This window comes from Bacillus sp. UMB0728, assembly GCF_002858875.1.
Classification (GTDB): domain Bacteria; phylum Bacillota; class Bacilli; order Bacillales; family Cytobacillaceae; genus Bacillus_AB; species Bacillus_AB infantis.
Genome location: NZ_PKLA01000003.1, coordinates 111,405 through 220,176, shown reverse-complemented (window position 1 = coordinate 220,176; position 108,772 = coordinate 111,405). Strand labels below are relative to the sequence as shown.

Genomic DNA, 108,772 nt, shown 5'->3' with positions numbered 1-108,772 from the left:
GGGGTAGAGTCATCACAGTCCTATCGGGCTTGCCTTGGTGCAATACACGCCTTAAGCAGATAGATGATTCACTGACTAATACCAGTGCTGTTTTAAGCTCTATAAACGAGCCTGTGGCGTTCAAATCGAATCATTTGACTCATAGTAGCCCAACAATAAACAACACTCAGAGACAAGGTAAGGTGAAGGATATAAGCAGTCTGATTAGTAAATTTAAACGCTAGGTCTATTATTCTAGAATAACTGTTCTTTATTACCCGATCGTTACCCATTACTTGTACTTTACGTTACCCATGATCATTACCGCCCTTCGGTAACTTACCCGATACCCGGTAATCATAATTTAACTCTTTTCACTTTCCGGGTAATCATCTTAGATTTAACTATACTGATAAAAGTGAGTTGGTTAGTGTGTATAAAATAACCTCATCATTTGGTCAACGAGAGACCTTCCGAAATTCAGGTCACAACGGAATAGATTTTGCGATGCCAGAAGGAACACCGTTGAGGTCGATTAGAAACGGGTTTGTAGAGAAAATCATCGACTACGGAAATTCTAATGCAGGAAAATGTGTCAAAGTAAAATGGGAAGATGGCAAGACCGCCATTTACGGACATTTATCAAAGTTCGGTGAATATAAAGAAGGAGATCCCGTTCGCACTGGTGATGTGTTGGGGTTAAGTGGACACAGTGGGTCAGTCTATGGTGCGAACGGAAACCATTTGCATTTTGGATTAAGAGGGGATGATGGTGCTTTCATTAACCCTTCCCCTTATATTCACGATATTCAGAATATGAATAATTCAGCAAACCAACTTGTACAGCAGTCTGTTGAAATTAAACTTAGTTTCTTTGATTACTTTCAGCAACATATGAATTTATTAGGTGGAGCTTTGACAGACCTAAAAGTTAACTTCATTCACTTTATAGCTCTATCTGATTACTCTCCAGTCGTAAAGATTCTGCAGAATATCCTCCAATTTATCTTTTTCAATTCCTAATCGGTCAAAATCAACCTTCGTTAACTTTTCAAATTCAACTTTCCAAGCTAATCGGTCATCAGTGAACCATGTCATATTTATCTCTCCCTGTCGTCATTGTCTCTTGAGCTGTCAATTATTTCATCTATAAGTCGATCTGCATCTTCTCGTTTAGACATATTAGAAGTCCTCCACTAATAACGTTTACTATATCTTGTCCTACAGAAAGGTGTGTTATACATGGAGTACGAAAGGGTTGTTATCCATTTAAGGAAAGACATTGCAGAAGACATCAGGAAGATAGTTGAGTATAAGAACCTGAAGGATTTGTTGTTTGAGGATAAAGACAGTTATGCAAATGTCGAAGAATTTGTTGTTGGCTGTGTCTGCTACTATCTCAGACAAATAAAAGGGACAGTTGATTTATCAGGTATAAGTAAACTCAATTCCAATGAGATGCTTCAGAATAGGCTGCATGAGTTACTTGAACAGAAGCGAATGACACAAGTGCAACTATCTGAGCAAACAGGTATAGCCCCATCTAATATCAATAATTACATTAAGAATAAGAATCAGCCATCATTGGATCACTTTCTAAAACTTTGGATCACATTGGGATGCCCTCCTTTGGATTGGCTGTTGCACCGGATTCCAAAAACGGAATAAAAATTTCATTAATGGAATAGGACAATTTTCTAGGCGAATATCTTTGAATATACTACAGTATCAACAACAAGGAGTGAACAACATGGGAACAACATTGATTGTTATGTCAGTTGTTAAGTTGGCAGGTGCTTGTGGTTTGGGGATTGGAGCAAGTGGATTAATGAAGTATTTTCATGAAGTTGAATTTAAATTCAAGAAGAAAGGTGATAAAAATGACAACTCTAACGGTGAATCTTTGCGTGAAAAAGCCCGAAACTTATCTTAAATATCACCTTTCCACATTCAAGGTTAATCAAGATGTAAATTTTTCACTTCAAATAAACGTAGAGGAGGTGAGGAGTCTCTCCAAAAAGGAGAGGAAGGATTATATCAGAACCGCAAGAATATTCTTAACAACGGCAGCAAGTTTCCTAACATTAACATCAAAATCAATGGCAGCAACATTAAATACACAGACACCACAATTAGCCACAACAGGATTACCTGTAGATTTAGTGGAGCCAATCATGGAATTAATCAATTTAGCAATAAGAGGATCACTCCTGTTATCAGTTCTCCTGTTGATTGCAGCAGGAACAATGAGACAGTTAAGAAAGAAAAAAGAAGCAAGCGAATGGACGACAGACATTATAAAAGGATTTCTTCAAGTGTTAATCTCAACACCTCTAATCTTCTTACTGTATTACGTAGTCACTTTACTTCTGGGAAATTTTCAGATGTTCCTAAAGCCATTCTAGCTTTCTTCAAAGGAATCTCTATACCTGCGACTGCAGTTTCGTCATTATTCTTGTTTTCTGGATTCGCACATGCGGAACCATTTACATCAAGAGGTGATGTAAGAAATGGAATCTTTTCAAGGGAAGCAATTGAGAACAGAGGAGGATCACTTTCTGAAATCAGCCAATTTGTAAAAGACATTAACTCAGCAATAGATTGGGTACGGAATATTAAAGAACATATTTATCAATGGTCACTCGATTTACTGTCATTTACTTACGAAACTTTGGTCAATGTTGTACTGCATACTCCACTTATGATCTTCAATAATCCATACATTAAAAATACCTCCCTAACATTCTCAATGATTTCAGTTAGTATTATTGTCTTACTCACCGTTTACGAAATGATAATGAAAATGCTAAAGAAAAAGCACACAGATTTTCCTACAATCCTAAAAAGAATGCCAATAGCAATAGGAGTTGCTGGATTTGCCCCTTATTTATTCCAGAAAGCCTTTGAGATGATTAATAAGATAACTAAAGGAATCACAAAAGTTGGTGGAGTAGTATTAAACGGGGATACATTTGCGAATATAGTTTCCGTTGGGGAATGGGATGTTCTACTTCTACTACTTTTTGATGTCACCCTACTCGGACTCCTAATTCCTATACTCCTACAGAATGGACGCAGATGGTTCGACCTGTTGTGTCTTGCAGCAGTAACACCCTTAGCTCTAACCGCTTGGATGTTTGATAGGTACAGTCATATGTTTGATCAGTGGTGGAACAGTATTAAACGCAAATCAGTCATCCAGTTAGTCTATGCTACCTTTATTGTACTTATGGGAGTATTTATTTACGGAACACGATTCATCTCGCCTGATTTATTTCTAATCAAACTGCTCATCACCATTGGTTCACTACATGCTCTATACTCCCCACCTCAAATTGTCCGGTCTTATTCAAGAGGGGATGGAGATTTGACTACAATGTACTCAGACTATAAAAATTCGGCAAAGGGAATCTACAACACAATCACATTGAAGAATCTAAAGCCTCTTCAAGTTATAAAGAAGAATAAACAAAATAAGTTAACACAAATTCAGAAGTTAAGGAAGGAAAATGGTCGCAGGTTTGTTGGAGACTTATTGAAATGAGGAGATAAGATGAGTTTAGCTAGGGTTATAAATAAAACGCCAATAGTAAACGAAAGCTCTAATGTATTTGAAGTTGACAATATTGATTCTAAGACGGTTCAAGCGATCATACAGTCGAGATTTATTTCAGAAGGGGTTTATACTATAGAGCAATTTTCTCTTCCAGAATATAGCGAAAGGTATGTCACAACGCCTCCTTTTGATAAACTCTTTGCCACTGTGACGGATAAGTTATGGGATATTAACTACAAGGAGGTGGTCACTTATGAATTAGAATTAACAAAAGCATTCTTTCTCCCACTTGATATTAAGTATTTTTCTGACCTATTTGATTTCATTTCTAAATTAGAAAATGCAACTGTTTTAACTCAGGTTTTGATATGTAAGCGTCAAGATAATTGGAGAGAAGCAGCGATTTCACAATATGAGGATTTCAGGAAAGGGATAGATCATGTGTCTGACATTAAGGTTGTCAGGAATATTCAAATCAAAGCGTTAAATATACTCAACAAAATCAGTAACTTTACTTTCAATAGGGAGCCAATTGAAGAAATAGAGCAAAAAATACTGTCAAATATATTCAGGTTTGAGTGCAGATTTGTATTATTTGAATCAAAATACAGTGATTATTTTGAGAAAAAGGTGAGTAAACAACTAAAAAATGTGAATTTATTTAACGAAATCAAGTTGAAAAAGGCGGATAATCAGAAATCACTTGTTAACTTGATAAAGCAAAGAGAATTTAGAACAGAATTAACTAATCAATTATTATCTCAGCAAGAAATATTTAATTTACTATGTAATGAGAATCCTGTTGTAGCAGAAGAAAGCGTGGAGGTAATGAAGCCAGTCAAGAAGCAAAGTATTATCGCAAGCCTTGAAGAAAGCATGTTCTTACAGGGGGCAGCAAAAATATTACCATTTAAAGATGCTACACCAAAAGAAATTGACACAGATTTACCGAAAAGGATAAACAATGCGTTTAAAAGAGTAGGAATATCCAACAAAAGCTTTAAAATAATAGAAACTCACATGGGATCTACACTGTTAAAAGTACAATTTGAAATACCGTCAGACATCATGTTTACTACAATTCGTAAAAAGTTGGACGACATTCAATCTGCATTAGGAAATAAATCGGTCAATATTGAAATGGGAGAAAGACCTGATTCAATAAATGTCTACATGCCATTGGAGGATAGAGACGTAGTTTATTTCAAGAAGTTGATAGAATCGGATGAGTTTCAAACCTTTGCAAAAAATAATCCACTCCCCTTCATAATTGGAGAAAATGTAAACGGTGGATATATGTTTGGATGCTTAAGTAAATTCAGACATATGCTTATTGCTGGAACGAGTGGAAGTGGCAAGTCAGTGTTTTTAACATTAGTATTACTATGCTTGCTGCTTACTGTCTCACCTGATGAATTGGATATGTATTTAATTGATCCAAAAATGGTCGAGTTAACTCTGTTTGAAGGATTTCCACAAGTAAAACCTATTGTAAAAGAAATGAAGAATGCTTCTACCCTCCTTGAAAAATTGTGTAATGAAATGGATAGGCGTTATGAAATAATGTCATCTGCAGGTGTTAAGGAAATTAGCGTATACAATAAGAAATCAGACATAAAAATGCCATATGTAATCGTTGCAGTCGATGAATTTGCAGATTTAATCATGGTTAATGCAAGTGTAGAAGACTTTATTGTTAGGATTGCACAGAAAGGTAGGGCTGCAGGAGTTCATCTTATATTAGCGACACAAAGACCATCTGTAGACGTAGTGACCGGATTAATTAAGGCGAACATGCCAGTTAGAATTGCATTTAAGACTACCTCCGGGGTAGACAGCAAGACGGTATTAGACACGGTAGGTGCAGAGAAATTATTAGGATTAGGAGATGGATTAGCTAGAATAGAAGGTAATATGAAGGATCTGGAAAGATTCCAGTCACCATTGCTAACATTAGTAAAAGAAGAGGAAGAGGAGATATACGAAAAGTTGAAGAAATTATTCAAAGATACTGAAGTAAGAAATGTCGAGTTACCTGAAACTGAACCGGAAGTCAGTCCAATTGACCAATTAAAGAAGATAATTGCTACTGAAGGGGAAACGAGAATAAGCGAGTTGCAGAAGAGAATGGGGATAAGGATAAATATTGTGTCTGATCTGGTTAAGGAGTTAGTGGATGAAGGCTGGTTGGAGAAACAGGGAAGAGGATTTGTCATTGTAGCAGATGAAGATGAGTTGGTTAAATGGAGAGAGTGACATGTGTAGTTGTCATTCTCTTTCTATTTTTCCTTATTATTGTAAGGGAAACTCAGAAGGAATATATCCGAGAATACCAATAGTGCGGAGAAGGTTGTAAAGTTAGAAAGTATGAATATTATAAGGAGAAATCAGGAAACTATTTTTGTGCAATTATTTTGTTTATCGTTGACTTTTAAAATAAAATAAACTAATATAAAGTTAAGTTAAAAGTTTAACGGAACGGAGGTGAAGAAATGCTCAGTGGACTTGAATTAAAGATTAAAAGAATTACCTTAGGAATCAAAGCAAGTGAATTATCGAAGGTATTGGGATGCAGCAATGCTTTTATTACATACATGGAAAAAGGGGAGAGAAAGATCCCTGAAGACAAATACATACTGTGGACGGATTATTTAGGATTATAAAAAAATGAGGAGTGATGGAATGAATAGTGAAATTATTGAAGTTAAAGCGGTAGTGTCAAAAGAATTATTCTACAGGGATATGTTCGGAGTATATTCATTTACACCGATCCGTTCATCAGAAAAGGTAAATGTAAATGAGGATTATAATACGTTTGTAGTAACCGGAACATGTCCTCAATTGATCAAGGGGAAAACATATGACTTCTCCATTGTACCGAGCAAGCATAAGAAATATGGCGATGGGTATTCATTTGTCGAGATTAAGGCAAGAAAATTAAATACAATTGAGGAACAACAGGAGTATCTTAGACAGGTTGTATCTAATAAGGATGCCAATGCGATTATTGCTGCCTATCCAAATGAGATGATTGTTGATTTCATTAAGGCTGGAAAAGTAGATGTAAACAATGTAAAAGGAGTGAAGGAAAAGAAGCTTAAACAGGTAATCGGTAAATTAACTATGTATGAGAATCTGCAGGTTGCTCTTATTGAATTAAAAGATTTACAGATTAGTATGAACTCCTTAAGGAAGTTGGTGGATCACTTTGGTTCGCAGGATGTCTTGATTGATAAGATTAAGGAGAATATTTATATTCTAACTGAAGTTGATATGTTCTCATTCAAGAGGATTGATGAGTATGCCATGAAGAGGGGAGATGATCCTGAATCAGTCTATAGGATTAAGTCCTGCTTTGAGCATATTGTTAAAGAAAACGCTAATGATGGACATTCTTGGATTAACGTTGAGTCTTTGATTACCAAAGCAGAGAATCTATTAGATATTCCTACTGTAAAAATTATAAACGTAATTAATCAAATAAAAGAAAATCCGAAAAGGTTCTATTTTGATGGTGAGCTATTCTCCTTGAAGAAATTTTATCAATATGAATCAGAAATTAAACGACACCTAGACAGATTGATGAATACATATCAGCAAAAGGGCGGGAAGGGCGTTGAGGAACTAATTGCTGAGATAGAAGAATCTCTTGGAGTCACATTTACAGATGAGCAGAGGGATTCTATCCGTATCTCTAAGCAGAGTGGAGTCTTTGTGCTCAATGGTAAAGCTGGTTCAGGTAAGACATTTACTCTACAGGGGATTATTAAAGCACATCCTAAAGATAATTATATGACATGTGCGTTATCCGGGAAGGCAGCGAAGATTCTCGGTTCAAAAGGTTTGAAGTCCAGTACAATTCACAGAATGTTAGGTGTGGGTGGCAATGGACAGTTTCATTTTAACGAAGAGGATAAGTTGCCGTATGACATTGTAGTGGTGGATGAGTCCTCTATGGCTAATGCTTACTTGTTTTACAGCATTCTTCAAGCAATTCCAGATGGAGGAAAGATTATTATTGTGGGCGATAACGCTCAATTGGCTTCCATAGGAGTCGGAGCAGTATTTGATGATCTACTTTCCACAGGTCATTATCCAAGTAAGGAATTAACAAAGGTGCATAGACAAGCTCAGAAGAGTGGGATTCTTATGGAAGCTAATAAGGTACGAGAAGGTCAGCAAATCAATGACCGTTACGACTTTGATAGTAAGACATATGGAGAATTAAATGACTTTGTTCTGATTCCACGTAAGGACAGGGAAAATATCTTCGGTGACATTATTGAAATATCAAAAGGATTCCTTAATAAATATGGTCAGAGTTGGTTCCATGAGTATCAGATCCTCACAGCATTGAAACAAAGAGGGGAAAACAGTGTTAAGAATCTAAATATTGAGTTGCAAAAAGTGTTCAATGATATTGAGAAGGATTCTATTGAACGTGGAGGATACCATTTTAGGGAAGATGATAAGGTTATCCATAGCGGAAATAACTATTCAGCCATTGTTGTACCGGATATGAAAACTTATGATGATATTGAATGTGATATTAGTGGATTAGATGAAGAGACAATGATTGAAATGGGAATAGCTCAGAAGAGTGTGTTCAATGGGACAATCGGAAGGATTATTCGGATTAACTTTGAGAAAAAAGAAACATTGATTGAATTCGAGGATGTGGAAGGATTTGTAGTGTATGATGTGCCGATGCTTTCAATGATTGAATTAGCATATGCTATCACCATACATCGTTCACAGGGCATGGGTGTGAAGAATATATTGGCTACATTTGATTTTGTAGCTTATAAGATGCTTAGTAAACAATTGGTGTACACTGCTATGACTCGTGCCTCAGAGAAGTTAGTATTGATTTGTGAGAATGCTGCATTACATATGGCAATAGAAACAGATCATGGTAGCACGAGGAATACATTTTTGAAAAAGTTGATTCTAGGAGAGATTAATTAGTGCATGTACAAGTACCGACCCATGTGGTTAGAAATGAGGATATATTTATAGATAATGGTTGCTTCTTACTGTATGCACGATTATGTTTCCAATATTTCAGGAATTATAGGAATGAAGAAATTAAGATGGATCATAAGAAGTTGATGAGGAGTCTGCATATAAGTGATACCAGAACACTGAAGAAGCGATTTGATGGATTATATAAGGCTAACTTGATTCTAAACAAGATTAGTAGTCTGCCGAAGAAAGGAGAAATAATTGTTCTGTTTAATGGGGAAGTATTAAAGGAGAATAAATTCTTCACGATGATGGATGAAAAGGTATTTAACCATTTAAATGAAATCAATGAACATGCGTTTAGGTTATTGTTTTATTATAAGAGCCACATTAACCTTAAAGACAATAAGAAATTGAATTATTGCTTTGTTGGGATTGAGACTTTGAAACTAAAATTGAAAATGGGGAGTGATACAATACATCAAGCAAATGAATCATTAAAGAAAAATAAACTGATACAGATAATCAGACATAAACTTGAAACTACATATGAATATGATGAAAATGATGAGTTGATATTTGACCGATACAACAACCACTACATTGTGAACCAAAACTTATTCTGATTCCGAAAAGTCCAAGGCAACTTGGGCTTTTTAAATACTGTATATTCAACTGTATCTTAAAGTGTATATTAATATTAATTATCTTTATATTGAAACCTTTATATATACATACCTGTTTATGCTGCATGAACTGGAATTGTTTAGTGCATAAACAGGATTTAGATACTGCATAAATAGGATTTGTTTACTGCATAGATAGGATGTGTATACTGCATGATCAGGAGGTTATCCTGCATAAATAGGATGTGGATTAAAATAGGTCGTTTTCAGAGTAGGATAGTCCATATAGGCTGCCTTTTTATATTGGTGTAAATTTATCCCCCCGGTAGGTTAGTTGAGATAGATCAGGATGAAATTAAGTAGAAAAAGTTGTTATCGTACCAGTGGAAATTAGAGTGGATTGGATAGGAAACGAGGATTAAAAGTTGGATAAACGTTGCTGTAGAGGGATTTGTGGGATATTTGGGTGGATTATGAGGTGAATAGGGATAGGTACGATTAAATGTTATCGTGAGAAGGCATAGGAGAGTGATGTAGAGATGAGGAAAACGTAGGAATGGTAAGGGTTTGGAGGGGATTAGAGTGGATGAAATGGAGGGATAGATAGGTTAGATGAGGAGTGGAATCGTTCAAACGTTGATTTAATGGGATTTAGTGAGGGTGAACAGGTGGAAAGGGCTTGATCAGGGGTGAAATTGAGGTGAATAGAGGATCAGGTGAAAATTGAAAATGTAGACGTATCAAGGGATTGAATCGTGTTGGGACGATTGCACAAACGATTCAACTTTTTTTCAATCGTGCCAAATTCCCACTAGCCCCTGTGACCCAATGTGCTGCCCCTGATAACTGAGAATGACTATCAATTAGAAATGTTAATATAGCCCCGGATACTCTAAAAAACGTACGTAGAAGATTCATTCTGCGTACCTTCCTATACAATTCCTGCAAATTAGCAGCATCTCAGCCGATTACATTGATTGTACAAGCTAAAATTTTTTAATTCTCCAGATGATCCAGTTTTTGCAGCTCATATATTATATAATAAAAGGAAATCGCATATAACATTGACGCATTGCTTCATCTCTTATATAAGTATTTGCTTATATGTTTATCAATATCATACTACGTAGTTTTCAATACTACATACGTCTACTCACATTTAATTGCTTAATATTATAATTTCACGTTCATATGACCTCATAATTATCTGCACAAAAAAAGAGACAGTTAACACCATCTCAAATAATATTATATGTAATTAATTTATCTTTAAATCCAGAAAATCCATTTTCTAAGTCTTCTTTATATACTGCCATATACTCATATGTATTATCTAACTCACATAATTCCTTATATAGTTTCTCTTTCTTTTCATACTTATCATTATATCCAAAGTCCACGTTATTCATATCTAGCATTCCGTAATATTCAACCAGTACAATTTTATCACCTTTATATATGTACCAATCAGGCAGCACATTCACTCCGTTTAACTTCATTCTTCCTACATAGTCACCATATTTATAATTAATATCTAACTCCATTAAGTAATGATGTATAGCTCTTTCTGGCTCTGATCTAACTGTTATGTTGTCTAATGTACTATATCCATTCTTATACGGTAAATCTCTCTTATTGAACATATTAGGAAACACTTCATCTACATAGTCATATAAACTATCATAATATCTATCCAGTATGTATTTAAATCTCATTAGATACTTATCATGATGACATAAGTTAAAGTATTCATAACTCAACACTTTGGGTATATCTATTACATCTAACTTTAAATAATCATGCACTAATTCCTTTAAACATCTTGCTCTATTCTCTTTGCTATCATAGAATCCTTCTGGATAGTAACTGTATTGCCATATGTAAAACTTATTAGGATATATCTCTTCAATGGCTTCATGCATTGATTCATAATAGCCAAGTAATTTACTTATTGATTTATCATTGAATGATGTGTAATTAATTACTTTAGGTATATCATCAATACTCTCCAATGTACCATCATCTAATAGTTGATCTATTAACCATCTTATAGCTTCAATTCTATTCTCTCTAACCTTCCAATACTTTCGTCCAACAGTAATGAAATCCCATGCATTAAACTTATTAGGGTAAGCTGCGTCAATAAACTTGAATATACTTCCGTTATATAGTCTTAATAATGAGCTGTATAATCTTCTGTCTTGAAACCATTTTCTATCTATAGTATTCAAGGTATTTGTATCTACATTTTCTTTTTCAATTATGTAATAAAAAATATACATATGATTATCCAGGATAAACGATTGATACGGTAAAGTATTGCTGATTAAAAAGTTTTCATAAGCTTCTTCAACGCTAAATTTGTTTAATTCTATATTAATACTTGTTGATCCTTTTTTAGTTGTTCCATCTAAATATATTCCACCTCTACAAACTTTACACTTATTTTCAAAGCCATCCTTCTGCCTCTTTTCTGGTCTAAAGAAAACATTACTAACTGGTAATACCTTTAAACAAACTTTACACGGCTTCTTAGGTAAATCCTCCAATCCTTTCATCAAATTTAATTCCTGATCTGTGTACTCCATTCAATTCCTCCTTTTGTTTTATACCTAATTATAACATATATTAGTTTAATTTATATTAGAAAGAGAAAAATTTAATGTTAATTTTAATAAAAAACAATCAAATAAAACTATACAAACATTCCCATCCATGCTATAATTACTTATAGGTAAAGGTTACATAAACAAAACAAGTTAAACTAATAAACCAGATCAAAATAAACGGCAATCAGCCAAAAGGAGCCAACTAATGAAAACTCTAACCATCAAGTTTGACGTATACATTGACGATACAATTGAAACTTACATTCCAGAAGGTACAAAGGTAAAAGTATATGAAGGTTATCAGCGTGAAGGTTCAACTAAGATTGTCTACAATGATGAAGTCATCGAGTATATGAATTGCAGCTTTGTTGAATTAAGCTAATGAATACTAATCAATCTAACAATAATAACCCACCTAACAGGAGGAATAATCCCATGACAACTCAAAAAGTATTCAAGCTTTCCAAATGGCTAGACGACACAATCAGTATTAAATCTACAGTTAACCGGAAGTATACTGCTAAGATAACGAAGTAAACTATTTAATCACACATAGAAAGGAGGCACATTCCAATGATTAATCTTACTAAAAGAAATCTCATTGACTTATCTAAGAAACCATTTGTTAATCTCATCAAACGATAACCACCCAAAGGATCAGCCTCTCAGCTGGTCTTTTTCTTTTCACTCACATTTTCATCCTAACTATATTCATTAAAAAATAATTAAAAAACTTCCCGTTTTCGGTTGCCATTTTCAGATAAATAGATATAATAAGATAGTAGAGGGACATTTAAACGGGATAAGTCTGTACTTTTTTCCGGGTCAGAATTCCTCTATAATTAAATAAACTAATGAAAGGAGTTATTTAAATGTCAAAGTATTTCTTCTGTTACTCTAAGCCGTTACATAAGTTTATCCAGAACAGATATAAACTTGATTATGTCACAGCAGCTTTACACGAAACTACACTTAAAAAGTTTTGGCTGTATGAACGTTCTGATCAATTAAGACAAGCTCAAGAAGAATATAAAACGTTATTCAAATCAATAGATTAATAATCTAATTGGTGTTACTTAATCAGTTAATTTATCTTTACAGTTATTTAAGGAGTGGCTATATGACAAATGTTAATAAAAAGGATCTTCTGTTTCAGATGCAGGAGGTTGGGCATAGAATCGGTACAAATGCAGTAATGGACTTTCTGGAATCACATGGATTAGAAATGGATGGTGTCCAACTAGGCTTTTATGTTAAGGATACATCTAAGGTTAAATGGAAAGGTAGCAGTAAGTTTATAAAGCTGTATGAAACGGAGATGGAAAGGCTAATGAATAAAGAAATAATCAACTTTGAAATACTAGGCTTTCTTACATGGCTTTCTAAATATCTCAACTATGAGGATAACTCTTTAATCAATAAAGACGGTACATATTTAACTCAGAAGGATATTATAGAAATTACAGGTTGGCATAAGAATAAAGTATCTAAAACAGTTAAATCACTAATTGAAAATGAAATACTGTACGAAAAGAAGCAGGAAGAGGATAAAAGGAAAAGTAAGTATTTCATGAATCCGAATTTATTCTTTAAAGGTAAGAATATAGACAAGGATATCAAAGAGTTTTACGATAATAAGAAGAAGTCTAAAGATGAAACAATTAAATAAAGGTATAAATATTTGTACCTAAATTGCAAAATACATATTATAATAAGGCTTGCTATTTTTAATAGGTATAAAATATTGTACCTAAATTATAACCTTAATCCCTTGATATATAAGGGTTTTAGCCACTTTTTAGCCTGTTTTCCTATCTAAGTATTCTACCACTATATACATATAATACACAGTGAATAGTTAAATATTATACATATACCGTAAGGTTAATTTTTAAAATATAAAAAGGACATATCTTTCCATTATTAGTTGGAGGATGTGTCCTTTTTTACCTCGACAAATAAATGAATAAACCAAAGTTATAAAGACATGCTGCAAGCGTGTTTTTATAACTTTGACGAAGTTATTTGCTTTTTACTCAACTCCAGAAGGAAACTAAACAAGCTGCATACTCACACTAAGCATATGATCTGTTAAACTGTGTAGCAAATGACGAGCCTTCTTAGGGACGATAAAAAAAATAAATCAAAAAAAAAACGCCAAAAATCCACCAACTTTTACTTGTAATATAAAACAAACTAATGTATAATAATAATTAATAAGAGGTTAACAAATAGCTCCCTGAAAGGGATTAGGAGGATACATATTATGTTAAGTAAAAAAGACGTTCAGAAATTAGCTGAGTTAGAAAACAAAATGTACCATTTGATCATGGATAACGTGTTTGAAAATGGTTTGGAAGTTGCTAAAAAAGAATATGAAAGTTTCTTAGCCTACCTTGAGAATGAGAGTTACTCTAAATGGGTAATTACTCATCTTAAAAAGAAAAATGACTGTGCAATTAAGTTATTAGCCAATTGAACCTTTCCGCTTGGAGAGGTTTTCTTTTACCACACTCACCAGAAAAATCAATTCCCTATAAAAGGGTAGTTTTATAAGATGGGATGGCTTGAAAACAGGAGTATTCGAGAGTAAACGGGAGCATTTGGGAGTTTGAATGTTTAATTAAAAAATAAACTAAAAGGAGTCAATAACCATGAAACTTACCAACGGCACAGCCTATAAATCAATCGCTACAGGCTTAGAAATGATCCTTACAGAGGATAATGGTAAATGGTATTTAAACAGTCACAGAGGGGCAACAAAGAGCGTTTCAGCTGCTTTAATGCTAAGTAACCTTAATAAGTATTGGAAAGCAATCTAAGCCAGCCTAACAAGCTGGTTTTTCTTTTTGCCTAATTCCAATTAAAGAGCGTTTTTATATTATGATCCAGCAGCAGAAAAAAAGTTCAAATATTTCTGGTTAATTTATATGTTTATACTTGTTTATTAGTTTGTTTTGTATTAAAATAAGGGTAACAAGTTAAACAAATACATAAATTAATTGGAGGAATTAATATGAAGAAGAACGTATATGCACAATTAGAATTATCACCTTCAAGCGAATACATTTCAGTTAGAGAAGTAATATCAGAAAATTATATATCTGAAGCATACGAGGATATGAAACAATTTGCATTTAAAATGGATGGAGCAAATAAGAAAGTAGAATGTTTTGAAGGATATAAATTAACTTTTGTTCATTTAGAAGTTACTTTTGACGGTCGAAGAGGGCTCAAGGAAGATGATATTTTGAAGTCATTAGAAAGTAAGGGATTAGCTGAATATAAAGGATCTAATATCTTCGGAAGCCTATATCTACCTAGTGAAAAATTAAAAAATATACTGGATGAACAATTTGCCAAAAGAAAAGAATTAGTCCAGATGGGAGTTTACGAATACACAGCATAATTCCCTATAAATTGTCTCTTTGAAAGGAAACAATCTTACAAAAAGAAGGAGCATCCCACCATGAAACCAACCATTATAGAAGTAAAATCCACCATCAAAGGAATTACATATACAATTGGATACCTAGAGCAATATCCTTCTTTTTATAAGGCTCTGGACAGCGATATGAGGGTTATAGATGATCAGGAGTACAAAGAACCCAACAAAGCAGAAAGCGTTGTAATGGAGGCATTTAGTAAGGAATATGGAGTATAAAAAGCAGCCTAAGCATGGAAAGGTTGCTTTTTCTTTTATAAAAAATAATTGAAAAAAGTTGCTAATTTAGTTAATTTATATTTGATTATTTTGTTTATAGGTGATACAATAAAGGTAGTTAAGAAATACATAAATAAAACTTTCAAGGAGTGTTGGAAATGTCAGTAGCTATGAAGATCAATGAGGAACTAAACGGAATCGAGTTGTATTTTAACACTAAGCCACAACAAAGCGTATTAAGTGAGTTAAAGTCTACAGGGTTTCGCTGGTCTAACTTCAAAAAATGCTGGTATACAAAACAATCCGAGAAAGCTTTCCAAGTTGCTAACGCTTTAACAGGATCTGAAGAAGTTGCAGCACCTGCAGCAGTTAAGGAAAATAAGCAAACAAAATCTAAAAGGGTAACTTTGAGCCTTTGGGAAGCTACACAATGGACAGAAATAAAAGTGGACTCAAAGCAAGATATCAAGGATATTGCAAAAGAGGTTCGTTCACACATTAAGAAACGTTTTCCGCAATGTAAATTCTCTGTACGTGTTCCTTACTATGGGAAATTGAATGCAGACATTAAAGCAGCACCTTATGCAAAGGATAGCGAATATTTAAAAGCAATCCAAGCATACTGCAATAACCTAATCAATGCTTATCAGGTTTGTTATGATGCTGGTGATTCTTATTCTGATATTCCTGCAAGCTACAACTTCTATTTCTTTGGTGTAGATGTTGACTATGATTACACTCAAACAGAAGCAACAGAAGAAATTAAAAAAGAAATGTCTGATTTTGATTCTAAACTAGAAGAATTCCAGCAAGCAGAAGAGGAAAGAAAGCATCAGGAATATCTAGAATGGAAGAAACAAGATGAAATCAAGCAAGCCGAAATTGCTAAACGTGAAGAAGAGGAAAAGAAAGCAGTTGAAAACATCTATAACAGCATTGAAGTTTCTGAACTGGACGAAAACAACCAATACTTTATCACTGGTGCAGAGTTTGCAGACCTTAACAAAAATTGCACACTAGATAAATACAAAGAGGAAGTAATGAAAGGCGATTACTCTCTGGAAGATGTGAGAGTAACAAAAGAAATACATTTCAACAATGCAGAAGCATTAGAAAACTTCTCTAACATGCTAATGAATGACTTTGATTTCTTAACTAACACAGGCGGCAGCTTTACAGAAGATAATAGAATTAATTCAATGACAGACTTCGATAACATGGATGAGTTTGAAAGAAAGACTGTTAAATGGTTCCTAAAAGGAGTGGCAATCTACTTTGAAGGAAAGCTTCAATTTGTTGTAGATGCTCAAGGATATTCATATGCTAGATATGTAGGATTAACAGATAGCGCACAAATTGAAAAGACTGTAACAGTTGATCAAGTTGTATCCGGTGAAGAATTAGAAGCATTAAAATTAGAATCTGAAAAGTTAGCCGATATTTCTACACAGGTAATTGAAGAATTAGACATCATGACAACATGGGAAAAAGAGAGCTGGAACGAATATAAGCAAGGTGTGAAAGATAAATTAATTAGATATGAATTTAAATTAACTAAGTCAGTTATCCAGCAGCTTGATATAGAAGCAATTAAAACGGCAATGTATAAGCTACTAACAGAAGTTGACGGAATTCAGGATCAATTTGAACGGGCAGAGATTAAGCAAGGGGAAAAGGTTACATTGTTCTATATCTCTGATTGGGGTTCCATTGTAACAAATAGAATCACCTTCGACAGTGTGGAAAATGCTAAGTATGCACAATATGACAATGCGGTTAAATTAACCTTTAAACCTGAAAAAAAGAGAAATTTACATTATAAACACTTTTATTCTACAGTGCTGGTATACAGGGGTTGGCATACGCTCCCAACATCAGTTTTGCATGAGCAAGAGGAAGCAAAAGGCTTCCTAGTCACTAGGAGCAAATTCCATTCTTGCGATAACAGGCAGTATGATGAAATATTAAACCACTTTAAGCAGCAAGAAATTTTACCGATTGTAAACACTTATCGCCCGATGTTGTAAAGGTGAAGCAGTTTAAGTGGAATCTGCAATAACAAAAACCCCTGAATATTGCTAGGAGGTTGTAAAAATGTTTAAAGAAAACCCGGATTTCTTTCCCACTCCAACACAACTAATTAACAAAATGACCAGTAAAATAGATTGGAAGACGGTTCAAACGGTTTTAGAACCATCGGCAGGAAAAGGGGATCTTGTTGAGGCTGTACGGAAGCAATTCGACTATACGAAGGCATATAGAAGAAATAACTTCGATGTTGATTTAATCGAATATGACGAGAATTTAAGGCACGTTTTAAAGGGTAAAAATTACAGGGTTGTAGCAGACGACTTTCTTACATATCAAACATATAAACAATATGACCTAATTTTCATGAATCCACCATACAGCCAAGGAGATAAACACTTATTACAAGCTATAACAATGATGGAAGCACAGCAGAAACCGGGGCAGGTTCTGAGCCTTCTAAACGCTGAAACGCTCAAGAATCCATACAGCAATACGAGAAAAGAGCTTATCAGGAAGTTAGAAGAAAATAATGCAGAAGTTGAATTTATACAGAATGCATTTTCAAATGCTGAAAGGAAGACAGATGTAGAAACGGCAATAATTTATATAAAATTTGAGAAAAGTCATAATAACAGCGTGATCCTTGACGAGCTGAAACAAGAAGAAACGTACAAGGCTAAAAATGAGTATAACAGCGACAAATTAATAGAGTCAGATTTTATAAGAGGAATTGTCCAGCAATATAATTATGAAGTTAAAGCAGGATTAAAACTTATTGAGGAATATAATTCATTAGTGCCTTATATGTTAGGGAGCTTTAAGGATAACAGCAGCCCTATTTTAAAGCTAGACCTTTCCTATAGGGATGAAGACGGGAGCAGCCTAGAGAATGCTTATATAAAGCAAATAAGGCTGAAATATTGGAAAGCATTATTTAATAATGATCAGTTTATGGGTTTATTTACAAGTAATCTAAAGGCTAAATATATGCAGCAAGTAGAAGAGCTTAAAGACTATGATTTCTCATTCTATAACATCTATACAATTCGCATAGAGTTAAATAAAGAAATGATACAGGGTGTGGAAGATACTATCTTAAATCTATTTGAGGAATTCAGCCATAAACATCATTACTATGATGAACAGTCTAAGAATATTTTGCACTTTAACGGATGGAAGACTAACAAAGCCTACAAGATCAATAAAAAAGTCATTATCCCTTTAAATGGATTCTATGACATGCAATATTCTTGGGGCAGGTATAACCCGACAAAATGGGAAGTTAAAGACAAGTTAAAGGATATAGAAAAAGTCTTTAATTACCTAGATAACGGCAGATCCGAAGACATTGACCTAGAGCAAGCCTTAAAAATGGCTGAACATTATGGAGAAACAAAAAAGATTGAACTCAAGTATTTCTATGTAACTTTCTATAAGAAAGGGACTACTCACATTGAATTTAGAGACATGGAACTATTGAAGAAATTTAACTTATTCGGCAGCCAGAAAAAAGGCTTCCTTCCTCCTTCATACGGCAAGGCATCATACAACGATATGACAAGGGAAGAAAGGGAAGTAATTGATAACTTTGAGGGCGAGAAATCTTATAACGATGTTATGAGAAACAAAAATTATTATATTGTCCAGACAGAGGAATTCTTGAGGCTGACATCCTAATTAAAAAATAATTACATATAAAAGTATAGGGAGGGTTGAAACTCCTTCCTATACAGCCCATAAAGCTATATAACAGCAAGCCAAAAATATCGCCACGACTTTTCAGGAGGTGAGACAGTGAAAACTTTTGTTAAGAATAACTCATACACTTTAATTTTTTCTGGAGTTGTTGCTTTGAGTTATGCAGTTTTGTTGATGCGTTTTTAAATTTGAAAAAGTTGTATAACAGCCGAGTGTTTGGATCACGGGCTAATTTATAAAAATCGCATATAACAGCACGACCTTTTTATCCCTAGCCTTTATGGGGAATTGAGAATCCGTATAACAGAACCGGGTTTTTATTGCTGGCTTTACAATCCATAGAAAAAAATTATAAATACAAATTGTGAAGGAGGAAAATGTTTACATGAAAGAAAGTAGTAAGTATTTTGTAAGTTGCGGCGAAGTTGGAGAATTTATGGTTATTTATCAAGATTGGTGTGAGCATGGCGGTAATTACTGGGCTACCGAAAAAGATGGGTTTAATAATGAAACAGATGCTCAAGACTACGCAGACAAGTTAAACGCTACAAAAATGTAATTCATCATAGAACATGCATAGAGGGCTATTGCGGTTAACTTATCAAAATAAAAAGAAAAGGAATGATCATTAATGGAAAAAGAACTAAAAGAAGCTCAGGAGTTAATTAAAAAATTGTATAAATACCTTGGATCTAATGCTGACCTTGATTTCAAGCTATGGAAAGAAGCTGAGAAGTATTGCAAGGATAAGAAAATCTTATAGGATGACGACATAAATAGAGTTAAAGATATATCTCAAGAATTATTCTACGCTGGACATACAGATTGGCTTATTGAACAGGCTGAAAAGGTGGAAAAACTAGAACAAGAAATTATTGTGTTAAAAGAAGATAGAGGAATGGTAGAAAGAGAAATATTTGAAAGAGTGACAGAAGATGTAATTGAAAATACTCAAAAGAAATAACTATATTCTAAATTTGAGGAGGCTAAACCATGAATTTCACAGAAGAAGAATTAGACATTCTAAAAAATTGGGGATTTGTCATATCAACGGAAAGACCATTAAGTGAAGAAGAGACTGATCTATACTATAAGATCACCAATGCATAATTGAAAAAAGTCTTATCAAGAAAACGTGAATAAAAAGGAGAGATATTAAATGAGCAAACTGTTCGTATCCAAAATAGACAATAAATCATTTACGAGTGAAGAGGGATTAATTAAACATTTACTAAGCAACTACTCAATGGTTGATACTTCCGAAGGGGAATCAATTGAAATATACAATGAATTAAAAGAGGCTTTCCCTTTTGCTGATATATCCGTTACAGAATCATCATTACCTACATATGGAAATTGGCTTGTAAAAATGGATTGGAAAGAATACAATGCTGACTTTTGTTTTTATATCGGAGAACATGGTGAGTTTGATTATTATTACATGTCATATGTAAATACAAAAGAAGCTATAAATTCCTACATGCAATTCATTGAACATTCAGATGAAATAATTCAAAAATTAAAGAATACACATAGCCCAGAATCTGTAGAAATAACACAAATGTATGAAGGAGATATGAATAGTTCTAGTGGCATCTCTTTTGAAATCCAAGTTAAAGGAGAAAAATACAGTAATCGCTATGAATTTGGGGATATAGATGAGTTTGTAAATTCATTTAAAGGTTACTTCGACACGTTATTCGAGGGTGAACCAGTTACGGCAGGATATGGTTGTGATGGTTACGGAGAAGAAATGACGATTGATGGGATACCTGTAAGAGTTATTTTGGAGAGAGCTAATAAAGTTAGGATTGAAATACTGGAGCTAAAGGATTGACTACTATGAATCTATCTAATGAGTTTATGAATAAATACTACATACTAAAAGAAGTCGCAAAGAAAATGGGATATAAAACAATTATAACTAATCGTGGAGTATCTTTCTGTGGTCATTTGACAAAGGAAATAACAGTCTCTGTCAGGAACAAAGAGGCTAATGGGATATTTGAATTTGCACATGAATTAGGACACTGTAAACAGTTTAGAAAGAGATGGATTAAGTTAGGTGAGGATAAAGAAATAATTAAACAATACTATAGAGAAAGGGATAAATCTAAATTAAGGTTCATGCTTGATGAAGTGGACGCTTGGATCAAGGGATACATACTGTTGAAAAGAAATGGAATTAAAACAAAAGGATACATTACACACGCTGCATATTGTGTGGATTCGCATTTTCAAACTAAGCCTAATACAGTGAAAAATTAAAATAGTTAAGGAGGATTGTATAATGGCTAACCGCAGCAAAAAGTTACGTGGTAAGAAAAGACGAATGAGAAACTTAGAGGCTCATATTCCAAAAGGTATGTACTGTTATGGTTATAGACCAGATGGTAAATGGGTTCATCCGTGTCCATTTTTGAGGTTTGATAAGACTAAACATTATCAAGAAAATGGTATATGTGAGGCGTTTAAGCTTAGGGATGATACATACGGTGGCTTACTTTGGGACATGGTTAAAGAGTGTAATGTAAATGATGAATATGAGGAACCTGAGTATTTAAAACGGTACTTAGAGAGGGTTCAGGAAAATGAGCTTTAAAACTGAAGGAAACTTCCTATTTAAAATGGAAGTTACAGAGACAGTAATGCCAAAGAAGTTAAATTGGCTAGGCGACTATGAAGATTCCTTTGATGAAGAAGATTTTAAATATAACCAGTATGAGTTGTTCTTTCCCAATTTTGAGGAAATGAGCAACAAAATAACCGAGATAACAGAAGGGTATAATCAATATTGGGCTGATGTAATTTTTGATTTTCAAGGAAGCAACGTTGAAAGCTTGGAATATCACAATGGACACGAAGAATGGGATAAGGAGATAAATATATCCACTTCTAGATTTTATCTAACTGATTCGTTTTGGGATGCAATGGATAAGTGGAAGGAGAATCAAAATCTACTATAAATGGACTATAAGCTTCTAAGTACCTTATTTAAATATCAAGTAATATTCATGGTCATATGGGTAATTGGAGACATTATTTTTACTGGAAGATCAACATTGCTAATGCTATTTACACCTTTTGCTATGTCTCCAATCTTATATGTTTTGATTAGGAGGTGTTAACTTGAAATGGTTTCTATATGACACGAGATTTATAACTATAGGTTTGATAGCTGGAGTTATTTTGTACAATTTCAGCAAGCTATTTGATAAGCAAATAAAAAACATTAACAAATAAAGTTATCTGCCGAACAAGGGTTAACAGTAGGCGAGACTACAAACCTCTAACCCTGCTTCATACTTAAGTATGGAAACACCCAGACACGAGCCAAGGCAAGTGTAGTACGGAGTTAGGTAGTCCGTTTTTTTTGAAAAGGAGATGAATTAAATGAAATGGAACGAGTATAAGAAGACACTTAAATTTGCCAGCGAAGATGAGTTAGAAAAGTTTGAAAAAGCAGCAAAAGAAATTGAGAATGACAAGGAATTTAAAGAGTTACTGAATGATCTGGATACTGAATATGGTGAGATGCTTAAGAATTTAGATGATTGATGCAAGTCTATTTGGTATACTTTATATGAAGACTAAAAGATAAGGAAGTGTTCAGTTGAAAAATGCAGCCGATAGTAAGTGTTTATTTTCAACTTGTACTAATATAGTAAGATCAAAGGGACTTTGTACTAAACACTATGCAAATTATATATATTTTAAGAAGAAAGATGAAGTTAATTCTGTGGAAGATTATTTAGAACTTAAAGACAAAAAAGAAATTCCATTAAGAGAGCAATACGAGGCTCTTGAACGTTATGCCGCAGGAATTAACACTGGCACAAACACAGGAAGGCGAGAGAGAGGAAATACTGGTGCATATAAGAAAAGCACTCTCAATCCTGTTACTGTAAAAAAATCATTAAGATCATTAGATAAGGGAAAGGGGAAATAGATATGGGAAAACAAGAGATGCCTAGGTCTCTAAGAATATTTCTCTTTTTAATACTGGGAACTTTGCCAGCAATAATATGTACAGCAATTATAAATAATATTAACTCACCAAAAGTAGATCATTATTATGACTTGTTCATGTTTATTGTCCTTCCAATTATAGTTCTCATCGTCTGGGTTATTGCAACCTTAAAGGAAGGGAAAAAGACACAAAAAGATTCTTAGAGGAGCTTGCAAATGAATAATTTTGACGATGTAAGAAATGACCTAAAAAATGAGAATCCTTCATTATTCTTTACACTTGAAATTGTGGGCGAATTAATGGCAGCTAAGGATAGAAAGGGTATCTCACAAAGGGAACTGTCTAGGCTGTCAGGAGTCGCTCAGAAGACTATTTCAAGGATGGAGAATGGAATAGACGTACCGACACTTGAAACGTTAGGGAAGCTTGCTAATGCGTTAGGAATGAGTATTGTGTTAGTTGATAATCAGGAGGACTAGAGATAGTTCTCTTTTTTATAAGGATACACAGAACCATTGTCACAAAAATGTGCTAATGGTGAGAATAACATTTCTTTTTATCTTAATGATTTGTAAATATAACTAATATGTAATAAAATATCATCAATAAGTTATAAAGGGTTGATATCTGTGAATTGGTTAGAATGGAAAGAAACAAATATGAACGAGTTTGATAGGTATTTCTATAATTTCTATACTAATTGTATCGTGCAAATGAAAATTAAAATGACTGAGAAGAATATTACGCAAAAAGAATTGGCGGATATGAGTGGCATTAAGCAGCCAGCCATTTCCAGAATGATGACGATGGATGCGATACCTAGATTAGATACTTTAATGAAAATATTGTTTGCGTTAGAAATTGAATTGAAGGTTGATAATAAAAGATGATCAGAGAGTCTGAAAATATTCAGGCTCTTTTTTATTCAATTTACAAATTAACAGTTGATTATTAGTTTATTTTGTTTTAAAATAAAGATAAGGAAAAACAAGGAAACAATAAAGGGAGTGAGCCAATGACTTACAAAGAATATGTGCTGGATGTATTCAAGGAACATCATAATTCAGGTGGAATGGATATGGAGGAAATTGAGGATCTAATATCTGAAAGCAGCTTCGATAAAATTGAAAAGTGGCTCAGTAAAATAGGGTATGATTTGAATGAATACTATTTGTAAGGTAGCTGGTATAATTAGTTAAATTGAAATTTAATTCCCTATAAGATTTCCCTTTTAATGGGACTGAGGAGGTATAAAGAAATGGGCTGGAAATATGATTCAAATGTTATTTACGGCAGTGAAAAAGCAAATAAAAATTCGTTCATGTGGGATCAGCATTTATTTTATACAACTAAGACAGGTAAACTTAAGAAAAGGAAGGGTACTGAAAAAGCAATAACTGTTGCAGAAAGTGAATATAATATAGCATGGGAAAAATACGAAGCCATATTTAATTAAAACTTCTCTTTTACCGGGGAAAGGAGGAAGAGATGAAGCTTTTAAAGTTACTACATGCAGAAGCTGAATTAGTTACTCAAAATGTGTTACAAAAACATTTTGACATTAACAAGCCGGAAAAACAGTTCGATGTCCATGATGCTGCCATAATTGGTCTTTTTGAGGATATGATTGGGAAAACAAACTCTCTAATTTTATTGCTAGATAATAAAAGTTTTAATGGGGCTGACTCGTTAACCAGAATGATGATGGAAAATTTTATCTATCTTAAATTCATTTTACAAAAAGATACGATAGGGCGAGGAAAATCTTACTTTTATTCATTAAAACTTAGACAAGTGAAATTCTTCAATCAAATGGTTGAGCAATCTTTAATGGGTGGCGAGTTAAGAAAATATCTTAATTTTACTATCGACATGTTGAATACAAAGTTTCCTAAAATGGCGGATAAAGACTTTACGGATGAACTTAAGCAGAACTATTTAAATAGTTTAAATCATAAGGATCTAAAACAAAAATGGTACAGCATCAGCAAGGAAATTAATAACTTTCGTGCTCTGTGCAAATACTTAAAATACGAGAAAGAGTATATACTCTTGTACCAATCACTCTCTAGCGAAGTTCATGCATTAGAAGCAGCTAACTATTTTAAATTCGATGAAAACTACGTAGAGGTTTATAGGAAAGAAGGAGAAATTGAAACGCATGTTGCAGTTGTTTCTCGTTTCTTAAATGACATCATAAAAGAAGTGTACTCATACTATGGGTTAAAAGAGGATTTAAAGAATTTCAATACTCGCTTAACAATAAACTATAAGTTTATAAGGTAAAACAAGTCTTTCATACGAATAAAAAGGAGGAAACATAATGGAGCAAACTAAAGGAAGAGATTTTAAAAATCTAAATGTTGTTCAGGAAGTACAGTACAATAATATTTTAGATAAAAATAAAGAAAGGGAAATGAGACTTAAACCAATTACTGAGTACCTTAGTAAGCATTATACAGTCGAGGAAATAACAGAGATGAATGATTACCAGATTGCAAAAGTTAAAAGAAAAGACATTGCAGCAGAATGGCTCTATCCAACATTCATTAACTATAAGCCGTTGCATGAAATGGCAATGACATTTGATCAGGCAGTGTTGATATGCCTAAGTTATAAATATGATAATAGAAGAACTGATGCAGTCACTTATATCTCAAGAATATTAAATGTTAACTTTAACCCTGAAGAGATCGAATAAAAGAAGTAATTCATTCTAATGGTATATTACTATAAACTAGAAAATATACTCAGTAAAGATCATTGAAAACTTATGAGAGGTGTAAAAATGAGTGAAATTAACTGCCTAGTCTGTAAGGGGAATCATTTTAAAAAAGGTCAGTATATAGCAGAAGCTAAAATAGAGCTTTACTCTACTCTAGAGGGTGAAGATAAGAATATATATCATGAGTTCATTGATAATAAAGTAGAAATAGAATTTAAAGTAGAAGGCGATAAAAAATACCAGTATAGTTACGAAGATGTATATAAATATGTTTGTGAAGACTGCGGCTACGTAATGAGTTTCATTAAAGAGAAAAATGTATTAAGCAAAGAAAAGGAACGTAAAGAAAAACAAAAAGCAAATGGCTATGACTGGACTAATTTCAATAGCAAATAACAAATTGTGTTTTAATTGCAGGATTATATCCAGTGCATGAAGAATTTTTAGTTAACTATTTCGAGAGGGCTGTGAAAGATGAATTATAAGAAATTTATGAATTCTGCTTGGTTAGTAGCTGCTATACCGATGCTATTTCAAATAGTAATTTTAGCTCCAATCTTTTACCTGATGATGCTTTACGTGAAGGGGATAGCTTTTATTTTTAAGTTTATTACTAAATCACTTTGGAAGTTAATTCTTTGGGAAAGTGAAGTAAATAAACGAAAAGCATTAGAGAAAAAGAATGACCAAATAAATTGACAATTAGAATGTGATTTTAAAAATAATGGAGGTATTAAAATGAAAGAGCAATTACAGATTGATATTGATTTAACAAAAGATAGATTACGTGGTCAAGCTGAATCATTAAAGAGGTCAATGGAACTATTGTTATTAAGATTAGAAAAGAATAATCTGCAGCAAATCAATCGAATGGGAGAAGTTCAGGGATTAGGTTCAGCAGTAGATGTGTCATGTATGGAATTAAAAACACTTCTTTATTTACTGGATATGACAAGTGAATAAAATAACTATTAGATTTGAAAACCAAAGGGGGAATATCCATTGGAATTTGTTGAGGAAGCTTTAAAAGTTGAATATGAAAATGAAGAGGAAAGAAGAGACCATATACTTTCCATGTTCCGTGAGGGCTATGAATTAAGCAAGGAATATCAGGTAATAGACTTTTATGGAAGAACACATTTATTAGCTGAATTTAGTATAAAAAGAAATGGATTAAAAGGTAAGTGAATAATTAAAACAAAACAATCACATAAAGGAGAATAACCATGTTAAAAACATACGCCTTACTTATACGCAAATGGATGGACGATATCAAGTTTCAATGCTGGAACCTTAACTTTACTCATGATCATCTAATTGACGTTATACACGGTCAATATGAGGCTAAGATGCAGCGACTATTCAAACGGTTAGAAAAGCAATATGGATTTGATAAAGCTAAATTTTACGCATTACAGGAACAGGCAATGAGCTTCTAAAACTAAGGAGGTCAATCATGGGATACATAATGTTTATTGGAGTGTTCTTTGGACTAATTGGGGCAGCAGTTACGATAACTAAATACTTTGAGATTGACCTTGTTAGTTGGTTTGTTAAAGATGAAACAAGTTAATTAAACAGTTTAGTGAGTTGTGGTAATAAGGTGAATAGGAAATTGCTTATAACTAAAGCAGCCCAGAGACAGAAACTGACGGATAGTAATGAGTATACGATGAACTTTTTCATGAGGTTAGTTTGTGTAAAATAAAGAGTAAAAATTCGCAAGAGAATAACGAGGAGGAATTAATGTGGAGAGTAAACATGGACTGTCACAATATCGGTTAAACTATGCTAAAAATTATGCACAGGGGTTTGCGGATTCTGTAAGCAAAATTGAGATGATGTATCAGATGTCAGCAGAAGGATTAATTAGTGATGAAGTAGCCGAGAATTATATTTCTAGAAATATCAAGGAAATAGAAAGAAATTGGGAATATTTTAAAAGTTATATAGTTCAAAGAGATGATATGAGATAAGAAATTCGTATCTAATTCTAAATTTATAGGAAAAGGGGAAGATGTTATGAAAATTCAATATGTATTTAAGCACAAAAGAGATGGTGACATCCAAAGAGAGACATTTACTTTGGATGAAATTGAAAAAGGTCAAACACTGGCTTATGTTGAGGGAATGAAACAAGATGGCTACACATTAATTAACCGTGTTTTTGTTGAATACGTCTAATGGTTGGTATGAAATGTTGATTTCAAGGGGAGGAACCATGAAACTATATAAAGTTACACTCGAAGAAAATTTGTATATTACAGAGACTATTGTAATGGCAGCAGATCCAGAAAAGGCTATATACTTAGCAAGGAAACTTATAGGCGATTCTACAGGAAAGACAATACTTTATGACATTCAAACGTATTACGGGGGATTAGTTGTGAGTAGGAATTTAAGATAAAATCTGATTACTTCGGAAAAGGAGATACTGAAATGACAGTTAGAGAATTGATCAATTTATTACTGGACTGTGAAATGGATGCTGAAATAAAAGTTGGTTCTGTAGGAAATTTTGGAGATGAGATTAAGGGAATCAAATGTGACGAATTAGAAAGAGGATATGCCATAGAAATAGATGAGTGATTCACCACGAAATATCCATTTTATATTGAAAGGTGAGGTGAGCAATTTGAATATTTACGACTACTATCTTGAAGAAATAAAAAAGGAATCTTTAATGCTTGCTGAGAAAGTAAGCCAAGGGATATATACAGTGGACGAAAGCCTTGAATTGCTTGATCAGAAACGCAAGAAGCTGGGTGAGGAAATAGAGAATGGTCTTGTGCAAACTAAATAAATGATTGATTTTCTATGAAAAATTTGCCAGTATGAACTTACACTTTAAAAAAGGGGAATGGGAATGTTATATGGCTGATAATCTTTCAGGTATGGATTTGAATGATTTGAAATTTTACAGATCTCAATATGAAGAGTTTATTAATGAGACGGAAAATGAGCTAAGCAGGGAAAGGTCAGAATACTATATCGACAAGCTTAATAGGGAACTAGATGACTTGAAAGAACGTCTAAATGAAATTAATGATTGGATTTCCCACAGGGAGTATGAAGAGGAAAAAGAGCATCTTAAAATTCTAGGATGGGACAATGAATAAGGATATAAGCGAGTTTAATTTTGCCCGACTTTTTAAGGATGCTGAAGAATATACAGAGAAGGGGAAGGGTCAGGAGTTTATCTTTCCCTCAAAGTCACCTTTTCTAATTGAGATGGTTAAGAAGATGTTGCTGAGTAGGAATTAGGGAATAAAAAATATCTTTTAAAGGGAGTTGAAAAGCGTGAGTACAAATTATTACTTTAGAGATAAAGAAGGATACAATAGAATTAACAAGGCTAACAGCCAGATAAAAGAACATGTAAATAAGATATTTTCCATCTTGGAAGAGAATTTTGAAAGAAATTTAGTCTTTAAGAAGATGGATATTGAGAACGCTACTCAAATATCCGATGAAGAATGTCTGATTCATATAGGGCAGTTTGCATATGGGTGGAAAGTTTTACTTAAGACAAACAATGAGCTATACAACACTGTTTCAGAAATGAGATCCTTCTATAATAAAAACAAAGATAAATATGAAGTCGTAGATGAATATGGATATGTGATGACATGGGAAGAATTAGAGAAAGAATTTCTAGGGTTAAATGAAGGTAAATTTAGAGGGGATTTTGAAGATAAGGATGGATATTGTTGGAGTAAATCAGAATTCAGTTAAAAATTATATTTGATTGGGGAGTAGGAAATGAAACTTGTCTGTGATTGTGGTAATGAAATGGAGTTTGTTCCATATGAGGATTCAGAAGATGATGAAAGAGGCTTGCTTGTAAGAAAGGACGTTAAGAAATATGAATTTTGGGCGGAACATGATGAAACAGGAATAACTTGTAACCAGTGTAAAAAGTCTATTTGGTATTTTGCATAAAATGAAAGTTATATCGGAATATTAGACACAAAATTGTAAGGAGGGAATTAGAATGAAACCTTTTATGCCTGAAGAAACAAATGAAGATAGGATTTTTCAATTGGAGTGCCAAGTTACAATGCTTACAGACCTAATAGTACAACTTATTGGAGAATTAAAAGATAAAGGAATTCATGTTTCGGACAAATTAAATAATTAAATATAAGGTGTGATTGTGTGAGTGAAGAACTTAAAGAGCAATCAGAAAAGCTAAACGAACTCAACACCTTGATCAGACAGAAACAAACTGAGTTAACTTTAATGATTGCCCAGAGGAATGACTTAGAAAAGGATATAGAGAAGAAGAAACATTTGAAGAATAGGTTTGGATTAAAATCATTATAAAACCCTGTACAGATACAGGGCTACATATCAGATACTCTTCTTCATACCGCAAACAGTACATTCACGGACGAACATTCTATCTATAATTTGGCTTTTAAATTTAGTGGAATCACAGTTATCACAACGTCCAGATTTAACGTCAGGAACATCCTTGAAGTCATGAATGACTGTTGTATCATATCCTTTGAATTCTTTGTTCATGCAATCACCTACAGTTAGATTTACTTAAATATAATATCAGAAAGCGGAGTGAATAGATATGTTAATAATTAGACTCAGAGAAGAATATAAGGCTTATAAATCAATGTGCAGTGCTATGGGTATTCCGCCAGTTAAGTTTGATGTGTGGGCTAATAAGATGGTTTAGGAGTGGTTAAATGTATGCGTTAATTGTTAAGAAGGAGCCTGAGAGGTATGAGCTGCAGCATAAATTAACTATGGAATCACAGCCTTATCAAGTTGAAGTGGCAGCAGATCCTAACATATTGAAAAGGTCACTGACTGCAGATTGGGAACCGGGAAAAGAAAATGTATTATGGATAGCAAAATTTGGTTGACATTTAATATAAAACAAACTAATATAATAATTAAGAAAGATATTCTTTGCAGTTAGAATATTAATAATTGTTGTAGGATAACTGGAAAGAATAAGGTAAAATTTAAGTAGTTAATTGGAAAGAGGGAGATCAAATGCCACCTTATGAAGGAACTACTTACTTAACTTATCACGGTGATAATAAATGTTGGAAGTGTGACTCACTAGCAACAACAGAAGTCAGAATAGGTGAGCCACCTGCAAGCTGGAATAATGGAGAAAGATATAGCAGCCAGTTTTACTGTAATACTCATTTTGAGGAGTTTAAAGAGAATGAAGACATTGCAAGTAAGAAATCAATTGAGAGGCTTAGACAGCAGATGCTGGAAGCTGGAATGGATGAGAAGCAGGTAAACGAATTGATTACAATGACATTTGGCAAGAAATAATCTATATAGAAAGGATGAAGGTGATAGCATGAAACAACGGATAATGGAATTGGAATCTCAATTAGATCACGAGAGGGCAAAAGTGAAGTTTCAAAATAAGGCTATGGCACTTTTCAATAGTATGAACACAATTCAAACAGATTCACTTCGAGCAATTCTAGAAATTATTAAAGAGAAAACTGAACAGCAATACTCTTTAGCATCAAGAGAACAAAATGTGGAGATATTCGATTTACTATCTAAATTGTACTTATCGTTACCGGATGAGCAAAAATTAAATGAAATTAATGAAGAATTAAGAGAGATGTATTCCTAATGGCATACAATTGTTTGGATAAAAGGAGTTGGGGGGGAGGTGTTGGAGTTTAGAGAATCTTTCGAACTAAAATCAGAGCATTTAAAGCTTCTGCAAAATATGTATGTAGGCTGGAGAGATATTGAAACAGGAGCACCTCGAATTGATCCCAAAAGACCTTATGGGAATAGCGATGTTATACAAGACATCCATTTTATTTTAACTGGGAGTCATTTGGAAGAGCAAAACATTAATAGTCTAGAGGAGCATTATATGACGCTGCATAGAGAAATGGAAACTGTTTTGCAAATTGTTTTACACACTATGTCTTTTGAAACAGGGAAATATTGCAAAGAAGGTTTTGGAAAAGATTGGGTAAAATCCAATTGAAATAATCATTTTAAGGGGAGCGTATGTTTTGAACTCATTGGTACTGGATCTTCAATTAGCTGCGTGGAATAGTAACGAAAAGGTATCCGAGCTTGTAAGAAAGGGTTATATTATAGCTAAAAAACTTGAACTAGAAGAATTCTCAAAGTGGATTGAAGCTGAATTATTTGGATATGAGGAAAATGCAGAGATACCAAAATACAGAGTGATAAGAGGTAATGTTAAAGCTTTTAATCCTTATCATGGATGGAAGATAGTACACTTTCCTAACGATGAAACTGAAGAAGCGTATTCAACTAGGTTGGTTTCACAGTCTATAGCAGAATTGGAAGAATTATACCAAAGTTCTACCGAAGGGTTTCGTATGGAATTTCCAAGCGAAGCATCAACTAACCTATATCAAAGTATAGGGCTAGAAGCCTCACTTCATATACCAAGGAATCAAATATTTAAAATATTGGATTTTGTTAAATCTACAATATTAGATTGGTCTTTAAAATTAGAAAAAGACGGTATATTAGGTGAAGGGATGACTTTTTCAGAAGAAGAAAAAGAAACAGCTTCTGATTCTAAATATGTAACTTATATCCATAATATGTATAATTCGCAACTTCAACAAGGAACAACATCCTCAAAACAAGTTAATAATGATTTAGAACAGTTATCCAAGATTATTGATCAGATAAAGGTTAAGATTGAAAATGTAGATGTAGCAGAGTCTGAACGAGCAAACTTAGAAGCGGAAGTACAGAAAATTAGAGAGCAACTGGAGGGGAACGAACCTAAAGTAGGAGTTATTAAAGGTAGTTTGACCGCAATTGGGCGAATTGTTAGTGGAGCTAGTGAATCAGCTTTAACTGAACAGTTAACAACATTAATTCAACAAGGAATGAATTCTATATAATACTTATTCTACAGGAGGAGCTAAATGAAAGCAGCTCTTGAGAATTTTATTGAAGGTGCAAAAGGAATACTTGGCTACATCTTTACCTTTATCCTATTTATTATTATGATGATGTTATTATACTCACCTGTTATGCTATGGAATCATTTTTTCGGAGATAATGAACCCAGTAAATATGATCCTGCAGATAGCAATAGAGACGGTATTGTAACTGAAGCAGAAGACGAATATTACAGCAAAGATTTATCTGAACTATACAATGGCAAGTAAATACCTGCTCTAAGCTGCAACTTAAAGCAGGTACACAGTCTATTATTCTTCTATTATCTCTTTAAACTGATCTATATAAACATAGACATCAACATTGTTACCATATGCATCAGTAAAGGTCATAGTCGCACCTACTGAATTTTTTAAAAGGTTGTCCAATCCATTTGCAAACATATCAACTGTATAGCCTTTGAATTCATCCATTAATTGCAATCTTCCTTCCGGGTATAATAAAATATAAGTAATCATGTCATTGCGCCTCAATACGTATTGCTTATGTATTATATTACATAGTGTGGATAGAAATGTAAACAATTAATGCTATATTAAATTACACAGCAACACTATGTATGTGGGCGGGGAAGGGAATTTTTATATGGATGTATTGGCTGAAAGGCTAAAATGGCTTAGAGAAACAAAGCGTTTAGGGCAAAAAGAGGTAGCAGCAGACTTGGGAATAACTTTAAGTGGTTTCCAAAAATTGCAATATGGAGAATCTAAACCAAAAATAGAAACATTAGCAAGGATTGCTGTATATTTTAATGAACGTTCTGATTTCTTATTAGGGTTAACAGATCAAACTAAGCAAATGGAAAACATAAAAAACAAAATCGAGTTTACTTTAATGCTTTTAAATGAAGCTAAAATGGATTTTGCAAACAATGCTTTTAATGATAAGACATCTCAGAGTGAAAAGGATAGGCTATTTAGTAAAGTAAATAGATTAATGGATGAAGTACAGAGTCTTTCTGGTGAGTATGTGGATAGATATGTTAGAGTACCAATGACAAATTGGATTATGGACGATATTGTGTCCAATAAAGCTCCTTTTACTTATTATGTACGGGAAAATCCCATCATGCAGAATTGGGAGCTAGTCATTAATGATAGTTCTGATGCAAGGTTATTTGATTACAAATTTAAAACATTGGATGAACTGAATAAATCAGTTGATGAAATTCTTGAAAGCTATTCGACAGTTGGAATTAGACCATTTGAGGAACGTTTAAAATAGTGATTTTATAAGAAATTTATGACTGAAAATGAGGGTAAATGACATCATGAACACCTACTATGTAAAAATTTATAACGGTAATCGCTGCATATACGATGAAGTAATGATGGCTGCCAGTAAGAATGATGTGCTAATTAGCTTACTGGCAGGGCAAGTATTGGATACATATACTAAGATAGTCATAGAAGAATAAATAATCTGGAAAAGTTTTCTTTTCCGGTTGCCAAAACAAAATAAATAGATATAATAAGAAAGGTGAGAAGGAACGATGAAAGAATACATAATTTTTGGGACTATTGAATTTGCAGATCAGTTTGACAAGAGGAAAAAGGTCAATGAGCTAAAGAATGAGTTTGGTCAAAATCTGCGGTATTGGGTAGATAATCAGCTTATTTCTTACGAATCCTTTGTATTTCAGTATTAGGTATTATTCTAGGCATATGAACACTTTAAGAAAAAATAATTTAATAAACATATAGACAAACACCCAGAAAGATGGTAAATTTATATTAACAAGAAATTTACAAATATGTAAAAGGGTGAGGGAAATGGAAGAGCAAAAAGGACTAAGACAAATGTTGATCAATCGTCTGGAATCTGAGAGAGGGCTTGCTACTAAGATGGCTAAGATGACTAGTTTCTCTAGCGGCTCAAGTTTAATGAAAACATTAAGAAAAAATGACGGTGACATTGAACTGTTTGACAGCTTTGTATATATTGTCCATGAACTTTTCCCAGAAGAAAAATTCGATCTAATGTTCGAATTTGCTAAAACTCTAAACCCTAACAGAATGACAGCAAGATTCATGATAGAGTATGCAGCATTGTACGGACTAAGAGAAATGAAAGTTCATATGATTAATAAGCTTCTAAATTCAGATAATGACCATAGTGTTGATTGGGCTTATGTATACAATATTGACCATCTAACAATGGTAAAGGAATTAGGATCTTTTGAGGCAATTAACTTATTATCTCAAAGAAAATATACTAGCCCAGAAATGAAAGTATATTCTAAAATTGTTCTCTATTATATCTTTGAGGACATGAGGAACATTAAAATGATGGAAACTTTGTATAGTGATATTAAGGGAGAAATTGATAATATCGTCAACACCTTTACCAAATCATCATTCCTAGCAAGATTATTTCTTATAGAAGGTGATGTTAACTTGCATAATAAGTTAACTGCTAAAGTAAAAGAAAACATCTTTGCAATTGAAAATGCTTTAGATCCGTTAAAATACTACGCTTTCCTGACTATTGGTAACTCATATATGCTAACAAATTATGAAAAAGCATTAGAATTATATAACAGGTGTTTGGAAAATGTTGATGGGGTTGTAGAGGAGCAAGTAAGAAACAGTAAAAACTTCCTTTCCATCCTTTGGGGTAAATTTGATCAGTACGTGTTTAATGGAGACTTAAGTAATGAACTCTTCTACTATGCTAAAAATGGCGAAATAGAAAAAGGTAAAGCTGTACTAGCTCAAATAGAAGTTGATGAACTTTCAGTTTATCAGAAAGCATTTAACTGTTATTATCAAGCTCTGCTTTTTGATGATGAAAATATGCTTTATAAATCTATAAAGTATTTCAACGAATCAGGAGATAAGTTTTACAAAATGCTCCCGATTAGAGAGTTGCAGGTAAAAGGGATTAATCAGAATATCATTGAAGTATTAAGTGCTTAAAATGTCGAAGCTTGAAAGGAGGTGAAATACATGAAAAAGATCATTATTAAAATCGCTGTTTCAACTATGCTACTTGCTGGTGTAGTAGGCGTTGTAAAAACTACAACCGAAACAACTGAGTCAGCTGCATTAGTTCAGCCGATGCTAGATCCGGGTCAAGGAACTCGTCCTCCGGGGTGAATTAAAACTTAAGCAATAATTAGCAATACATACTATTAAAGGGTGTCCGTGGTAAATTCCACTGGACACCCTTTGTAGTTAAAAAGAAAGAATCCAAATTTAGGATAAGCCAAAATTGGAACTAAAACTAGGGAGGAATATTAAAATGAAAAAATCAAATGAAGTTTACTCACTATCTCGCCTACAATATGCTTACCTGCCAATTACCCTCAAATACGAAGCTAAAGAAGAGCAATGCTGCTTATGCTGGAAGACACTTTGCAAATGTGATCATGACTTAGCTTCAGACTCCTTTATTAACCTCACAGAGCCAGAAACAAACTACACAGAAGATGAGCTACAATATGCGTGAATTATATAGTTATAGGCAGGTAGTATTAGAAAACAATCTAACACCTGCTTATTTAACTATATTTTTTAAAATAAAACAATTAAATACTTTACATTGAGACTAAGTGCTTATATAATAAGAAATATAAGATAACTGTTTTAGTCAAGGAGGCTGTCTCAATGTCAAGTAAACTTGTATCATTAAAATATAAGAAGATGGAAAAACAATATCGTGAGTTCTATTCGAATTATACTTATCATGCTATGTCCCTATCTATGGTTGGCAGCCCACCTAAATCACCTGTGGAAATTAAAAAGCAACTTAAAACAAGTTAATTGAATGTAAGGAGGTGATTTCAAGTGTCTGTGTTTAAAATTGATGGAGAGTTGGATGTTCAATCTGAAATGGATCATCAAGAAGTAATACAGAAATTGTTTAAAATCTTAAAAGAGAACGGGATTCACTTTAAGGGAGAAACAAAGCAGGTAATTGAAGAAGTATTGCAGCCTGTTAATACATAATTAATCAAACTAATTAAACAATGAAATAGGTAGGTGAATAGAATGAATGGGAAAGAGATACTAGATGTTATTTCCGACAATCCGTATACAATGTACGGAGCACTGATGTCATCTATAGCATCTCAAGAAGCTAAATTGACACCGCAGGAAAAGGCTGAACGAAATGAGAGAAGACGAATAAGAGAAGAGCAAAGAGTTAAACGTGCAAAAGTGATAAATGGTATATGCCCAGTTTGTGATGAAGGTAAGTTGATCAGAGGTAAAAAGGAAAAGAAAGCTGGATATAAGCGTTTGTGGACTTGTGGAAGTTGTGAAGTAAGGGTTATGGATGATGGGAATGCGTTTGTAGATTAATATAAAATCATACTTTGAAAGGGAAGGGGAGGAGTTAATTTGAGAAAAAGTTCGTTTAAAGCCTTAGTTGGTTCACATAATTACAACTTAAATACAGTCGATTCAGATAGGGATTACAAGGAGTTTTTCTATCCATCGTTTGAGGATCTCTATTCCGGTGAGAAATACTCCAAGGCTGTTACTGGAGACACTGAGGACATTGAACATCATGACATTCGTAAGTTGCCTGATATGCTATGGAAAAGTAATGTGAATTTTGTAGAGGTATTATTTTCAACTGAAGTACATACGAATGACGGACTATTTAAGGAGCTATCTGAGAAAAGGGAACACATAGCAAGTATGAATTTGCCCTATCTCTATGATGCTTGTATGGGAATGTACCACAAGAAAAAGAAAGATTATGAAAGAGATTTAGCTAGGGGAGAATGGAAGAAAGTATACAAACATGCTGCATCAAAAGTTAGAATAGTTGACTTTTTACAAAGGTATGAAAGCTTAAATTGGAATTTTTCAAAAGCATTTACATATTACAATGAAGAACCCATGAGAAATACACTATTGAAGATTAGGTCTGGGTATTTTGAAACTGAAACAGAATTAAATGTCTTTCTTGAAGGATCTGAGAAGCTTTTAGCAGCAATTAAACCTGCATATAAAGTTAAGAAAGAAGATTTAGCAACTAAAGAATGGCTTTATAACACTGTGAAGCGGAATGTTGAAGATCAAATTTATTTAGAGTTGAAATAATAATTAAATAATATGGAGTTGGAGTTATGATTAGGATTGTTGAAGGTAATATTCTGAATGCCCCTGAAAACATTATTGGTCATCAGGTAAATTGTCAGGGAGTTATGGGAGCAGGTCTTGCTAAACAGATTAGAAATAAATATCCAGAAGTCTATACAAATTATATAGAATTTATTAATGAGTGCGGTAAGAAAGCTTTGTTAGGTCGAATGCAACTTGTCACATGTGGTGAAAATAAGTGGGTAGCCAATTTATTCGGTCAATCTAGCTATGGCAGACAAAAGCTTGTGTACACTCACTATGGAGCTTTGGAGAATGCTTTTAGACATTTAAGAAGCATCGCCAAGGAGCATGATCTATCTGTCGCATTGCCTTTTGGAATTGGTTGTGGGCTGGCTGGTGGAGATTGGGAAGAAGTTTACGCAATTATTGATGAGGTGTTTAACAATTATGAAGTAGTGCTTTATAAGTTCAATTAAAACAGAAATTGTATCTGGAAAGAGGAGAGCTAAGTGTTGGAGAAAGTATATCTTAATAGACATGCAGAAATAGGTGATACTGTTGAAGCCGTATCCAATCCGTTTAATGTTGGGGATCACATTGTTGGCTATGAGTATACAGTAAAAAGATTAGGTCATGGTTATGTAGTTGTCACCAGCAATAGACTACCAAAACACAATAATGAAATAGTGATAAGTGACGATCACTATCAAGTCATTGAGTATAAAGTTGTTCCCGAACCTAAAGAAACTCATATAAAAACGTACAAATTTTTAGGTATACCATTCGGAAAAAGAACTACATATATTTATGATTAATACGATATAGGGAGGTTTTTAGATGGAAGGAGTAAAGCGGTACTTAGAAAAAATGTTTGGAAGAAGTTTAACTGAGAATGAGGCTTACATGATAAATCTAGCTTATAGTATGGGGCAGCAGAATGAGTTTGATAAGTGGGCTAAAAGTTATAATATAATAATAATTAAATAAGGGTGATATCGATGGATAGCAAAATGGAGCAAATGATGGATGAATATCTAGATAAGAAAGAACAGGAAGCTTTACTGGCTTATAGAAAGAGAGTGGGGTTAGATAGAATTAAATTACCAAAGGATATTATAGAAACCGTTGAAGGTGCTTTTCTAATTGGCTATCAAGCAGGCAGTATAGATGGTGCAGAAGAGATGAAGAATCTTTCAAAGGTTGATCCGGTTGGATTTTATAATTGGATTAGATCTGAATAAAAAGTTAGTTTTAAAGGAGTGCGGGAATGAAGAACTGGTATCACAAACAGTTGGCAAAATATTACCTTCGTAAATGGTATCGATATAATGTGAGAACCGAAGAATATAGATTAAAATCCTTAAAGTATTGGGATATGTTGCATTAAAATATAAGGTTGATTTGAAGGGGTGAAAGACATGACAATTAGAGAATTAGAAATACTCAAAGCAGCCCTAGAAGGGGATATTATTAGACAAAAGAAAAGTGAGAAAGCAGACCATCCAGAGTGGAAACAGTGGCTTCAGGACAGTGAGAAGGTGCTTAAGAAAGTGAATATTAAACTGGCAGAGGAAATGACTAAGGAAAGTTACAAGAAGCAAGCCGAACAAAAGAATGATAAAGGATTATTTTTCAAAGGATATAGACCAAATTTCTATTTTAAAACCAAGTAAAACATTTAATTGATCTTAAAAGGAGAGGTGAACATGGACGTATTATTTGATATGAAATTAACCAGTGGTGAAGTAATAACAGGAGTTTATTTTCTTCAATATCAAAGACCCGTCAAATCAGGTAGGGGAAGTATTTTAATATGGGCGAATGACTGTATAAGAGCCTTTGACAGTGCGGATAAGGAAATTAAAGGTCGAGATTTTGAAGAAGCAGAGTTGATTAAAGCTTATGATAAAGACAATGGTACGGATATAACCGACTATTTCAAGCAATTTGCTAAGGATGTTTCTAATTTTCAGGTAAGACCAATGACTGATAGAAATATATTTGCAAGAGAAGTACTAAAGGTAGACTCATAATCTACTATAAAAAATGATCCTTTTATTTGGAGGTGTGAAATGAACTTTAAACAAGAATATATTTCAGAATGGGTTCAAGATGATGCTTATGAAAAAGCTGAATTACTGTGGCTATGGTATGATTACCAAACAGAGATATATGATCGAAGTTTATGGGGTCAGCGTCCTGCTCCAGATGACGAAACAATGGTAATTCTTACAAGTCCTGAAGCAAGAGGATTGTCAAATAAGAATGCACTAAAATACAGGAGACTCTTACTACAAGTAGCGAGCTGTTTTAATATATCTGATGAGATATTACATAATACAAAAAATAACTCTTATCGAAATAAAAGTAGGATGTCTAAAAGAATTGAAGACTACCTGTACTTAGAAAAACTAGGGGAATTTGATTTTATTAAAGAAATAACTAAATAAAAAGTAGATTTTAATTGAGGAGAAATGTGTTTATGAAAATTGATTATGCATCGGATCTTCATTTTAACCATTGGATGATATGGACAGAAAACCAACTTAAATGGGAAAAACGGACTAAGCAATTGACAGAAAGGTTAATCCAAAATGGGAATGGAGAAGCACTCATACTGGCAGGCGATTTCTCAGAATTTAATTGTCAATCCATATGGATTCTTGAAGAGGCTGCCAAGAATTACGAGAGAGTGTATTTTACATTTGGCAATCATGATCTTTACCTAATATCAAAGAGTCAAAAAAAGAAATATGGAGACTCCTTAGGACGCTTAAATGAACTTATAGAAAGGGCTTCAGCAATTAATAATGTTGTTCCACTTATCAAGAATAAAGATGTCTACAGAGGCGTCAAATTTGCTGGTGATGCAATGTGGTATTTACCGGAATCATTAATGGATTGGACATTTTATAGAACAGTATCAAATGATTCCAGATTTATAAAAATCAATAGTCTGACAGCAAATAATGTAGCAAGATACCTTAATGAACTGTCATTGAACTGGTATAAAGACTTGGAGTTAGAAGAGATAGACGTATTTGTTTCTCATGTTCCGCCTATTCATCCACCTATTTCAAAGGAGAAACCTAATGCTTGCTATAGAGTGGATGTGCCATTTATTAATTCTAAGCATTGGATTTGTGGTCATGATCATTCTAAAGGAGACTTCAATAAGGCAGGTGTTCATTTTCACATGAATGCTTTAGGCTACGCAAGTAACTATATCGGATACAGAAGGAATACTGTTCCTGAAGCAACAATTGATTTTGGAGTCAGAACTTTTGAAGTTTGATTTAGAATCAAAGAACGATTTTATAAAGAATATTAGACATAAAACTAATATAAAAGGAGATGAAAAACATGAAAGAATATCAAAAATTAGACACGCCTCAATTAGTTGAACTACAAAATGAACTAGGTTTCATCATTGCAACAGAGATCGACTTGTCACTAGCAAAAAACGGAGTATTGCTTTTAAAGGGTCGTTCTTACGACTTTGAAAGCAGTGAGGTTGTACAAGGTAATTTTAAAGAAGTCCAGTATACACTTAGCGAGGATAGCAATTACGACTTGGACGAAGATGGAAAAGTTATTGATAAATACTGAACTATACGAAAAAAGACTTAATATAATAATGCTTTCACTTGATTAGGGGGAGGAAAGTATGAAGTACGAAGTTACATGGACGGAGATTGATTATGATTGGCATAAAGAAATTCAGGAGCATGTAAACACAACTGAGCAATTTACCGATATCGAATCTGCAGTGACTTTCTACAAAGAAAAAAGTAAGGATAATTTTATTGAGCATATAAAATTAAGTGTAGTTCTAGCTGAACTCTCGAATTCCTAATGACTATGTGTGTTCAATCCTCTATAATTAACCAATAAATATACCGCCAAAAATCCAGGAGGATTGTAATATATACATGGAGAGAGCTAATAGAATAACTGTACATAACGAATATATTTATATGAGAACAAAAGATTACATATTCGAAGGTGAAACTCAAAAACTTTATTTGTATGCCGGATTGGTCATTAAACAATATTCCACAACAGATACTGAAATAAATAAGAAAGTCATTCCAGTGCATAGTGATTTAATCGAGGGTGAAGTATCTGCAATGCCAACTTATGCTGAAGAAATTCCATCAGGCACGTTTAGCTTTGATCTAACTAAAAAACAGTTTCATAAATTACTAACTAAAGCGCATGAAGATCCTGCAACGTTGTTTATATTTAAATTATAAGGGAGGTTATACAGTGAATAAAGTAATCCGTCCATCAAAGATCTGTACAATTTGCTGGGAAAACGGGACTGAAGATAGTAAGTATGGTGATGTCTGCGATAAATGCTTGCCTTTGACTAAAATTTATGAAGGGAGGCAGGTAAGCAAGTGATCGTATATAAAGTCATAAAGACAGACAAAGGAAGAGTAACTGTCCAGAAGAATGAATTTGGAATAATTGAGTTGAAGGTAAGAAGGAATAATCACACAGAGAAATTAACCTTACCATACCAAAAACTTGAGGATGTTGAAAAGATTGTTGAGATGCTGTTGAATTCAAAGCATATTAAAGGGAACAAGGAGGATTGAAAATGAATGACCAGTAACTTTAACAAAGAGATATATGAGTGTCTAGATCTTCTCCATGAGGATTATAAAGGTAAGTGTGACATACATATTTTCTACAGTAAATTCGATTACATAATGTGGACTGCTAAGAATTTATTTTTCGACTTAAGGCAAATTAAAAAGATTTTCAAAGACAAAATATTGGGATGCTACTTTTCCGGCAACAAAATGATCCATATCTATGCATTTAATCATAAGTTTGAAGACAGATACCTAAAGCAATGTGTCTTACATACGTTACTACATGAGCTAAGACACTATTATCAGAATGAAAATAACACTAAGTATTGGAACATGAAACATACATACAAGGTTACAGATGAAGACTATTCCACTGCACCAATAGAAAAGGATGCGAATAAGTTTGCGAATAGAATGATGATTAAGCATAGAGATAAGTTTAGTGACTATCTGAATGTGTACCCAGATTGGGATGTTAAAGGTTAAGCGAAATAATCAAATATAGGAGGTTATAAAGTGAACATTGTAGACAAGAGCTCAATATTACGCCAAATGACAAACAGGATGGATTCACTGCAGCATATGATTGATCGAGATTTTGGCGGTAATACTCACGATATTTTGATTCAATATAGGGAATTGAAGTATTGGAAGGAAGCAATTGAGAGAAATGAATTCAAGATCAGATTGTTAGGTGATGATGAATGAATTTAGAAGAATTCACAAACGCAGAACTAAAGACCTTACTAACTTTAATCGAAGACCAAATGAAGATATCAGAGAAGATGAAAAAGGTTTCTAGTCTTCGTGAGTTTCAAGAATGGGAAAATAAAAAGATTAGGGAGTTACAATTACTGTCTGTAAAAATAAACAATCAATTAGGGGATTACGATTGAATTATGAATGGAGGAATAGGCTTGAATAAGGACGAGTTGGAAGACATTTCACCTGAAGAATTAGAGGTATTACTAAAAAGGATCAATGATGTTGAGATGGGATATAGGATTAGCCAAAAAGACATAAAGGAAGTTATTGAAGGGTTTAGGAAAAAGAATGACTAAAAATATCTGTAAGCATGAAAACATTATTAGAGTAGGTGAAGCAATATATTGTATGGATTGTAAGGAAATTTTACATTTAATAAAAAATAATTAAGCATAAATTCTTTAACTTATCGTAAATTTAGGAGGATAAATATATGGAAATCACATTATTTGCAATTGGTTACATAATTTCAGTCGTAGTAAGCTGGTTTTTGATCAGAGTAGCTATTAATTCTGACGGCAATCCTGAATCTCATCCACAGTTTATGTTAGCGATATTTACGCTAATACCATTAGTAAATGTACTTCTTGGAGTATATGGACTAATTATGTTTGGTGGATTCGACTTTAATAGAATTGACTTTTTCAAAGTTAATAAGAAATAAATTTGCCAGTCAAATTCATGTTTGATTTGGATACTGAAAAACACCACAAAGGAGAAAAATAGTGAGTAAAAAACAAGGCAGAAATGATTTAATAATTGATGAAGACCTACCAGACATTGATTTTGATTTATTAGATGACCTTGATAATTTACCCGTAATTGAAACAGGGAAAGAAAGTAAGGTTATTTATTGTTTATCTGATAAAGAATTAGAAATTGTAAAGGAATGGGCGAGTGTTGCTGATTTGGAAAGACCTATGTTAGAAGATGAAAAGCAACTATACGATAAATTGTTTGGAGAGTAAGAATGTTTCTTTATAAAAGAGGGATTTCAGTCTAAGTAATTCCAAATCTGTACATACTGAAATACATAAAATCTAACAAATTTGAGGTGATAAAGTTGATAACTCCTCAGCCATACATAAACAGATTACAATATTTCATACAAACAAAGTTAGAATGTGAATTACCAAAGGATCTGCTGCATGATATCCAGTGTGCAATGTACGAATATGGGACTAAGTGTAGTGAAATTAGTGAGAAGGAAAAAATATATTGGAGACAATTAGCATTAAAAAATAATCAAACATAAAAAGGAGGTAATACTAATTAAAACAATTGAAGCAAGAAATAAAATTTATTTAGCTGATGGAAATAAAAAGATGCTAAAGGATGTTACAGAAAGCGACAAGATAATGAGTTTTAAGGAGGGAAGTATTTTAAGCTCTATTGTCATAAGCAAAGAAACATACTCTACTAAAGTCGATGAATTATTCCAAGTTGAAGTGTTGAGCGAACTAAATTCTTCTAAACGCAGAATAATATTAACAAGGGATCAATTACTACTTACTCCCGAGGGGTGTAAAAATGTAGATTCTTTAAGGAGTGGTCAAAGTATTTATAATTATGATTACATATTGTCAGATGAACAGATACAAGTTGCTTTAGGCAGTGGCTTAGCAGACTCTAACGTATTAAAAGACAACGAGAATATTCCAACTGTTAGGTATGTATTTTCACGAGTTGCAAAGAACCCACACATAGATTTACATAATAAGATTTTAGAAACTTTTGAAGACATAGTTTCAATAAATAAAGACAGAATATCTGGATATGGGTCAAAAATAAAAGTTGCGAATACACTAAGCATAAGAACTGCACCAGAATTTATGTATGACTTGAAAAATATTCGAAAATCTTCTTACAAACTAAATCAATCTATCTTAAGTAATTTGGATGCGCTAGGTCTTACAATATTTTACTTGGATGATGGAACTAAAAGAATGTGCAGAGACGATGGTGATGATGTGCCAAATATTACACCTAGAGTAAGTTTTTCTGTATACAAGTTTCCCTACGATGAAATATTATTATTTCAGAAGTTTCTATACAGTAAATTTAATATTAAATCAGAAATCAAGAAAGATAAAATACTTAGTAATGGAAAGCAATCTTTTAGAGTGGACATTAATACCGAAGGGACTGTTAGATTCTTTGACTTAATCTCCAAATATGTTCCAATGTCAATGCGCTATAAATTAAGTAAAAAGTGGAGAGATATTCCTGAATATAAGTGGTGGGAACAAAAAGGTAAATATGGAGCTGCGCCCCACTTTATTTCTAAAGTAAATACATATAAACATCCCACAGGACACAATAAAAGAAATTCAATATCGTTAGAAATCCAAAGTAATCAACCTTATATCGTTGAAGGATTTATTATAAAATAATTACATTCGAGCCTTATATAAGGCTCTTTGTTTTGCTTTAGGAATTAATTGATAAATTTATCAACTTTAATGGTTAAATTTGCATAAAAGCACTTGAATTATAATTCATTTTGGATATAATAAGGGTATAGATAAATAGATAAAATAATCTAATGTAATTAAACTGGTTTGTTGGGAGTATAATGAGGTATACACAGAGAGAGAAATTATAAAATATGGGGCTAGTAAAGGAGCGAGGAAACATGTTGGTTGGTTTTTTTGATTATATTAGACGGAATGCGAACAACTGGAAATCATATGAATTAAGGAAAACATTAAAAGAAGTTAATCAAGCAAAGCAATTACTTGAAAGGAAAATCAGAGAGATGGAAGGAGGAGATCAGTATGTTGGCTGAAAATGTTGTTAGATTGAATAATAATCAGTTGTTTGATGATATTGAGGCATTCTTAAATGAGTTGGAAGTCCATAGTAAAGGTACTCGGATTTCTTATGAATCAGACATTAGAAAATTTTTTAGGACTTTGAAGAATAAAGAAATTGAGCATCTAACAATTGATGATCTAACATTCAAGAAAAAAGACATAATAAACTACAGGAAATACTTAATGGATAATAATTTATCTAACAATACAATTAATAATAAAATTACTTCAGTTAAAAGCATGTATGACTTCTTGAGCTCTGAGTATGAAGTTAATGCAAATGTATTTAACATTAAAACACTGAAGGTACAGTCTAATCCATATGGAAGCTTATCACAGACAGAAGCAGAGAGAATGGCAGAGGTTGCTTATGAAACAGAAAGGGAAGATGGTTATCTGAAAAAGATGCTAATATTGTTCGCCATCAGGAGTTCGTTTCGTAAAAATGAGATATTAAATGTTAAATGGAGTGACTTTGAGGAAGAAAAAGGTGTCTATAAGGTTAAAACTGTGGTTGGTAAAGGACAAAAACAGAATACTACAGCTATCTCAGCTAAACTATACAACCAGATATTAGAGCTTAAAGAGATGAATAAGGGTCGTAAGTGGAGTGGCGATCCTGAGATTGTATTTCAGATTTCACCTGCTGCAATTGATAAGTTGATGGCCAGGCTTCGTAATAAGATGGGAATATCAAAAGAAAGAAATGTGGTATTCCATTCGTTCAGAGGAATTGCTATTGATTTCAGTCTAAGCACATCAAACGGGAATATAACGGAAGCTGCAATACATGCTAATCACAGTAGTCCGGCAACTACTTTCAAACACTATGTTAATAAGACTAAGGACTATACTCAGACACCGGGAGTAAGAATGGATCAACAGTTTGATTTATCGTTCTTGGCTGATGTATCAATTGAAGACTTAAAGGATTTTATTAAGCAGAGTAGTTTGAAGGTGCAAATGGATTTGAAGGATTTTCTGGAAAAGAAATAAATTAATAAGAGGGAGGACTATATATATGGCGATATTAGAGAGGGAAGTTATTATTACACTGGGTGGAAAAAATATTAAATACTATGAAAATAAGGGATATACCCTTGAGAGATATATAAATAAATATGGAAAATCAGTGGTGTTAATAGGTAGTGAATTAATAGTTAAAGTCGAAGATCTGCCCAGTGGGAGTGAAGTCAGGCTTACAAAAATTTGTGATATATGTGGGGTGCATTGTCATAATATAACTTATTACCAAATTACAAAATCCAGAATCTCAGGAGACGGTAAGGATAGATGTTTTTCATGCGGCAAAGATAAGGCTAGAGAGAAATTACTAAACAGTATAGATTACGAAAATTCTCTTGAGAAATATGCATTAGATAAAAATAAATTATATCTTTTGAGAGAATACAGTGACAAAAATCCAAAGAGTCCAGATAAAATTTCTTATGCTTCTGGTCAACCATATCTTTGGAACTGTTCTACATGTCAAAGTGAATATAAAGCATATGCTTATAATCGTACAAATCAAGATACAGCTTGCCCTTTTTGCAAAGGTTTTCAAGTTAACCATACAAATTGTTTGTGGACACTAAAGCCGGAAATAGCAAAGTTATTAAAGGATGAAGATTTAGGGTATAAATTAACTATAGGCAGTAATAAAACCGCTATATTTGTTTGTCCCAATTGTAATTTGGAGCAATCAAAAATAATTAATGCAGTTTCTAAATTAGACTACTTTCCTTGTAGCAAGTGCTCTGATGGAATATCATATAGTGAAAAATTTATGGCAGCTTTATTAGATCAGACCTCGCAGATTTTTGAGAGAGAAAAAACTTTCAAATGGTCACAAAATAAAAGGTATGACTTTTACTTACCAAATAAGAATTGCATAATTGAAACTCACGGCATACAACACTATTCTAAAGTTAAGAGGTTTCATTTTCATAAAACCTTTGAAGAGGAAATAAGTAATGATAATTTTAAAATGTATAATGCATTAAATAATGGTATTGACCTTTATATTGTTATTGACTGCTCTTTATCTGATAAGGATTTTTTAAAGAAGTCTATTACCGAAAGCGATATGTTGAAGTTGCTTAATATAGAAAAAGTTGATTGGGATCTTTGTCATGAATTTGCCACAAATACCAACCTTTTGAAAACTATTAGCGATATTTGGACTAATAAAACTAAGAACGTAAATGAGATTGCTAAATTCGTAAAATTAGAAAGAAGCACAGTTGTAAGAAAATTAAAAAAATGCAGTGATTTGGGTCTCTGCACTTATGATCCGAAAGTAGCTCAAAGAGAGTCGGGGTTAAAGAGTGGACATTCAGGTAAAATAGAAGTGGTTCAACTAAGTATGGATGGAAAGCTTATAAAACTCTGGGAGAGTGCTATGGATGCCAGAAGAGAATTGAACATCTATAATATTGCATATGCTTGCAAAGGCAGATATATCTCAGCAGGAGGCTTTAAATGGAAGTATGCTGATGATTATTTTGTTAATGAATACCTCAATGATACCAAGAAAATAGTGGAAGTACCTTAATATGAAATAAACTGTAAAATTGTTTACATCGAATGCTAAATAAAGTATTATTTAATGTGAGACCATTGAGACAGATATTTAACATCCTATTCTAATTAATATAAGTGAGGTGTTCTTTCGATTTGCTGAAGGACAGAAGAGAATTAGAAGATAAGCTAATAAAAACTATTGTTAACTCAAAACTTAAAACTGAAAAAGACAAGGTGGAGGATATTAAACTTCACCTTAGCAAGAATTATCAGATAGGTTCTGGTAAGATTCAGAAGTTCCTAAACAACCCTAAAAAAGAAATAGAGGATCTTGACATTAGAGAGCTATATCTATTTACAGAGCAGGTATTCAGTAAGACAGGGAATATGGAAATTGACCCTGATACCTATTTTACTGACATTGATATTAGAGAATCCAGACAATTTAGTGGTTTAACAGAAGCTAAGAAATCTGAGATTGACTTTCCAATCACTGTTACTAATGCACAGGTGGTTGGTAACAGTGCTTATATGGTGACTTTAGATATTAAAGTTATCGATAAATTGTTGACATCTCAACTTCTTCATTACAACTATGATCTGCAAAGAGAAGCAAAATACACAAGGCGTAAAGATAAAGTCATCATTGAGCCAACTTTAAATATGAAAAATGTAACTGAAATCCAATCTCACTTACTCCAAGGTACATTGGTGCCAACGGTATTAGTATTTAACGCTGCGACACGAAGTGCTGAAAGTGGTACTGAATTAATTTTTGATTCTAAAAAGATGGAGTTAACAATAACTAAGGATACTAAATTGGATGTAGTTGATGGATTTCATAGGTGTCGTGCTTCACAATTAGCGTTACAGCAGAATCCAGAATTAAACTTTAACTTTGCAGTATTAATAACCAATTACTCAACTAAAAAATCTCAACAATATCAGGCACAATTGGCGAAGGCTACTCCTTTATCTAAAACAAGGATTCAAGAGCTTGAAGCAAACAGATTGAGCGATACAGTTGTTCAACAATTAAGAGAAGAATCAGAATTAAGAGGGAAAATTTCTCAAACTAACAGGATTCACTCATTAAATAAAGAATTAGTAACATACAATGTTCTAGCAGACACAATAGATGAAGAATTTAAAATGAATACTCGTGCTGATGCTGCTGATGTAGGAGACTATCTAACGGAGGTGTTCTCATTCTTAATTGGCTCTTATCCAGAAGAGTTCATTAATAACCTTGCGGAAAGTCGTAAAAATACAATCATTAATGATAATAATATGTTCGTTGGGTACCTTGTTCTTGCCAGAAGAATGATGGAAAATGGTTTAAAAGAAAGAGAAATAAGAAATCTTATTAAAAATATTGATTTCTCAAGAGACAACGATTTGTGGAAAGAATTAGGAGTTTTGGACGGTAAAGGTAATATTGCTGATACAGTAAAGGCTCGAAGAGCGATTAAGCAATATTTTGAGAAGTTGGAGATCAAATAATATATAAAAAATTTACTAATAGTAGGGATGAGTTTAGATGGCGATAAAATTATACAATGAAGAAATTAAAGAGAGATTTTTATCTACTTATGAAAATGAAGGTTCGCAGTACACTCTAAGTCATATACTTTCCAAAGCAATTTATGAAGAGTCTAGATTAGAAAAAGATCTGTATGATTTTAATCTATCTGAAATTGGAGAAGTTATTGCAAATGCAAAACCTCATTCTAAAAGTGTGGCAAAATCATACGGAAGGTTCTTAACACAGTATATTTCATGGGCTATCGAAGAAGGACTCAGAAAAAGTAACATTAATCCCTTAAAGGGCATCAACGATTCTTGGTTTGATGATTTAGTGGACAACACGAAAAAGATCCATTACTCAGAAGATGAATTTTATACATTATTAGAGCAGCTACCAAATGCGCAGGATCAAGGATTTTTGTTCTTATTATTTCACGGGATCATGGGAAAATCTTTCAGTCAAATTCAACCTTTAACTTATAACGATGTAGATTGGAATAATAATGAGATATATATTAAGGAACGAGATGAGAAAATCAAAGTAAGTGATCGTGGAATGAGATATATTGAAAATGCTTATAAAGCAGCTTCTTATCTGAATTATGATCCAGAAACAGGTGGATATAAGGAAAGACCACTATTGGAGTCAGACTATATAATTAAACAAGCAAGTAGCCCGAGATCAAAAGAAGGATCACCAGTTACAGTTACTACTTTATACAATAGATTAAATAATATAAGAACAGAGTTCGATTTAGAACATCTAACTCCAATCGCATTACGTCAGTCCGGTATGATAAGTTTGGCAGCCAAAATACTCCAAGAGAAAATAGCCAATGGAGAAGAACCTAAGCTATCCAGAGAAGATATTAAAGTGATTGGTGATAAGTATCAAGCATCCAAGATTGAAGTTGGAGAATATAGCTACTATAATAGGTCATTAATGAAGCCATTTATAAATGCAGAAAAACTCAAAGAATTGTATGACATAGACTTTATAGAATTTGGTTCAGACAACGATTGATTATAAATATTCAAAAAAATATCCCTTGAAAATAAGGGATATTAACCTACATAATATAAAATAAACTATAAAAATAAATCTAACATTTTTGCATAAAAATCAACCTACTTAGAGAAATAATCCAATTTTTTTAGGCGAAATAATTGGAATGTTGTGGGACATGAAATTCAATTTGTCAATAAAAAGATTTCATGTTCGACAAGACTTCTATTGTTTCGACAAAACAAGACAAAGACAAGACGTTAAATATGTTGTAAACTGTAAATAAGTAGTAAGAATGATACAAAAAAGTTCACGAAAACGTGAATCGTGAGGTAGGGCAAATGTTACAGCCCTTTTACCTTCTCCTAAGTTTCCATTCGTATAAGTCATCGATACAACAATCAAGTACATCAGCAATTAACTTGGCGTTATAGATGGTCATTAATCTGGTGTTCGCTATGTATTCGTTAATTTGCTGCTTAGATATACCAGTCTTTTCTGATAGATCAACTTGAGTCATGTATCGTTTGTTTAGTAGATTAAGGAGAAGGCATTTCCCGACAATATCTTTAGACATCGGAAAATCCTCCTATTACTTAAGTCATGAATCTTACTGTATCATACCAATTGCTACCAATTTACACAAGAAAATAATTGTTAAGTATAAAGTTGTAATCGAACGCTGTTCGCATTATAATAGAACTACGAACAAAAATACGAACATACATTCTATTTTAATGAAGTTTTAAAAGGGACGATTGCAACCAAAAACATTATTGCCCAAATACAGGAGGACAAAACATAATGAAGAATATTGCACAAATTGTTGCTCAATTACACATGGTCTTTGAAACATCTTTAAGTGAAGACTCTTTGCTTAATAGCTTTCATCCAGATGTCATTATAGGTGCTAAAGTTGAAATTACTCTCCCAGATGGTAGCGTACATACTACGTCTATTGCTACCATTAATGAGTTATCACATGTAAGTTACGAGAATAATAGTGATGAAGATGAATACAAATAAAAAGCCACTAAGCATGGGGATGCTCAATGGCAGACGGTTATGTACAGTTTAGTTTGGTCGCTTAACTGTTCAAAGCAATTGTAACATATAGTCAATAAGAATACAAAGAGTGAATATGTTTCTAAACAGACACAATGATCACCAATGAATCAGCAGCTAGAGAGAATGATTTATTGGTGATTGTTTTGAATAAAGATAAAATAATTTAAAGTAAAATGGTAATTTTATGTTGACTATTAAGATAAAATAAACTAATATAAAATTAAGTTAATAATATGAAAGGAGAAGATACAGTGCTTGCAGGTGATTACATAAAGAGGATTATGGAAGACAGTAAGAAAGCATATGAGCTTTATCAACAAGGAGTATTAACAGAAGCAGATATGCAGAGGGTATTAGGCTTGATGGATCTGGAGAATGATTTAGAGGCTGCTAAGATATTGCTGAGGGAAGAGTTGAAGGAGATTAGGGAAAAGTAACCAAAACATAAGAAAAGGGGTTAATGTTTAAATATGGATATAAATGAAGCACATGAAGTTGAATCAATTTTAGCAAAGTTAGAATGTCAGGGAATGGACGTAAAAAGGCTGTCGCAAATTTTAACTCCTATGATTGAAAATGAAAAAGCTAAAGAGTTTAAAGAAAAAAGAAAAATAAAATACTCATGGGGTAAGTTTGATCCTGTCAAAACAATTTCAAGAATTTCAGAGATATTTAATGCAGAGACATTGTTTGAAGAAGCTTCTTATGAAGAATCTGTATTGAACAACGAGACTAATGACATTTTGCACGTATTTGAACTACTAGATTTATCAGATGATGAACTACTTGATTATGCCAAAAAGCTAAGAGAAATCAAACAGTACAGACGTAGAGCTAAAGACTTTGTTGAAATAATTAGACCTTTAAGGGATTATGTGAATGAGAACAAACAAGTCTTGAAAAAGTTAGGTAATGTAAGGGCTGAAACGGAACGAATTGTAGCTAGATTAGAGAATAGACAATATAAGCCCAGAGTAGATACTACATTGGAACATGCCTTTAAAAAGGCTTCTGGCAAACGTGATGTAGAATTACATATGGTTCAATAAAAGATGAAATTTACCATAATACAAAGGAGATTAAACAAATGAATATATTAAAAGTACCTGTCAAATTTACTGCTGAAGACACTGTATACACAACTAAGCAAACTAATCTAGAAACTGAGTGTGAAATTTGTGAGGGTAAGGGAACAATTGACTTTAACAATAAGAATATGAGATGTCCAGAATGCCATGGTAAAGGTAAATTCACCTCTAATAAAAAGCATTATACCGTGTGTGAGGAGCCATTTATCATATCAACAACTAAAATTAATATTAGTAGTGATGGTAAAGTGAACGTCAGGTACAAAGGAAGGTGTGGACATAGTAACTATAGTAGAGGAACAGAAAACTTATTTTTCACCAAAGAGGAAGCACAGTTGAAGTGTAATGAATTGAATAAGATTAAGATCCTCACAAACTTAGAAGATATTATTGTCCCAGAGGAGTTTAAAGGAACTACTCCTTCTGTAGATAAGATTCAAGAAAGATTAAGCTACTACAAGGAAAATAATAAGTTTGAAAAGTATATTGTAGTAAATCGTGAAATGGTGCTCCAAGATGGTTATATTACATACTTGCTTTGCAAGCTGCTAAATATTGATTATACGAATGTGATTGTTGAAGATCAAAACTAAATAAAAAGATTGTTTTAAATGAAGGAGGATAATTAATTGAAGTTTAATATATCTGTAGAGTATGATATCCACAATGATTATGAGGAATTGGATGAGGTCATAAAAGAGAAAATTGCTGAACAATTGAGCTATAGGATAATGAGTGAATTGGGAGGTAAATTTAATTCTCAAATTCAGACCATTGCCAGCGATATTAAGAGGAAAATCGTAAATCAAGTTGTAGAAGATCTTAGTTCCATGATTGTAACTGAAGATATTAAGGAGAAAGTGGAAACTAAGGTAAATACAAAGTTAAATAATGATTACATAAAGGGATTGAGTAGTCGATTGATTAAGGATGTGGAACCATTGGTAACTAAGATGGTCAAAAATGAAGCAAATAAAGCTACAGAGAAACTAAGAAAAGATATCAGCAGCGTGTTTAAATTACAGTAAAGCATACATTTTATAAGAAATAATTTAATAAACGGAGGTAAAGATGAATTATCAATTTGAGAAAAATAAACTCTACGCTTATCTAGGTAAGCACTTGGTTGAGCAATTTAAAAAATATGGCGTTATCGTAGCAGGAGGAACAATTACAAGCCTCTTCAGTAATAAGGATATTAATGACATTGATGTGTATTTTAGGAGTGAAAAATCAATTCTTAATTTTGTTACTGACACTTGGGATGATCAGAACTGGGTAGTCTCTCATACAAAGAAAGCGACTCAGTTTGCTTTTCCGATAAAGGATAGGGAAGCTGTTGATGTGCAGCTGATTCATTTTCAATATTTTAATAGTCCAGAAGACATTTTCAATACTTTTGATTATACAGTGTGCATGGGAGCATTTGATTTTCAGACAGAAGAATTTGTACTTCATGAGGATTTTCTCAAACACAATTCTCAACGCTTGCTTAAGTTTAATTCAGAAACTGCATTCCCTATAGTGTCATTATTGCGTGTTCAGAAATATGAAGGCAGGGGATATAGAATCTCTAAGCCAGAATTCATCCGTATTATTCTTACTTGTATGAACCTAGAAATCAATACATATGAAGAGTTGAAAGAACAGATGGGTGGCATGTATGGAATCAATTACGATAAGTTATTTGAGGATGTTGAGGATGAAGAGTTTGATCTTCAGGAAGCCATTGATAAAATTGCTGAATTGGCATTGGATGAAGATTATTTTAAAAAGCCTACACAAGTTAAATTTGATGACCTAGAGGACATCTTAGACACAATTAGCAAAGAACCTAAGCCATATCTGAATATTAACGAAAGGCATTTTGTCATAAGTCATGATGATTTGCTCAGAGAAGTCGATTCTAAGCCTCCATATGCGGCTGAATTAGATCCAGTTAAATTCTTTAATGAAAATAAACTCTATAAATTTGTTAAGAAATTAGGCGAAAGATATTATAGTCACTATGACAATGATTTTGAATACATAATTGGTAAAGAAGTTGCTGCCAACTTTAATAAGAGTCGAAGTAGTTATAACAATGGTCACGCTGGAAAACTGCATCTCAGTGAAAAAAGAGATATCCAAAGGTCATTTGAAAATAAGAGTAACAGTGTATTGATTGAACTTGATGTTAATCCTGAATACTTCATTGGCAAAGATTACGGTCATGTGCTTGCTACAAAGGCGACTATGATTAGAGAAGTGCCTAAGTCTGAATGGGAGAAATGGTAAAATAATTAAATGAAAGGAGTTTCTTATGACCAAAGAAGAAAGTCAAATTGCATGGGGAAAGATTAAAGATGAATATGGAGTATCACGAACTGAAGATTTATTTAGTTTAAATGATCCGGTAGAATACCAATGCTCATTTATTGATGAGGTAGTAAAGAAAGTGAAAAGTATTCAGAGAGATTTGAACTATTACAGACACGATGAATTTGATGACCTTATACATAGAATGGATTCTGTAGCTTATGACGTTAGTAATTTGGATGATGAGATAAATGAAATCAGAACAGCAATTGAAGAAGTAAGGGAATGGGGCAGCCAGTGGAAGGAATTGTGTAAGAAGCTCATTCTGGAACATAAAATTAATATTGATGATATAGGTCTTTAATGAAAAATAATTATAAAAGGAGTAAACGATTATGAATACAGTGACAAAAGAATCCCTGCAATTTGTTGAGGAAGCCAAAAAGGTATTCACAAACAATGATGAACTAACTACATATAGAAATGAAGAAGAGACATTCATTGCACTTAGAGGTGGCTTTAGAGAAGATTGTATGACTGTCTATGAGCTTGGCAATCCAGTTGGGATGTTTACTGAACAACTTCCAAAGCAACATAAGGTATTAGTTGATTATGATTATCTAGAGAAATATAAGAATCTAAAAGATAAGCTTTTACCAGAAGTAGAGAAGGCTGAAGAACTTATACACTTAGGATCAGATGTAGATTTTAACAAAGGAATTGTTTCTACAGTTAAATATGTTATAAATATGATGCGTTAGAATCAAATGCGAATTGTATCCTGTTTGAGAAGAGGTGATTAAATGAAGGTTAGAATTATTAAAAGTACCAATGACACTGAATGGTTGAGCTGGTGGTATAAGAATAGGATTGGTGAAGAATTTAATGTATACCCTGATCCTGATAGAAACGAATATTATTTTACTAAATGTGAATTGTACGGAGATATGCAAGAAGTACATATATTAAAAGATGACTGTGAAGATATAATTTCATAGTAAAGGAGACTATTCATTGAAACTGTTTAAGAACTTAAAAGTTAAGCTGCTCTGCAACAATGAGAAGCACGAATGGCAGTATTATACGTGGGGCAGTGCAGTAGTTGATAACTTAGACGGTACTTGTAGTTTGTGGCAGTTACCAGTGAGGGAATGTCATACCTGTAATAAGCACCAACTCAAGGTAAAGAAGGGTTGGGAAGATTCTAAGAAGAGTTTGACAATTATGGACTTGGAATCAGAGAGTGGAGAGGAGTTGAAATAAGTGGCACTTACAAAAGATCAGATAAGAATGCTGAATTTTTCTTATCATAAGGTAGGAAAAGTAGTTCCAAATTCAGGAGTAAGTCAAGATTATATAAGTGGTTTTCAAGAGGGGATTTTAGATACATTACTGATATTGGGCATTTCCATTCCAGATACATTAGGAGTCGATGACCCAAGGGATTAAAAGCAGACTATAAAATTCCGATTTGATTAGGATTAGGAGGAGGAAAAATGGCTAAGTTTAACGTAGTAGTTGAATACGATTTCTTTGAAGAATACAACCAAGATAGTTTTGAAGAATTGGTTGCTGATAAAATAGCAGATCAAATTACAAAGGATATATCTTTTCAGTCAGCAGGAGCATACAGGACACATATCGAAAAAGTGTCTAAAGAAGCAAAGAATGAAGTTGTTAAACAAGTAGTTGCCTTAATTTCAGAAGAAGTGTTAGCCAAATTCGAGCCAAAATTAGAAGCAAAGTTAAACAGAGATTTACATAAAGACTTTGAAACAAAGATGTACGAACGTATGGCTACTAAAATCAAAAAAGAATTACTTAGTGAGATTAAGGCAGTTGCCAAAAGCGAAGTAAAAAACACCTATAGAAATCTATAATTATGCTTCAAATTTTAACGAAAACAAAGGAGGGGAAATAATGAATATCCAGTTCAAATTAGAAAATCAGCTTCAAGATATTGAGAAAAGAATGAATAATGCAGACGACTTTAAAGAATGGGCAATTCTGCAGAACGCCAAGGCAACTATACTAGCCGCTTTGCAGAAATATGAGGATTAATAAAAGTCAGTTTTCACAGGGAAATGAGGGGATGTTATGCATTATGCAGGAATCGGATCAAGAGAAACGCCTACATACGCTTTAGAATATTTCTCTAAATTAGCTGCGTATCTATCCACAAAAGGGCTAATACTCCGGTCTGGTGGTGCTCAAGGTGCTGATAAAGCATTTGAAATAGGATGCGATAGAGTGAATGGAGAGAAAGAAATTTACTTACCTTGGAAAGGATTTGAGAAATCAAGTTCGAATTTAATTGTTTGGGATACTAAGGCTTTCGAGATAGCACAGAGTTTTCATCCTAATTGGGAGAGATTATCTCAAGGAGCGAGGAAACTACAAGCAAGAAATACTCATCAAGTGTTAGGGAAGGATCTTGAAACACCGTCCAAGTTTGTTATCTGCTGGACTAAGGATGGAAAAGGTAAAGGTGGGACTGGTCAAGCAATAAGATTAGCTAACCATTATAATGTTCCAGTGTTTGATGCAGGTGAGTATGACAGCGTAGACGAGATAAAGGGAAATCTTAAGGAGTTTTTGTTGGAAAATAATATATTTAGCTTAGAGGAAATAAGTAAATAATCATGTAAAAGAGTTATTTTACAGGAAGTGTGGTGATTAATATGGAGAAACTGGTATTACTAGTTGTACTTTCATTTATTTTTATTGCTCTGTCCCTTGTTGCACTAGGCTTTGCGATAGCTAAATTTGGGTTAATAGCAATTGTCTATTTTTTAGCTGTTTTAGGGGCAGTTTTCGTACTAAAAGCAATATTTGGATAAAACAGTTCATTTACCGGGAAAGGAGGGTAATAAAAAATGAAACTTGAAGCAGCAATTGAAATTTTGAAATCAACCTTGAGTCTCCCTTTGTCAGATTCTCAGAAGGTGATACTTGTAAAAGAAGTTGTCAATAATTTGGAGTATAGAATACAAAATAAGTTGGATAACTGAAGGAAGTGATAAATTGACCAAAGAAGTGCAAGAACAGATAATCAAAGAATTGAAAAACAGGCTATCAATGGATATTAGCTTACTCAAATCATTGGGAATGAGAAATGCTAATATTGAGATTGAATTGCTGCATCATATTAAGAAGGAAATTTATTCGGATAGTCATTAATACATATTAGGCATAAACCCATTTTACGCAGCATATAACACCACATACACCACAACCACATACTATGTACTATCAAGAGCGAGAGGGAGATAGTACATGAACAGGTTCGAATCAATAATAAACAATCTAATAAATAATGAGGTTGCCGAACATAAATGTCCATATTGCTGGACTGCAGTAGTTGATAATGAAGGTGAATTGTATTGTGAAAAATGTTATGTAAAGGTGGAGAAATGCTGTGAACTTATCTAAGCAAAAGGTTAAATACATCTGTGAAGTTAATGAGGATCTGGGGATTGAAGAATATTATAAGCAAGTATACCTGACTGATTTAAATATGTGGGGAGTTAAACGAAAGATAACTAAGCAGACTTTCCTAAAGAACGAGAAGGAAGGTTATCCCGTTGCTTACTACAAGGCTACAATTGACTTAAATGAGGTTAAAAGTATGCTTGCTGATATTTACAGTTTAATTGATTTATCTCTGCAGACAGGGGATAAAGAATGGTTTACCAGTTTAATAAGAAGAAAAAACTTAATACAGCATGTTCTTGGAAACTAAACAACCACCACAACATATACTGTATCATTCCCCATTAAGGAGTGATTAGGATGAGTTTTAAGAAGATGTTGTTGGAATGGAAAGCTAACTGTCCAATAAGGAAGTATAGGAAGCAGGAGAGATTAAGTCAGGCTGAGTTTGCAGCTTTGTTAGGGGTAAGTACTTATACTGTCCAGAGATGGGAAGACGGGGCTATAAATCCTTCTGAGGAGAATGTAGTCAAGTTGGAGAAACTGATAATTGAATTTAGTGATCAATGGGAAGAGTGGAAGAGGAATAGTGTTAGTCTGTGAGGGAGTGGGAATGCTTCCTTGCAGACAAAGTGAGGAGATAATTTATGACCATATATAGAAAGAAACCGGTTGAAGTCGAAGCTTTTAAATTTTATGTAGATCCTATGCCAGATTGGTTTATGGAGGAAGTTTCTTGTAATAATATCTGGCTATTTAATTGTGACTATAACCGTTATTCTATTGAAGAAGCTTACTGTGAGATTGAAACATTAGAAGGCATCATGAGATGTAATGGTGGAGATTATGTCATTAAAGGGGTTCAGGGTGAGGTATATTCCTGTAAAAAAGATATATTTAAGCAAACATATGAGTTGGTATCTAAATAAAAACGATATTTTAAAGGAGAGATAATTATACAGGAGAATATAAAATGATGATTAAATTTTTCCTTGAGTGTTTCTTGGCTTTCGGAGGGTTGATCGCACTGTTTGGATTATATCTGATAGCCACAAATGATAAAGACAAATAATTGCTTTGAGAAAGGAGATTGATATATTGATTGAATTAAATAAAATCTATAACGAAGATTGTCTTGAAGGAATGAAAAGAGTTCCTGACAATTCAATTGACATGATACTATGTGACTTGCCTTATGGCACAACTCGTAATAAATGGGATTCAATAATTTCACTAGATAGACTATGGGAACAATACGAGCGAATTATAAAGGATAACGGTGCAATTGTCTTAACTGCTCAGACACCTTTTGACAAAGTTCTAGGTAATAGTAATCTTAAATTACTTAAATACGAATGGATATGGGAAAAAACAAATGCCACTGGTCATCTAAATGCCAAGAAAATGCCGATGAAAGCGCATGAAAATATATTAGTATTTTATAAGAAATTACCAACATACAATCCTCAAAAAACAACAGGGCATGAACGAAAAGTAAGTAAAGTGGAACATAGAAAAAATAGCAAGTTGTCTACAAACTATAATGATTACATACCTAATACATATGATAGTACCGAAAGATACCCAAGAAGTGTTCAAGTGTTTGCGATGGATAAGCAGAAGGAAGCCATTCATCCAACACAGAAGCCTGTAGCTTTATTTGAATATCTCATTAAGACATATACCAATGAAGGCGACATTGTTCTAGATAATTGTATGGGATCTGGAACAACAGCTATTGCAGCAATAAATACAAATAGAAAATACATAGGATTTGAGTTGGATAATACATATTTTAAACAGTCAACAGAAAGAATAAATAAAATAATTTAATGTAAATAAGTTTGTGAAATAACGAAGATTAAAATGCATATATAGCAACATTTAATAAGTGTATTTCACAATCTTTTTCCTATAAAAGCAGTCTTTTGTAGGAAAACTATTCCAATCCCATTACTTTAAGTTATAATTAACCTATTCTATTTAATGAGGTGCAATTATGAAAAGTGGAGATGTCTTTATCTATACAGGATCTGACCTTAAAATACATAAAGTGAAAATTACTCAGGTATTTAATGATGAAATAGATGGGTTAATAACTTATTTGGAGTATGTAAATGGAAGTGTATTCGGTGAACCGAGTCGAATGAAGACTGAAGATTTTCTTCGGGTATATAAAGCAGCTAACAGGAATACACATTGTTTTAGTTGTAGCACTGAATTAGATGATCAGAACGGAGAAATTTGCTGGATTTGTAAGGGAATTATCTGCCCAGAAGATGAAATGTGTCTTTGTCATTACAAAGGGGCTTGATGAAAAATGCTTACCAACTTTTCTTGGCTGACTTTAGGAGGATGTTATGGTAGTAATTGCTTCCCGTTGCACATATTCTTGATTATCGGTGGACTGATCTATTTATTCTTTTACACAGTCAGTCTCTTTGAAGATAAGTTGACTAAATATGTTGGTAGCAAAGTCGCCATTGTTACCGGGATTACTGTCTACATAGTAGCAATGGTTGCGGCAGTAAAAGGAATTTTATTTTTAAATAAGTTATAAATAATACTTGCAATCTAATACAAAACAATCTAATATAATTATATAAACAAATAAAGGTGGTGAGTAAATGAACAAATTGATCATAACATTCCTCATTGGATTTGCAACCATAGCCATTACATACTTCTTCACTCAGATATTTCAATCCATCTCAGACACTTCATCATTCGCAGGTATACTCGGCACAATCGCCTTACTGCTCTTCTACGGTACATTAATGGGTATGGCAGTGGTTACCATAGTTAAGAAAGCTAAATTGTAAGATACATAGTCACATAATAAAAAACAATTATACATAAAGGTGGAAAATAAATGTTCAAGAAGAAAAACTTTAAACGTAACGCAGTAACAGCATCAATAATCGCAGGAGTATTTGTTGCTGGAGGTGCTGTAGGAGCAAATACAGATTGGCAATCTACATTGAAACTTGATGCAACCAAACAGATCGGTGGAGCTGCTGCTAAGAAGAGGGATGAATTGTTATCCGGTACAGATGAGGACATTAATGAAATTATGAAGGATTCGTTGCAGGTTGAGGTAGATGCTCAGAAAGCAGAACTTGAAAGGCTTTTGGAAGAATACTATCAGATGAAACTCAATGGATTGGCTGATTCACCTGAATATAAGGCATTGGAGCAGGAAATCGAAAAAATTAAACAGAGTGTATTGACTCGATATAAGGCAGATATAGACGCAGCTTTTAACGGTAATTGATCCAGTGGAGAGGGTGACTCCTCTCCTGAAGGTTTGACACATGTAGCGTAACAGAGAGGGGATTAAAATGAACAACGAAACAAAGTGTGATTGTTATGAAAGACAGGGTTTCTATTGCTGGAAATGCGGAACGAAGAAGTGAACTATACGAAGATGTAATTCACTCTGAAAGTTGAGTTTGATTGGGAAATAAGGAGGAGAATTGATGAAGGTTTTAGGTAGGAAAACAGTAGTAGAGTATCAATACGAAAGTCAAAAAGAAGCTGAAAGACACGAAAAAGAAATGTTGAGTAAGGGATGGAATAAAGAAGCTACAGGACATATTTTCATTAAACACTTCAGAAGTTACTCACAGAGGCATAGAGAAGGGGCATATCTGTAGGTTATAAATGGTATATTTCATGTGAAATAAGGAGGAGATTTAATGAATGAGGATATTCAGTTTCTAAAAGATTTACAACAAGAGTTACTCACACAGGAAATTGATGGGCAAGCTACACCAAGATTCTGGGCAATAATGGATTATAGGACTGTGCCCGGTAATCCAGACTATGATAATGGTGACACTCAATACTTCTTCAATGATGGAGATCATGTAGAATTTAATACTTTTATAGACTTAAAAGATTTCCTTGAAGAATATTACGAAGAAGATATTGAAAACGATGATGAGTTAAAGAATTTATTGTCAAATGAAAATGGGAATCTTGATGAACTATGGGAGTATGTTGAGGACAATTTAAACGAAGATGGGTACTTCTCCAGTTGCTTTGCAAAAGAAGAAGAGTACGTAAGACAGAATACAATGTTCCTCACTAAAGCAGAAGCTAAGAGACACCTAGAGTTAAATCATTATCACTACTCACCAAAAGCACATACATATGCAATGACAGCATGGAGAGCACCAAAGGTTGAAAGGCTGTTGAAGATACTTGAATCATTTGATTGGAATAAAGTAGCCCATAAAGAGGAAACAAACTAACGAAAAGGAGGATTTATTCTGCACAAAAAATTATCTTTGGAAGAAAAAGAACAGAGAAAGAAGATTAGAAAACAAAAGAAATATAATGAAACCCATAAACTAATTTCAGGCGTTGATCACAAGGTTTGTACTGACTGTGACAAATGGTTTCCATCAAATGAGGAATACTTCTACAACAATAATAAAAATAGTATTGATGGATTAAAGCCTCAATGTAAATCTTGTAGTATTATACGTAGTCGGAATCGACAACTAAGTAATCATGAGGAATATAAAGAGTATCTGAAAGCTTGGGTTAAAGAAAACAAAGAAATTTATGAGCACCATAAGAAAGTGTGGGAGTTAGAGAATCCTGAACATGCTAAAGAATTAAGAAGGAGTTGGCGAAGGAACAATAAAGAGAAAATAAACAACTATAATTTGTATAGAAGAATGCACAAGTCACATGAGATATCTAATGAAGAAAAGAAAAAGTGTAAAGAGTATTTTAATTATTCATGTGCCTATTGTAATTTAACCGAGAAGGAGCACTATCTCATCCACGAGCAACAGTTACACATGGATCATGTTGATCCTAATGGAGCTAATGATCTAAGTAATAATGTTCCTGCATGTAAGACGTGTAATGTGAAGAAAAGGGACAGAGATGTTCACGATTTCTATCAGTTATACGATATAAAACCATCTAATCAAGAGATTGTGTCAAAATGGCTTAGTGGGGATTTTCTGCTTTGTTTGGATTCTAAATAACTAAGGAGATAACGAATGAAATTTACATACCTTAAATTTCTTCTTAAGTCCTTAATAATTGTTCTTACTCTATTCATAGTGCTAAACACAGTAAAAGGCTACACTTCACAATCAGTTCATCCAGTGAAGATTGTGCCTAAAGAAGAATTAAATGAGACTCATTACATAATTACTGAACAGATGATTCTGAGCAAGTTGCAATCGAAGTCAGAAATAGTATCTATGCAGCAGAGTATTGATCAGACTTATACGGATATTGATAAGGCTTTACTTGGTGACAGACATACTGAAATACATATTAAAGGTAAGTATAAAATGGGATTGGATTCAAGTTCAATAAAAATTAATTACATAGATAATGAGACAGGTATTGTATACATGAAGCTTGGTGAACCAAAGTTGATCAGTCTGGAGATTCCATTTGATGACATACAGTTCGATAAATCTAATGGCTTCTTCCGGTTAGCAATGAATGAACAGGAAGAGAAGCAGTTTTACAAGGCTGTAGAGAAGAATGTCAGAGATGAATTGATGAGTAATAAAGAAATATTGAAGCAAGCTGAATTGTTTAATCAGGAGCATGTTGGAGAGCTGTTGAGTATGCTACCAATGATTAAGAGTGTCGTATTTGAGTAGATGGAGGTGAAAGATTGAAAAATTTATTAATCGTCCTTGCTTTAGGAATCGGAGTATTGTTGTTAATATTATTGACTGCCTTTGTAACACTCAATATAACCTCTATTGCTGTCATTTCATTGGTTGTTAACTTTGTACCATTAATATATGTATATATTGCTTATCTACTTTACAGGAAAATAACTAAATAAAATGTAAACTTTATCTGAAAAGGAGGTTAATGAATGAGGGTACTGTATTTCAATATTAACAATGGTGAATGTGTTCCTGCATTTACTGTATTACCAGCATATAAGGCAACTATTACAGGATCTAGAATACATACAATTGAAGCGTGTTTTAGTGTTTCTAACATTGTAAGTAATAACTATGAGTGGTTTCAAAAGCGAGTTGAGAAGGAAAATAAGAGCTGGTCAGAAGAACATCCGCATCTAATGAAAAGCTTAAAGAGGTTAGCTTTAAAGGAGTCACTGAAGCATCCATTCAGGTACTCTAACTTTGAACAAGCAAATCACAGATTCCCCTATGTTCTAGTTTGGAGTAAGGATAAGAGATATACAGCAGCATACTTCAAAGGTAAAGATGAGGTGTGAAATGATCCTAGAAACTCAAAAGCTATGTAACTCTAACTATAAGATGCTTCGTGAATTAGGGAGACTTGTATATCATAGGCTTGACCAGAAGGGAGGATTAAATGAATCTGAACTTAATGAGTTATTACATATTGTATCAGTTGAAGAGGTTGAGAAATTACTTAATAAGGCTTATGAACGTGGTTTTGAAGAAGGCGTGACTGGAGAATAATTAGCTCTTAAATACTCCCGAATGCTCTTGAATGCTAGTGTTTTCAAAGGTAATTATAGAATAAAATGATGAATTTATCCGAAAAAGTAGTAGGAGAGATAGCAAACCAGTAACCCTGCGTCATATTCGTATGGCAACACCCAAGCACGAGCTATTCGGCAAGTGTTGTACGCTGTTTGGCTGTCCAAAAAATAAAGATAAAATAATTTAATAAAAAATAAACTAATACTGTTGACCTTTAATACAAAATAAGTTAATATAAATATATCGGATAACGAAAGGGGTGAGAACAGTGAAGCTTCTCAAGGCAACACAGAAGGCATTACAGCAGTACAAGGAAACAGTTAAGGGAAACAACAAGATCAGCACAGATGAGGCATTGAAGAAATTAACTCGCAATGTGCGGCTGGTGAAGGAAAGTGCACCAGAGAGAATTGCCTTAACGTGGAAAGGACTCAAATACTCATACGGAAACCTTGATATCACAGTCAGGTTCGGTAAGGTGATTGAGGTAGTAAATCATAAGGATTACCGGGAACGTCCTGATGACTGGGATTTTCCTAAGAAGAGATACATAGAGTTGAACAAGGAATTGGGCATTACAGATTGTAAATTTAGCAAGAAAAAGAAGAGTAATAGAGTATCATAAAATAAACTTAAAATAATGGAGGAATTTATAATGACTGAACAAAAGACACTAAGGGAAGCAGCAAATAACGTAGTAATTGAGGGACTGCTTCTGGAAGTACGTCACCAAGAATGGAAGAGTGGAAAGGGACTAAGCATTGAGTTGGATATTGAAGTAGCAGAAAATGAAATCCATACTGTCCACGGTATGTCCCAATACAAGAAGAAAGACGGATCAGACAATGGAATTGCTAAAGGTTACAATACAGTAATTGAGGAATATAAGTCAGTAGCATCACATGGACGAGATGAAGCTGATAAAGTCCGTATCAATCAAGGTAAAATTGGTGTGAATGAATATTATGGTGAAGATGGTATGCTTCGTTCTTTCCCTCAGCTGTCATCTAACTTCTTTAACCGTCTTTCTGCAGGAGATGCGTTTGAACCTAAAGCAGAATTTGAAGTTGAGATTTTTGTTAAATCAGTAGTCCCAGAAATGAAAGATGATGAGGAAACAGGTCGTGCAAAGATCAAAGCGATTATCCCAGTCTTTGGTGGCAGAGTAATTCCATTTGAGTTTGTTGTATCTGAAGAAGGTGCAGAGTACGTTCAAGATAATTACGAAGTGGGTTCTACAACAAAGGTATTTGGTAACATTGTAAACTTCAAAGAGAAAAAAGTAGTTCTAGAGAAAGCGGCATTTGGTAAAGACAAAGAAAAAGTTACATATAATACTGTTCGTGAGTACCTTGTTAACGGTGGAGTTGATCCATACGAAGAGGACGATGCAAAAGCTTACACAGTTGAACAGATTCAAGCAGCAATGGTCGAAAGGGAAACTTATCTTGAAGAAATGAAAAATAAAGAAAAAGAACCTAAGAAAGAAGATAAGAAAACTGGATTCGGATCTAAGGCATCTTCTGAGAAAAAAGATGCTCCTGCTAAGAAGAAGGTAGAGCTTCCTTTCTGATAGTAGACAAAACAATTACACATAATTAAACGTAATCAACTAAATTAGAGAGGGTGTAATAACCCTCTCCATAAATAATAAATTGGAGGAATTACATATATGTCATTTGATATTTTTAATCCGCAAGTATCAGTAGTAGCAAAAGGTCTTGAAGGTAAGGTTATCACTATTTACGGAAGCAACAACTTAGGTAAAACTAAGCAAGCAACTCGCATGAACAAGCCTTTTTATCTCGGGTTTGAAAAGGGGATCCGTGCAATCAGTGGTATCCCTTTCTTACCAATTAATAAGTGGAGCGACTTTAAGAAGATTAATAAACAGCTAACTGATCCTAAAAACCTAGAGAAAGCCAAAGAGCTTTATCAGACTATTATCTTTGATGAAGTTTATACTTCTGCCCTGTATTGCCAAGACTATCTCTGTAAGAAACACGGAGTTGAATCAATCGGTGATGGAAATAATGGATATGGACTTTGGAAGGAGTATGAATCAGAGTATTGGACAGAGCTGGATAAACTACTTGGCGCTGGTTATACGCTAGCATTTATCGCACACGCTGAGGAAACAAAAACAGGGAAAATTGTTCCAAAAGGGGATAAGCGTTCAATCACACCTATAATTGACAACTCTGATGTAGTTGCTTACTTGACTAGTAATGGTGTTAATGAGGAAGGTAAGGTTATTAAGTCGTCTGCGTGGTTTGCTGAAACTGAGGAATTCTTTGCTAGGACAAAATTCGATTACATGGATACACATCTTGAAGAATTTACTGCTGAAGCCTTAGAGAAGATTATTATTGAAGGCATTGAACGCCAAGAAGAAGCTGAAGGTATTACTGCGGTTACATATGATGTTCAAAAAGAATCCTATGAATCCGAGAAATTAGATTTTGATAAACTGGTTGAGGAAATTAACGACTTAGGAACAAAGATTGTTGAAGAAGATGATGAAAAACTGCAAGATGTTGTCGATGTTATTGAGAAACACTTGGGCAAAGGTAAGAAGGTTTCAGATGCTAAGAAAAGTCAAATTGAAGTACTGGCTGTAATTCTTGATGATTTAAAAGACTTAATTTAATAATTAGATAGGGGAGTAGGTTAGCTTACTCCCTTTTCTTTTAAAGAGGTGATAATGTGGCTGCACGACAAGTGAAATGCCCCTATTGCGAAACTAAGCTAAATAAAGACGATTCCTTTGAATTTAAGAAGAGATATTACCATCCGGAATGCTTTGAAACATGGAGAAGAGAAGCAGATCACAGAAATGAATTAATTACTTACATTTGTGAGTTGTATGATATTGACGCTCCCACTGGAATGATGTTTAAGCAAATTAAAGAGTTTCAAGAACAGCAGAACTATAAACTAAAGGGTATGGAATTATCACTCAAATACTTCTATGAAATCCTCGATAATAAGCCCAGAGAAGGTGACGGGATTGGAATAATTCCTTTTGTTTATGAAGAAGCGAAGAATCACTATTTAAAACAGCAACGAATAGCAAACTCAATAGAAAACTTGGAGAGTAAAGAGGTGACTGTTTACATTAATCCAAACACAGAAAGAAGAAAATCAAAGAAAATTGATATTGCTGCTATCTAACAGAGGAGGCAAAGATTGAATGTATCAAGATAAGATGGCAATTATGCAGGTATTGGGGAGTGCAATTAAAAACCCTTTGTTGCTTGCAGATTCCAGTAAGTATGAATTAACAAACGATGACTTCCCTGAGAAATTCCACAAGATCATTTACTCTGCAATTTACAATCTTAGGGAAGATGGAACAGAAGTTATTAATGAAATAACCATTGATGGCTTTCTGAAAGACTATGATATTCAATATGCTATCTTCAACAATAATGATGGAATTGAATACATCACTAGAATACAAGAAATTGCTGAAGAAGGTAACTTTGACTATTACTACAAGCGTCTTAAGAAGTTCAGCCTTATTAGGGAAATGGATGGATTAGGGTTCAATGTTAAGGACTTATACGATGATTCCATTATTGATCCTAAAGAAAAGGAAAAGATGCAGGAAGTATTTGATAAACTAAGCATTGAAGACATTCTGAGGGTTTATGAAACTAAAATTATCGAGGTTAAGGATAAGTTTAAGACTAATGGTGAAAGCCAAGGAATTCAAGCTGGAGAAGGTGTTAGTGACCTTTTAAAGCGTCTAAGGGAATCACCTGACATTGGAGTACCTTTAAACAGTGAGATGCTTACTTCTGTATTTAGAGGATCTAGGAAGAAGAAGTATTACATTAGGAGTAGTATTACTGGTGGCGGTAAAACAAGGCACATGGTAGCTGATGCTTGTCGATTAAGTGCTACACATATCTACGATTTAAAAAAGAAGGAATGGGTTGAAAATGACTTCAACGAAAAGACTACAGTTATTTCTACTGAGATGCTTTTCGAGGAGCTGCAAACCATTGCTATTGCTTACATAAGTGGTGTTAATGAAGAGAAGATTCTATACAATGACTTGACCGAAGAGGAAAGAGTGCTTGTAGAAAAGGCAGCAGAGGTATTAGAAAGCTCACCTATATGGTTTGAACAGTTACCTAACTTTAACATTAAAGATATTGAACAGACCATTGAAAAAAATGTTGTAATTAATGGTGTCGAATATATTTACTTTGATTACATACACAGTTCTGTTAAAGTGTTTGCTGAAATGGCTAAAGATAGTGGAATCAGTCTTAGAGAGGATCAGATACTCCTTTTAATGTCTATCCGGTTAAAAGACATCTGCAATAAGTACTTTGTATACCTGATGAGTGCGACCCAGTTAAACGGTGAGTGGAAAGAAGCTTGGAGTAAGGGAGCTATTATTGATTCTACATACATAAGAGGCGGTAAAAGTATCATTGATAAGGCAGATGGAGCAATGATTATCCTGCCAATAAGTAAAATGGAAAAGAAAGATATTGAGGAAATATTGAAGAATGGATTCCATAAGGAGCCAAACTTTGTAACCCACATTTTTAAAAACCGTGGAAATCGTGTAGACAAAGCTAAAGTGTTTTCACATATTGACATGGGTAACATGCGAGTCACTGACCTATTTGTGACTAATACTGACAATGAAGTTATTAATATCAAAAAACTTATTGTGAAACCAAAAGTTAAACCAGATGCAGCCAAGAAATATGATTTTTAAGGGGTGAAACCCTATTGCAATTTGATAAGGATAGGATTAAAGAAAGCCTTAGCGAAGAAGAAATACATAAGATATTAAAGGATTTAGGCAGTAAAGATCCACTTCAAGGCAATCAGTTCCAAACTGTTTGTCATGGGGGACATAAACATAAGCTCTACTATTATCACGATTCAAAGTCATTTCACTGCTATACTGATTGCTCAACTAATATGGATATATTTGAAGTTGTAATCAGAGCTAAAAAGGAACAAGGTTACACTTTATCATTCCCTCAAGCTGTTCAGTATGTTGCCACTTTAACGGGAAAGACATTTGGTTTCTCAGCAGTAGTAAGCAATTCAAAAAATGACATTGTTGACGATTGGGATATGCTGAACCGTTATAAGAAGAAAGAAAAAGCGATCCCAGAATTGCCAGAGCAGAGTTCAAAAGTAATGGATGTATTTTTACACCTTCCTCATGAAGAATGGTTAAACGAGGGTATATCATACGACACTCATGAAAAGTTTAATATCTCCTATTACATAAGAGAAGAAAGAATTGTGATTCCTCATTATGATTTAAATAATCGCTTAGTTGGAATTAGGGGAAGAGCGATGAGAGAAGAGGATATAGAGGCAGGAAAGAAGTATATGCCACTCACAATACAAAATAAACTATATAACCATCAAACGATGTTCAACCTTTATGGGTTACATAAGACAAAAGAGACTATAAAGAAACTCAAAAAGGTGGTTATATTCGAGGCAGAGAAGTCAGTTTTAAAATGTGAGGACTTTTATGGGGATGATAATTTTTCAGTGGCTACATGCTCTAGTCAAATAACTAACTTTCATCGGGATATATTACTTTCGCTAGGGATAGAAGAGGTGATTATCTGCTTGGATAAGTTTAGGAAACAGAAAGAGAATGAAAGTGATGAGAAATATGAAGCTGCTATAGAAAGTTACCAGACGAACCTTTTGAGGTTTGCTAATAAATTCACACCCTATGTAAGGACATATATAGTTTGGGATGACTTCGATGTTCTTGATTATAAAGACAGTCCTTGTGACAGGGGCAGAGAAGTTCTAGAAGAGTTGATGAAATGTAAGTATGAAATTGGCACAAATGAAGGAGTGGAGATATGAAGTATGAATTGATTGGTAAGAACAACATTTTAGAGCCAATTGAAACAGTATTGAGAAACAGAGGGATTGAAGATATTCAATCCTTTTTCAACATTAGTGAGAAGGATACTATTCATTGGAGCAAGTTGAGGAATATGGATAGAGCAGTCGATTGCTTATTGGGGCATGTTAAGAAGGGGAGCAAAGTATTTGTTCAGACCGATAGTGATCCCGATGGCTATACATCAGCAGCCACTTTGATTGACTACTTAAAAAAAGCTTACCCTACAATAAATTTAGTGTGGAGGCTTCATGAAGGCAAAGAGCACGGAATTATCCTTAAAACTATTCCAGATGATGCTGATTTGGTAATTATACCTGATGCAGGGAGTAATCAATTTAAAGAGCACAAGACACTAAAAGAAAAAGGAATAGATGTTATTGTATTAGATCATCATGACTGCGATAGAGATTCAGAGGATGCTATTGTGGTAAACAGTCAACTATCTCCCGAATATCACAACAAGCAATTCTCAGGCGTTGGCATCACCTATAAATTCTGTAAGGCATTAGATGAAAGACTTAATTTAAAAATGGCTGACAACTATTTAGATTTAGTGGCGATTGGCAATATAGCAGATTCACAAGATATGAGAATACCAGAAACGAGATATTACGTAGATAAAGGGTTAAAGAAAATAAAGAATAAACTTCTCAAAGCCCTATACGACAAACAGACATTCTCAACTAAAGGAATAGTCAATATTAAGTCTACTGAGTTTTACATTAACCCACTAATGAATGCCTGTATACGTGTTGGTACTATGGAAGAAAAGACGCAGATGATGAAAGCACTGTTAGGATCTGATGAAACTATTTATTACAAGAGGAAAGACATATATGAGCCAATTGAAGTAAACACTGCTAGGCTTTTGGGTAACATTAAGAATAGACAAGGAAAGCTAAGGGATAAGGGTGTCGAATTAATTGAAGAAAAAATTGAAGGGAAAAATTTGCTTCAAAACAAACTTCTCATAGTTGATGTTACTAATATACTAGATAAAAACCTTACTGGACTTGTTGCAAATAAACTGAAAGACAAATACAAAAGAGGTACTTTATTAGTCAGGTACAACACTGAGAAGGAAGTTGTGACAGGCTCTATAAGGGGTTATGATAAAGGGGAGCTGAAGGATCTTAAACTCTTTCTACAGAAGTTAAAACTGTTTGACTTTGTTGAAGGTCATGCAAATGCAGCAGGTTTGCAGATTAAACCAGAAAAACTGATTGAAGCAAATGAGAAGATAAATGAATTACTTAAAGATATAGAGACTGATACAAGCCTACATGATGTTGACTTTATCATTTCTTCAAAGCAGCTAAAGAAACAATTTATTAAAGATATACATAAGCATCAAGATTTATGGGGGCATCAATTGGATGAGCCACTATTAGCAATAAAAGATGTTGAAGTGAATCGGGATGAGATTTATTTAAACGGTAAAACAACTAAGACACTTAAATTTGAAAGCAAAGGTATTGAGTATATAAAATTCTTTAGTAGTGAGTCTGAATGGATTGCTTTAAAGGATCATGGAGAAAGACTGGTTCTTGATGTTGTTGGAAAATGCTCTGTGAATGAATGGAATGGGGAAACAAAGTCTCAAATTGTCATAGAGGATTATGCAGTGACCCAAGTAAAAAAGAAACAAATATTGTTTTAAAGTCTTGATTAAGACAAAATAATTTAATATAATTAATTATATAATAAAGAGAGGTGATGTTTACTTTGTGTTTTATTTCTTGTCACAATCATACCGCCAAAGGGAGCAATCTTAGACTTCTTGATTGTACTAACGATGTAAAGGAACTTATCTTAACTGCTTCCCAGAACAACTACAAGGGAATAGCTATTACTGATCATGAATCTGTCTCTAGCCACATTGAAGCAATAAAGAAAACCAGGGAGTTGAAAGAAAAAGGTAAGATTCCTAATGACTTCAAGCTAATACTAGGTAATGAAATTTATCTTGTCGATTCACTTGAAGAAACAAGAGACAATTACAAATCAGGCGTGACTAAGTTTCCACACTTCATCCTAATCAGTAAGTCTAAAAAAGGTCATGAAATGTTACGTTTCCTAAGCAGTAAAGCATGGGAAAATTCCTTTTATACCGGGATAATGGAAAGAACACCAACAGTTAAGTCAGAGTTAGCAAGAATAGCGAAAGAGAATCATAATCAATTGATTGCTACTACAGCTTGTCTTGGCTCAGAAAGTTCCATCCACTTACTTGAAATTAAGAATGCAGAAGAGCGAGGAGATATTGAAGCTGCTAATTTTCACCGACAAAAGCTGAATGAGTTTATTCTATGGTGTATTGATGTTTTCGGCAAGGATAGTTTCTTCATTGAGTTACAGCCAGCACTGTCAGAAGAGCAAGTCTATGTTAACAAAAAGCTCATTCCAATTGCTGATCATTATGGTCTTAAACGAATAATAGCTACAGATACACACTATTTAAGACCTGAAGATAGAGTTGTTCACAAAGCATTTCTTAACTCCAAGGAAGGGGAAAGAGAAGTCGATTCATTTTATGAAGCTTGTTTCCTTCAAACGGAAGATGAAATCTTTGAGCGAATGAATTATATCGACAGAGAAATTGTAAGGGAAGCACTGGAGAACACTTTATTAATTGGTGAAATGATTGAGGATTACACAATTGAACATGATCCAATTATCCCGAAGATTGATTTACCGGACTTTGATTTGAGACATATGTTTAAACCTGCCTATGACAAATACGAATACATAAAGAAAATGGCTTTCTCAGATAATGAGCAGGACAGATATATGATTAAACTTCTGGAAGATGGGTTCGATGAAAATATTCCTTACAATGCATTAACAAAGGAAAAGTTTCATCTCATACTTAATCGAATAAATATGGAGTTAGAAGAACTATGGGAGATTAGCGTTAAACTCAATCAAGCTATGACTTCCTATTACATTACTGTAAGAGAGATTATCAATATCATATGGAATGATGAATGTGGTGGTAATTCTCTAGTTGGTTCTGGAAGAGGTTCTGCAGCAGGATTCTTGATTAATTACCTTCTAGGTATTACTCAGGTTAATCCCTTGGAGTACAATATTGAACTACCTCACTGGCGGCATCTACATCGATCACGTCCAGACATTCCTGATATAGATGTAGATTCAGAGGGAAGTAAAAGACCTCAGATAATTAAAGCCCTTATTGACCACTTTGGAAGCGATAAGGTGCTTCAAGTTTGTACATTTGGTACGGAGAAAAGTAAGTCTGCACTCCAGACAGCTTGTAGGGGATTGGGGATAGATAGTGACATTTCTCTATATCTAAGTGGAATGATTCCTTTTGAACGAGGACAGAACTGGACACTTTCTGACTGCTTCTTTGGAAATGAAGAGGAAGACAGAAAACCTGTTAAGGAATTTATTCGAGAGGTTGAAAAGTATCCACATCTAAAGGAGACAGCATTAAAGATTGAAGGGTTAGTGAATAAGAGGAGTATTCATGCAAGTGGGATTATAATTTTCAATGAAGAATATTATAAATCTAATGCAATGATGAAAGCTCCCAACGGTGATCCAATAACTCAATTTAATCTAGGTGATTGCGAAGCAGTAGGGAACGTCAAATTCGATCTTTTAACGATTGAGGCTCTAGATAAAATTAGAGCAGCATTAGACATGCTAATTGAGCACAAAGAAATAGAGTGGGTTAAGAATCTAAGACAGACATTTAACCATTACTTGCATCCAGACAATATTGAAAAGACTAATAGTGAAATTTACAATATGCTAGGAAGTGGAGAAATTCTTGACTTATTCCAGTTTTCAACAGAGATAGGTATGGAGACAACGAAGAAGGTTAAGCCAAGTAATCTATTGGAAACAGCTGCTGCTAACTCTCTAATGCGATTAATGTCTGATGGTGAGGAACAGCCAATTGACACCTTCATTAAATACAAAAATGATATCTCTCTTTGGTATAAGGAAATGGATAACTATGACCTTAATCCTGCTGAGGTGAAGGTATTAGAGGAACACTTATTGAAATTAAATGGTGTTGCTGATACACAGGAATCAGTCATGTTGCTCTCAATGGATGAGAGAATTGCTGGTTTTGATGTTGAAATAGCAAATAAACTACGAAAGGCTATTGCTAAGAAATCAAAAGATGCTCTTACAGAAGTTGAGAAGAAATTTTTTGAGAACGGAAAGAAACTTGGTAATAGAGAGGAAATCCTGAACTACGTATGGAATGTTCAAATAAAGAGGCAGCTCGGATACAGTTTTAGCGTCCTTCACACTCTTGCATATAGTTTGGTTGCCATACAGGAAATCAATTTGAACTATAAATATAATCCTCTATTTTGGCAGACTGCATGTTTATCAGTGAATGCTGGAAGTACTGAGTTAGAAACCATTGAGGAAGATCATAAGAACAAGTCAACCGACTATGGAAAGATAGCTGCAGCCATTGGTAACATTCGTCAAAGGGGAGTAAAAGTATCTTTACCGGATATAAATAAAGCGAAGTTTGGTTTCATTCCCGATTTAGATAATGACCAGATTATCTTTGGGTTGAAGGGTATGAATGGTATTGGTGATGAAGTTGTACATACAATCATTGAACACCGTCCATATAGCTCCTTTGATGATTTCTTAGTTAGAATGTTTGATACAAAGATAATTAAAAATGGGCAGATGCTACAACTTATTAAAGGTGGATGTTTTGACTCATTTGGTAGCAGAAAAGAAATGATGAAGCATTTTATAAGCCATACTTTTGAACCTAAGAAACAGTTGAATATGCAGAACATGAACATGCTTATCGAGAAGGATCTGATACCAGAAGAATATAGCTTAAATGTTCGCTTCTTTAAGTATAAGAAGTATATATCACAGTATGTTTTTGAAGTCATCAAGAAACCAAAAGACAGACTGTTCATCCTTGATGATATTTCTCAGCAATTCTTTGAGCAGCATTTTACTGAGGATTGTATTGAGAAGATTGAAGATGGTAAACTAATCATCTCTGAGAAAAGATTCATCAAAGAATATGATAAGAAGCTGGAAGATTTTAAACTTTGGCTAAGTAACGAAGATACACTTTCCTATGTAAATAACCAGCTATTTGAGGAAGCATGGAATGAAGTAGGAAATGAGTCGATTAGCAAATGGGAAATGGATTCACTGTCATTCTACTACCATGATCATGAATTGGCTCACACCAATAAAGAAAAGTATGACTTAAGCAACTTCTTTGAGTTACCTGAGAAACCTGTAGTGACTAATGAATATGTGTCAAGGGGTATTCCTCGTCAGGAGTTCCAGTTGAATCGGATTGTAGGGACAGTACTGGATAAGGATAAAAATAAACATCAGGTAACACTGCTAACGACTGATGGAGTAGTCACAGTTAAGTTTTATGCTGGAGCTTTCTCGCATTATAATAAGCAGATTTCCCGACCAATCAGTAAGGAAAAGAAGGAAGTAATTGAGCCTTCATGGTTCACAAGAGGAAATAAGCTGCTTGTAACTGGATTCAGAAGGGGGAATAAATTTGTTCCACGTAAGTACAAGAATTCAATCTATCAGCATACAGTAGCATTAATACAGGAGATTGATCAAGATGGTAATCTTTATCTTCAAACGGAGAGAAAGGAAGCCTAAGAAACGTTGATATATAAGGCTTTCAAGACTCATATTTTCCTATGAAAGTAAACTTTTATTCTAAATTAAATATTTACTGAAAATAGTGGATAAAAGGGTTGTAATTCAATACAAAATAAGTTAATATAAAATAAACTAACAAAGAGAGGTGATGAGCTTATCTTCCCCGATAAGCGTACATTATGAAGAAGCAATATGTATACACAGGAGTCGTCACAGCACTATTGGCTTCTAACTTAGTAACCGGATACCAATTCAAGAAAGAGGTTGATGGATTAGATCAGCAGGTTAACCAGTTAATAAAGGTCAATGTAGCACTGAAAGATGAAGTTTTCGAGAAAAGTAGCTTGATTGAAAAGCAGCAAGGTGAAATTAATACATATGAAGAGCAAGAAGTTAAGTTAAATAATCTAATAAAAGAAAGTGAACAAAAAGTAATTAAGCTTCAAAAAGAATTGGCAGAGGCAAAAAAGAGAAGTAAGGAGAAGCCCTAGAACTCAAATGGTGAGTAGAGGTGAAGAATCCTCTGCTCGTAAGCTATACGTTGAAATGACCAGCTACACTGCTTTTTGTGATACTGGCTGTACTGGAGTCACTGCGTTAGGGGTGAATGTAAAAAACACAATCCATTATCAAGGATACCGTGTAATAGCAGTTGATCCAAAGGTAATTCCCTTGCATTCAATTGTGAGAGTAGAGACTAAGAATGAAGTGTTTTTAGCTTATGCTGCAGACACGGGTGGAGCAATAAAGGGGTCAATTATCGACTTGTTAGTTGAAAATAAAACTGTAGCAAAAAGAAATGGAAGACAATTAGTTACCTTAACAGTGATGAGAGAAGGTAAAGGAGGCAAGTAAAGTGGTCAAGGACTACACGTTTAGTATTGGTCAGGAAGTCGTGCTCGTGAGTGATGCGAAGGATTTAATTAAGGAAAGAGGGGAAAAGGCGACAATCATTCATCTCTTACCTACAGACTATTTGAATGATTACTTGATTAAACTGGAAAACGGAGAAGAAACCAAAGTCAAACAACGAGAGATTCAAGCTATCCCAGAGGAGATGTTAGATATCAGTACCGGAGATAAAGTCATCTATGTACTAGCAAATGAGGAAGTTATAATCAGCAAAACGGATTTCTTTCATGGTCAAGTTGAAATTGAGTTTAATGATGGAAGTCATGTAGTAGTTGGGATTGAAGCTATAAGGAAAATTGATAAAGGGGATGGACAGATGAGTGAAGAGAAAGTAGGCTACTTTGAGAGCAGAGCACATGAGTTAGGAAAGTTAGTGGATACAAAACAAGCAGCTTATGGAGATTCCGTGAGTAAAGCAAGTCAATTAATGAAAGTATTCTTACAAGATTATAAGAATGATAACAATACATATACCATACCGGAAGAGTTACTGGATCACATCTTGCTTCAGGTTAGAATTATCGACAAACAGAACCGCATTTTTAGCAATCCAAAGGCAGATAAAATGAACGAAAGTCCTTATTCGGACATTTCAGGCTATGGCTTACTTGGTGAACGAATGCAAAATAATTAAATGCATTAAAATAAAGTAATTGATTTAACCAAATAGGAAGGTGATACCCATATTTAAATACATAGATTACGTCTTAGACACAGTGAGTTTCAACTACTATTACCAATGGTTTTATGGGTCAGATATCAGCCTGTTTGATAATTGTAGTTGGAGTGCTTATAAGAGGAATACAGGAGGTGATTTCTCATAATCAACTTAATTAATGAACGCTCTCTTGAACAAGGACAGAAAGTTGAAGTATACCGGAATCTAAATAAAGGCAAGTTATTCTCTATTAAAGATAAGAAATCTGGATTAGTTGTCGCACATGGGGATTCATTTAAGGTAACTGATGTTGTCTGCAAAGTTAGTGAAGGTGGTAGGCAACGAGTCATTAAAGATAAGAGGAAAAATGTCCATGCCTTTTTGAGTGCTACATATGCAGGTGAATGTGAAGTGGATAAAGGAGAAATGACTGAGCTTTATTATGATCCGTATACACTGGATTCATTTATTAATAAGGTGACAGGTGAAAAAGTTGCAGAGGCTGATGTGGTTTGGTTTAAGGATGGGAAAGCGTACATAAAATAATCGAATCTAACAACTCTTTCATGCGGAGTTAATTCAAAATACGAATAAAGAAGGAGATGAACTTAATGGTTATAAAAGTAGAGTGTAGAACTTGTAGCGACAAAGTTTCAAAAGAAAAAGCGTGGACTCTATGTGGTAGAAATTATGATAACCCTTCATATTTTTGTACAGATTCTTGCAGGAGGCATTTTCCTTACAAAAAAGAAGACTAAGACACAATTCGAAAGATATATATCGTTTAAAATTTGTCTTTTATAAGAAAAAGGAGGTCGTTATTGTGGGTAAATTCCTAGATATGATTGGAATTACTGATCCTTGGGTTCAAATAGCATTCGTAGGATTAACAAAACAATTGACTATATTCTCATTACCAGCATTAGTGGTTGGATTCATGCTAGGTAGATTTCTATAATTAAAACTAAATAATTACACATAAAAGGGAGATGCGTAATGAAATCAATGCAACGTCAACAGAAGGTTAAGGAACTGATCACTCAGTTCCCCTTCCTTACTGAAAATACCAATCAGCTCGTTACATACTACTGGTCTTATATAGAAGGTGCTGCAGACTTTGTGGATGTATCAAATTGTTCGTCTGCAGAATCAATCACACGAGCATTTAGGCGATTAGTTAAAGCTGGTGAAGTCACTGTATCAGAGGAAACGAAGCAAAAGAGGCAGCAGTATCAGCAGGAGTTTAGGGAAGAATATAAGGCTGTTTAAGGAGGGAATATTTATGATTGACTTCGAGGATGATCAATTTACACAGTTAATTATGGGATACCATGATATCGGACTACAGGTAAATGAGATGAAAAAGACACAGAAAACAGTACCGATTGAATGGTATGAGAACTTACTTGATTCAGTTATTTTCATGGCTAGTGAATGGAGAAATGAGTCAGGTAGGCATGATCAGTATGTTCAGGATATGAAGAAGGCACTGGGAATGTAATTTCAAATCTAACAGGAGATTTATAGGGAAACACAAACGTAGTGGCAAGGAGGATGAAAGATGAAAGAAGATACTGGTGTAAAAGACTTAAACGGAAAACCTGTTTTGGAAGGCGATGTTTTAGCTGACAAAGTACCGTCAAAAGGAATTGTTATTTTCTCAGAAGATCAATTTGTTGTTACTTCTGACTTTGATGGTAGGGATATTAGGCAAGTGTCTCATTCTGATTTATTGAACGAAAACTTGATATTGGATAACAACATGTACGTGATAGGTAACATCCACGACAAACCAGACTTAGTGTAATGTTTTAGTTTATAGATTAAACACTATATAAAGAATATTTTAATTGAAAAGGAGAGGTTAAATGAAGGTATTTGAAACTAGAAAGATTGATAAAGATATTCCAGTCAAAGTGATTTGCAATAAGAGCGGTAGAGAAATTCAATTAGAAAATGATGACGAGTGGGTTGGTCGTAATTTAATACATAGCTTTAGTGTTAATTTTGGATATGGTTCAGATTTTGACATGGACACTTGGGAATTTGATTTATGCGAAGATGAATTATTGAACTTCTTAAGAACATTGAAAGTTAGACCTTCTGGCTTTGCTGCCGATACAAAATATCCTGATCAAGTTTTTGAAGAGTGGAAACTCACAGGAAAATACAATTGGAGAGCAGGATGGACTTATGAAGAAATTAAGGATGATGATATAACAAGAAAGGAATCTGAAAGAAGATTCAAAGAAAAATTGAATCAATTTACAAATTTTAAAAGGAGGAATACATAATGTATAGTTCGATTATTGAAGGTATAGATGAAATAATTAAGTATCATAATGGATTAAACCATAATACTCACAATATGTCTGAGAAAGAGGTACACTACTTTATTCAGGGATTAGAAGTAGCTAAACAGACTATCAGGCAGGTTGAAGAGTTTAATGCTGATGAGTTAGCACATGAGACTTTTGAAGAAGTAGTTATAGCTCTTAAAGAAACTCTGGATGAAGAAGATATGAAAGAAACTATTAACCATGTGTTTGGCAACGAAGAAGAATAAATAAAATCTGGTTTTTATACTAAGGAGGAGTTAAGTTGGAGAAGAATAATTATCATTTGGAAATCTTATATAAAAGTGGAGTAATAGAGACATACGATACAGGAGAGGCTGAAGAGGATGCTCTTAATGGAGTAGCCAATACATTTGACCAAGCATTCTCTGAGGGGCTAAATGCAGTAGTTACTATTCCATCAAGTTCTGGAGCAACCTTTATTAATGTAAGTAGTGTAGCAAGAGTTAGTTTTTTCAAAAATGAAAAAGGCAATACCTAAGTATCACCTTCCTTCTAAGGAGTTAGCCTTTACCAAGAGTAGATCCAGCCTTGCTTTTCTGCTTTGCAGTGGACTTATCTGATGCAAGAACTTTGGCAGCACTAGATAATTGCCTTTTAGTAGGTTTCTTAGCCATATCGATACCTCCTTAATAGAATAGCAGTTCGCATGGATAAGTATACCAACCTACATATTGTATGTCAATTTATTTAAATACTACTACATATTGATTTAAATTAAGATATAACTTCGATTTTATCTGATTAAAACTTTGCAGCAAATGGAGGTTTTAAATGCTACCTTTTTACATAGCTTGGATGTTAACAGGAGTATTTGTTTTCGGATTAGGATACTGGGTTGGAAAAAACTTTTCAGATTAATTACTATAAAAATTAAACCGGAAAGAAGGGAATGAAATGTTATTTGATCTAGGTGACGTTGTAACAATTAAATCATCTGGTAAAACAGGTGAGATTACACAGTATAGACATGAAATTAAAATTGTAAAAGGTGTCCGTACAGAGACTCATCAGTATTACGTTCAAACAGGTACATATATGTCCAATTTATATTCAGAAGACGAATTAAAGCTACCTGATAGCTTTGACAATCGCTTTGAAGAAGGATTAATGACTCTGCTTATTGATGTAAACTTGAAATCTAAGGGGTAAACAACTTTCTTGGGGATAAAACTTACAGTAATTAACAGATTATTAGATTCGTATAACATACAAGTTTATGAATAAATATTAAATAAATAATAATACAAGTTATTGTATAAAAATGAGGTGAAAAATAATTGGCAGGTTTCACGATAAGTTGCAATAATTGCGGAAACGAAATTGTTACTGGTGACGACTATAAAAGAAAAAATGAAAGAATATCACTTTATGCGGAACTTAATAGCTATCGAAATATGAGCGAGTGGATAGAGGTAACTCTATGGTGCGAGAGTTGTGATAACAGTACAGAATTTGAAGACTAAGGAGGTAGTAAGTGAATAATAACAATATTCTTATCCGTATTGACGAAGCTCTCGAACGTATGCGAAATGATGGTGCGGAAGACGATAACTGTCCTTATTACGAACGATTAAAGGCGAAACGTAACGCAATAGCTAACGGAGCTTCATACGCAACATACAGCATTGCTCCCTATTTAATTGCTTATGTTGGATCGCATATACCTGACGTTAATATAGGGATGGACAATAAAGTAATAAAAGGTCGTGGAGATAAAAGGAAGGCAACACTAAAAGCGATTACGGGAGTTGAGTAAATGAACGAAAAGGTGTTTCATCCTAAAAAAGGTTGGTATGCTGAATTTTATAAGTTTCCGAGATTCGGAGGGTGGTCGTTTGTTTTTGGACTAACGAAAGAATTGGTTCAACATTGCATGAATGGTTATGAAAACCCTATTACTCATTCAGGGTATAAGACAGGATTTTTTGCGACTGCATTCGGTTATCAAATAGCAGTTGGGTATAACTCAGTGAAAGAAGTTAAGTAATGGTTGAATCTGATTTTCTATCGTATGCTGTCGGGTTTATACATGGCGTTTTTATATCTTTGTTAGGTTACAAGCTACTCAAAAGGAGATGGCGATAATATGAACTTTGATAACTGGCAAGAAAGAATAGAGGAAATCAAACAATTATGGGAATGCGAATGGTCAACGGTAGGAATGTCCACTCATGTAAGACACGCCGATGTAGGTTGGTTGCTTGAATTTATCGAAGCACAAAGAAAGTTAATCGAGTCATACGGAAGAGTTACAGAAGGTATGACAGAATCCAAAGCATCATCGAAAAATGATTTTTTTAACTGCTTTTGGTGTGGAGATATAGAAAGTCATGATAACGGCTTATGCGTGGATTGTCAAATAAAGCACCCCGAGTTAATTATTGACTAACAAGTTATACCTCTAATAGCCGATAACTATAATACATGGTTATCAATAATTAAGGAGGTACAAATAGATGAACGTACTTGGTTTAGAGGAGTTTGAAGTCTTAGAAGGTTATGATAGCGAGGAGTATTACAAGTTCGTTGTAGAGGCTAAAGAGCCACCAGTATTCTGTACGCTATGTGGAGCATTCATTGAGGAAGGACAGCAATTCAAGGTACACGATAAGCGACCTCGTAGCGTTGCTGATGTAGACCTTAGAGGTAAGAAGGTTGTAATAGACATCATTCAGAAGCGTTACAAGTGTCCTAACTGTGGAGATAACTTCACTGAATACTTTAGGTCTATCGCAAGAAATGACAGAGTTACACAGCGATTATTCAAGCGTATGGGCGAGGATTCAATCAAAGGGAAGAACACCTTTAAGAGTATAGCTGAACAACATGGAGTGACTGATACAACGGTCAAACGAGCCTTTTGGGAACATGTAGACGATCTATATAGAAATCGTATCTTAATAGCTCCAAGAGTCCTTGGAATAGACGAGGTATATCTTCACGAAGAAGGTATTAAACGTAAACAGCCTTTTGCAGTGTTCACAGACTTAGAGAAGAACGAAATCATAGAGTTTGTTCCTGGTATCGAAAAGGAGCTTGTGAAGGATGTAATCAAAAGCATGAAAGGCTATGAGAACATTGAGATAGTCGCTATGGATATGAACGCAGGCTATCGTAATGCGGTATATGAGACTATACCAAATGCTTATTGTGTTGTAGACCACTTCCACGTTATTCAAAAGGCTAACATGAAGCTAAACGACATTAGAGCTAAGGTTCAAAACAAGCTACCAGAAGGCGAAAAGAAGGAACTATTTAAAGTAAGAGCCTTAATCACTTCCAACAGAGAGAATCTTGACGAGGAAGCAATATTTAAACTGGATGCTGAATTAGAGAAGTATCCAAGGCTTAATACGGCTTACTGGATTAAGGAAGGTTTACGGAATGTTTATAAGCAAACTACCAAATATGACGCTAATCAAGAGTATTACAAATGGGAGTCGTCAATCCCTAAAGATGCTAAAGAGATGAAAGTCATACAGAAGATGATTAACCGTCTTAGGAAGGAAGTGTTTGCTTACTTCGATGGAAGAGTCACCAATGCCTATACAGAGTCATTCAACAATGTAATCAAACGAATTGTAAGGCTTGGTGTTGGTTACAGCTTTGATGTATTAAGAGCAAAGGTTCTCTTTGGAACGAAAGCTACAGAGGTTAAGAAGTTAAAGGATATGAATTTCAATCGTATATTCAATGAATTAGCACGTAAGTCAGGTAAGGTTATCTGGACTGATCCTAATAGTGAATATGCAGAAAATTATTCGTATAGGGTGAATATTGATGACTTATTACAAGCAATGGAGGAAGGGGAATTATAGTCCCTTTTCTCTACAATTCCCAACGAAAGTTGAATACCCAATCTAAGAATATGGCAGCAGTAAAAGACCTGTATGATCGGAGAAAGAAATATACAGTTTAGGAGTGATTAATTGAAGCCGACTATTTCAGATGAAAAACGACAACTCCTGTTGGATCTATTGGAGAATATTGAGGAGCAGATTGGCTGTTTATCGTGCAATATAGAAGAGAACCAGAACATTAATGATGCTGAATGGCGTACATATGAAGAGGAAATAAAGAAGCTTAATTTAGTATTAGGTGAGCTAAAGTCAGAAATATACTTTTCTTAAAAATAATTAATTAAATACAGTTGACTTTTAATACGAAACAAACTAATATAATATTATAAACTTGATAGAGTGGCTGAAACAAAACGGTCACTCTTTCTCATAAAAGAGGTGATTGAGATGAGCAAGCTGATCGAACTAAGGCTGAAAAAAGAGGCGCTTAAAAAGAAACTTGAACAAGTTGAAGCAGAATTGGAATTGGTTTATCATTTGATTGATGCTGAGTTGGAAGAGCAACTAGACAACTGATATAATCATCTTGGGTGATGAAAACATGCGAGCAAACTTAAGTGATGAACTAATGGAAGCAATCAATGAGGCAATTTACCTCGACTTAGAATTACATATTATCGAGAAACGTATGATGGAAGCTGAGAAAAAGGGTAACAAAGGATTTGCTGAACACTTGAATGTATTATTCTACAAGGTAAGCAGCAAGAGGAAAGCTAATAAGCAGTACCTGAAGGATAACGGGATAACTGTTTATGATCCAGTTAAGGTTGATGAATTCTTTGTAGAATACCCTTACTCACAGAAAGTCAGTGATGGAGGATACAAGGAAGGAACTAATCGTTACTGGCGGTCTGCTATGACTTTTAATTTGAAGAAAAGAATGGGTGGATATTTTAAGGGAGGTTAATGAGTGTTTCATTTACAAATTGATGAGCATTTTAGGATTCAAAACAGTGATGGTAGAAATTTTGTTTTGGAGAAGCTGGAGAAAGTAAAAGATCGTAAGTCTGGGGAAGAAAAGGAAGAATGGAAATTCAAGGGCTTCCACGGCAATCTGAGATATGCATTAGAAAGGTATACTACAGATGAAAGCGTGCTTGATCGGTTTGACGATAAGGTATCTGAAGTGAAAGAACTAATCCAGCACATGAAGAACATGGAGCAAATCATCAAAGATACACTCAAGAAGGAAAACATAGACCTGAGCTTTGTGAAGAATGGTCGAAACGATGACTGATGAGTTTTGTCATGTATGCCTTGAGCCTAACCCTTCCATAAGACAGACAATTAGATTAAGAGATGACAAGTCTACATATGATATTACTGGTCACATTCACTGTACTGATCCTATTTATGAGTTTACGCAGCAGACAAAAGATAAGATGCCTGTAAAGAAAATGTTGCTACTATTAAAGGAAAATAATCTCATAAATAGTATTGACTAATACAAAATAAACTAATAAAATAAGTTTATCACTTGTTGGAGGTGGGTAAGATGTAGTGCTCATTAGCAACACCTTGGACAAACAAAATAAAAAAGGAGAGTAATAGAATGAGATCAAGCTACAATCAGCAAATGAAACGCACAGTGTTCAATAACATTCATGAAGCAACATTCAGCCCGGAACGAAACTACTATGGCGTTGTGGAAATTGACGGGACAAATTATCTGCTTGAGCACAAGTCAAAGTTCCGTAATGAGGCTGTATCATACTTTGAGGAAGCAGCAAGGCTTGAACGTGGTCGATTGACTACTGTTGCGGCATTTAAATAAATAAGGAGTGAATTCATGGGGGAATTATTTGTACATCCAGCCTTCGTTGGAGCTGTTTCTGTGAGTGAAGGAAAGAGAAGGTTACATTCCTCAAAGAGTGATGACGTATATGCTCAAAAAGGCGACATAGTATTTACATCACTTACTGATGAAGAAGAAGTCATTACACTTACTAAGTACAAAGAGATGATCAGTGTAGAAGAAAAGAAAAAGCCCAAATATGATCTCGATGAGATGGCAGAAGCATATACACAAACTTGGGTGGATAATACAGTTGATGAAAGTTACATAGCTATTCCACAGGAATTCAAGACAAATAAAGCACTTTAATAGAAAATAATTATATATAATTAGAAAGAAGGTCATCGAGTGACAGTTATTACTAAGGACAATGGACGAAGAGAATTACCATTTGACGAACACAGGCTTACTGCATTTATTAAAACAGCAACTAGGGATTACCCTCAACTAGACGTAAATGAGTACACAGAAGCAGTATTAGATGCAATTACATCAAAAGAGAAATACTCTGCAGAACAAATTACAGACCTCCTAATCCTTGAAGCGAAGGCACGTATTGGTTATCGAGATGAAGAAAATGAGGACTCTAATTCACCAGACTGGACTTACGTTGCATCCTACATTTATATGAGATCCCTTTATAAAAAGGCTGCAAGTAACCGTGCTTACGATTCTTCACAAAAATACGGAGACTTCTATGGGCTTCTTAAATACCTCGGACACATTGGAGTTTACTCTTCATTAATCCTAAAGAATTACACTAAAGAAGAAATCAACGAAGTTGCTAAAGTAATTGATCCAGAGAAAGATAAATTACTAACCTATATCAGTGCTTATATGCTTGCTACACGCTATCTTGCAACTGATTATAAGAAGAATGTGTACGAATTACCACAGGAAAGATATATGATAATTGCCCTACATCTTAACGTAAATGAAGACAAGGCTACAAGGCTTGAAAAAGTAAAAGACTCCTATTGGGCATTAAGTAACTTGTACATGACTGCTGCTACACCGACATTAGCACAAGCAGGAAAGAGGGATGCTCAGTTATCAAGCTGCTTCATTGATACAGTGGATGATAGCCTCCAAGGAATCTACGACAGCAACACTGATGTTGCGAATCTGTCAAAGGGAGGCGGAGGAATCGGAGTTTACATCGGTAAAATCCGAAGTAAAGGTAGCACTATCCGAGGATATGAAGGAGCTTCGTCAGGCGTTATTCCTTGGATGAAGCAATTAAATAATACTGCTGTCAGCGTAGACCAATTGGGACAGCGAAAAGGAGCGATAGCAATATACCTAGATGTTTGGCACAAAGACATCTTCCCATTTCTCGATGCCAAGCTTAACAATGGAGATGAAAGATACCGGACACATGATATTTTCACTGGGGTATGTTTACCTGATTTGTTTATGGAGCAAGTTGAAAAACGTGGAGAATGGTATTTGTTTGATCCTAAAGAAGTTAGGGACGTTATGGGATATTCCCTTGAGGATCATTATGACGAAAAAGAGGGTAGTGGATCATTCCGTGACAAATATTATGAGTGTGTAAATTCTAACGAACTAAGTAAGATTAGGGTTGAGGCAATTGATATTATGAAGCGGATCATGGTTTCGCAGCTTGAAACCGGAACGCCATTTATGTTCTATCGTGATGAGGTAAATAGAAAGAATCCAAACAAGCACTTGGGAATCATTTATTGCACAAACCTCTGCACAGAAATCGTCCAGAACCAAAGTCCTACAACTGTGAAAGAGCAGCGAGAAGATAACGGCATGATTATTATCGAAAAAACTCCGGGGGATTTTGTTGTATGTAACCTTTCTTCTATCAGTTTAGCAAGAGCAGTAAGGGACGATGTGTTAGAGAGGTTGCTTCCGATTCAAGTCAGGATGCTTGATAACGTTATTGATCTTAATAACATTCCTGTATTACAGGCTCAAATAAGCAACAGAAAATACAGAGCAATTGGATTAGGTACATTTGGCTGGCATCATCTACTTGCCCTTAGCGGGATGCGTTGGGAAAGTGATACAGCAGTTGATTACGCTGATAAGCTTTATGAGAAAATTGCATATCTAACTATCAAGGCAAGCATGGAACTAGGTCAAGAAAAAGGAGCTTATCCAGCATTTGAAGGTTCAGATTGGCACAATGGAAACTACTTCACTGACAGAGGCTATGGAGTAGAGGGAGATGACACTGATCGATTTGTATCGAACAAACAATGGAGAGAGTTGCAAAAAGATGTATCTGAGAAGGGATTAAGAAATGGTTATTTGATGGCTGTTGCTCCTAATATGTCTACAGCTTTAATTGGAGGTTCAACACCTTCTATTGACCCAATCTTTAAGAAAGCATACTCAGAGGAAAAGAAAGACTACAAAATTCCAGTTACTGTACCCGATTTGAATCAGCGTACCACTTGGTATTATAAATCAGCATACCAAATTGACCAAAACTGGAGTATTAAACAAAATGCGGCACGACAAAGACACTTGGATCAAGGTATTAGTTTTAATATTTATGTTAAAAACGATGTTAAAGCAAAAACTCTACTCGATTATCACATGAATGCATGGAAGCAGAAAATGAAAACAACTTATTATGTGCGTTCAACTTCATCTAGTATTGAAGACTGTGATAGCTGCTCATCTTGATAAAATAATTACATAATAAAGGAGAAAGCATGGAACTTAAAAAAAGAGATATTATGAATAAAAATGCTCCAAATAGAGCAACAGCAATTATTAATGGGGAGTGCTCCAACATTCTTAACTGGGATGATGTCCAATTTAATTGGGCATTTCCCAAATATAAGAGGATGTTAGCAAACTTTTGGACTCCATTTGAAATCAATATGGCTCAGGATATCAAGCAATTCCCTAATCTCAGCGACTATGAAAAAGAAGCATTCCTAAAGATAATCGGACTTCTCGCACTATTGGACAGTATTCAAACTGACTATGCAGGCAAAGTTGCTGATTATCTCACTGATTCAAGTTTATCAGCACTAATGATTATTCTTGCTCAACAAGAAGTAATTCACAATCACTCATACTCATATGTACTGTCGAGCATTGTTGATAAAAAGAAGCAGGATGAAGTATTTGAGTTTTGGAGAAGTGAACCAACTCTAATCAAGAGGAACGAGTTTGTTACAGATGGCTACCGTCACTTTGCCGAAGAACAAACAGTTGAAAACTTCCTAAAATCCATTGTCTATGATGTTATCTTAGAAGGGTTGTTCTTCTACTCAGGATTCGCATTCTTCTATAACCTTGCTCAGAATCAGAAAATGGTTGCTTCTAGTACGATGATTAATTATATCAACCGTGATGAACAAATCCATGTAGACTTATTCGTTAAGATTTTTCATGAAGTATTGGCTCAAAACCCTGAAGAAAATACTGAAGAACTTAAGAAATTTGTTAACGATACTTTCATTAAAGCTGCTGAACTTGAAATTGAGTGGGGCAGATATATCATTGGCAATAACATCGAAGGGATTACAATGAACCAGTTAGAAGCCTACATTAAATTCTATGCTAATGTTCGTGCGAACCAATTAGGATTTGATCGTCCATTTGAAGGCTTCAGAACTAATCCTTTTAAATGGATTAAGGCATATGAGGAAGTTGACTTAGGAAGGTCAGATTTCTTTGAACAGAAGCCACGCCAGTATGTAAAGGTAAACACTCAAGATAACGGTTTTGACGATCTATAAAAATAAAAACAATATTAGGAGAGATAAATATATGAAACTTATTAAATTTGAAAAGACAGATTGCAACCCTTGTGTGATGGTATCTAATTTCCTTGATGATCAAGGAGTGAATTATAAGAGAGTGGATGTAGAAGTAAATCCTGATCTTGCTATTGAGCATATGGTAATGTCTACACCAGTTATCCTATTGGTTGACGATAATGGGCATGTAATCGAGAGAAGTCGAGGTTTTAACCCTGCTGAACTTGAAAATATGATTTCTAGGCTCTAATGTCCGTATATAGTGTACAAAATAACCAAAAATGTACATACGTGGTAGAAAAACGCTAATATTTTCACATAAAATGGGGATTTTAACGAATCCCCTCTTAAACTAAATAATTACATATAAAGGGGTAATTGAATGACAAATAAGATGGATGAAATGATCATTGTAGCACCTAGAAAAGAAGTTTTCGCAAATGAGACATTAACTTTCCAAGGTACAGAAACTGACAAAGCCAAAACTCAGCAAATTGTATCTAATATTGCTCGTACATATTCTGTTATGCGAAGGGGAGATGCTGAAGAGAATCAGGACTTCAAGCAGCCTATTCCTTATGTAGCAATTAAACGAGGAAATGAAGTGTTTACTTATCAACGGCTTCAAGGTGGAGGAGAGAAGCGGCTGCATAATCAAGTGTCTCTTGGAGTAGGAGGTCATCTCAATGATGTTCCAGATACTGACTTCTATGGCGTATTAGAAGACGGTCTGCAGCGTGAATTAGAAGAAGAGTTATTCATCAACAAAGATAACCTGAAGCTTAATACAATTGGACTAATTAATGATGACGAGAATGCAGTAGGTAAAGTACATATTGGAATGTTAGTTATTGGAGAGTTACCGGAAGATGAAGAAGTGTCAGTGAGGGAAACTGATCAATTACTTGGAAAATGGATGACTGTAGAAGATTTAAAGAAACCGGAAGTATACGAATCTCTGGAATCATGGTCTAAGTTTGTTGTCGATATTTTAAATTAATCATAAATACATTAAACTAAGAGGGTGCTAGGAAGGGTTAAATCCTTTCCTAGTTTTATAAAAGGGAGAAGAAAGATGAGTCCAGAGGAATTATTTGAGCAATATAAATACTTAGCAAAGAAAACACTTTATAAAATGTATATTGATCCACGTAGCATAGCTAAAAGTAATCGAATTGAATATGATGACTTACTCCAGTATTCTTTTTGTGGGCTATGGAAAGCATGTCTAAACTATAAAGAATCAGAATCCAAGTTTACTACATTTGCGATTAATCACATTCGTTGGCATGTTACAATGCACCTTAAACGAGACTGTAACATTATGAAAGTGCACCAAAGAGAAAAATTTGAAGATGACAATAGATATGAAATTGTTGATATAGATGCTAATCCATTAGATGAAGATGTTAGCAGTTTCCATGAAATTATTCCATCGGACGCTAATACTGAAGGGGATGCATTAAGCAATTTACTTCAGCGACTTGTAGAAACAATTGCTCCTGAAAGAACGATAGAGATACTTAAACGGAAATTAAATGGTGAGTCAAACCAAAGTATTGCTAATACATACGGATTAACTAGAGAAGCTGTTAGAATGGATTTAGTTAGATTAAAGAATCAATTAAGAGAGGTACATGCAGTATGAGTAACTACGACATTCAATACAATCAAATCATACAAGAAATCATTGACGAAGGTATTTGGGATAAGGATCAGCAAGTCAGAACCAAATGGGCTGATGGTTCTTCAGCATATACTAAATCAATAATTAATAAGCAGATTAAATTGGACAATAAAGAAGTACCTATTCTAACAACTAAGCGTGTAGCATGGAAAACAGCAATAAAAGAGTTGCTGTGGATTTGGCAGCTTAAAGACAATAATGTAGACAATCTTAACAAGATGGGTGTTAAGATTTGGGATGAGTGGCGTATGGAAGATGGAACAGTAGGCAAATCATACGGTTATCAAATGGGTAAGAAGGTAAGGAGAAAAGATTTAACTATCTCGGCAGGTAATGGATTCACAAAAACATTAACATACTCTTCAAAAGTTGACCAAGTTGATTACATGTTAGAGCAATTAAAAACTAATCCATCTTCTAGAAGGCACATTACTTCCCTATGGAACGTTGATGATTTAGATGAAATGGCTTTGAACCCTTGTGTATGGAATACTCATTGGCAAGTTTTAGAAGGTAAATTACACTTAACTGTCGGGGTTCGGTCTAACGATATTGGATTAGGCAACCCATTTAATATTTTCCAATATTACGTCTTACAACGAATGATTGCACAAGTGACCGGGTATTCATTAGGCACACTTACATTTAACATTGACAACATACATGGGTACGAAAGACACCTTGAACCACTAGCAGAGCAGATTAAGCAGCCTCAATTTGAAGCACCTGAGTTATGGGTTAATCCAGAAGTAAAAGACTTCTACGACTTTACAATTGATGACTTTAAGCTGCTTAACTATCAGCATGGTAAGACAATCCCAATGGAGGTAGCAATTTGACAATTACACTTATAGCCTGTATCGACAACAACCGTGGAATCGGTAGCAATGGTAATTTACTAACTAAGCCACCAAAGGATCTAAAACGATTCAAGGAATTAACCACAGGAAACTTCTGTGTGTTTGGGAGACGTAGTTTTGAGGAAATCGGCTCTCCTCTTCCCAACCGCACAAATATCCTACTCACATCAGACACAACAACACAGTATCATCCAGAATTAAACGTTTATCCAAGTGTAGAAGACATCCTACACGATTATAATGTACATGCTGATTCAGATGTTAATTTGTTTATCTGTGGAGGAGAGAAGGTGTACGAAGCCTTTCTTCCACATGCAGATGTAATTGAATTAACAGTTGTTGATCACATTTTTCCTGAATCTGACCGATTCTTTCCTGCATTCAGTCTAAGCGACTTTAAACCAGTCGAAACAGTACATAATTGGGCTACAGATGATTATCCGTATGACTATGCATTTGCATCTTATAAGCGAAGAATATAAAGAAAAATAATTTAACAAAACTCATTGACTAATATAAAATAAACTAATATAATCATAAATAGCAAGTCACATACCAAATATTAGTTAAAGGGAGATGTTAGTCAATGTGTTTAGCTAGTAAGTATTTTGATCAGATTGAGGTTATGTTAAAAGCAATTGATGGTGATATTGAAAAACTTTGTAAAAAGCAAGCAGAATATGACCGAATGATTAACCAATATTATCACCACTTAGAAACTACTAAATTTAATGCTTGCGAAGGATACTACATAGCTAAAAATTTTCAAACAGAATTACAAAAAAGAAGACTCGTTAAGGGAGAGTTATCTAGACTGCAAACACTTAAGGAAGCTCTTCAATCTCAGGCAGTTAATAAAAGCCTTCACAAAGCAAAGAGCACGGTGAAAAAGTCTAAAGAAAAAGGTAGAAAATGGTGCAAGAATTTCAATTTTACATTCAGCGACATTGAAGAAGAAATCATGCACTAATAATACATAGGAGGATATAATGACAGCAGCAACACAGATTAAGAAACTGGATAGGAGTTATTTAGTAGATATTTTAAATCACAGATTAGGATGGTCAGAGAGTCATCTTAGGGGATTCTCAGATAAATCTCTAAACGAATTGTACGAATACGTACAGGACGGCTACCTAGTCACCAAAGCGAAAACAAGAACAGATTCATATCTAGTATATTTTAGACTTCCTAAGAAGGTAACTGAAGCACTAGACATCAGTTATGGGGATTACTTTGACTGTAAATATCATAGTGAAAAGAAATTAATTACACTACATAGGGGGAAGAACAAAATTAAAGTTAGATCCAATATGATGATTGCATTACCTTATTCACTGGTTAATTCAAATGTACTGGTGGCATCCGATGATATGTTGATGTTAGTTAAGGATGACAGAATTATATTGAAGTCGTTTAGCTATATGCAGTAGAAAATTCATATCTAAGTCCACATTTATAGTGAAAGAAGGGATACCATTGATTCAAATAGACGTACCAGAAGTAAGTAATTTAATTTCAGTAGAAGATCTACTTAAAATACCAGAAAAACTAGGAATATATTACTTTTACAGCAAAGACAAGGAGTTATTATATATTGGTAAAAGCAATAATTTACGTACTCGCATTCAAAATCACGTAAGAGGTAAGACAAATACAGCAGAGTATTCAAATGAATTTAAATACATAAGGTATTCTTTAACAGGTACTGAGTTAGATACTGACATATACGAAACATATCTTATAAGTACCATGAATCCAAAATATAATATAGGAAAAAGGTATAAAAATGAAAAAGAGAATGTAATAATCTTAGAAGATGAAAAGAATATATTTATTAACTTTGTATTAAAACTATTATCTTTGAATAAAGGTTTGTCTCTGGGAAGGTATGCCATTGAACAGATTTGTGAGAATAATAAGGTCAAATTTTTCAGTTACTATGACAAAGACATCTATCCTATTTTAATTAAGAAAGGTATAAGTATTAGCCCAATGAGTTTATTACATAAATAATTAAATGTACTGGAGTGTTTGGAATTGAGAAAATCAATGCCTTCCCATTTTCAAATTTTTGATTATTGGAAAGACAGGAAAATAGATGGTATGTATGTTTTAGAAGACTACGGAGAGCCAAGTTGTTGGTGTTGTAACAAGGCTATTATTGTAAAAGATGAGGAAAAACTACAACAAGAGGGAAACTTCAAAGAGATATGGAATGGAACTGCGGGTAAGTTAGAAAGATGTCATATTGTGCCTAAATCATTAGGGGGAAGCTACGAGCCTAGTAACCTGTTTCTCATGTGCCATAATTGTCATTTAAAAGCTCCCAATATACTAAATGGAAACATGTTTTTAAAATGGGTGAGTATCCACAGAAAGAAATGTGCTTTAGGTTTGAATTTGGTAGAATATACAGAATATACTTCAGTCTTATGTAAGGAGTTTGGAATAGACCTAAACTCATTTGTAGACTTTATGAATACATATGACAAAGATAAGCTAATGAAAAAGATATCTACACACGGAGTTCATGTCAATATGTCTACTACTCTCTTAGGCTGGATAAATGAATTCATTGAGCAAAAATTATTAATACATATTGAAGCTGTTTAATAAAAAATAAACTATTGTATCAAGGAGAACTCTAGAGTATTTTGTGTAGCTACACCTCCTGACGAGGAGGATAAAATGAGTGTTGGTATTTATCAAATAAGAAATATATACAATGATAAGGTGTATATTGGTAAAAGCTTTAACATAGAGAAAAGGTGGAGGCAGCATAGGGATTCCCTTTTAAGAGATAAGCATGTTAATAAGAAACTACAAAGAGACTTTAATATTTTTAAAAAAGACGCTTTTCAGTATAAAGTGTTAGTAAATTGTGCAGTAAGTCATCTGGATAGAAATGAAAGTCTAATATGTTATGAGTTTGATGTCTGGAATAAAGAAAAAGGATACAATATAGCAAAATTATTAGACTATAGAAAGATATCTCACCAAGATGCCATTCAACTGAAAGATGAATTCTTGAGTAAAATGTACTCTAACAATAAAGAATTGATTAAGTCAAAAGGGCAAGTTTCAATACCTATAGAGTGGATCAGTAAGAATTTGAATAAGGATCATGATGAAATAAATATAGCCTTGAAAGAAATCACCTTGGAAGATGAATTAAAATACGGTTGGAGTATCAATCTTTGCAGCAATTACGGAAATACATACTTGGACATATTCAATAGGGAAGTTATAGATGAAATTTTTGATGAATTAAATTTATTTAACACCAAATAAAACACATCTTTTAAGGTAAAAAGGAGAGCTAATAATGAAACAAATAAATGTAACTAAACCAGTTTTTGAGAGAGTTAAAGTTGGAGAAAAGGATGTTCAATTGTAGGAAACGTCTGATGGAAGGCAATTTGATAATAAAGAAGAAGCAGAGCATCATGAATTTTTCGAAGTTAGGCTAAATAGAAGAGGCATTGGTATCCAAGATTTATTAATGCGGAGATTCTCGACTTCGCTAATAAGGAAGACTTGGATCGTTATGAAGACTGGTTTCATCGTGATGGAGTTGAATACCAAGAAGAACTAACCTTTCCTTGCACTTGTGTTTTTTACACAAAAGATATTAGCGAAAAAGATGATTACTATCCAGAAGAACAAACGTATTGTATTAGCTTAGAAACATATAAGAAGATGGCAATAGAAGAAATTAAGAGTCTATAAAACATGTCATTTGTGAGGAAGTAAGGAAATTAGTTTATTAAAAAATAATCAAATATAATAGGGTTGAGGATAATCCCTAGCCCTTTACTTATAAGGAGTGATTAGTTGGTTAAAAACGCAGGAAAACTGTTTGAAGAGGATATACAGCAATCAGCGAAGGATCAAGACATTTTCTTTTATAGAATTAAAGATGTAAATCCTATGTTCCTTAAGCCGAATACACGAGTATCTAAGAATGATTATGATTCCTTCATATACAAGAAGCCTAACTTATTCCCGATTGAATTTAAATCCACCAAGGATAAGAAATTTAGCTTCAGTGAATCCATAATTAAAGCACACCAGATTAAAGCTCTACAAGATGCTGTCATTTATGAGGGTTTAATAGCAGGATTCGTATTCAATTTTAGGGAGAATGATAATCAAACTTTCTTCGTACATATAGATGACTTTACCAAATATAAATACATAGCTGAGAACCAAATTAAGGAACATGAATACATATCAAAGGTGAATAAGGCGAGTATTAGTTTAGACATATGTAAGGAAATTGGGATTGAAATTAGGAATGTGAAGAAGAAAGTCCGGTTCAGGTATTACATAGGTAAGTTGTTAGATGAGTTGATTAGTAGGTATGGAGATTCGGATGAATAAGACAAGCTGTAAATTGAATATATACATATTGAGGTGATGAGGTGCAAACAACTACAACAATGATTGACGGAGTTGAGTTTGCCATTTCTTACAACGGAGCAGTGAAAACTCTAAAAAGCTTACATAAAGATGAAGATGGATTCTACATTACACTAGAATATTCAAATGATGAAGATAAAAGAAAACAAGTTGAGGAACATTTATATGACTTTTTTGCTAGAGAAATCCTTTGATTTCTCTATTTTTATTGGTAAAATAAGTGGTATATAATTATATATCCAGAGAGGATAGATACACACAATGAAAAGAGTATGGACTTTATATCGGGTTTCTACAAAAGGACAGGTTAATCCAGAAGAAGATATCCCGATGCAACGCAACTCCTGCATGAGATTTATTGAAAGTAATCCTGATTGGAAATTAGAAAATGAGTTATATGAAAAAGGTATATCAGGATGGAAGAATAAAACTGATGAACGTGATGCCCTAGTTCAAATTAAGAAGGCTGCTGAGAACAATGAGTTTGATATTCTTTTAGTATTCATGTATGACCGTTTAGGTAGGCGAGAAGATGAGACTCCGTTAGTAGTTCAATATTTAGTTGATCATGGTGTAGAAGTATGGTCTGTAAAAGAAGGTCAGAGAAAGATTGCTGACCACACTGATTTGTTAATAAACTACATTACATTCTGGCAATCATCAGGCGAAAGTAAAAAGACTTCAATGAGGATCAAAGAAATTATCGAGCAAATGAATGAAGAAGCGAAATATACAGGTACAACTCCTCCTTATGGATATGAAACATATGATACAGGAGTTAGACACTGGAAATATGATAAGAATGTCAAGGATATGCGTATAAATGAAGAAGAGAAGAAGATAGTTGAAATTATATTTGATCTTTATATAAGTAAAGGCTTTGGAGTCTCAAGGATAGCGAACTATTTAAATTCATCTGGCTATAAGGCGAGAAATGGAAAGAATTTTAGAATTAATACCATATTCAGCATTTTGAAGAATCCTATCTATACAGGAATTAAAAGGTACAATGTCAGAGATAAAAGCAACCATGACAAAGTACTGCCTAAAGAAGAATGGAGATATTCAAAAAAGAGAGAAGACTGGGCATTTATTGATGAAGAAGTGTTTAATAAAGTACAGGAAATAATGAAGCTAAGAAAAGATAAGCAAGGCACTCTCCCCAATAAAGGAAAATTATTATTAAATGGAATCGCAATTTGTGGATACTGCGGTAGTAAATTATATAGTGATGTAACTAGGACAAGTTATAAACTTAAAGATGGAACAGAGAAAGAGCGAATCACTAGGAGGTACAGATGCTCCAATGCACGAACCTCAGATGTTCATCATGATAAGTCCTTATACGCATCAGAAAAGCATGATAAAGTTTTTTATAAATACTTTATTAAAGAAGTCAGTGAAGTATTGAAGAATAAGGAAAAGTATATCCAATCCAGACAGCAAAGCAGCAATAAACTACTGATTCAATTGGAGGATGAAATCGAGTCACTTTCAAAGCAGAAGAGTAAATTAGATAAAGATTTAACGATCCTGAACAACGAAATTACAAAAAGTTTGTTGGGAGAGAGTTCATTTTCACCTGAACAATTGAGTGGCATTATTAATACTAAGCAAACTGAAATTAAAAATCTAAATGAAAATATAGAAAATAAGAAGGAATTATTGGAGCAGAAAAAGAAATCTTCTGAAAAGGAAGATGACTATATTCTTACTCTACAGAAAATAAAGGAGACATTCGAAGGAGCTGATTTAGACTCAAGGAAGATGATGATACATGGTGTAGTGGAAAGTGTTGAGTTTAAAAAGGACGAAATAAAGATAAAGTTTAATCACTAAAATTATGTGTGTTTCTATTCTTTTGGGAAGACAGAGACGACTCCACTCACTTGATGAACTTTATTCCCGCTGTTCTGAATACGCCGCTTTTTAAGCCTGTTTTTGAAAAGCTGGACTGGTACAGTTCAAGCTCGAGGAAAATTGAAGTGAAACCTGATGGAAAAAACGAAAATGGCTTCACTTATTATGACTATGAGTGGGAAGATGAAGAAACTCATGCAAGAGTCCAATTTGAACGTTCAGGAAGGGGCATGCGCCTGATTGAGACAGATGAATTCCTGGCTGAACTTGTTTTAAACAGGCACCAGCTGATTGAGGGGCGGAAAGAGTCCATTTCCTTAAGGATTGTCAATAAATCCGGAAATCCGCTTGCGGTTGAAGCAGCCGGGAAGGACAGCGGGCGCGTGAAATGCAGCTTAACAGCGTCCCTAGTGGTCTCTGGCGAAGAGGTCATCGCAGGAGTGCTGGACATCAGAGAAGGGGAAGCGCCTGACTCCTGGAAGACACACCCATCTGCAGAAGTAGAATTGTCTATAAATGGAAGGAGCTGTTCACTGAAGCTGGGCCTCCATCCTAAAAAGCCGGCCGATGTTACTGCCTCGCTTCTTGGACATTTAAGCTACCAGGGAAAACAGGCAGAGGTTGCTTTCGAGGTTAAAAATAATCTGCCGGAAGATGTAAACGTGGAAATCCGGATTCCGGAAACAGAGAATCTCATTCCTGAATATAAAGAAATTATTCTTGATTTGAAACCGAAAGAGCGGAAAAGCATCTTCCTTCCAGCTGAGGTAAAGAAGCATGGTTTTTCTGAGCACCTGCTGCAGGTGGCTCTAACTGGTTCTAAAGGCGGCCAGTTCCAGTTTGAAAAGAAAGCCGGCATTGCACTGAAGGGTTTTGGCAGCCAATTTGGCGGCGAGACAGAGGAATACTGGCATATCTTCAATGGCAACAGCCAGGTGAATATCAGAAAGCGTGACTATACTGTGAAAGCCGGCCGAAGCGAGAAAATGGATCAGCCATTTGCGTTCTTCCAGCCGAAACTGGGGAAGCCATATACCTCAGAATTCACCAAAAAGAAGCCTGTATCTGCAGAGTGGTATAAAGATGGGGCAGCTATAACCCATAAGCTTGCATTTCTTTCGGAGAATTTGCCTGGAATCAAGCTTAGCATCTTTACATCCCTATATGCTGAAGGACTTGTAAAGAGGTGGATGGAATGTGAAAATGGCAGGGAAGAGCCTGTTGAACAGCTGTATATCTCTCAGTCGATGTACCATGAAGGCAGGGAGATGGTGTTTCCGCTGGACGGGGAAGCAGTTGCGTTTTCAGATATGAAGGAGCTTCTGTATGGAGATGTCAACTTCAGCTCTCTGTCAGGGAATTGGTATTTCGCAGGACAAAGAGGGGAACCGGTAGGGCTTGCCTGGCCGGAAAGCGCCAAGGCGGTGCCGGATAATTGGCAGCTTTCAATTGAATTCCAGACCGGTGAGATCCAGGCGAAAGAAAAGGCGGTCCTCGAACCTGTTTATCTATCAATTGGGGCCTTCCAGTCCTGGGAAGAATTCGCAGCATTTGCAACCAGCTCCCCTTTAGCTGATAAAAAAAGTACAGCCCCTGAGAAGGAGATGATCATCACTTCAGTATGCGGCCTTGATGAAAAATATGCGGCAGACCTGACTTTAATCAATCACAGGCTACAGCCAATTGAAGGGAAGCTCTCCATTTCGGCTGACGGCAGGGTCAAGGCAGCTGAAGAGATTAGGCTTGAGGGAGGAAAAGATTATAAAACCAGCGTTGCATTGGGGGAAAAAGCAGGAATCAGCATTGTGTCTGCAGTTCTTGAGGAAGGCAGCAGCTGCGAAAAAATCGATAGCATCGTTCTGATGCCTGGAGGAGAAGTGCAAATATCATGGGAAGAGAAAGCCGGATTAAAAGTGGCAAAAGCAGTAAACGGGCCAGTGGAAATCAAATCGGCTCCAGGCTTCTATCCTGGACTGTTCTCCATCTCTGTTAACGGAAGAAAATGGCTGGACCACTCTTTCCCTTCACTGCAGGCAAAAGGCTGGTGGAATCCCTGGGGCGGTGGAATGAAGACAATTCCTTCAAAACTGAATGTTTTCTCTATCCTCAAAGGCCAGACAGAGGCGGGGGCAGCTGCGGTCCGGGATAATTCAGGGGAATTGTGGCAGGGACTCAAGGTTACAACAAGGCTTGGAGAGCATCCTGTATGGCAGGGACTTACATTTGCACAATATTATCTCATGCTCCCAGGTGTACCATTGATCGGGTCATTTCTCAGAATAGAGGAAGCGGGCGGCAAGCTCCTTGCCGGTGAGTACGCTGTCACGGATGCTTTCCTGATGGGCGGAAAGCTTGAAGACCTTTCGATCAGGCCGGACGGAGCAGATGAGAATGGCTTTTATACAGCAGGAAAGGGCGAGAATGTTCTCTTTTTGGGGAATGGCTCATCCGTCTGCAGCACACATGCAGAAGAAAAGCTTTATATGGTAGCAAACAGCATGGCTGACCATAATGAGGCATATATGAACAAAGAGGCATGCCAGCTTATATCAAGGCAGCCATTCAGCTCCGGAGGGCGGGATAGCCAGACGAAACCGGTATTCATGCTGTTTGACAGAAGGGATTTATCCGGGAAGCTGCTGGATAGGCTGCAGAAAATCAGTTTCATCAATGAGGAGACAGAATGAAAATAATAGACGCACATATGCATTTTTCACAAATTAAATCTTTTCATGAAACAGCAAGGGACCTTTCGTTTGTTGATTATTCCTATAAAGGGATTTCTGCTGAGTACCGGGATGCAGGTGTCCTGCTCGGAATCGGCATGGGCCTTGAGGAAACAAACGGGATGGGTTTTCCGGACCATGATGCAAGGACGCCGATGATGCTGGACCTGGCTGAATCCCAGCCGGATATAATAGTAGCCTGCGCCGGCATAAATCCATTCAATATGGATTCTGAGGCGCTTGTAAGGCTGGAAGACGTGATTCAGCGCCCCGGGACTGTCGGATTTAAAATCTACCTGGGCTATTATCCTTTTTACGCTTATGACGAAGTATATGAACCAGTCTATAAACTTGCTGAGAAATACAGTGTGCCGGTTGTCTTTCATACTGGCGACACTTATTCAGAAAGAGGGCTGCTGAAGTACTCCCATCCTCTTGCCATCGATGAAGTGGCTGTCAGGCACCGGAATGTCAATTTCATGATGGCTCATTTCGGCGACCCCTGGACCCTGACGGGGGCTGAAATCATCTATAAGAATCCGAACGTATACGCTGATCTCTCAGGACTGATAGTGGGTACGGAAGAAGAACTGAAGAAAAGGAGCGGAGGGCGGTTCCTTGACCACCTTCGCCACGCGATTGAGTTTGCAGATTCATATGATAAATTGATCTTTGGGACCGATTGGCCCTTGATCCCTATAGCTCCATATATTGAGTTTATCAAGGATCTTATCCCTGAAGAGCATCATGAAAAGGTATTTTACTACAATGCCTTGAAACTATTTCCGAGGATCGCGGCTTTTCTGCCGGAAGAATAACAGTGTGCGGCTATCCTTTTTCCTGGGATAGCCGTTTATAAAAAAATATAGAAATACATAATTACCGCAAGGAGGAAACCTGATGGGAAAAGTGGCATGGGTTACCGACAGCACAGCATGCCTGGATGAGGAATTAGCGGCGCACCCGGATGTCTATGTTGTACCAATGACAATCATCATGGATGGCCAGGAGTATATAGAGGGGAGGACCATAAGCGCTGAAGACCTGTTCAGGCGGCTGAAGACACTTTCTTCGCCTCCAAAGACCTCACAGCCTTCTGTGGGCTCTTTTCAGGCTCTTTTTGAAGAGCTTGAAGAAAGCTATGATTCCATTGTGGCTGTCCTTGTATCTGCGAAGCTCAGCGGGACTGTTTCATCCAGCCAGCAGGCAGCACAGCTGGTGAACATACCTGTCTATACAGTCGATTCGGGAATCTTATCTTATCCATTGACGAGGCTGATAAAGGAAGGGATGCTTCTGACAGAATCAGGGATCGAGAGCAGCGAAGCAGCCCGCAGGATCGAGGAAATCGGATCCACATCGGAGACGTTAGTCCTTGTCGGGAGCCTCGAACAGCTTCATCGCAGCGGAAGGATGTCCGGGCTGCAATTCTATTTTGGCAGCCTATTGAGCATTAAGCCGATCATTGCCATTAGCGGCGGGGCACTCAGCATAAAAGAAAAGGCAAGGAGCATCAGGAAGGCCAGGGAACGGATGAAGGCCTTGCTCAAGGAAGCGTATGTACAGCATGGTTTCCGGGAGGTTTTCATTCTTTATGGCCTATATGACAGAGAGGCAAAAGAGTGGATGGCAGATCTAAGGGCCAGCTTTCAGGAAATCGAGTTCAGCGCCTTCCCTCTTGGAGCCACCATCGGGGTTCATGCCGGGGAAAATACCATTGGATTCAGCTGGTTCAACGGACTGAAATAAATCAGTAAGCGGAAAGCCTTGCACAGCAGCAAGGTTTTTTCTTTTGATGTTTTGCTCACATAAAAGGCAGATATAGCTGAGAAGAAACATCCTCCTCCTTTTCATGATAAAATAAGCATCAGCAGGAAAGAGGTGCGTGTTTAATGGAAAAAATAATCTCGCAGGCAGAGCGGTATGTCCGCGCTGTGCTTGGCCGGGATGCTTCAGGGCATGACTGGCATCACATAGATAGAGTCAGGAAAAATGCGTTATATATACAGAGGCAGGAGAAACGGGGAGATGCTTTCATTATTGAAATGGCAGCCCTTTTACATGATATACCCGATGCTAAGCTGAATGCCGATGAGGAAAAAGGATGGGACAGGCTCCGCAGCTTTTTTAGGGAGGCAGGGATTGAAACTGGACTGCAAAGGCAGCTGGAAGAGGTTATCGCCTCTGTTTCCTTCAAAGGGGGCTCCGGCATAAAGGCAGAATCTCCTGAGGCAAGGATTGTCCAGGATGCAGACAGGCTGGATGCCATTGGTGCAATCGGGATTGCCCGGGCATTTGCCTATGGCGGGATGAAAGGCCATGCCCTTTATGACCCGGCACTTTCAGCCAGGGAAGAAATGACACAGGAGGAATATAGGAATGGGCAAACCTCCTCCATCCATCATTTTTATGAAAAACTGCTGAAGCTCCGCGATCTTCTGAATACGGATACAGCTAAAGAGATGGCAAAACAGCGCCATGAATTTATGCAATTATACTTAAATGAATTTTACAGGGAATGGAATGGTCAGTCATGAAGATGATTTCAATTGAAAACTTATCAAAATCTTATGGGGAAAAGCAGCTCTTCCGGGATGTTTCTTTCACGATAGCTGAAAAAGAAAGAGTAGGACTGATCGGCGTCAACGGAACTGGAAAGTCTTCTTTGCTGAAGATCGTGGCTGGAGTGGATGTACCGGATTCAGGGGAGATTGTATGCCCGAAAGATTATAAAGTGTCTTACTCAGAACAGAAGCCTGAGCTGGATCCCCGACTGACAGTGCTTGAGCAGGTATTTGAAGGGGATGCGCCGATATTCCGCCTTTTGAGGGAATATGAACAGGTTATGGCGGGACTCGGAGCTTCGCCTGAGGATACCGGTCTCCAGGATAAGCTTTTTGCTCTTCAGAAAAGGATGGATGAGCTGGATGGCTGGGAAGCGGATGCCAGCGCGAAGGCAATCTTAAGCAGGCTCGGCATCGAGGAATACAGCAGGAAAATCGGGGAGCTTTCCGGAGGGCAGAAGAAGAGGGTTGCCCTTGCACAGGTGCTGATCCAGTCTCCGGATCTTCTAATTCTTGATGAGCCGACCAACCATCTTGATTATGAAACCGTCAAGTGGCTGGAAGAATATCTTAGCCGATTCAATGGCGCGCTCCTGCTGGTCACGCATGACCGTTATTTTCTCGACCGGGTCACAAACAGAATGTTTGAACTGGATGGAGGAAGTCTTTACAGCTATAAGGGCAATTATGCCGCTTTCCTTGAAGCGAAGGCCGTCAGGGAGGAAAACGAGGCTGCTACGATAGAAAAGCAGAAAAATCTATTCCGCAGGGAACTTGAATGGATCAGAAGAGGTGCAAAAGCCAGGACCACCAAGCAAAAAGCAAGGATTCAGCGCTTTGATCAGCTGGAGGACACCCTGTCTGCTGTCAAAGCATCAGAAAAGCTCGATATGGCTTTATCCGGAAGCAGGCTCGGAAAGCAGGTCTTTGAGCTGAAGGATGCTTTCAAAGCGCTTGGCGGCACGGTTGTGCTTGATGATTTCAGCTTACTGGTCAAGCCGGGCGACAGAATCGGGATTATCGGCAGAAACGGGACAGGAAAGTCCACGCTCCTAAATATACTAGCCGGCAAAATCCCCCTGGATTCAGGGGATCGGATCATCGGCCAGACAGTAAAAGTTGCCTATTATACGCAGGAAAGCGAGGACATGGACGAAAATAAGAGAATGATCGAGTATTTGAAGGAGACAGCCGAGGTCGTGCATACCTCTGATGGCAAAACGATTTCGGCAGCGCAGATGCTAGAGCGGTTCCTTTTCCCGTCAAGCACCCATGGAACACCGATCAGGAAGCTTTCCGGCGGGGAAAAGAGAAGGCTTTATCTTTTGAAAATCCTTTTGTCGGAGCCGAATGTCCTTTTGCTGGATGAGCCGACAAATGATCTGGATACACAGACACTGACCGTGCTTGAAGACTATCTCGACGATTTTGCAGGGGTGGTCATAACTGTTTCTCATGACCGCTATTTTCTTGATAAAGTGGCAGAGCAGCTGCTCATCCTTGAAGGAGGAGGCAGAGTCGGCTCTTACTATGGAAACTATACAGAGTATATTGAGAGCCAGCCGCAGCAGGCAAAGCCAAAGAGCGTGAAGCAGGAACCTAAACCAAAGCAGGAGGCAAAGCCGAAGAAAAAGCGCATGTCCTACAATGAGCAAAGAGAGTGGGACAGCATCGACGGAAAGATTGCCGCGGCAGAAAAGCGCCTTGAGGAAATTGCCGGTGAGATGGCAGAAACGGGCAGCGATTTTATGAAGGCAAATGAACTTCTCGAGGAAGAAGCAAGTTTAAATGAGCAGCTTGAAGAGCTTATTGAAAGATGGAGCTATCTGGCCGAGCTCGCAGAGGGCTGAGAGCAAGCAGAGGGCCGGCAATGGGCTGGTCCCATATGTTAAGATGAAACAAATTCTATCGAATCATGAGGAGGAACCATCATTGAAAATAAAATCAATTGAGCCTACACCAAGCCCGAATACGATGAAAATCATCCTTGACGAAGAATTGCCTATGGGCAAAAGCAATAATTATAAAAAGGACAAGACAGATGGAGCGCCAAAGGTTGTTTTGGATATCCTTCAGATAGAAGGAATCAAAGGGGTATATCATGTAGCAGATTTCCTCGCGGTTGAACGAAATGCAAAATTTGACTGGAAAGAGCTTCTCCCTCAAGTCCGTAAGGCATTCGGAGAGGAAGCAGAAGAATCAGGCGGCGAGGCAGCCTTGAATGAGCATTATGGCGAGGTAAAAGTCCAGGTGCAGATGTACAAAGATATCCCGATGCAGATCAAACTGACTGATGGAACTGAAGAGAAGCGCTTTGGACTGCCGGAAGCTTACGTGCAGGCAGTGCGTGAAGTTCAGCAGCCTGATGATAATGTTGTTATGAGCAGAAAGTGGAAGGAATTTGGTGTCAGGTACGGGGATATGGACCAGGTCGGGCAGGATATTCTTGAAGAATTGCTGGCAGCCTACCCTGAAAGCAGGCTGAAGAGCCTTATCGAGCAAGGCAAGCATGGCGCAGCTGCAGACAGCAGGCCTGCTAGGACAAAAAGGAAGCTGTCGCCTGAGGATCTTGACAGCAGTGATTGGCGGATACGCTATCAGCTGATGGAACAGATGGAAGATCCGGGGGTGGAGGATTATCCTGTCCTCGAAAGGGCGCTTGAAGACGAAAAGGCTTCAATCCGCAGGCTGGCAGCCGTTTATCTCGGGATGATCGAAGACAAAAGTGTTCTTCCATATCTATATAAAGCTTTGAAGGATAAAAGTGTAACTGTAAGGAGAACGGCGGGTGACTGCTTATCAGATCTTGGTTTTCCTGAAGCAGAGGAAGCAATGATGGATGCCCTCCAGGATCCGAGCAAGCTTGTCCGCTGGCGTGCAGCCATGTTCCTGTATGAAGAAGGTACTGAAAAGTCGCTCCCGGCATTAAAGGATGCTGAAGAAGATCCTGAATTTGAAGTCAGCATGCAGATCAAGATGGCCATTGAGCGGATTGAACAGGGTGAAGAGGCCAAGGGTTCTGTGTGGAAGCAAATGACCGAAGCCAGGAACCAAAACAGCTGATCTTTAAACATACTTTAATAGATAAGATGAAAGGGTCCTGGACAAAACGTTCAGGATCCTTCTTCCTTATTTCCTGAGTTGTACTGTGTTGCTTTAGTGCTAATCTGCTTTTTAGCAATAAAAAATCATTAAATTTTGTGAAAATTATTGCAATTGCTGAAAAAGTCCTCTATATTGAAAAGAAAATCTTTCAGGAGGGCTCATAATTGGGAAGAGATCTTAGAATAAAAAGCCATGTAATCAGCGAGGATGAAAGGCGCGCACCAAACCGGGCGATGCTGCGGGCAGTAGGGTTCACGGATGAAGATTTCAAAAAGCCGATGATCGGCATTGCAAGCACATGGAGCGAAGTGACTCCGTGCAATATACATATCAATGAACTTGCTTTCAAGGCGAAGGACGGTGCCAGGGAAGCCGGGGGAGCTCCGCTTGTATTCAATACGATTACTGTTTCTGACGGAATCTCCATGGGAACAGAGGGGATGAGGTATTCCCTTCCGAGCCGCGACCTGATTGCTGATTCCATTGAAACGGTCGTTGGGGGTGAAAGCCTGGACGGCTTTGTTGCCATTGGAGGCTGCGATAAAAATATGCCCGGCTGCCTGATGGCCATCGCAAGGATGAACCTGCCTGCTGTTTTTGTGTATGGGGGCACAATCAAGCCTGGCAAGCTGCAGGGACAGGATATCGATATTGTGTCAGTATTTGAAGGGGTAGGACAGTTCAATGGCGGGGCCATTGATAAAGCTGGACTCAATGAGATCGAATGCCATGCTTGTCCGGGGGCCGGCTCCTGCGGCGGAATGTACACAGCCAATACGATGGCAAGCGCTATCGAGGCGCTGGGAATGAGCCTTCCGGGCAGTTCCTCCAATCCGGCAGAAACAGATGAAAAGCGGCAGGATTGCCATGAAGCAGGAAAGGCAGTCTACCGCCTTTTGGAGCAGGATATCAGGCCAAGGGATATTCTTACGAAGGAAGCGTTTGAGAATGCAATTACTGTCGTGATGGCTTTGGGCGGTTCCACAAATGCCATCCTCCATTTGATGGCCATCGCCCATTCTGCTGAAGTGGATCTATCACTTGAGGACTTCAACCGCCTTCAGAAAACGGTCCCCCATATAGCCGATTTAAAGCCGAGCGGAAAATATGTCATGCAGAATCTCCATGAAGCAGGAGGAGTCAGTGCAGTTATGAAAATGCTGCTGAGTGAAGGGCTGCTTCACGGCGATTGT

General features: G+C 35.1%; 172 protein-coding genes (2 of these 172 only partly in view). 169 read left to right on the top strand and 3 right to left on the bottom strand.

Features of this window, described 5'->3' with window-relative positions; translation table 11 throughout:
* The 9 genes from CYJ37_RS12100 to CYJ37_RS12060 all read left to right on the top strand — a co-directional run.
* Window positions 1-224 carry the 3' portion of a cell division protein FtsZ gene (locus CYJ37_RS12100; protein ID WP_101550055.1) on the top strand. Its footprint begins 898 nt before the window's first position, so 224 of the gene's 1,122 nt are visible here — the last part of the coding sequence; its start codon lies off the left edge, out of view; it ends in the stop codon at window positions 222-224.
* Between the two features lie 187 nt (window positions 225-411).
* Window positions 412-1,002, top strand: a complete 591-nt coding sequence (locus CYJ37_RS12095; RefSeq protein ID WP_180827341.1) for a M23 family metallopeptidase — start codon at window positions 412-414, stop codon at window positions 1,000-1,002.
* A gap of 219 nt (window positions 1,003-1,221) precedes the next feature.
* The gene (locus CYJ37_RS12090; RefSeq protein WP_101550050.1) at window positions 1,222-1,647 is read left to right on the top strand and encodes a helix-turn-helix domain-containing protein; all 426 of its coding nucleotides are present in this window, start codon (window positions 1,222-1,224) and stop codon (window positions 1,645-1,647) included.
* Between the two features lie 82 nt (window positions 1,648-1,729).
* Window positions 1,730-1,912 carry a DUF7394 family protein gene (locus CYJ37_RS12085; RefSeq protein WP_101550048.1) on the top strand — a complete coding sequence of 61 codons (183 nt, stop codon included), beginning with the start codon at window positions 1,730-1,732 and terminating at the stop codon, window positions 1,910-1,912.
* Window positions 1,913-2,260: 348 nt separating this feature from the next.
* Window positions 2,261-3,523, top strand: coding sequence for a hypothetical protein (locus CYJ37_RS12075; RefSeq protein WP_101550044.1), 1,263 nt, complete (start codon window positions 2,261-2,263; stop codon window positions 3,521-3,523).
* A 9-nt stretch (window positions 3,524-3,532) separates the two neighbouring features.
* On the top strand, window positions 3,533-5,791 hold the full coding sequence (locus tag CYJ37_RS12070; protein WP_101550042.1) for an FtsK/SpoIIIE domain-containing protein: 2,259 nt from the start codon (window positions 3,533-3,535) through the stop codon (window positions 5,789-5,791).
* A gap of 236 nt (window positions 5,792-6,027) precedes the next feature.
* Entirely contained in the window at window positions 6,028-6,198 is a 171-nt protein-coding gene (locus CYJ37_RS26875) for a helix-turn-helix domain-containing protein (protein ID WP_142385266.1), read from the top strand.
* A gap of 19 nt (window positions 6,199-6,217) precedes the next feature.
* The gene (locus CYJ37_RS12065) at window positions 6,218-8,503 is read left to right on the top strand and encodes an AAA family ATPase (RefSeq protein ID WP_180827340.1); all 2,286 of its coding nucleotides are present in this window, start codon (window positions 6,218-6,220) and stop codon (window positions 8,501-8,503) included.
* Window positions 8,503-9,126: a hypothetical protein gene (locus tag CYJ37_RS12060; protein WP_101550038.1), complete on the top strand. Its 624-nt coding sequence runs from the start codon at window positions 8,503-8,505 to the stop codon at window positions 9,124-9,126. Before CYJ37_RS12065 ends, CYJ37_RS12060 begins: the two co-directional genes overlap by 1 nt.
* 1,238 nt (window positions 9,127-10,364) lie before the next feature.
* Here CYJ37_RS12060 and CYJ37_RS12055 read toward each other — a convergent pair.
* Window positions 10,365-11,714: a hypothetical protein gene (locus CYJ37_RS12055; protein WP_101550035.1), complete on the bottom strand. Its 1,350-nt coding sequence runs from the start codon at window positions 11,712-11,714 to the stop codon at window positions 10,365-10,367.
* Between the two features lie 226 nt (window positions 11,715-11,940).
* Here CYJ37_RS12055 and CYJ37_RS27255 point away from each other — a divergent pair, with 226 nt between their 5' ends.
* From CYJ37_RS27255 to CYJ37_RS11880, 44 genes are all read left to right on the top strand, one after another.
* Window positions 11,941-12,117, top strand: a complete 177-nt coding sequence (locus tag CYJ37_RS27255) for a hypothetical protein (RefSeq protein WP_180827339.1) — start codon at window positions 11,941-11,943, stop codon at window positions 12,115-12,117.
* Window positions 12,118-12,855: 738 nt separating this feature from the next.
* Window positions 12,856-13,404, top strand: coding sequence for a MarR family transcriptional regulator (locus CYJ37_RS12045; protein WP_101550031.1), 549 nt, complete (start codon window positions 12,856-12,858; stop codon window positions 13,402-13,404).
* 597 nt (window positions 13,405-14,001) lie between these two features.
* The gene (locus CYJ37_RS12040) at window positions 14,002-14,214 is read left to right on the top strand and encodes a hypothetical protein (protein ID WP_101550029.1); all 213 of its coding nucleotides are present in this window, start codon (window positions 14,002-14,004) and stop codon (window positions 14,212-14,214) included.
* A 175-nt stretch (window positions 14,215-14,389) separates the two neighbouring features.
* Entirely contained in the window at window positions 14,390-14,557 is a 168-nt protein-coding gene (locus CYJ37_RS27250) for a hypothetical protein (RefSeq protein ID WP_180827338.1), read from the top strand.
* Window positions 14,558-14,751: 194 nt separating this feature from the next.
* Window positions 14,752-15,144: a hypothetical protein gene (locus CYJ37_RS12035; protein ID WP_101550027.1), complete on the top strand. Its 393-nt coding sequence runs from the start codon at window positions 14,752-14,754 to the stop codon at window positions 15,142-15,144.
* A 60-nt stretch (window positions 15,145-15,204) separates the two neighbouring features.
* Window positions 15,205-15,399: a hypothetical protein gene (locus CYJ37_RS12030; protein ID WP_101550025.1), complete on the top strand. Its 195-nt coding sequence runs from the start codon at window positions 15,205-15,207 to the stop codon at window positions 15,397-15,399.
* 158 nt (window positions 15,400-15,557) lie between these two features.
* Window positions 15,558-17,426, top strand: a complete 1,869-nt coding sequence (locus CYJ37_RS12025) for an LPD29 domain-containing protein (RefSeq protein ID WP_101550023.1) — start codon at window positions 15,558-15,560, stop codon at window positions 17,424-17,426.
* 67 nt (window positions 17,427-17,493) lie between these two features.
* The gene (locus CYJ37_RS12020) at window positions 17,494-19,107 is read left to right on the top strand and encodes a DNA N-6-adenine-methyltransferase (protein WP_101550021.1); all 1,614 of its coding nucleotides are present in this window, start codon (window positions 17,494-17,496) and stop codon (window positions 19,105-19,107) included.
* A gap of 406 nt (window positions 19,108-19,513) precedes the next feature.
* On the top strand, window positions 19,514-19,687 hold the full coding sequence (locus CYJ37_RS27245) for a hypothetical protein (RefSeq protein WP_180827337.1): 174 nt from the start codon (window positions 19,514-19,516) through the stop codon (window positions 19,685-19,687).
* A 72-nt stretch (window positions 19,688-19,759) separates the two neighbouring features.
* Entirely contained in the window at window positions 19,760-19,891 is a 132-nt protein-coding gene (locus CYJ37_RS27765) for a hypothetical protein (RefSeq protein WP_257964228.1), read from the top strand.
* Window positions 19,892-20,287: 396 nt separating this feature from the next.
* Window positions 20,288-20,965 carry a hypothetical protein gene (locus CYJ37_RS12015; protein WP_101550019.1) on the top strand — a complete coding sequence of 226 codons (678 nt, stop codon included), beginning with the start codon at window positions 20,288-20,290 and terminating at the stop codon, window positions 20,963-20,965.
* Window positions 20,966-20,970: 5 nt separating this feature from the next.
* Window positions 20,971-21,396, top strand: a complete 426-nt coding sequence (locus CYJ37_RS12010) for a hypothetical protein (protein WP_142385265.1) — start codon at window positions 20,971-20,973, stop codon at window positions 21,394-21,396.
* A gap of 22 nt (window positions 21,397-21,418) precedes the next feature.
* Window positions 21,419-21,730, top strand: coding sequence for a hypothetical protein (locus tag CYJ37_RS12005; RefSeq protein WP_101550015.1), 312 nt, complete (start codon window positions 21,419-21,421; stop codon window positions 21,728-21,730).
* On the top strand, window positions 21,720-22,094 hold the full coding sequence (locus CYJ37_RS12000; RefSeq protein ID WP_101550013.1) for a hypothetical protein: 375 nt from the start codon (window positions 21,720-21,722) through the stop codon (window positions 22,092-22,094). The genes CYJ37_RS12005 and CYJ37_RS12000 overlap by 11 nt, the downstream gene beginning before the upstream one ends.
* A 427-nt stretch (window positions 22,095-22,521) precedes the next feature.
* On the top strand, window positions 22,522-22,686 hold the full coding sequence (locus CYJ37_RS27240) for a hypothetical protein (RefSeq protein WP_165352562.1): 165 nt from the start codon (window positions 22,522-22,524) through the stop codon (window positions 22,684-22,686).
* 55 nt (window positions 22,687-22,741) lie between these two features.
* Complete coding sequence (locus CYJ37_RS11995) at window positions 22,742-23,077, top strand: hypothetical protein (protein WP_101550011.1); 336 nt, start codon at window positions 22,742-22,744, stop codon at window positions 23,075-23,077.
* Window positions 23,078-23,079: 2 nt separating this feature from the next.
* Window positions 23,080-23,301 (top strand): hypothetical protein, encoded by a 222-nt coding sequence (locus CYJ37_RS11990; RefSeq protein ID WP_101550009.1) that lies wholly within the window; start codon window positions 23,080-23,082, stop codon window positions 23,299-23,301.
* 12 nt (window positions 23,302-23,313) lie between these two features.
* Window positions 23,314-23,577 (top strand): helix-turn-helix domain-containing protein, encoded by a 264-nt coding sequence (locus tag CYJ37_RS11985; protein WP_101550007.1) that lies wholly within the window; start codon window positions 23,314-23,316, stop codon window positions 23,575-23,577.
* A 150-nt stretch (window positions 23,578-23,727) separates the two neighbouring features.
* Window positions 23,728-23,988, top strand: coding sequence for a helix-turn-helix domain-containing protein (locus tag CYJ37_RS11980; protein WP_101550005.1), 261 nt, complete (start codon window positions 23,728-23,730; stop codon window positions 23,986-23,988).
* A 125-nt stretch (window positions 23,989-24,113) separates the two neighbouring features.
* Window positions 24,114-24,275, top strand: a complete 162-nt coding sequence (locus CYJ37_RS27235) for a hypothetical protein (RefSeq protein ID WP_180827336.1) — start codon at window positions 24,114-24,116, stop codon at window positions 24,273-24,275.
* An 81-nt stretch (window positions 24,276-24,356) separates the two neighbouring features.
* Window positions 24,357-24,554 (top strand): hypothetical protein, encoded by a 198-nt coding sequence (locus tag CYJ37_RS11975; protein WP_101550003.1) that lies wholly within the window; start codon window positions 24,357-24,359, stop codon window positions 24,552-24,554.
* 32 nt (window positions 24,555-24,586) lie between these two features.
* Entirely contained in the window at window positions 24,587-25,384 is a 798-nt protein-coding gene (locus tag CYJ37_RS11970) for a DUF5677 domain-containing protein (RefSeq protein ID WP_101550001.1), read from the top strand.
* Window positions 25,385-25,421: 37 nt separating this feature from the next.
* Entirely contained in the window at window positions 25,422-25,799 is a 378-nt protein-coding gene (locus CYJ37_RS11965; protein WP_101549998.1) for a hypothetical protein, read from the top strand.
* A gap of 87 nt (window positions 25,800-25,886) precedes the next feature.
* The gene (locus CYJ37_RS11960; protein ID WP_101549996.1) at window positions 25,887-26,219 is read left to right on the top strand and encodes a hypothetical protein; all 333 of its coding nucleotides are present in this window, start codon (window positions 25,887-25,889) and stop codon (window positions 26,217-26,219) included.
* A gap of 78 nt (window positions 26,220-26,297) precedes the next feature.
* On the top strand, window positions 26,298-26,522 hold the full coding sequence (locus CYJ37_RS11955) for a hypothetical protein (protein ID WP_101549995.1): 225 nt from the start codon (window positions 26,298-26,300) through the stop codon (window positions 26,520-26,522).
* Window positions 26,523-26,561: 39 nt separating this feature from the next.
* Window positions 26,562-26,786 carry a hypothetical protein gene (locus CYJ37_RS11950; protein ID WP_101549993.1) on the top strand — a complete coding sequence of 75 codons (225 nt, stop codon included), beginning with the start codon at window positions 26,562-26,564 and terminating at the stop codon, window positions 26,784-26,786.
* Window positions 26,787-26,825: 39 nt separating this feature from the next.
* A complete protein-coding gene (locus tag CYJ37_RS11945) occupies window positions 26,826-27,011 on the top strand; it encodes a hypothetical protein (protein WP_101549992.1) in 186 nt (61 codons plus the stop codon).
* A gap of 38 nt (window positions 27,012-27,049) precedes the next feature.
* Window positions 27,050-27,262, top strand: a complete 213-nt coding sequence (locus tag CYJ37_RS11940) for a hypothetical protein (RefSeq protein ID WP_101549990.1) — start codon at window positions 27,050-27,052, stop codon at window positions 27,260-27,262.
* Window positions 27,263-27,571: 309 nt separating this feature from the next.
* Window positions 27,572-27,799, top strand: a complete 228-nt coding sequence (locus tag CYJ37_RS11935) for a hypothetical protein (protein ID WP_101549988.1) — start codon at window positions 27,572-27,574, stop codon at window positions 27,797-27,799.
* Window positions 27,800-27,845: 46 nt separating this feature from the next.
* Window positions 27,846-28,007, top strand: coding sequence for a hypothetical protein (locus CYJ37_RS27230; RefSeq protein ID WP_180827335.1), 162 nt, complete (start codon window positions 27,846-27,848; stop codon window positions 28,005-28,007).
* 37 nt (window positions 28,008-28,044) lie between these two features.
* On the top strand, window positions 28,045-28,230 hold the full coding sequence (locus CYJ37_RS11930; RefSeq protein ID WP_101549986.1) for a hypothetical protein: 186 nt from the start codon (window positions 28,045-28,047) through the stop codon (window positions 28,228-28,230).
* Window positions 28,231-28,262: 32 nt separating this feature from the next.
* Window positions 28,263-28,412 (top strand): hypothetical protein, encoded by a 150-nt coding sequence (locus tag CYJ37_RS27225; protein WP_180827334.1) that lies wholly within the window; start codon window positions 28,263-28,265, stop codon window positions 28,410-28,412.
* 46 nt (window positions 28,413-28,458) lie between these two features.
* Window positions 28,459-28,626 carry a hypothetical protein gene (locus CYJ37_RS27220; RefSeq protein WP_180827333.1) on the top strand — a complete coding sequence of 56 codons (168 nt, stop codon included), beginning with the start codon at window positions 28,459-28,461 and terminating at the stop codon, window positions 28,624-28,626.
* Window positions 28,627-28,696: 70 nt separating this feature from the next.
* Entirely contained in the window at window positions 28,697-28,942 is a 246-nt protein-coding gene (locus CYJ37_RS11920) for a hypothetical protein (RefSeq protein WP_142385264.1), read from the top strand.
* A gap of 181 nt (window positions 28,943-29,123) precedes the next feature.
* On the top strand, window positions 29,124-29,558 hold the full coding sequence (locus CYJ37_RS11915; protein ID WP_101549981.1) for a hypothetical protein: 435 nt from the start codon (window positions 29,124-29,126) through the stop codon (window positions 29,556-29,558).
* A 27-nt stretch (window positions 29,559-29,585) separates the two neighbouring features.
* Window positions 29,586-29,765 (top strand): hypothetical protein, encoded by a 180-nt coding sequence (locus CYJ37_RS11910; RefSeq protein WP_101549979.1) that lies wholly within the window; start codon window positions 29,586-29,588, stop codon window positions 29,763-29,765.
* Window positions 29,766-29,817: 52 nt separating this feature from the next.
* Window positions 29,818-29,964: a hypothetical protein gene (locus CYJ37_RS27215; RefSeq protein WP_180827332.1), complete on the top strand. Its 147-nt coding sequence runs from the start codon at window positions 29,818-29,820 to the stop codon at window positions 29,962-29,964.
* A gap of 17 nt (window positions 29,965-29,981) precedes the next feature.
* Entirely contained in the window at window positions 29,982-30,149 is a 168-nt protein-coding gene (locus tag CYJ37_RS27210; protein WP_180827331.1) for a hypothetical protein, read from the top strand.
* A 377-nt stretch (window positions 30,150-30,526) separates the two neighbouring features.
* Window positions 30,527-30,706 carry a hypothetical protein gene (locus tag CYJ37_RS11905; RefSeq protein ID WP_101549977.1) on the top strand — a complete coding sequence of 60 codons (180 nt, stop codon included), beginning with the start codon at window positions 30,527-30,529 and terminating at the stop codon, window positions 30,704-30,706.
* Between the two features lie 133 nt (window positions 30,707-30,839).
* Window positions 30,840-31,133: a hypothetical protein gene (locus CYJ37_RS11900; protein ID WP_101549975.1), complete on the top strand. Its 294-nt coding sequence runs from the start codon at window positions 30,840-30,842 to the stop codon at window positions 31,131-31,133.
* A gap of 28 nt (window positions 31,134-31,161) precedes the next feature.
* Window positions 31,162-31,449 carry a hypothetical protein gene (locus tag CYJ37_RS11895; protein ID WP_101549973.1) on the top strand — a complete coding sequence of 96 codons (288 nt, stop codon included), beginning with the start codon at window positions 31,162-31,164 and terminating at the stop codon, window positions 31,447-31,449.
* Between the two features lie 42 nt (window positions 31,450-31,491).
* Window positions 31,492-31,818, top strand: coding sequence for a hypothetical protein (locus CYJ37_RS11890; protein WP_101549971.1), 327 nt, complete (start codon window positions 31,492-31,494; stop codon window positions 31,816-31,818).
* Between the two features lie 28 nt (window positions 31,819-31,846).
* The gene (locus CYJ37_RS11885) at window positions 31,847-32,722 is read left to right on the top strand and encodes an AbiTii domain-containing protein (RefSeq protein ID WP_101549969.1); all 876 of its coding nucleotides are present in this window, start codon (window positions 31,847-31,849) and stop codon (window positions 32,720-32,722) included.
* A 24-nt stretch (window positions 32,723-32,746) separates the two neighbouring features.
* Window positions 32,747-32,992 (top strand): hypothetical protein, encoded by a 246-nt coding sequence (locus CYJ37_RS11880; RefSeq protein ID WP_101549967.1) that lies wholly within the window; start codon window positions 32,747-32,749, stop codon window positions 32,990-32,992.
* Between the two features lie 42 nt (window positions 32,993-33,034).
* On the opposite strand, the gene CYJ37_RS26870 is transcribed toward CYJ37_RS11880, so the two are convergent.
* The gene (locus tag CYJ37_RS26870; protein ID WP_142385263.1) at window positions 33,035-33,241 is read right to left on the bottom strand and encodes a hypothetical protein; all 207 of its coding nucleotides are present in this window, start codon (window positions 33,239-33,241) and stop codon (window positions 33,035-33,037) included.
* Between the two features lie 127 nt (window positions 33,242-33,368).
* On the opposite strand from CYJ37_RS26870, the gene CYJ37_RS11875 reads away from it, so the two are divergent.
* The 32 genes from CYJ37_RS11875 (at window position 33,369) to CYJ37_RS11750 (ending at window position 51,099) form a co-directional block, all read left to right on the top strand.
* Entirely contained in the window at window positions 33,369-34,007 is a 639-nt protein-coding gene (locus tag CYJ37_RS11875) for a helix-turn-helix domain-containing protein (protein WP_101549965.1), read from the top strand.
* 548 nt (window positions 34,008-34,555) lie between these two features.
* On the top strand, window positions 34,556-35,701 hold the full coding sequence (locus CYJ37_RS11870; RefSeq protein ID WP_101549963.1) for an AimR family lysis-lysogeny pheromone receptor: 1,146 nt from the start codon (window positions 34,556-34,558) through the stop codon (window positions 35,699-35,701).
* Between the two features lie 30 nt (window positions 35,702-35,731).
* Complete coding sequence (locus CYJ37_RS27205) at window positions 35,732-35,881, top strand: hypothetical protein (protein ID WP_180827330.1); 150 nt, start codon at window positions 35,732-35,734, stop codon at window positions 35,879-35,881.
* 145 nt (window positions 35,882-36,026) lie between these two features.
* Window positions 36,027-36,233 carry a hypothetical protein gene (locus CYJ37_RS11865; protein ID WP_101549962.1) on the top strand — a complete coding sequence of 69 codons (207 nt, stop codon included), beginning with the start codon at window positions 36,027-36,029 and terminating at the stop codon, window positions 36,231-36,233.
* 158 nt (window positions 36,234-36,391) lie between these two features.
* Window positions 36,392-36,547 carry a hypothetical protein gene (locus CYJ37_RS27200; protein WP_180827329.1) on the top strand — a complete coding sequence of 52 codons (156 nt, stop codon included), beginning with the start codon at window positions 36,392-36,394 and terminating at the stop codon, window positions 36,545-36,547.
* 24 nt (window positions 36,548-36,571) lie between these two features.
* On the top strand, window positions 36,572-36,733 hold the full coding sequence (locus CYJ37_RS27195; RefSeq protein ID WP_180827328.1) for a hypothetical protein: 162 nt from the start codon (window positions 36,572-36,574) through the stop codon (window positions 36,731-36,733).
* A 42-nt stretch (window positions 36,734-36,775) separates the two neighbouring features.
* On the top strand, window positions 36,776-37,087 hold the full coding sequence (locus tag CYJ37_RS11860; RefSeq protein ID WP_101549960.1) for a hypothetical protein: 312 nt from the start codon (window positions 36,776-36,778) through the stop codon (window positions 37,085-37,087).
* A gap of 39 nt (window positions 37,088-37,126) precedes the next feature.
* A complete protein-coding gene (locus tag CYJ37_RS11855) occupies window positions 37,127-37,837 on the top strand; it encodes a DNA polymerase beta superfamily protein (RefSeq protein ID WP_101549958.1) in 711 nt (236 codons plus the stop codon).
* Window positions 37,838-37,863: 26 nt separating this feature from the next.
* A complete protein-coding gene (locus tag CYJ37_RS11850; RefSeq protein ID WP_101549956.1) occupies window positions 37,864-38,316 on the top strand; it encodes a macro domain-containing protein in 453 nt (150 codons plus the stop codon).
* A 36-nt stretch (window positions 38,317-38,352) separates the two neighbouring features.
* A complete protein-coding gene (locus tag CYJ37_RS11845) occupies window positions 38,353-38,655 on the top strand; it encodes a hypothetical protein (RefSeq protein ID WP_101549954.1) in 303 nt (100 codons plus the stop codon).
* A gap of 22 nt (window positions 38,656-38,677) precedes the next feature.
* Window positions 38,678-38,827: a hypothetical protein gene (locus tag CYJ37_RS27190; RefSeq protein WP_180827327.1), complete on the top strand. Its 150-nt coding sequence runs from the start codon at window positions 38,678-38,680 to the stop codon at window positions 38,825-38,827.
* An 11-nt stretch (window positions 38,828-38,838) separates the two neighbouring features.
* Entirely contained in the window at window positions 38,839-39,081 is a 243-nt protein-coding gene (locus CYJ37_RS11840; protein WP_101549952.1) for a hypothetical protein, read from the top strand.
* A gap of 177 nt (window positions 39,082-39,258) precedes the next feature.
* Window positions 39,259-39,513, top strand: a complete 255-nt coding sequence (locus CYJ37_RS11835; RefSeq protein ID WP_101549950.1) for a hypothetical protein — start codon at window positions 39,259-39,261, stop codon at window positions 39,511-39,513.
* 33 nt (window positions 39,514-39,546) lie between these two features.
* The gene (locus CYJ37_RS11830) at window positions 39,547-39,873 is read left to right on the top strand and encodes a hypothetical protein (protein ID WP_101549948.1); all 327 of its coding nucleotides are present in this window, start codon (window positions 39,547-39,549) and stop codon (window positions 39,871-39,873) included.
* Between the two features lie 39 nt (window positions 39,874-39,912).
* Complete coding sequence (locus CYJ37_RS11825) at window positions 39,913-40,290, top strand: hypothetical protein (RefSeq protein WP_101549946.1); 378 nt, start codon at window positions 39,913-39,915, stop codon at window positions 40,288-40,290.
* A 32-nt stretch (window positions 40,291-40,322) separates the two neighbouring features.
* Window positions 40,323-41,135, top strand: coding sequence for a metallophosphoesterase family protein (locus tag CYJ37_RS11820; RefSeq protein ID WP_101549945.1), 813 nt, complete (start codon window positions 40,323-40,325; stop codon window positions 41,133-41,135).
* 68 nt (window positions 41,136-41,203) lie between these two features.
* Window positions 41,204-41,449: a hypothetical protein gene (locus CYJ37_RS11815; RefSeq protein WP_101549943.1), complete on the top strand. Its 246-nt coding sequence runs from the start codon at window positions 41,204-41,206 to the stop codon at window positions 41,447-41,449.
* 58 nt (window positions 41,450-41,507) lie between these two features.
* Window positions 41,508-41,696 carry a hypothetical protein gene (locus CYJ37_RS11810; RefSeq protein WP_101549941.1) on the top strand — a complete coding sequence of 63 codons (189 nt, stop codon included), beginning with the start codon at window positions 41,508-41,510 and terminating at the stop codon, window positions 41,694-41,696.
* A 76-nt stretch (window positions 41,697-41,772) separates the two neighbouring features.
* Window positions 41,773-42,096 carry a hypothetical protein gene (locus CYJ37_RS11805; RefSeq protein ID WP_101549939.1) on the top strand — a complete coding sequence of 108 codons (324 nt, stop codon included), beginning with the start codon at window positions 41,773-41,775 and terminating at the stop codon, window positions 42,094-42,096.
* Between the two features lie 147 nt (window positions 42,097-42,243).
* Window positions 42,244-42,444 (top strand): hypothetical protein, encoded by a 201-nt coding sequence (locus CYJ37_RS11800; protein ID WP_101549937.1) that lies wholly within the window; start codon window positions 42,244-42,246, stop codon window positions 42,442-42,444.
* A gap of 6 nt (window positions 42,445-42,450) precedes the next feature.
* Window positions 42,451-42,930 (top strand): DUF3920 family protein, encoded by a 480-nt coding sequence (locus CYJ37_RS28045; RefSeq protein WP_101549935.1) that lies wholly within the window; start codon window positions 42,451-42,453, stop codon window positions 42,928-42,930.
* A 30-nt stretch (window positions 42,931-42,960) separates the two neighbouring features.
* A complete protein-coding gene (locus CYJ37_RS11790; protein ID WP_101549933.1) occupies window positions 42,961-43,152 on the top strand; it encodes a hypothetical protein in 192 nt (63 codons plus the stop codon).
* Window positions 43,149-43,340: a hypothetical protein gene (locus tag CYJ37_RS11785; protein WP_101549931.1), complete on the top strand. Its 192-nt coding sequence runs from the start codon at window positions 43,149-43,151 to the stop codon at window positions 43,338-43,340. The genes CYJ37_RS11790 and CYJ37_RS11785 overlap by 4 nt, the downstream gene beginning before the upstream one ends.
* 21 nt (window positions 43,341-43,361) lie before the next feature.
* Window positions 43,362-43,505, top strand: coding sequence for a hypothetical protein (locus CYJ37_RS27185; protein ID WP_180827326.1), 144 nt, complete (start codon window positions 43,362-43,364; stop codon window positions 43,503-43,505).
* 137 nt (window positions 43,506-43,642) lie between these two features.
* On the top strand, window positions 43,643-43,873 hold the full coding sequence (locus tag CYJ37_RS11780; protein ID WP_101549929.1) for a hypothetical protein: 231 nt from the start codon (window positions 43,643-43,645) through the stop codon (window positions 43,871-43,873).
* Window positions 43,874-43,934: 61 nt separating this feature from the next.
* A complete protein-coding gene (locus tag CYJ37_RS11775) occupies window positions 43,935-44,177 on the top strand; it encodes a hypothetical protein (protein ID WP_101549925.1) in 243 nt (80 codons plus the stop codon).
* A gap of 357 nt (window positions 44,178-44,534) precedes the next feature.
* Window positions 44,535-45,602 carry a hypothetical protein gene (locus tag CYJ37_RS11770; protein ID WP_101549923.1) on the top strand — a complete coding sequence of 356 codons (1,068 nt, stop codon included), beginning with the start codon at window positions 44,535-44,537 and terminating at the stop codon, window positions 45,600-45,602.
* A 242-nt stretch (window positions 45,603-45,844) separates the two neighbouring features.
* On the top strand, window positions 45,845-45,997 hold the full coding sequence (locus CYJ37_RS27180) for a hypothetical protein (RefSeq protein WP_180827325.1): 153 nt from the start codon (window positions 45,845-45,847) through the stop codon (window positions 45,995-45,997).
* A complete protein-coding gene (locus CYJ37_RS11765) occupies window positions 45,987-47,021 on the top strand; it encodes a site-specific integrase (RefSeq protein ID WP_101549921.1) in 1,035 nt (344 codons plus the stop codon). Before CYJ37_RS27180 ends, CYJ37_RS11765 begins: the two co-directional genes overlap by 11 nt.
* A gap of 25 nt (window positions 47,022-47,046) precedes the next feature.
* Entirely contained in the window at window positions 47,047-48,579 is a 1,533-nt protein-coding gene (locus CYJ37_RS11760; protein WP_101549919.1) for a zinc-ribbon domain-containing protein, read from the top strand.
* A 122-nt stretch (window positions 48,580-48,701) separates the two neighbouring features.
* Window positions 48,702-50,051, top strand: a complete 1,350-nt coding sequence (locus tag CYJ37_RS11755) for a DNA sulfur modification protein DndB (protein WP_101549918.1) — start codon at window positions 48,702-48,704, stop codon at window positions 50,049-50,051.
* A gap of 37 nt (window positions 50,052-50,088) precedes the next feature.
* On the top strand, window positions 50,089-51,099 hold the full coding sequence (locus CYJ37_RS11750; protein WP_101549916.1) for a phage lytic cycle repressor MrpR family protein: 1,011 nt from the start codon (window positions 50,089-50,091) through the stop codon (window positions 51,097-51,099).
* A gap of 337 nt (window positions 51,100-51,436) precedes the next feature.
* On the opposite strand, the gene CYJ37_RS11745 is transcribed toward CYJ37_RS11750, so the two are convergent.
* Window positions 51,437-51,658: a helix-turn-helix transcriptional regulator gene (locus CYJ37_RS11745; RefSeq protein WP_101549914.1), complete on the bottom strand. Its 222-nt coding sequence runs from the start codon at window positions 51,656-51,658 to the stop codon at window positions 51,437-51,439.
* A 227-nt stretch (window positions 51,659-51,885) separates the two neighbouring features.
* Here CYJ37_RS11745 and CYJ37_RS11740 point away from each other — a divergent pair, with 227 nt between their 5' ends.
* The 84 genes from CYJ37_RS11740 to ilvD form a co-directional block, all read left to right on the top strand.
* Entirely contained in the window at window positions 51,886-52,107 is a 222-nt protein-coding gene (locus CYJ37_RS11740) for a hypothetical protein (RefSeq protein WP_101549912.1), read from the top strand.
* Window positions 52,108-52,400: 293 nt separating this feature from the next.
* Entirely contained in the window at window positions 52,401-52,586 is a 186-nt protein-coding gene (locus CYJ37_RS11735; protein WP_101549910.1) for a hypothetical protein, read from the top strand.
* A gap of 33 nt (window positions 52,587-52,619) precedes the next feature.
* On the top strand, window positions 52,620-53,198 hold the full coding sequence (locus CYJ37_RS11730; protein WP_101549908.1) for a hypothetical protein: 579 nt from the start codon (window positions 52,620-52,622) through the stop codon (window positions 53,196-53,198).
* A 38-nt stretch (window positions 53,199-53,236) separates the two neighbouring features.
* Entirely contained in the window at window positions 53,237-53,830 is a 594-nt protein-coding gene (locus CYJ37_RS11725; RefSeq protein ID WP_101549906.1) for a hypothetical protein, read from the top strand.
* Between the two features lie 36 nt (window positions 53,831-53,866).
* Window positions 53,867-54,265, top strand: coding sequence for a hypothetical protein (locus CYJ37_RS11720; RefSeq protein WP_101549904.1), 399 nt, complete (start codon window positions 53,867-53,869; stop codon window positions 54,263-54,265).
* A gap of 43 nt (window positions 54,266-54,308) precedes the next feature.
* A complete protein-coding gene (locus CYJ37_RS11715) occupies window positions 54,309-55,514 on the top strand; it encodes a hypothetical protein (RefSeq protein ID WP_101549902.1) in 1,206 nt (401 codons plus the stop codon).
* 25 nt (window positions 55,515-55,539) lie between these two features.
* Window positions 55,540-55,899 carry a hypothetical protein gene (locus CYJ37_RS11710; RefSeq protein WP_101549900.1) on the top strand — a complete coding sequence of 120 codons (360 nt, stop codon included), beginning with the start codon at window positions 55,540-55,542 and terminating at the stop codon, window positions 55,897-55,899.
* A 31-nt stretch (window positions 55,900-55,930) separates the two neighbouring features.
* Window positions 55,931-56,296 (top strand): hypothetical protein, encoded by a 366-nt coding sequence (locus CYJ37_RS11705; protein WP_101549898.1) that lies wholly within the window; start codon window positions 55,931-55,933, stop codon window positions 56,294-56,296.
* Between the two features lie 42 nt (window positions 56,297-56,338).
* Window positions 56,339-56,533 (top strand): hypothetical protein, encoded by a 195-nt coding sequence (locus CYJ37_RS11700; RefSeq protein ID WP_101549896.1) that lies wholly within the window; start codon window positions 56,339-56,341, stop codon window positions 56,531-56,533.
* A gap of 16 nt (window positions 56,534-56,549) precedes the next feature.
* On the top strand, window positions 56,550-56,798 hold the full coding sequence (locus tag CYJ37_RS11695; RefSeq protein WP_101549894.1) for a hypothetical protein: 249 nt from the start codon (window positions 56,550-56,552) through the stop codon (window positions 56,796-56,798).
* The gene (locus CYJ37_RS11690) at window positions 56,799-56,984 is read left to right on the top strand and encodes a hypothetical protein (RefSeq protein ID WP_101549892.1); all 186 of its coding nucleotides are present in this window, start codon (window positions 56,799-56,801) and stop codon (window positions 56,982-56,984) included.
* Between the two features lie 47 nt (window positions 56,985-57,031).
* Window positions 57,032-57,415, top strand: a complete 384-nt coding sequence (locus CYJ37_RS11685) for a Na-translocating system protein MpsC family protein (RefSeq protein ID WP_101549891.1) — start codon at window positions 57,032-57,034, stop codon at window positions 57,413-57,415.
* A gap of 40 nt (window positions 57,416-57,455) precedes the next feature.
* Window positions 57,456-57,596, top strand: a complete 141-nt coding sequence (locus CYJ37_RS27175; RefSeq protein ID WP_180827324.1) for a hypothetical protein — start codon at window positions 57,456-57,458, stop codon at window positions 57,594-57,596.
* A 36-nt stretch (window positions 57,597-57,632) separates the two neighbouring features.
* A complete protein-coding gene (locus tag CYJ37_RS11680) occupies window positions 57,633-58,175 on the top strand; it encodes a hypothetical protein (protein ID WP_101549889.1) in 543 nt (180 codons plus the stop codon).
* A 41-nt stretch (window positions 58,176-58,216) separates the two neighbouring features.
* Window positions 58,217-58,375, top strand: a complete 159-nt coding sequence (locus CYJ37_RS27170; protein ID WP_180827323.1) for a hypothetical protein — start codon at window positions 58,217-58,219, stop codon at window positions 58,373-58,375.
* Between the two features lie 36 nt (window positions 58,376-58,411).
* Complete coding sequence (locus CYJ37_RS27755) at window positions 58,412-58,546, top strand: hypothetical protein (RefSeq protein WP_257964227.1); 135 nt, start codon at window positions 58,412-58,414, stop codon at window positions 58,544-58,546.
* A 13-nt stretch (window positions 58,547-58,559) separates the two neighbouring features.
* Window positions 58,560-58,715: a hypothetical protein gene (locus tag CYJ37_RS27165; protein WP_180827322.1), complete on the top strand. Its 156-nt coding sequence runs from the start codon at window positions 58,560-58,562 to the stop codon at window positions 58,713-58,715.
* A 96-nt stretch (window positions 58,716-58,811) separates the two neighbouring features.
* Entirely contained in the window at window positions 58,812-58,967 is a 156-nt protein-coding gene (locus tag CYJ37_RS27160; RefSeq protein ID WP_180827321.1) for a hypothetical protein, read from the top strand.
* A complete protein-coding gene (locus tag CYJ37_RS11675) occupies window positions 58,954-59,277 on the top strand; it encodes a hypothetical protein (protein WP_101549887.1) in 324 nt (107 codons plus the stop codon). Before CYJ37_RS27160 ends, CYJ37_RS11675 begins: the two co-directional genes overlap by 14 nt.
* 50 nt (window positions 59,278-59,327) lie before the next feature.
* Window positions 59,328-59,570, top strand: coding sequence for a helix-turn-helix domain-containing protein (locus tag CYJ37_RS11670; protein WP_219620055.1), 243 nt, complete (start codon window positions 59,328-59,330; stop codon window positions 59,568-59,570).
* 44 nt (window positions 59,571-59,614) lie between these two features.
* Window positions 59,615-59,896: a hypothetical protein gene (locus tag CYJ37_RS11665; protein ID WP_101549885.1), complete on the top strand. Its 282-nt coding sequence runs from the start codon at window positions 59,615-59,617 to the stop codon at window positions 59,894-59,896.
* A 214-nt stretch (window positions 59,897-60,110) separates the two neighbouring features.
* Window positions 60,111-60,800, top strand: coding sequence for a DNA-methyltransferase (locus CYJ37_RS11660; RefSeq protein WP_101550570.1), 690 nt, complete (start codon window positions 60,111-60,113; stop codon window positions 60,798-60,800).
* A 166-nt stretch (window positions 60,801-60,966) separates the two neighbouring features.
* Window positions 60,967-61,281, top strand: coding sequence for a hypothetical protein (locus CYJ37_RS11655; protein WP_101549883.1), 315 nt, complete (start codon window positions 60,967-60,969; stop codon window positions 61,279-61,281).
* A 6-nt stretch (window positions 61,282-61,287) separates the two neighbouring features.
* Entirely contained in the window at window positions 61,288-61,527 is a 240-nt protein-coding gene (locus CYJ37_RS11650) for a hypothetical protein (protein ID WP_142385261.1), read from the top strand.
* Between the two features lie 67 nt (window positions 61,528-61,594).
* Window positions 61,595-61,789 (top strand): hypothetical protein, encoded by a 195-nt coding sequence (locus CYJ37_RS11645; RefSeq protein ID WP_101549880.1) that lies wholly within the window; start codon window positions 61,595-61,597, stop codon window positions 61,787-61,789.
* A 50-nt stretch (window positions 61,790-61,839) separates the two neighbouring features.
* Complete coding sequence (locus CYJ37_RS11640) at window positions 61,840-62,241, top strand: hypothetical protein (RefSeq protein ID WP_101549878.1); 402 nt, start codon at window positions 61,840-61,842, stop codon at window positions 62,239-62,241.
* 205 nt (window positions 62,242-62,446) lie between these two features.
* Window positions 62,447-62,623 carry a hypothetical protein gene (locus CYJ37_RS27155; protein ID WP_180827320.1) on the top strand — a complete coding sequence of 59 codons (177 nt, stop codon included), beginning with the start codon at window positions 62,447-62,449 and terminating at the stop codon, window positions 62,621-62,623.
* A 42-nt stretch (window positions 62,624-62,665) separates the two neighbouring features.
* Window positions 62,666-63,223 carry a hypothetical protein gene (locus CYJ37_RS11635; protein WP_101549876.1) on the top strand — a complete coding sequence of 186 codons (558 nt, stop codon included), beginning with the start codon at window positions 62,666-62,668 and terminating at the stop codon, window positions 63,221-63,223.
* A gap of 36 nt (window positions 63,224-63,259) precedes the next feature.
* Window positions 63,260-63,973, top strand: coding sequence for an HNH endonuclease (locus CYJ37_RS11630; protein ID WP_101549874.1), 714 nt, complete (start codon window positions 63,260-63,262; stop codon window positions 63,971-63,973).
* A 15-nt stretch (window positions 63,974-63,988) separates the two neighbouring features.
* The gene (locus tag CYJ37_RS11625) at window positions 63,989-64,609 is read left to right on the top strand and encodes a DUF4230 domain-containing protein (protein ID WP_101549872.1); all 621 of its coding nucleotides are present in this window, start codon (window positions 63,989-63,991) and stop codon (window positions 64,607-64,609) included.
* A 224-nt stretch (window positions 64,610-64,833) separates the two neighbouring features.
* Complete coding sequence (locus tag CYJ37_RS11620; RefSeq protein WP_101549870.1) at window positions 64,834-65,202, top strand: hypothetical protein; 369 nt, start codon at window positions 64,834-64,836, stop codon at window positions 65,200-65,202.
* A 1-nt stretch (window position 65,203) separates the two neighbouring features.
* Complete coding sequence (locus CYJ37_RS11615; RefSeq protein ID WP_101549868.1) at window positions 65,204-65,413, top strand: hypothetical protein; 210 nt, start codon at window positions 65,204-65,206, stop codon at window positions 65,411-65,413.
* Window positions 65,414-65,705: 292 nt separating this feature from the next.
* Window positions 65,706-66,062: a hypothetical protein gene (locus CYJ37_RS11610; protein WP_101549866.1), complete on the top strand. Its 357-nt coding sequence runs from the start codon at window positions 65,706-65,708 to the stop codon at window positions 66,060-66,062.
* Between the two features lie 30 nt (window positions 66,063-66,092).
* Window positions 66,093-67,010 carry a hypothetical protein gene (locus CYJ37_RS11605; protein ID WP_101549863.1) on the top strand — a complete coding sequence of 306 codons (918 nt, stop codon included), beginning with the start codon at window positions 66,093-66,095 and terminating at the stop codon, window positions 67,008-67,010.
* A 99-nt stretch (window positions 67,011-67,109) separates the two neighbouring features.
* Entirely contained in the window at window positions 67,110-68,087 is a 978-nt protein-coding gene (locus CYJ37_RS11600; RefSeq protein WP_101549861.1) for an ATP-binding protein, read from the top strand.
* Between the two features lie 56 nt (window positions 68,088-68,143).
* On the top strand, window positions 68,144-68,611 hold the full coding sequence (locus CYJ37_RS11595) for a hypothetical protein (protein WP_101549859.1): 468 nt from the start codon (window positions 68,144-68,146) through the stop codon (window positions 68,609-68,611).
* A 19-nt stretch (window positions 68,612-68,630) separates the two neighbouring features.
* Window positions 68,631-70,178, top strand: a complete 1,548-nt coding sequence (locus CYJ37_RS11590; protein WP_101549857.1) for a replicative DNA helicase — start codon at window positions 68,631-68,633, stop codon at window positions 70,176-70,178.
* Window positions 70,179-70,192: 14 nt separating this feature from the next.
* Window positions 70,193-71,308, top strand: coding sequence for a hypothetical protein (locus tag CYJ37_RS11585; RefSeq protein WP_101549855.1), 1,116 nt, complete (start codon window positions 70,193-70,195; stop codon window positions 71,306-71,308).
* Window positions 71,305-73,011 carry a DHH family phosphoesterase gene (locus CYJ37_RS11580; protein WP_101549854.1) on the top strand — a complete coding sequence of 569 codons (1,707 nt, stop codon included), beginning with the start codon at window positions 71,305-71,307 and terminating at the stop codon, window positions 73,009-73,011. Before CYJ37_RS11585 ends, CYJ37_RS11580 begins: the two co-directional genes overlap by 4 nt.
* Window positions 73,012-73,067: 56 nt before the next feature.
* Entirely contained in the window at window positions 73,068-77,009 is a 3,942-nt protein-coding gene (locus CYJ37_RS11575) for a PHP domain-containing protein (RefSeq protein ID WP_101549852.1), read from the top strand.
* Window positions 77,010-77,191: 182 nt separating this feature from the next.
* Window positions 77,192-77,503, top strand: a complete 312-nt coding sequence (locus CYJ37_RS11570; protein ID WP_101549850.1) for a hypothetical protein — start codon at window positions 77,192-77,194, stop codon at window positions 77,501-77,503.
* A 7-nt stretch (window positions 77,504-77,510) separates the two neighbouring features.
* On the top strand, window positions 77,511-77,867 hold the full coding sequence (locus CYJ37_RS11565; protein ID WP_101549848.1) for a 3D domain-containing protein: 357 nt from the start codon (window positions 77,511-77,513) through the stop codon (window positions 77,865-77,867).
* 1 nt (window position 77,868) lies between these two features.
* Entirely contained in the window at window positions 77,869-78,558 is a 690-nt protein-coding gene (locus CYJ37_RS11560; RefSeq protein WP_101549847.1) for a hypothetical protein, read from the top strand.
* 186 nt (window positions 78,559-78,744) lie between these two features.
* On the top strand, window positions 78,745-79,128 hold the full coding sequence (locus CYJ37_RS28085) for a hypothetical protein (protein ID WP_441296444.1): 384 nt from the start codon (window positions 78,745-78,747) through the stop codon (window positions 79,126-79,128).
* A 450-nt stretch (window positions 79,129-79,578) separates the two neighbouring features.
* Window positions 79,579-79,851, top strand: coding sequence for a hypothetical protein (locus CYJ37_RS11555; protein WP_101549845.1), 273 nt, complete (start codon window positions 79,579-79,581; stop codon window positions 79,849-79,851).
* Window positions 79,852-79,864: 13 nt separating this feature from the next.
* Window positions 79,865-80,083: a hypothetical protein gene (locus CYJ37_RS11550; protein ID WP_101549843.1), complete on the top strand. Its 219-nt coding sequence runs from the start codon at window positions 79,865-79,867 to the stop codon at window positions 80,081-80,083.
* Between the two features lie 60 nt (window positions 80,084-80,143).
* Window positions 80,144-80,389, top strand: a complete 246-nt coding sequence (locus CYJ37_RS11545) for a YopX family protein (protein ID WP_101549841.1) — start codon at window positions 80,144-80,146, stop codon at window positions 80,387-80,389.
* A gap of 61 nt (window positions 80,390-80,450) precedes the next feature.
* Window positions 80,451-80,876: a hypothetical protein gene (locus CYJ37_RS11540; RefSeq protein ID WP_101549839.1), complete on the top strand. Its 426-nt coding sequence runs from the start codon at window positions 80,451-80,453 to the stop codon at window positions 80,874-80,876.
* A complete protein-coding gene (locus CYJ37_RS11535; RefSeq protein ID WP_101549837.1) occupies window positions 80,876-81,148 on the top strand; it encodes a hypothetical protein in 273 nt (90 codons plus the stop codon). Before CYJ37_RS11540 ends, CYJ37_RS11535 begins: the two co-directional genes overlap by 1 nt.
* A gap of 35 nt (window positions 81,149-81,183) precedes the next feature.
* Window positions 81,184-81,420: a hypothetical protein gene (locus tag CYJ37_RS11530; RefSeq protein WP_101549835.1), complete on the top strand. Its 237-nt coding sequence runs from the start codon at window positions 81,184-81,186 to the stop codon at window positions 81,418-81,420.
* A gap of 416 nt (window positions 81,421-81,836) precedes the next feature.
* Window positions 81,837-82,091, top strand: coding sequence for a hypothetical protein (locus tag CYJ37_RS11525; RefSeq protein ID WP_101549833.1), 255 nt, complete (start codon window positions 81,837-81,839; stop codon window positions 82,089-82,091).
* Window positions 82,092-82,416: 325 nt separating this feature from the next.
* Window positions 82,417-82,698: a hypothetical protein gene (locus CYJ37_RS11520; protein WP_101549832.1), complete on the top strand. Its 282-nt coding sequence runs from the start codon at window positions 82,417-82,419 to the stop codon at window positions 82,696-82,698.
* A complete protein-coding gene (locus CYJ37_RS11515; RefSeq protein WP_101549831.1) occupies window positions 82,699-82,929 on the top strand; it encodes a hypothetical protein in 231 nt (76 codons plus the stop codon). It abuts the gene before it with no gap.
* A 99-nt stretch (window positions 82,930-83,028) separates the two neighbouring features.
* A complete protein-coding gene (locus CYJ37_RS11510; protein WP_101549828.1) occupies window positions 83,029-83,331 on the top strand; it encodes a hypothetical protein in 303 nt (100 codons plus the stop codon).
* A gap of 67 nt (window positions 83,332-83,398) precedes the next feature.
* Window positions 83,399-84,760: an ISL3 family transposase gene (locus CYJ37_RS11505; protein WP_101549827.1), complete on the top strand. Its 1,362-nt coding sequence runs from the start codon at window positions 83,399-83,401 to the stop codon at window positions 84,758-84,760.
* A gap of 111 nt (window positions 84,761-84,871) precedes the next feature.
* Window positions 84,872-85,072 carry a hypothetical protein gene (locus tag CYJ37_RS11500; protein WP_101549825.1) on the top strand — a complete coding sequence of 67 codons (201 nt, stop codon included), beginning with the start codon at window positions 84,872-84,874 and terminating at the stop codon, window positions 85,070-85,072.
* Window positions 85,073-85,189: 117 nt separating this feature from the next.
* Window positions 85,190-85,318 carry a hypothetical protein gene (locus tag CYJ37_RS27745; protein WP_257964225.1) on the top strand — a complete coding sequence of 43 codons (129 nt, stop codon included), beginning with the start codon at window positions 85,190-85,192 and terminating at the stop codon, window positions 85,316-85,318.
* A 52-nt stretch (window positions 85,319-85,370) separates the two neighbouring features.
* Complete coding sequence (locus tag CYJ37_RS11495) at window positions 85,371-85,709, top strand: hypothetical protein (protein ID WP_142385260.1); 339 nt, start codon at window positions 85,371-85,373, stop codon at window positions 85,707-85,709.
* 3 nt (window positions 85,710-85,712) lie between these two features.
* On the top strand, window positions 85,713-86,039 hold the full coding sequence (locus tag CYJ37_RS11490) for a hypothetical protein (protein WP_101549822.1): 327 nt from the start codon (window positions 85,713-85,715) through the stop codon (window positions 86,037-86,039).
* Between the two features lie 315 nt (window positions 86,040-86,354).
* Window positions 86,355-86,576: a hypothetical protein gene (locus CYJ37_RS11480; RefSeq protein ID WP_101549819.1), complete on the top strand. Its 222-nt coding sequence runs from the start codon at window positions 86,355-86,357 to the stop codon at window positions 86,574-86,576.
* A 15-nt stretch (window positions 86,577-86,591) separates the two neighbouring features.
* Window positions 86,592-86,906, top strand: coding sequence for a hypothetical protein (locus tag CYJ37_RS11475; protein ID WP_101549818.1), 315 nt, complete (start codon window positions 86,592-86,594; stop codon window positions 86,904-86,906).
* Between the two features lie 39 nt (window positions 86,907-86,945).
* Window positions 86,946-89,264 (top strand): ribonucleoside-diphosphate reductase subunit alpha, encoded by a 2,319-nt coding sequence (locus CYJ37_RS11470; protein ID WP_101549816.1) that lies wholly within the window; start codon window positions 86,946-86,948, stop codon window positions 89,262-89,264.
* 29 nt (window positions 89,265-89,293) lie between these two features.
* Entirely contained in the window at window positions 89,294-90,331 is a 1,038-nt protein-coding gene (locus CYJ37_RS11465; protein WP_101549814.1) for a ribonucleotide-diphosphate reductase subunit beta, read from the top strand.
* Window positions 90,318-90,602, top strand: a complete 285-nt coding sequence (locus CYJ37_RS11460; protein ID WP_257964224.1) for a glutaredoxin family protein — start codon at window positions 90,318-90,320, stop codon at window positions 90,600-90,602. Before CYJ37_RS11465 ends, CYJ37_RS11460 begins: the two co-directional genes overlap by 14 nt.
* Window positions 90,603-90,734: 132 nt before the next feature.
* The gene (locus CYJ37_RS11455; protein ID WP_101549812.1) at window positions 90,735-91,352 is read left to right on the top strand and encodes a hypothetical protein; all 618 of its coding nucleotides are present in this window, start codon (window positions 90,735-90,737) and stop codon (window positions 91,350-91,352) included.
* Window positions 91,353-91,427: 75 nt separating this feature from the next.
* Window positions 91,428-92,000: a sigma-70 family RNA polymerase sigma factor gene (locus CYJ37_RS11450; RefSeq protein WP_101549809.1), complete on the top strand. Its 573-nt coding sequence runs from the start codon at window positions 91,428-91,430 to the stop codon at window positions 91,998-92,000.
* The gene (gene thyA, locus CYJ37_RS11445; protein ID WP_101549807.1) at window positions 91,997-92,878 is read left to right on the top strand and encodes a thymidylate synthase; all 882 of its coding nucleotides are present in this window, start codon (window positions 91,997-91,999) and stop codon (window positions 92,876-92,878) included. Before CYJ37_RS11450 ends, thyA begins: the two co-directional genes overlap by 4 nt.
* Window positions 92,875-93,381 (top strand): dihydrofolate reductase, encoded by a 507-nt coding sequence (locus tag CYJ37_RS11440; RefSeq protein WP_101549805.1) that lies wholly within the window; start codon window positions 92,875-92,877, stop codon window positions 93,379-93,381. The genes thyA and CYJ37_RS11440 overlap by 4 nt, the downstream gene beginning before the upstream one ends.
* Before the next feature lie 104 nt (window positions 93,382-93,485).
* Window positions 93,486-93,869, top strand: coding sequence for a hypothetical protein (locus CYJ37_RS11435; protein WP_101549803.1), 384 nt, complete (start codon window positions 93,486-93,488; stop codon window positions 93,867-93,869).
* Window positions 93,870-93,888: 19 nt separating this feature from the next.
* Window positions 93,889-94,332, top strand: a complete 444-nt coding sequence (locus CYJ37_RS11430; protein WP_101549801.1) for a hypothetical protein — start codon at window positions 93,889-93,891, stop codon at window positions 94,330-94,332.
* A 46-nt stretch (window positions 94,333-94,378) separates the two neighbouring features.
* Window positions 94,379-94,915 carry a nucleotide excision repair endonuclease gene (locus CYJ37_RS11425; RefSeq protein ID WP_180827319.1) on the top strand — a complete coding sequence of 179 codons (537 nt, stop codon included), beginning with the start codon at window positions 94,379-94,381 and terminating at the stop codon, window positions 94,913-94,915.
* 24 nt (window positions 94,916-94,939) lie between these two features.
* On the top strand, window positions 94,940-95,515 hold the full coding sequence (locus tag CYJ37_RS11420; protein ID WP_219620054.1) for an HNH endonuclease: 576 nt from the start codon (window positions 94,940-94,942) through the stop codon (window positions 95,513-95,515).
* Window positions 95,516-95,590: 75 nt separating this feature from the next.
* The gene (locus tag CYJ37_RS11415; protein WP_101549797.1) at window positions 95,591-96,193 is read left to right on the top strand and encodes a GIY-YIG nuclease family protein; all 603 of its coding nucleotides are present in this window, start codon (window positions 95,591-95,593) and stop codon (window positions 96,191-96,193) included.
* A gap of 246 nt (window positions 96,194-96,439) precedes the next feature.
* Complete coding sequence (locus CYJ37_RS26865) at window positions 96,440-96,631, top strand: hypothetical protein (RefSeq protein WP_142385259.1); 192 nt, start codon at window positions 96,440-96,442, stop codon at window positions 96,629-96,631.
* A gap of 105 nt (window positions 96,632-96,736) precedes the next feature.
* Window positions 96,737-97,285, top strand: a complete 549-nt coding sequence (locus CYJ37_RS11410) for a hypothetical protein (protein ID WP_101549795.1) — start codon at window positions 96,737-96,739, stop codon at window positions 97,283-97,285.
* Between the two features lie 41 nt (window positions 97,286-97,326).
* Window positions 97,327-97,518: a hypothetical protein gene (locus CYJ37_RS26860; protein ID WP_142385258.1), complete on the top strand. Its 192-nt coding sequence runs from the start codon at window positions 97,327-97,329 to the stop codon at window positions 97,516-97,518.
* 67 nt (window positions 97,519-97,585) lie between these two features.
* Window positions 97,586-99,163 (top strand): recombinase family protein, encoded by a 1,578-nt coding sequence (locus tag CYJ37_RS11405; protein ID WP_101549793.1) that lies wholly within the window; start codon window positions 97,586-97,588, stop codon window positions 99,161-99,163.
* A gap of 50 nt (window positions 99,164-99,213) precedes the next feature.
* Window positions 99,214-101,871: a GNAT family N-acetyltransferase gene (locus tag CYJ37_RS11400; RefSeq protein WP_180827318.1), complete on the top strand. Its 2,658-nt coding sequence runs from the start codon at window positions 99,214-99,216 to the stop codon at window positions 101,869-101,871.
* Window positions 101,868-102,728: an amidohydrolase family protein gene (locus CYJ37_RS11395; RefSeq protein ID WP_009795668.1), complete on the top strand. Its 861-nt coding sequence runs from the start codon at window positions 101,868-101,870 to the stop codon at window positions 102,726-102,728. Before CYJ37_RS11400 ends, CYJ37_RS11395 begins: the two co-directional genes overlap by 4 nt.
* Window positions 102,729-102,810: 82 nt before the next feature.
* Window positions 102,811-103,659 (top strand): DegV family protein, encoded by an 849-nt coding sequence (locus CYJ37_RS11390; RefSeq protein WP_101549790.1) that lies wholly within the window; start codon window positions 102,811-102,813, stop codon window positions 103,657-103,659.
* 143 nt (window positions 103,660-103,802) lie between these two features.
* A complete protein-coding gene (locus tag CYJ37_RS11385) occupies window positions 103,803-104,447 on the top strand; it encodes an HD domain-containing protein (RefSeq protein ID WP_101549788.1) in 645 nt (214 codons plus the stop codon).
* A complete protein-coding gene (gene abc-f / locus CYJ37_RS11380) occupies window positions 104,444-106,324 on the top strand; it encodes a ribosomal protection-like ABC-F family protein (RefSeq protein WP_101549787.1) in 1,881 nt (626 codons plus the stop codon). Before CYJ37_RS11385 ends, abc-f begins: the two co-directional genes overlap by 4 nt.
* An 82-nt stretch (window positions 106,325-106,406) precedes the next feature.
* The gene (locus tag CYJ37_RS11375) at window positions 106,407-107,537 is read left to right on the top strand and encodes a conserved virulence factor C family protein (RefSeq protein ID WP_022544103.1); all 1,131 of its coding nucleotides are present in this window, start codon (window positions 106,407-106,409) and stop codon (window positions 107,535-107,537) included.
* A 206-nt stretch (window positions 107,538-107,743) separates the two neighbouring features.
* Window positions 107,744-108,772: the 5' portion of a dihydroxy-acid dehydratase gene (gene ilvD / locus CYJ37_RS11370; RefSeq protein WP_101549785.1), read on the top strand. Its footprint extends 684 nt past the window's final position; only the first 1,029 of its 1,713 coding nucleotides appear in the window; it begins with the start codon at window positions 107,744-107,746; the stop codon falls past the right edge of the window.

Excerpts from the sequence above, each read along its gene's own strand:
- CYJ37_RS11805 (WP_101549939.1), top strand. The coding sequence starts at position 41,773 with ATGGAGAGAGCTAATAGAATAACTGTACATAACGAATATATTTATATG.
- CYJ37_RS11780 (WP_101549929.1), top strand. The coding sequence starts at position 43,643 with ATGGAAATCACATTATTTGCAATTGGTTACATAATTTCAGTCGTAGTA.
- CYJ37_RS11910 (WP_101549979.1), top strand. The coding sequence starts at position 29,586 with ATGAAACTTGTCTGTGATTGTGGTAATGAAATGGAGTTTGTTCCATAT.
- CYJ37_RS11665 (WP_101549885.1), top strand. The coding sequence starts at position 59,615 with ATGACCATATATAGAAAGAAACCGGTTGAAGTCGAAGCTTTTAAATTT.
- CYJ37_RS11515 (WP_101549831.1), top strand. The coding sequence starts at position 82,699 with ATGAACGAAAAGGTGTTTCATCCTAAAAAAGGTTGGTATGCTGAATTT.
- CYJ37_RS11575 (WP_101549852.1), top strand. The coding sequence starts at position 73,068 with ATGTTTACTTTGTGTTTTATTTCTTGTCACAATCATACCGCCAAAGGG.
- CYJ37_RS11615 (WP_101549868.1), top strand. The coding sequence starts at position 65,204 with ATGATCCTAGAAACTCAAAAGCTATGTAACTCTAACTATAAGATGCTT.
- CYJ37_RS11700 (WP_101549896.1), top strand. The coding sequence starts at position 56,339 with ATGAAGGTTAGAATTATTAAAAGTACCAATGACACTGAATGGTTGAGC.
- CYJ37_RS27240 (WP_165352562.1), top strand. The coding sequence starts at position 22,522 with ATGAAATGGAACGAGTATAAGAAGACACTTAAATTTGCCAGCGAAGAT.
- CYJ37_RS11550 (WP_101549843.1), top strand. The coding sequence starts at position 79,865 with ATGATTGACTTCGAGGATGATCAATTTACACAGTTAATTATGGGATAC.
- CYJ37_RS12055 (WP_101550035.1), bottom strand. The coding sequence starts at position 11,714 with ATGGAGTACACAGATCAGGAATTAAATTTGATGAAAGGATTGGAGGAT.
- CYJ37_RS26875 (WP_142385266.1), top strand. The coding sequence starts at position 6,028 with ATGCTCAGTGGACTTGAATTAAAGATTAAAAGAATTACCTTAGGAATC.
- CYJ37_RS11740 (WP_101549912.1), top strand. The coding sequence starts at position 51,886 with ATGAAGAATATTGCACAAATTGTTGCTCAATTACACATGGTCTTTGAA.
- CYJ37_RS11825 (WP_101549946.1), top strand. The coding sequence starts at position 39,913 with ATGAACTTTAAACAAGAATATATTTCAGAATGGGTTCAAGATGATGCT.
- CYJ37_RS11480 (WP_101549819.1), top strand. The coding sequence starts at position 86,355 with ATGAGATCAAGCTACAATCAGCAAATGAAACGCACAGTGTTCAATAAC.
- CYJ37_RS11435 (WP_101549803.1), top strand. The coding sequence starts at position 93,486 with ATGTGTTTAGCTAGTAAGTATTTTGATCAGATTGAGGTTATGTTAAAA.
- CYJ37_RS11650 (WP_142385261.1), top strand. The coding sequence starts at position 61,288 with ATGCTTACCAACTTTTCTTGGCTGACTTTAGGAGGATGTTATGGTAGT.
- CYJ37_RS11765 (WP_101549921.1), top strand. The coding sequence starts at position 45,987 with ATGTTGGCTGAAAATGTTGTTAGATTGAATAATAATCAGTTGTTTGAT.
- CYJ37_RS28045 (WP_101549935.1), top strand. The coding sequence starts at position 42,451 with ATGACCAGTAACTTTAACAAAGAGATATATGAGTGTCTAGATCTTCTC.
- CYJ37_RS11495 (WP_142385260.1), top strand. The coding sequence starts at position 85,371 with ATGGAAGCAATCAATGAGGCAATTTACCTCGACTTAGAATTACATATT.
- CYJ37_RS11535 (WP_101549837.1), top strand. The coding sequence starts at position 80,876 with ATGTATAGTTCGATTATTGAAGGTATAGATGAAATAATTAAGTATCAT.
- CYJ37_RS11430 (WP_101549801.1), top strand. The coding sequence starts at position 93,889 with ATGACAGCAGCAACACAGATTAAGAAACTGGATAGGAGTTATTTAGTA.
- CYJ37_RS12005 (WP_101550015.1), top strand. The coding sequence starts at position 21,419 with ATGGCTAACCGCAGCAAAAAGTTACGTGGTAAGAAAAGACGAATGAGA.
- CYJ37_RS11565 (WP_101549848.1), top strand. The coding sequence starts at position 77,511 with ATGGTGAGTAGAGGTGAAGAATCCTCTGCTCGTAAGCTATACGTTGAA.
- CYJ37_RS11840 (WP_101549952.1), top strand. The coding sequence starts at position 38,839 with ATGGATAGCAAAATGGAGCAAATGATGGATGAATATCTAGATAAGAAA.
- CYJ37_RS11835 (WP_101549950.1), top strand. The coding sequence starts at position 39,259 with ATGACAATTAGAGAATTAGAAATACTCAAAGCAGCCCTAGAAGGGGAT.
- CYJ37_RS11570 (WP_101549850.1), top strand. The coding sequence starts at position 77,192 with ATGAAGAAGCAATATGTATACACAGGAGTCGTCACAGCACTATTGGCT.
- CYJ37_RS11760 (WP_101549919.1), top strand. The coding sequence starts at position 47,047 with ATGGCGATATTAGAGAGGGAAGTTATTATTACACTGGGTGGAAAAAAT.
- CYJ37_RS11525 (WP_101549833.1), top strand. The coding sequence starts at position 81,837 with ATGTTATTTGATCTAGGTGACGTTGTAACAATTAAATCATCTGGTAAA.
- CYJ37_RS11975 (WP_101550003.1), top strand. The coding sequence starts at position 24,357 with ATGGGCTGGAAATATGATTCAAATGTTATTTACGGCAGTGAAAAAGCA.
- CYJ37_RS27160 (WP_180827321.1), top strand. The coding sequence starts at position 58,812 with ATGAACAGGTTCGAATCAATAATAAACAATCTAATAAATAATGAGGTT.
- CYJ37_RS11785 (WP_101549931.1), top strand. The coding sequence starts at position 43,149 with ATGAATTTAGAAGAATTCACAAACGCAGAACTAAAGACCTTACTAACT.
- CYJ37_RS11680 (WP_101549889.1), top strand. The coding sequence starts at position 57,633 with ATGCATTATGCAGGAATCGGATCAAGAGAAACGCCTACATACGCTTTA.
- CYJ37_RS27190 (WP_180827327.1), top strand. The coding sequence starts at position 38,678 with ATGGAAGGAGTAAAGCGGTACTTAGAAAAAATGTTTGGAAGAAGTTTA.
- CYJ37_RS11670 (WP_219620055.1), top strand. The coding sequence starts at position 59,328 with ATGAGTTTTAAGAAGATGTTGTTGGAATGGAAAGCTAACTGTCCAATA.
- CYJ37_RS27175 (WP_180827324.1), top strand. The coding sequence starts at position 57,456 with ATGAATATCCAGTTCAAATTAGAAAATCAGCTTCAAGATATTGAGAAA.
- CYJ37_RS11555 (WP_101549845.1), top strand. The coding sequence starts at position 79,579 with ATGAAATCAATGCAACGTCAACAGAAGGTTAAGGAACTGATCACTCAG.
- CYJ37_RS12000 (WP_101550013.1), top strand. The coding sequence starts at position 21,720 with ATGAGCTTTAAAACTGAAGGAAACTTCCTATTTAAAATGGAAGTTACA.
- CYJ37_RS11450 (WP_101549809.1), top strand. The coding sequence starts at position 91,428 with ATGAGTCCAGAGGAATTATTTGAGCAATATAAATACTTAGCAAAGAAA.
- CYJ37_RS26870 (WP_142385263.1), bottom strand. The coding sequence starts at position 33,241 with ATGATTACTTATATTTTATTATACCCGGAAGGAAGATTGCAATTAATG.
- CYJ37_RS11405 (WP_101549793.1), top strand. The coding sequence starts at position 97,586 with ATGAAAAGAGTATGGACTTTATATCGGGTTTCTACAAAAGGACAGGTT.
- CYJ37_RS11960 (WP_101549996.1), top strand. The coding sequence starts at position 25,887 with ATGAGTGAAATTAACTGCCTAGTCTGTAAGGGGAATCATTTTAAAAAA.
- CYJ37_RS11745 (WP_101549914.1), bottom strand. The coding sequence starts at position 51,658 with ATGTCTAAAGATATTGTCGGGAAATGCCTTCTCCTTAATCTACTAAAC.
- CYJ37_RS11390 (WP_101549790.1), top strand. The coding sequence starts at position 102,811 with ATGGGAAAAGTGGCATGGGTTACCGACAGCACAGCATGCCTGGATGAG.
- CYJ37_RS11510 (WP_101549828.1), top strand. The coding sequence starts at position 83,029 with ATGAACTTTGATAACTGGCAAGAAAGAATAGAGGAAATCAAACAATTA.
- CYJ37_RS11540 (WP_101549839.1), top strand. The coding sequence starts at position 80,451 with ATGAAGGTATTTGAAACTAGAAAGATTGATAAAGATATTCCAGTCAAA.
- CYJ37_RS27230 (WP_180827335.1), top strand. The coding sequence starts at position 27,846 with ATGAAAATTCAATATGTATTTAAGCACAAAAGAGATGGTGACATCCAA.
- CYJ37_RS11730 (WP_101549908.1), top strand. The coding sequence starts at position 52,620 with ATGGATATAAATGAAGCACATGAAGTTGAATCAATTTTAGCAAAGTTA.
- CYJ37_RS11710 (WP_101549900.1), top strand. The coding sequence starts at position 55,540 with ATGACCAAAGAAGAAAGTCAAATTGCATGGGGAAAGATTAAAGATGAA.
- CYJ37_RS27755 (WP_257964227.1), top strand. The coding sequence starts at position 58,412 with ATGAAACTTGAAGCAGCAATTGAAATTTTGAAATCAACCTTGAGTCTC.
- CYJ37_RS11895 (WP_101549973.1), top strand. The coding sequence starts at position 31,162 with ATGAAACAACGGATAATGGAATTGGAATCTCAATTAGATCACGAGAGG.
- CYJ37_RS11865 (WP_101549962.1), top strand. The coding sequence starts at position 36,027 with ATGAAAAAATCAAATGAAGTTTACTCACTATCTCGCCTACAATATGCT.
- CYJ37_RS11580 (WP_101549854.1), top strand. The coding sequence starts at position 71,305 with ATGAAGTATGAATTGATTGGTAAGAACAACATTTTAGAGCCAATTGAA.
- CYJ37_RS11590 (WP_101549857.1), top strand. The coding sequence starts at position 68,631 with ATGTATCAAGATAAGATGGCAATTATGCAGGTATTGGGGAGTGCAATT.
- CYJ37_RS27205 (WP_180827330.1), top strand. The coding sequence starts at position 35,732 with ATGAAAAAGATCATTATTAAAATCGCTGTTTCAACTATGCTACTTGCT.
- CYJ37_RS11990 (WP_101550009.1), top strand. The coding sequence starts at position 23,080 with ATGGGAAAACAAGAGATGCCTAGGTCTCTAAGAATATTTCTCTTTTTA.
- abc-f (WP_101549787.1), top strand. The coding sequence starts at position 104,444 with ATGAAGATGATTTCAATTGAAAACTTATCAAAATCTTATGGGGAAAAG.
- CYJ37_RS11860 (WP_101549960.1), top strand. The coding sequence starts at position 36,776 with ATGAATGGGAAAGAGATACTAGATGTTATTTCCGACAATCCGTATACA.
- CYJ37_RS11955 (WP_101549995.1), top strand. The coding sequence starts at position 26,298 with ATGAATTATAAGAAATTTATGAATTCTGCTTGGTTAGTAGCTGCTATA.
- CYJ37_RS11900 (WP_101549975.1), top strand. The coding sequence starts at position 30,840 with ATGCCACCTTATGAAGGAACTACTTACTTAACTTATCACGGTGATAAT.
- CYJ37_RS12045 (WP_101550031.1), top strand. The coding sequence starts at position 12,856 with ATGACAAATGTTAATAAAAAGGATCTTCTGTTTCAGATGCAGGAGGTT.
- CYJ37_RS11750 (WP_101549916.1), top strand. The coding sequence starts at position 50,089 with ATGGCGATAAAATTATACAATGAAGAAATTAAAGAGAGATTTTTATCT.
- CYJ37_RS11620 (WP_101549870.1), top strand. The coding sequence starts at position 64,834 with ATGAGGGTACTGTATTTCAATATTAACAATGGTGAATGTGTTCCTGCA.
- CYJ37_RS27180 (WP_180827325.1), top strand. The coding sequence starts at position 45,845 with ATGTTGGTTGGTTTTTTTGATTATATTAGACGGAATGCGAACAACTGG.
- CYJ37_RS27250 (WP_180827338.1), top strand. The coding sequence starts at position 14,390 with ATGAAACTTACCAACGGCACAGCCTATAAATCAATCGCTACAGGCTTA.
- CYJ37_RS11475 (WP_101549818.1), top strand. The coding sequence starts at position 86,592 with ATGGGGGAATTATTTGTACATCCAGCCTTCGTTGGAGCTGTTTCTGTG.
- CYJ37_RS11505 (WP_101549827.1), top strand. The coding sequence starts at position 83,399 with ATGAACGTACTTGGTTTAGAGGAGTTTGAAGTCTTAGAAGGTTATGAT.
- CYJ37_RS11950 (WP_101549993.1), top strand. The coding sequence starts at position 26,562 with ATGAAAGAGCAATTACAGATTGATATTGATTTAACAAAAGATAGATTA.
- CYJ37_RS12035 (WP_101550027.1), top strand. The coding sequence starts at position 14,752 with ATGAAGAAGAACGTATATGCACAATTAGAATTATCACCTTCAAGCGAA.
- thyA (WP_101549807.1), top strand. The coding sequence starts at position 91,997 with ATGAGTAACTACGACATTCAATACAATCAAATCATACAAGAAATCATT.
- CYJ37_RS11725 (WP_101549906.1), top strand. The coding sequence starts at position 53,237 with ATGAATATATTAAAAGTACCTGTCAAATTTACTGCTGAAGACACTGTA.
- CYJ37_RS11465 (WP_101549814.1), top strand. The coding sequence starts at position 89,294 with ATGGAACTTAAAAAAAGAGATATTATGAATAAAAATGCTCCAAATAGA.
- CYJ37_RS27765 (WP_257964228.1), top strand. The coding sequence starts at position 19,760 with ATGGAAAAAGAACTAAAAGAAGCTCAGGAGTTAATTAAAAAATTGTAT.
- CYJ37_RS27245 (WP_180827337.1), top strand. The coding sequence starts at position 19,514 with ATGAAAGAAAGTAGTAAGTATTTTGTAAGTTGCGGCGAAGTTGGAGAA.
- CYJ37_RS27745 (WP_257964225.1), top strand. The coding sequence starts at position 85,190 with ATGAGCAAGCTGATCGAACTAAGGCTGAAAAAAGAGGCGCTTAAAAAG.
- CYJ37_RS12085 (WP_101550048.1), top strand. The coding sequence starts at position 1,730 with ATGGGAACAACATTGATTGTTATGTCAGTTGTTAAGTTGGCAGGTGCT.
- CYJ37_RS11645 (WP_101549880.1), top strand. The coding sequence starts at position 61,595 with ATGAACAAATTGATCATAACATTCCTCATTGGATTTGCAACCATAGCC.
- CYJ37_RS11830 (WP_101549948.1), top strand. The coding sequence starts at position 39,547 with ATGGACGTATTATTTGATATGAAATTAACCAGTGGTGAAGTAATAACA.
- CYJ37_RS11985 (WP_101550007.1), top strand. The coding sequence starts at position 23,314 with ATGAATAATTTTGACGATGTAAGAAATGACCTAAAAAATGAGAATCCT.
- CYJ37_RS12015 (WP_101550019.1), top strand. The coding sequence starts at position 20,288 with ATGAGCAAACTGTTCGTATCCAAAATAGACAATAAATCATTTACGAGT.
- CYJ37_RS11850 (WP_101549956.1), top strand. The coding sequence starts at position 37,864 with ATGATTAGGATTGTTGAAGGTAATATTCTGAATGCCCCTGAAAACATT.
- CYJ37_RS11705 (WP_101549898.1), top strand. The coding sequence starts at position 55,931 with ATGAATACAGTGACAAAAGAATCCCTGCAATTTGTTGAGGAAGCCAAA.
- CYJ37_RS11545 (WP_101549841.1), top strand. The coding sequence starts at position 80,144 with ATGAAAGAAGATACTGGTGTAAAAGACTTAAACGGAAAACCTGTTTTG.
- CYJ37_RS11385 (WP_101549788.1), top strand. The coding sequence starts at position 103,803 with ATGGAAAAAATAATCTCGCAGGCAGAGCGGTATGTCCGCGCTGTGCTT.
- CYJ37_RS11930 (WP_101549986.1), top strand. The coding sequence starts at position 28,045 with ATGAAACTATATAAAGTTACACTCGAAGAAAATTTGTATATTACAGAG.
- CYJ37_RS27235 (WP_180827336.1), top strand. The coding sequence starts at position 24,114 with ATGACTTACAAAGAATATGTGCTGGATGTATTCAAGGAACATCATAAT.
- CYJ37_RS11640 (WP_101549878.1), top strand. The coding sequence starts at position 61,840 with ATGTTCAAGAAGAAAAACTTTAAACGTAACGCAGTAACAGCATCAATA.
- CYJ37_RS11715 (WP_101549902.1), top strand. The coding sequence starts at position 54,309 with ATGAATTATCAATTTGAGAAAAATAAACTCTACGCTTATCTAGGTAAG.
- CYJ37_RS11815 (WP_101549943.1), top strand. The coding sequence starts at position 41,204 with ATGAAAGAATATCAAAAATTAGACACGCCTCAATTAGTTGAACTACAA.
- CYJ37_RS12030 (WP_101550025.1), top strand. The coding sequence starts at position 15,205 with ATGAAACCAACCATTATAGAAGTAAAATCCACCATCAAAGGAATTACA.
- CYJ37_RS11770 (WP_101549923.1), top strand. The coding sequence starts at position 44,535 with ATGCTAAAGGATGTTACAGAAAGCGACAAGATAATGAGTTTTAAGGAG.
- CYJ37_RS11810 (WP_101549941.1), top strand. The coding sequence starts at position 41,508 with ATGAAGTACGAAGTTACATGGACGGAGATTGATTATGATTGGCATAAA.
- CYJ37_RS27200 (WP_180827329.1), top strand. The coding sequence starts at position 36,392 with ATGTCAAGTAAACTTGTATCATTAAAATATAAGAAGATGGAAAAACAA.
- CYJ37_RS12070 (WP_101550042.1), top strand. The coding sequence starts at position 3,533 with ATGAGTTTAGCTAGGGTTATAAATAAAACGCCAATAGTAAACGAAAGC.
- CYJ37_RS11655 (WP_101549883.1), top strand. The coding sequence starts at position 60,967 with ATGAAAAGTGGAGATGTCTTTATCTATACAGGATCTGACCTTAAAATA.
- CYJ37_RS11600 (WP_101549861.1), top strand. The coding sequence starts at position 67,110 with ATGTCATTTGATATTTTTAATCCGCAAGTATCAGTAGTAGCAAAAGGT.
- CYJ37_RS12025 (WP_101550023.1), top strand. The coding sequence starts at position 15,558 with ATGTCAGTAGCTATGAAGATCAATGAGGAACTAAACGGAATCGAGTTG.
- CYJ37_RS12065 (WP_180827340.1), top strand. The coding sequence starts at position 6,218 with ATGAATAGTGAAATTATTGAAGTTAAAGCGGTAGTGTCAAAAGAATTA.
- CYJ37_RS11635 (WP_101549876.1), top strand. The coding sequence starts at position 62,666 with ATGAATGAGGATATTCAGTTTCTAAAAGATTTACAACAAGAGTTACTC.
- CYJ37_RS27155 (WP_180827320.1), top strand. The coding sequence starts at position 62,447 with ATGAAGGTTTTAGGTAGGAAAACAGTAGTAGAGTATCAATACGAAAGT.
- CYJ37_RS27215 (WP_180827332.1), top strand. The coding sequence starts at position 29,818 with ATGAAACCTTTTATGCCTGAAGAAACAAATGAAGATAGGATTTTTCAA.
- CYJ37_RS11820 (WP_101549945.1), top strand. The coding sequence starts at position 40,323 with ATGAAAATTGATTATGCATCGGATCTTCATTTTAACCATTGGATGATA.
- CYJ37_RS12010 (WP_142385265.1), top strand. The coding sequence starts at position 20,971 with ATGAATCTATCTAATGAGTTTATGAATAAATACTACATACTAAAAGAA.
- CYJ37_RS12090 (WP_101550050.1), top strand. The coding sequence starts at position 1,222 with ATGGAGTACGAAAGGGTTGTTATCCATTTAAGGAAAGACATTGCAGAA.
- CYJ37_RS12020 (WP_101550021.1), top strand. The coding sequence starts at position 17,494 with ATGTTTAAAGAAAACCCGGATTTCTTTCCCACTCCAACACAACTAATT.
- CYJ37_RS27225 (WP_180827334.1), top strand. The coding sequence starts at position 28,263 with ATGACAGTTAGAGAATTGATCAATTTATTACTGGACTGTGAAATGGAT.
- CYJ37_RS11605 (WP_101549863.1), top strand. The coding sequence starts at position 66,093 with ATGACTGAACAAAAGACACTAAGGGAAGCAGCAAATAACGTAGTAATT.
- CYJ37_RS12040 (WP_101550029.1), top strand. The coding sequence starts at position 14,002 with ATGTTAAGTAAAAAAGACGTTCAGAAATTAGCTGAGTTAGAAAACAAA.
- CYJ37_RS11905 (WP_101549977.1), top strand. The coding sequence starts at position 30,527 with ATGTATGCGTTAATTGTTAAGAAGGAGCCTGAGAGGTATGAGCTGCAG.
- CYJ37_RS11660 (WP_101550570.1), top strand. The coding sequence starts at position 60,111 with ATGAAAAGAGTTCCTGACAATTCAATTGACATGATACTATGTGACTTG.
- CYJ37_RS27255 (WP_180827339.1), top strand. The coding sequence starts at position 11,941 with ATGAAAACTCTAACCATCAAGTTTGACGTATACATTGACGATACAATT.
- CYJ37_RS11965 (WP_101549998.1), top strand. The coding sequence starts at position 25,422 with ATGGAGCAAACTAAAGGAAGAGATTTTAAAAATCTAAATGTTGTTCAG.
- CYJ37_RS11920 (WP_142385264.1), top strand. The coding sequence starts at position 28,697 with ATGGCTGATAATCTTTCAGGTATGGATTTGAATGATTTGAAATTTTAC.
- CYJ37_RS11415 (WP_101549797.1), top strand. The coding sequence starts at position 95,591 with ATGAGTGTTGGTATTTATCAAATAAGAAATATATACAATGATAAGGTG.
- CYJ37_RS11880 (WP_101549967.1), top strand. The coding sequence starts at position 32,747 with ATGAAAGCAGCTCTTGAGAATTTTATTGAAGGTGCAAAAGGAATACTT.
- CYJ37_RS11625 (WP_101549872.1), top strand. The coding sequence starts at position 63,989 with ATGAAATTTACATACCTTAAATTTCTTCTTAAGTCCTTAATAATTGTT.
- CYJ37_RS11970 (WP_101550001.1), top strand. The coding sequence starts at position 24,587 with ATGAAGCTTTTAAAGTTACTACATGCAGAAGCTGAATTAGTTACTCAA.
- CYJ37_RS12075 (WP_101550044.1), top strand. The coding sequence starts at position 2,261 with ATGGACGACAGACATTATAAAAGGATTTCTTCAAGTGTTAATCTCAAC.
- CYJ37_RS11870 (WP_101549963.1), top strand. The coding sequence starts at position 34,556 with ATGGAAGAGCAAAAAGGACTAAGACAAATGTTGATCAATCGTCTGGAA.
- CYJ37_RS11455 (WP_101549812.1), top strand. The coding sequence starts at position 90,735 with ATGACAAATAAGATGGATGAAATGATCATTGTAGCACCTAGAAAAGAA.
- CYJ37_RS11940 (WP_101549990.1), top strand. The coding sequence starts at position 27,050 with ATGTTAAAAACATACGCCTTACTTATACGCAAATGGATGGACGATATC.
- CYJ37_RS11875 (WP_101549965.1), top strand. The coding sequence starts at position 33,369 with ATGGATGTATTGGCTGAAAGGCTAAAATGGCTTAGAGAAACAAAGCGT.
- CYJ37_RS27170 (WP_180827323.1), top strand. The coding sequence starts at position 58,217 with ATGGAGAAACTGGTATTACTAGTTGTACTTTCATTTATTTTTATTGCT.
- CYJ37_RS11685 (WP_101549891.1), top strand. The coding sequence starts at position 57,032 with ATGGCTAAGTTTAACGTAGTAGTTGAATACGATTTCTTTGAAGAATAC.
- CYJ37_RS11395 (WP_009795668.1), top strand. The coding sequence starts at position 101,868 with ATGAAAATAATAGACGCACATATGCATTTTTCACAAATTAAATCTTTT.